The 110,593-nt window shown below is 63.9% G+C and carries 113 protein-coding genes (1 of these 113 cut by a window edge); 49 read left to right on the top strand and 64 right to left on the bottom strand.

Going from position 1 to position 110,593, the window contains the following annotated elements:
* From SJI03_RS22065 to SJI03_RS22025, 9 genes are all read right to left on the bottom strand, one after another.
* A protein-coding gene (locus SJI03_RS22065) for an alpha-amylase family glycosyl hydrolase (protein ID WP_322428594.1) crosses the window boundary here: on the bottom strand, positions 1-1,080 show its 5' portion. 600 nt of this gene lie to the left of the window's left edge; 1,080 of the gene's 1,680 nt are visible here — the first part of the coding sequence; its start codon is at positions 1,078-1,080; its stop codon lies beyond the left edge, outside the window.
* A complete protein-coding gene (malG, locus tag SJI03_RS22060; RefSeq protein ID WP_034783032.1) occupies positions 1,038-1,928 on the bottom strand; it encodes a maltose ABC transporter permease MalG in 891 nt (296 codons plus the stop codon). The genes SJI03_RS22065 and malG overlap by 43 nt, the downstream gene beginning before the upstream one ends.
* Positions 1,929-1,938: 10 nt before the next feature.
* Positions 1,939-3,450, bottom strand: a complete 1,512-nt coding sequence (gene malF, locus SJI03_RS22055) for a maltose ABC transporter permease MalF (protein ID WP_322428593.1) — start codon at positions 3,448-3,450, stop codon at positions 1,939-1,941.
* Between the two features lie 93 nt (positions 3,451-3,543).
* On the bottom strand, positions 3,544-4,764 hold the full coding sequence (gene malE, locus SJI03_RS22050; RefSeq protein WP_199534497.1) for a maltose/maltodextrin ABC transporter substrate-binding protein MalE: 1,221 nt from the start codon (positions 4,762-4,764) through the stop codon (positions 3,544-3,546).
* Positions 4,765-4,873: 109 nt separating this feature from the next.
* The gene (locus SJI03_RS22045) at positions 4,874-5,959 is read right to left on the bottom strand and encodes a sn-glycerol-3-phosphate ABC transporter ATP-binding protein UgpC (protein WP_322428592.1); all 1,086 of its coding nucleotides are present in this window, start codon (positions 5,957-5,959) and stop codon (positions 4,874-4,876) included.
* An 84-nt stretch (positions 5,960-6,043) separates the two neighbouring features.
* Positions 6,044-7,681, bottom strand: a complete 1,638-nt coding sequence (locus SJI03_RS22040) for an alpha-amylase family glycosyl hydrolase (protein ID WP_322428591.1) — start codon at positions 7,679-7,681, stop codon at positions 6,044-6,046.
* Between the two features lie 240 nt (positions 7,682-7,921).
* Positions 7,922-8,932, bottom strand: a complete 1,011-nt coding sequence (locus SJI03_RS22035) for a substrate-binding domain-containing protein (protein ID WP_322428590.1) — start codon at positions 8,930-8,932, stop codon at positions 7,922-7,924.
* A gap of 418 nt (positions 8,933-9,350) precedes the next feature.
* The gene (locus SJI03_RS22030) at positions 9,351-10,571 is read right to left on the bottom strand and encodes a maltoporin (RefSeq protein WP_099380242.1); all 1,221 of its coding nucleotides are present in this window, start codon (positions 10,569-10,571) and stop codon (positions 9,351-9,353) included.
* A gap of 221 nt (positions 10,572-10,792) precedes the next feature.
* Positions 10,793-12,334 (bottom strand): MFS transporter, encoded by a 1,542-nt coding sequence (locus tag SJI03_RS22025; RefSeq protein ID WP_322428589.1) that lies wholly within the window; start codon positions 12,332-12,334, stop codon positions 10,793-10,795.
* A gap of 133 nt (positions 12,335-12,467) precedes the next feature.
* Here SJI03_RS22025 and SJI03_RS22020 point away from each other — a divergent pair, with 133 nt between their 5' ends.
* From SJI03_RS22020 to SJI03_RS22010, 3 genes are all read left to right on the top strand, one after another.
* Positions 12,468-13,382 (top strand): LysR family transcriptional regulator, encoded by a 915-nt coding sequence (locus SJI03_RS22020; protein WP_322428588.1) that lies wholly within the window; start codon positions 12,468-12,470, stop codon positions 13,380-13,382.
* Between the two features lie 312 nt (positions 13,383-13,694).
* Positions 13,695-14,816 carry a patatin-like phospholipase family protein gene (locus tag SJI03_RS22015; RefSeq protein ID WP_322428587.1) on the top strand — a complete coding sequence of 374 codons (1,122 nt, stop codon included), beginning with the start codon at positions 13,695-13,697 and terminating at the stop codon, positions 14,814-14,816.
* Positions 14,817-14,904: 88 nt separating this feature from the next.
* Positions 14,905-16,551, top strand: coding sequence for a methyl-accepting chemotaxis protein (locus SJI03_RS22010; protein WP_099380238.1), 1,647 nt, complete (start codon positions 14,905-14,907; stop codon positions 16,549-16,551).
* A gap of 39 nt (positions 16,552-16,590) precedes the next feature.
* Here SJI03_RS22010 and SJI03_RS22005 read toward each other — a convergent pair whose 3' ends face one another.
* The 8 genes from SJI03_RS22005 to SJI03_RS21970 all read right to left on the bottom strand — a co-directional run bounded on the left by SJI03_RS22005 (position 16,591) and on the right by SJI03_RS21970 (position 24,745).
* A complete protein-coding gene (locus tag SJI03_RS22005; protein WP_322428586.1) occupies positions 16,591-17,559 on the bottom strand; it encodes an IS1595 family transposase in 969 nt (322 codons plus the stop codon).
* A gap of 321 nt (positions 17,560-17,880) precedes the next feature.
* Positions 17,881-18,408 (bottom strand): DUF2867 domain-containing protein, encoded by a 528-nt coding sequence (locus tag SJI03_RS22000; protein ID WP_322428585.1) that lies wholly within the window; start codon positions 18,406-18,408, stop codon positions 17,881-17,883.
* Between the two features lie 114 nt (positions 18,409-18,522).
* On the bottom strand, positions 18,523-19,173 hold the full coding sequence (locus SJI03_RS21995) for a DJ-1/PfpI family protein (RefSeq protein ID WP_322428584.1): 651 nt from the start codon (positions 19,171-19,173) through the stop codon (positions 18,523-18,525).
* 130 nt (positions 19,174-19,303) lie between these two features.
* Positions 19,304-19,693 (bottom strand): hypothetical protein, encoded by a 390-nt coding sequence (locus SJI03_RS21990; RefSeq protein ID WP_322428583.1) that lies wholly within the window; start codon positions 19,691-19,693, stop codon positions 19,304-19,306.
* Between the two features lie 164 nt (positions 19,694-19,857).
* A complete protein-coding gene (locus tag SJI03_RS21985; protein WP_322428582.1) occupies positions 19,858-21,201 on the bottom strand; it encodes an AarF/ABC1/UbiB kinase family protein in 1,344 nt (447 codons plus the stop codon).
* Complete coding sequence (locus tag SJI03_RS21980) at positions 21,198-21,932, bottom strand: TetR/AcrR family transcriptional regulator (RefSeq protein WP_322428581.1); 735 nt, start codon at positions 21,930-21,932, stop codon at positions 21,198-21,200. Before SJI03_RS21980 ends, SJI03_RS21985 begins: the two co-directional genes overlap by 4 nt.
* Positions 21,933-22,684: 752 nt before the next feature.
* On the bottom strand, positions 22,685-24,136 hold the full coding sequence (locus SJI03_RS21975; RefSeq protein WP_322428580.1) for a serine hydrolase: 1,452 nt from the start codon (positions 24,134-24,136) through the stop codon (positions 22,685-22,687).
* 192 nt (positions 24,137-24,328) lie between these two features.
* The gene (locus SJI03_RS21970) at positions 24,329-24,745 is read right to left on the bottom strand and encodes a hypothetical protein (RefSeq protein WP_322428579.1); all 417 of its coding nucleotides are present in this window, start codon (positions 24,743-24,745) and stop codon (positions 24,329-24,331) included.
* 74 nt (positions 24,746-24,819) lie between these two features.
* Here SJI03_RS21970 and SJI03_RS21965 point away from each other — a divergent pair, with 74 nt between their 5' ends.
* The 6 genes from SJI03_RS21965 to SJI03_RS21940 all read left to right on the top strand — a co-directional run bounded on the left by SJI03_RS21965 (position 24,820) and on the right by SJI03_RS21940 (position 29,420).
* The gene (locus SJI03_RS21965; RefSeq protein ID WP_099379675.1) at positions 24,820-25,284 is read left to right on the top strand and encodes an SRPBCC family protein; all 465 of its coding nucleotides are present in this window, start codon (positions 24,820-24,822) and stop codon (positions 25,282-25,284) included.
* Positions 25,285-25,556: 272 nt separating this feature from the next.
* Positions 25,557-26,327: a creatininase family protein gene (locus tag SJI03_RS21960; RefSeq protein ID WP_322428578.1), complete on the top strand. Its 771-nt coding sequence runs from the start codon at positions 25,557-25,559 to the stop codon at positions 26,325-26,327.
* A gap of 54 nt (positions 26,328-26,381) precedes the next feature.
* Positions 26,382-27,653 (top strand): YncE family protein, encoded by a 1,272-nt coding sequence (locus SJI03_RS21955; protein WP_322428577.1) that lies wholly within the window; start codon positions 26,382-26,384, stop codon positions 27,651-27,653.
* Positions 27,654-27,767: 114 nt separating this feature from the next.
* On the top strand, positions 27,768-28,139 hold the full coding sequence (locus SJI03_RS21950) for a VOC family protein (RefSeq protein WP_099379672.1): 372 nt from the start codon (positions 27,768-27,770) through the stop codon (positions 28,137-28,139).
* A 26-nt stretch (positions 28,140-28,165) separates the two neighbouring features.
* Complete coding sequence (locus SJI03_RS21945; RefSeq protein WP_099379671.1) at positions 28,166-28,501, top strand: hypothetical protein; 336 nt, start codon at positions 28,166-28,168, stop codon at positions 28,499-28,501.
* A gap of 280 nt (positions 28,502-28,781) precedes the next feature.
* Positions 28,782-29,420 (top strand): phasin family protein, encoded by a 639-nt coding sequence (locus SJI03_RS21940; RefSeq protein WP_099379670.1) that lies wholly within the window; start codon positions 28,782-28,784, stop codon positions 29,418-29,420.
* Between the two features lie 118 nt (positions 29,421-29,538).
* On the opposite strand, the gene SJI03_RS21935 is transcribed toward SJI03_RS21940, so the two are convergent.
* Positions 29,539-30,573 (bottom strand): alpha/beta hydrolase, encoded by a 1,035-nt coding sequence (locus SJI03_RS21935; protein ID WP_322428576.1) that lies wholly within the window; start codon positions 30,571-30,573, stop codon positions 29,539-29,541.
* Positions 30,574-30,678: 105 nt separating this feature from the next.
* A complete protein-coding gene (locus tag SJI03_RS21930; protein WP_322428575.1) occupies positions 30,679-31,569 on the bottom strand; it encodes a LysR family transcriptional regulator ArgP in 891 nt (296 codons plus the stop codon).
* 202 nt (positions 31,570-31,771) lie between these two features.
* On the opposite strand from SJI03_RS21930, the gene SJI03_RS21925 reads away from it, so the two are divergent.
* On the top strand, positions 31,772-32,377 hold the full coding sequence (locus tag SJI03_RS21925; RefSeq protein WP_322428574.1) for a LysE/ArgO family amino acid transporter: 606 nt from the start codon (positions 31,772-31,774) through the stop codon (positions 32,375-32,377).
* A 4-nt stretch (positions 32,378-32,381) separates the two neighbouring features.
* Here the strand turns inward: SJI03_RS21925 and SJI03_RS21920 are convergent, their stop codons facing one another.
* Positions 32,382-33,809, bottom strand: a complete 1,428-nt coding sequence (locus SJI03_RS21920) for a coniferyl aldehyde dehydrogenase (protein ID WP_322428573.1) — start codon at positions 33,807-33,809, stop codon at positions 32,382-32,384.
* Positions 33,810-33,956: 147 nt separating this feature from the next.
* Between SJI03_RS21920 and trxC the strand changes: the two genes are divergently transcribed.
* The 5 genes from trxC to SJI03_RS21895 all read left to right on the top strand — a co-directional run bounded on the left by trxC (position 33,957) and on the right by SJI03_RS21895 (position 36,739).
* On the top strand, positions 33,957-34,409 hold the full coding sequence (gene trxC / locus SJI03_RS21915; protein ID WP_322428572.1) for a thioredoxin TrxC: 453 nt from the start codon (positions 33,957-33,959) through the stop codon (positions 34,407-34,409).
* Positions 34,410-34,479: 70 nt separating this feature from the next.
* Positions 34,480-34,989, top strand: a complete 510-nt coding sequence (locus SJI03_RS21910) for a MarR family winged helix-turn-helix transcriptional regulator (RefSeq protein ID WP_416208780.1) — start codon at positions 34,480-34,482, stop codon at positions 34,987-34,989.
* Positions 34,986-35,732 carry a HEAT repeat domain-containing protein gene (locus tag SJI03_RS21905; RefSeq protein ID WP_322428570.1) on the top strand — a complete coding sequence of 249 codons (747 nt, stop codon included), beginning with the start codon at positions 34,986-34,988 and terminating at the stop codon, positions 35,730-35,732. Before SJI03_RS21910 ends, SJI03_RS21905 begins: the two co-directional genes overlap by 4 nt.
* An 18-nt stretch (positions 35,733-35,750) precedes the next feature.
* Complete coding sequence (locus tag SJI03_RS21900) at positions 35,751-36,086, top strand: DUF6616 family protein (protein ID WP_322428569.1); 336 nt, start codon at positions 35,751-35,753, stop codon at positions 36,084-36,086.
* Between the two features lie 62 nt (positions 36,087-36,148).
* Positions 36,149-36,739, top strand: coding sequence for a DUF1287 domain-containing protein (locus SJI03_RS21895; protein WP_322428568.1), 591 nt, complete (start codon positions 36,149-36,151; stop codon positions 36,737-36,739).
* On the opposite strand, the gene SJI03_RS21890 is transcribed toward SJI03_RS21895, so the two are convergent.
* On the bottom strand, positions 36,708-38,180 hold the full coding sequence (locus tag SJI03_RS21890; protein ID WP_322428567.1) for a PLP-dependent aminotransferase family protein: 1,473 nt from the start codon (positions 38,178-38,180) through the stop codon (positions 36,708-36,710). The genes SJI03_RS21895 and SJI03_RS21890 overlap by 32 nt on opposite strands.
* 104 nt (positions 38,181-38,284) lie before the next feature.
* Here SJI03_RS21890 and SJI03_RS21885 point away from each other — a divergent pair, with 104 nt between their 5' ends.
* Both SJI03_RS21885 and SJI03_RS21880 read left to right on the top strand, forming a co-directional pair.
* Positions 38,285-38,725, top strand: a complete 441-nt coding sequence (locus tag SJI03_RS21885) for a carboxymuconolactone decarboxylase family protein (protein ID WP_322428566.1) — start codon at positions 38,285-38,287, stop codon at positions 38,723-38,725.
* Positions 38,726-38,805: 80 nt separating this feature from the next.
* On the top strand, positions 38,806-39,102 hold the full coding sequence (locus SJI03_RS21880) for a hypothetical protein (RefSeq protein WP_322428565.1): 297 nt from the start codon (positions 38,806-38,808) through the stop codon (positions 39,100-39,102).
* Between the two features lie 6 nt (positions 39,103-39,108).
* Here SJI03_RS21880 and SJI03_RS21875 read toward each other — a convergent pair whose 3' ends face one another.
* Complete coding sequence (locus SJI03_RS21875; RefSeq protein ID WP_099379659.1) at positions 39,109-40,284, bottom strand: multidrug effflux MFS transporter; 1,176 nt, start codon at positions 40,282-40,284, stop codon at positions 39,109-39,111.
* Positions 40,285-40,473: 189 nt separating this feature from the next.
* On the opposite strand from SJI03_RS21875, the gene epsC reads away from it, so the two are divergent.
* Positions 40,474-41,427, top strand: coding sequence for a serine O-acetyltransferase EpsC (gene epsC / locus SJI03_RS21870; RefSeq protein WP_099379658.1), 954 nt, complete (start codon positions 40,474-40,476; stop codon positions 41,425-41,427).
* Positions 41,428-41,495: 68 nt separating this feature from the next.
* Here the strand turns inward: epsC and SJI03_RS21865 are convergent, their stop codons facing one another.
* The 8 genes from SJI03_RS21865 to SJI03_RS21830 form a co-directional block, all read right to left on the bottom strand.
* Complete coding sequence (locus SJI03_RS21865) at positions 41,496-41,975, bottom strand: META domain-containing protein (RefSeq protein ID WP_322428564.1); 480 nt, start codon at positions 41,973-41,975, stop codon at positions 41,496-41,498.
* Between the two features lie 72 nt (positions 41,976-42,047).
* Positions 42,048-42,947, bottom strand: a complete 900-nt coding sequence (gene bla / locus SJI03_RS21860) for a subclass B3 metallo-beta-lactamase (RefSeq protein WP_322428563.1) — start codon at positions 42,945-42,947, stop codon at positions 42,048-42,050.
* A 74-nt stretch (positions 42,948-43,021) separates the two neighbouring features.
* Complete coding sequence (locus tag SJI03_RS21855; RefSeq protein WP_322428562.1) at positions 43,022-43,756, bottom strand: ABC transporter ATP-binding protein; 735 nt, start codon at positions 43,754-43,756, stop codon at positions 43,022-43,024.
* Positions 43,757-43,771: 15 nt separating this feature from the next.
* Positions 43,772-44,602 (bottom strand): ABC transporter permease, encoded by an 831-nt coding sequence (locus SJI03_RS21850; protein WP_322428561.1) that lies wholly within the window; start codon positions 44,600-44,602, stop codon positions 43,772-43,774.
* A 6-nt stretch (positions 44,603-44,608) separates the two neighbouring features.
* Positions 44,609-45,598, bottom strand: a complete 990-nt coding sequence (locus tag SJI03_RS21845) for an aliphatic sulfonate ABC transporter substrate-binding protein (protein ID WP_322428560.1) — start codon at positions 45,596-45,598, stop codon at positions 44,609-44,611.
* Positions 45,599-45,626: 28 nt separating this feature from the next.
* Positions 45,627-47,018, bottom strand: coding sequence for an LLM class flavin-dependent oxidoreductase (locus SJI03_RS21840; RefSeq protein ID WP_322428559.1), 1,392 nt, complete (start codon positions 47,016-47,018; stop codon positions 45,627-45,629).
* A 3-nt stretch (positions 47,019-47,021) separates the two neighbouring features.
* Positions 47,022-47,849, bottom strand: a complete 828-nt coding sequence (locus tag SJI03_RS21835) for a MetQ/NlpA family ABC transporter substrate-binding protein (RefSeq protein ID WP_322428558.1) — start codon at positions 47,847-47,849, stop codon at positions 47,022-47,024.
* Between the two features lie 21 nt (positions 47,850-47,870).
* On the bottom strand, positions 47,871-49,085 hold the full coding sequence (locus SJI03_RS21830) for an acyl-CoA dehydrogenase family protein (protein WP_322428557.1): 1,215 nt from the start codon (positions 49,083-49,085) through the stop codon (positions 47,871-47,873).
* A gap of 254 nt (positions 49,086-49,339) precedes the next feature.
* On the opposite strand from SJI03_RS21830, the gene ssuE reads away from it, so the two are divergent.
* From ssuE to SJI03_RS21805, 5 genes are read left to right on the top strand one after another with little or no spacing between them, the layout of a single operon-like run.
* Positions 49,340-49,960 carry an NADPH-dependent FMN reductase gene (gene ssuE, locus SJI03_RS21825; RefSeq protein WP_322428556.1) on the top strand — a complete coding sequence of 207 codons (621 nt, stop codon included), beginning with the start codon at positions 49,340-49,342 and terminating at the stop codon, positions 49,958-49,960.
* Positions 49,961-49,984: 24 nt separating this feature from the next.
* A complete protein-coding gene (locus SJI03_RS21820; protein ID WP_322428555.1) occupies positions 49,985-50,992 on the top strand; it encodes a sulfonate ABC transporter substrate-binding protein in 1,008 nt (335 codons plus the stop codon).
* A gap of 22 nt (positions 50,993-51,014) precedes the next feature.
* Positions 51,015-52,175 carry an FMNH2-dependent alkanesulfonate monooxygenase gene (gene ssuD, locus SJI03_RS21815; RefSeq protein ID WP_099379649.1) on the top strand — a complete coding sequence of 387 codons (1,161 nt, stop codon included), beginning with the start codon at positions 51,015-51,017 and terminating at the stop codon, positions 52,173-52,175.
* A 1-nt stretch (position 52,176) separates the two neighbouring features.
* Entirely contained in the window at positions 52,177-52,968 is a 792-nt protein-coding gene (gene ssuC / locus SJI03_RS21810; protein WP_322428554.1) for an aliphatic sulfonate ABC transporter permease SsuC, read from the top strand.
* 25 nt (positions 52,969-52,993) lie between these two features.
* On the top strand, positions 52,994-53,821 hold the full coding sequence (locus tag SJI03_RS21805; protein WP_322428553.1) for an ATP-binding cassette domain-containing protein: 828 nt from the start codon (positions 52,994-52,996) through the stop codon (positions 53,819-53,821).
* Here the strand turns inward: SJI03_RS21805 and SJI03_RS21800 are convergent.
* Together SJI03_RS21800 and SJI03_RS21795 are read right to left on the bottom strand one after the other, a co-directional pair.
* A complete protein-coding gene (locus tag SJI03_RS21800) occupies positions 53,778-54,488 on the bottom strand; it encodes an HAD-IA family hydrolase (RefSeq protein WP_322428552.1) in 711 nt (236 codons plus the stop codon). The genes SJI03_RS21805 and SJI03_RS21800 overlap by 44 nt on opposite strands.
* Before the next feature lie 55 nt (positions 54,489-54,543).
* On the bottom strand, positions 54,544-54,999 hold the full coding sequence (locus SJI03_RS21795; RefSeq protein WP_322428551.1) for an META domain-containing protein: 456 nt from the start codon (positions 54,997-54,999) through the stop codon (positions 54,544-54,546).
* Positions 55,000-55,151: 152 nt separating this feature from the next.
* On the opposite strand from SJI03_RS21795, the gene SJI03_RS21790 reads away from it, so the two are divergent.
* The 5 genes from SJI03_RS21790 to SJI03_RS21770 all read left to right on the top strand — a co-directional run bounded on the left by SJI03_RS21790 (position 55,152) and on the right by SJI03_RS21770 (position 60,271).
* The gene (locus SJI03_RS21790; protein ID WP_322428550.1) at positions 55,152-56,096 is read left to right on the top strand and encodes a hypothetical protein; all 945 of its coding nucleotides are present in this window, start codon (positions 55,152-55,154) and stop codon (positions 56,094-56,096) included.
* A complete protein-coding gene (locus SJI03_RS21785; protein WP_322428549.1) occupies positions 56,093-57,568 on the top strand; it encodes a PLP-dependent aminotransferase family protein in 1,476 nt (491 codons plus the stop codon). Before SJI03_RS21790 ends, SJI03_RS21785 begins: the two co-directional genes overlap by 4 nt.
* 124 nt (positions 57,569-57,692) lie before the next feature.
* Positions 57,693-58,871: a benzoate/H(+) symporter BenE family transporter gene (locus SJI03_RS21780; RefSeq protein WP_416208779.1), complete on the top strand. Its 1,179-nt coding sequence runs from the start codon at positions 57,693-57,695 to the stop codon at positions 58,869-58,871.
* 85 nt (positions 58,872-58,956) lie between these two features.
* Positions 58,957-59,688: a CPBP family intramembrane glutamic endopeptidase gene (locus SJI03_RS21775; protein ID WP_322428547.1), complete on the top strand. Its 732-nt coding sequence runs from the start codon at positions 58,957-58,959 to the stop codon at positions 59,686-59,688.
* Between the two features lie 43 nt (positions 59,689-59,731).
* Positions 59,732-60,271 (top strand): gamma carbonic anhydrase family protein, encoded by a 540-nt coding sequence (locus SJI03_RS21770; protein WP_322428546.1) that lies wholly within the window; start codon positions 59,732-59,734, stop codon positions 60,269-60,271.
* A gap of 4 nt (positions 60,272-60,275) precedes the next feature.
* Here SJI03_RS21770 and SJI03_RS21765 read toward each other — a convergent pair whose 3' ends face one another.
* From SJI03_RS21765 to SJI03_RS21725, 9 genes are all read right to left on the bottom strand, one after another.
* Entirely contained in the window at positions 60,276-60,635 is a 360-nt protein-coding gene (locus SJI03_RS21765) for a hypothetical protein (protein WP_322428545.1), read from the bottom strand.
* A complete protein-coding gene (locus SJI03_RS21760; protein WP_099379638.1) occupies positions 60,617-61,012 on the bottom strand; it encodes a helix-turn-helix domain-containing protein in 396 nt (131 codons plus the stop codon). Before SJI03_RS21760 ends, SJI03_RS21765 begins: the two co-directional genes overlap by 19 nt.
* An 82-nt stretch (positions 61,013-61,094) precedes the next feature.
* Entirely contained in the window at positions 61,095-62,009 is a 915-nt protein-coding gene (locus tag SJI03_RS21755; RefSeq protein ID WP_322428544.1) for an acyl-CoA desaturase, read from the bottom strand.
* A complete protein-coding gene (locus tag SJI03_RS21750) occupies positions 62,009-62,326 on the bottom strand; it encodes a DUF3144 domain-containing protein (protein ID WP_034782889.1) in 318 nt (105 codons plus the stop codon). The genes SJI03_RS21755 and SJI03_RS21750 overlap by 1 nt, the downstream gene beginning before the upstream one ends.
* Before the next feature lie 70 nt (positions 62,327-62,396).
* On the bottom strand, positions 62,397-62,867 hold the full coding sequence (locus SJI03_RS21745; protein WP_322428660.1) for a gluconokinase: 471 nt from the start codon (positions 62,865-62,867) through the stop codon (positions 62,397-62,399).
* A gap of 32 nt (positions 62,868-62,899) precedes the next feature.
* On the bottom strand, positions 62,900-63,403 hold the full coding sequence (locus tag SJI03_RS21740; protein WP_099379637.1) for an OmpA family protein: 504 nt from the start codon (positions 63,401-63,403) through the stop codon (positions 62,900-62,902).
* A 16-nt stretch (positions 63,404-63,419) separates the two neighbouring features.
* Positions 63,420-64,691 (bottom strand): diguanylate cyclase domain-containing protein, encoded by a 1,272-nt coding sequence (locus SJI03_RS21735; protein ID WP_099379636.1) that lies wholly within the window; start codon positions 64,689-64,691, stop codon positions 63,420-63,422.
* Positions 64,688-65,269, bottom strand: a complete 582-nt coding sequence (locus tag SJI03_RS21730) for a YfiR family protein (RefSeq protein ID WP_233516276.1) — start codon at positions 65,267-65,269, stop codon at positions 64,688-64,690. The genes SJI03_RS21735 and SJI03_RS21730 overlap by 4 nt, the downstream gene beginning before the upstream one ends.
* Positions 65,270-65,464: 195 nt before the next feature.
* Complete coding sequence (locus SJI03_RS21725) at positions 65,465-67,117, bottom strand: Na+/H+ antiporter (protein WP_034782883.1); 1,653 nt, start codon at positions 67,115-67,117, stop codon at positions 65,465-65,467.
* 195 nt (positions 67,118-67,312) lie between these two features.
* On the opposite strand from SJI03_RS21725, the gene SJI03_RS21720 reads away from it, so the two are divergent.
* The 4 genes from SJI03_RS21720 (at position 67,313) to SJI03_RS21705 (ending at position 72,263) form a co-directional block, all read left to right on the top strand.
* On the top strand, positions 67,313-68,611 hold the full coding sequence (locus SJI03_RS21720; protein ID WP_322428543.1) for a c-type cytochrome: 1,299 nt from the start codon (positions 67,313-67,315) through the stop codon (positions 68,609-68,611).
* Positions 68,612-68,640: 29 nt separating this feature from the next.
* Positions 68,641-69,108: a (2Fe-2S)-binding protein gene (locus tag SJI03_RS21715; protein WP_099379633.1), complete on the top strand. Its 468-nt coding sequence runs from the start codon at positions 68,641-68,643 to the stop codon at positions 69,106-69,108.
* Positions 69,101-71,419, top strand: coding sequence for a xanthine dehydrogenase family protein molybdopterin-binding subunit (locus SJI03_RS21710; protein WP_322428542.1), 2,319 nt, complete (start codon positions 69,101-69,103; stop codon positions 71,417-71,419). The genes SJI03_RS21715 and SJI03_RS21710 overlap by 8 nt, the downstream gene beginning before the upstream one ends.
* A 178-nt stretch (positions 71,420-71,597) precedes the next feature.
* The gene (locus tag SJI03_RS21705) at positions 71,598-72,263 is read left to right on the top strand and encodes a dienelactone hydrolase family protein (protein WP_099379631.1); all 666 of its coding nucleotides are present in this window, start codon (positions 71,598-71,600) and stop codon (positions 72,261-72,263) included.
* 9 nt (positions 72,264-72,272) lie between these two features.
* Here SJI03_RS21705 and fghA read toward each other — a convergent pair whose 3' ends face one another.
* From fghA to SJI03_RS21675, 6 genes are all read right to left on the bottom strand, one after another.
* Positions 72,273-73,139, bottom strand: coding sequence for an S-formylglutathione hydrolase (gene fghA / locus SJI03_RS21700; protein WP_322428541.1), 867 nt, complete (start codon positions 73,137-73,139; stop codon positions 72,273-72,275).
* A gap of 56 nt (positions 73,140-73,195) precedes the next feature.
* On the bottom strand, positions 73,196-74,059 hold the full coding sequence (locus SJI03_RS21695) for an NAD-dependent protein deacetylase (RefSeq protein ID WP_322428540.1): 864 nt from the start codon (positions 74,057-74,059) through the stop codon (positions 73,196-73,198).
* Positions 74,060-74,107: 48 nt separating this feature from the next.
* Positions 74,108-74,779 (bottom strand): signal peptidase I, encoded by a 672-nt coding sequence (gene lepB, locus SJI03_RS21690; protein WP_322428538.1) that lies wholly within the window; start codon positions 74,777-74,779, stop codon positions 74,108-74,110.
* Between the two features lie 159 nt (positions 74,780-74,938).
* A complete protein-coding gene (locus SJI03_RS21685; protein WP_099379627.1) occupies positions 74,939-75,181 on the bottom strand; it encodes a hypothetical protein in 243 nt (80 codons plus the stop codon).
* Entirely contained in the window at positions 75,178-75,429 is a 252-nt protein-coding gene (locus SJI03_RS21680; RefSeq protein WP_322428537.1) for a hypothetical protein, read from the bottom strand. Before SJI03_RS21680 ends, SJI03_RS21685 begins: the two co-directional genes overlap by 4 nt.
* Positions 75,430-75,560: 131 nt before the next feature.
* Positions 75,561-76,100 (bottom strand): GNAT family protein, encoded by a 540-nt coding sequence (locus SJI03_RS21675; RefSeq protein WP_322428536.1) that lies wholly within the window; start codon positions 76,098-76,100, stop codon positions 75,561-75,563.
* An 83-nt stretch (positions 76,101-76,183) separates the two neighbouring features.
* On the opposite strand from SJI03_RS21675, the gene SJI03_RS21670 reads away from it, so the two are divergent.
* A complete protein-coding gene (locus SJI03_RS21670) occupies positions 76,184-76,576 on the top strand; it encodes a VOC family protein (protein ID WP_322428535.1) in 393 nt (130 codons plus the stop codon).
* A gap of 1 nt (position 76,577) precedes the next feature.
* Here SJI03_RS21670 and SJI03_RS21665 read toward each other — a convergent pair whose 3' ends face one another.
* A complete protein-coding gene (locus tag SJI03_RS21665; RefSeq protein ID WP_322428534.1) occupies positions 76,578-77,162 on the bottom strand; it encodes a DinB family protein in 585 nt (194 codons plus the stop codon).
* 241 nt (positions 77,163-77,403) lie between these two features.
* Between SJI03_RS21665 and SJI03_RS21660 the strand changes: the two genes are divergently transcribed.
* Both SJI03_RS21660 and SJI03_RS21655 read left to right on the top strand, forming a co-directional pair.
* Positions 77,404-78,327 carry an HDOD domain-containing protein gene (locus tag SJI03_RS21660; RefSeq protein WP_322428533.1) on the top strand — a complete coding sequence of 308 codons (924 nt, stop codon included), beginning with the start codon at positions 77,404-77,406 and terminating at the stop codon, positions 78,325-78,327.
* A gap of 142 nt (positions 78,328-78,469) precedes the next feature.
* Positions 78,470-79,885, top strand: coding sequence for an alpha/beta hydrolase (locus SJI03_RS21655; RefSeq protein WP_322428532.1), 1,416 nt, complete (start codon positions 78,470-78,472; stop codon positions 79,883-79,885).
* On the opposite strand, the gene SJI03_RS21650 is transcribed toward SJI03_RS21655, so the two are convergent.
* The 8 genes from SJI03_RS21650 to SJI03_RS21615 all read right to left on the bottom strand — a co-directional run bounded on the left by SJI03_RS21650 (position 79,882) and on the right by SJI03_RS21615 (position 88,027).
* On the bottom strand, positions 79,882-80,583 hold the full coding sequence (locus tag SJI03_RS21650; protein WP_099379620.1) for an ABC transporter ATP-binding protein: 702 nt from the start codon (positions 80,581-80,583) through the stop codon (positions 79,882-79,884). The two genes, SJI03_RS21655 and SJI03_RS21650, sit on opposite strands and share 4 nt — an antisense overlap.
* The gene (locus SJI03_RS21645) at positions 80,576-81,289 is read right to left on the bottom strand and encodes an ABC transporter ATP-binding protein (protein WP_322428531.1); all 714 of its coding nucleotides are present in this window, start codon (positions 81,287-81,289) and stop codon (positions 80,576-80,578) included. The genes SJI03_RS21650 and SJI03_RS21645 overlap by 8 nt, the downstream gene beginning before the upstream one ends.
* On the bottom strand, positions 81,282-82,244 hold the full coding sequence (locus SJI03_RS21640; RefSeq protein ID WP_322428530.1) for a branched-chain amino acid ABC transporter permease: 963 nt from the start codon (positions 82,242-82,244) through the stop codon (positions 81,282-81,284). Before SJI03_RS21640 ends, SJI03_RS21645 begins: the two co-directional genes overlap by 8 nt.
* Positions 82,241-83,113 (bottom strand): branched-chain amino acid ABC transporter permease, encoded by an 873-nt coding sequence (locus tag SJI03_RS21635; protein ID WP_099379617.1) that lies wholly within the window; start codon positions 83,111-83,113, stop codon positions 82,241-82,243. The genes SJI03_RS21640 and SJI03_RS21635 overlap by 4 nt, the downstream gene beginning before the upstream one ends.
* Positions 83,114-83,219: 106 nt before the next feature.
* On the bottom strand, positions 83,220-84,386 hold the full coding sequence (locus SJI03_RS21630; RefSeq protein WP_322428529.1) for an ABC transporter substrate-binding protein: 1,167 nt from the start codon (positions 84,384-84,386) through the stop codon (positions 83,220-83,222).
* 60 nt (positions 84,387-84,446) lie between these two features.
* Entirely contained in the window at positions 84,447-85,985 is a 1,539-nt protein-coding gene (locus tag SJI03_RS21625) for a class I adenylate-forming enzyme family protein (RefSeq protein WP_322428528.1), read from the bottom strand.
* Positions 85,986-85,996: 11 nt separating this feature from the next.
* Entirely contained in the window at positions 85,997-87,151 is a 1,155-nt protein-coding gene (locus SJI03_RS21620) for an acyl-CoA dehydrogenase family protein (protein ID WP_322428527.1), read from the bottom strand.
* Positions 87,152-87,202: 51 nt separating this feature from the next.
* Positions 87,203-88,027 carry an IclR family transcriptional regulator gene (locus SJI03_RS21615; RefSeq protein WP_099379613.1) on the bottom strand — a complete coding sequence of 275 codons (825 nt, stop codon included), beginning with the start codon at positions 88,025-88,027 and terminating at the stop codon, positions 87,203-87,205.
* A gap of 288 nt (positions 88,028-88,315) precedes the next feature.
* Between SJI03_RS21615 and SJI03_RS21610 the strand changes: the two genes are divergently transcribed.
* Positions 88,316-90,298 (top strand): TonB-dependent receptor, encoded by a 1,983-nt coding sequence (locus SJI03_RS21610; protein WP_322428526.1) that lies wholly within the window; start codon positions 88,316-88,318, stop codon positions 90,296-90,298.
* Between the two features lie 30 nt (positions 90,299-90,328).
* The gene (locus tag SJI03_RS21605; protein WP_322428525.1) at positions 90,329-90,865 is read left to right on the top strand and encodes a molybdopterin-dependent oxidoreductase; all 537 of its coding nucleotides are present in this window, start codon (positions 90,329-90,331) and stop codon (positions 90,863-90,865) included.
* Positions 90,866-90,920: 55 nt separating this feature from the next.
* On the opposite strand, the gene SJI03_RS21600 is transcribed toward SJI03_RS21605, so the two are convergent.
* The 3 genes from SJI03_RS21600 to SJI03_RS21590 are packed head-to-tail and all read right to left on the bottom strand — an operon-like array spanning position 90,921 to position 93,776.
* The gene (locus tag SJI03_RS21600; protein WP_322428524.1) at positions 90,921-91,850 is read right to left on the bottom strand and encodes an alpha/beta hydrolase; all 930 of its coding nucleotides are present in this window, start codon (positions 91,848-91,850) and stop codon (positions 90,921-90,923) included.
* Complete coding sequence (locus SJI03_RS21595) at positions 91,847-92,701, bottom strand: alpha/beta hydrolase (protein ID WP_322428523.1); 855 nt, start codon at positions 92,699-92,701, stop codon at positions 91,847-91,849. The genes SJI03_RS21600 and SJI03_RS21595 overlap by 4 nt, the downstream gene beginning before the upstream one ends.
* A gap of 13 nt (positions 92,702-92,714) precedes the next feature.
* Complete coding sequence (locus SJI03_RS21590; protein ID WP_322428522.1) at positions 92,715-93,776, bottom strand: sugar phosphate isomerase/epimerase; 1,062 nt, start codon at positions 93,774-93,776, stop codon at positions 92,715-92,717.
* Between the two features lie 140 nt (positions 93,777-93,916).
* Here SJI03_RS21590 and SJI03_RS21585 point away from each other — a divergent pair, with 140 nt between their 5' ends.
* Positions 93,917-94,516, top strand: a complete 600-nt coding sequence (locus tag SJI03_RS21585) for a TetR/AcrR family transcriptional regulator (RefSeq protein WP_099379607.1) — start codon at positions 93,917-93,919, stop codon at positions 94,514-94,516.
* Positions 94,517-94,541: 25 nt separating this feature from the next.
* Here the strand turns inward: SJI03_RS21585 and SJI03_RS21580 are convergent, their stop codons facing one another.
* A complete protein-coding gene (locus tag SJI03_RS21580) occupies positions 94,542-94,913 on the bottom strand; it encodes a flagellar basal body protein (RefSeq protein WP_128139728.1) in 372 nt (123 codons plus the stop codon).
* 255 nt (positions 94,914-95,168) lie between these two features.
* Between SJI03_RS21580 and SJI03_RS21575 the strand changes: the two genes are divergently transcribed.
* The 5 genes from SJI03_RS21575 (at position 95,169) to SJI03_RS21555 (ending at position 99,770) form a co-directional block, all read left to right on the top strand.
* Positions 95,169-96,263 carry a dienelactone hydrolase family protein gene (locus SJI03_RS21575; protein WP_322428521.1) on the top strand — a complete coding sequence of 365 codons (1,095 nt, stop codon included), beginning with the start codon at positions 95,169-95,171 and terminating at the stop codon, positions 96,261-96,263.
* 111 nt (positions 96,264-96,374) lie between these two features.
* The gene (locus tag SJI03_RS21570; protein WP_322428520.1) at positions 96,375-97,859 is read left to right on the top strand and encodes an NYN domain-containing protein; all 1,485 of its coding nucleotides are present in this window, start codon (positions 96,375-96,377) and stop codon (positions 97,857-97,859) included.
* A gap of 85 nt (positions 97,860-97,944) precedes the next feature.
* Positions 97,945-98,562, top strand: a complete 618-nt coding sequence (gene trhA, locus SJI03_RS21565) for a PAQR family membrane homeostasis protein TrhA (RefSeq protein ID WP_099379604.1) — start codon at positions 97,945-97,947, stop codon at positions 98,560-98,562.
* A gap of 69 nt (positions 98,563-98,631) precedes the next feature.
* Complete coding sequence (locus SJI03_RS21560; protein WP_035817724.1) at positions 98,632-99,513, top strand: LysR family transcriptional regulator; 882 nt, start codon at positions 98,632-98,634, stop codon at positions 99,511-99,513.
* Positions 99,514-99,536: 23 nt separating this feature from the next.
* Positions 99,537-99,770 carry a hypothetical protein gene (locus SJI03_RS21555; RefSeq protein WP_322428518.1) on the top strand — a complete coding sequence of 78 codons (234 nt, stop codon included), beginning with the start codon at positions 99,537-99,539 and terminating at the stop codon, positions 99,768-99,770.
* On the opposite strand, the gene SJI03_RS21550 is transcribed toward SJI03_RS21555, so the two are convergent.
* Together SJI03_RS21550 and SJI03_RS21545 are read right to left on the bottom strand one after the other, a co-directional pair.
* A complete protein-coding gene (locus tag SJI03_RS21550) occupies positions 99,760-102,639 on the bottom strand; it encodes an EAL domain-containing protein (RefSeq protein WP_322428517.1) in 2,880 nt (959 codons plus the stop codon). The genes SJI03_RS21555 and SJI03_RS21550 overlap by 11 nt on opposite strands.
* A gap of 154 nt (positions 102,640-102,793) precedes the next feature.
* The gene (locus SJI03_RS21545) at positions 102,794-103,564 is read right to left on the bottom strand and encodes a transferase spermidine synthase (protein ID WP_322428516.1); all 771 of its coding nucleotides are present in this window, start codon (positions 103,562-103,564) and stop codon (positions 102,794-102,796) included.
* Positions 103,565-103,729: 165 nt separating this feature from the next.
* On the opposite strand from SJI03_RS21545, the gene SJI03_RS21540 reads away from it, so the two are divergent.
* Together SJI03_RS21540 and SJI03_RS21535 are read left to right on the top strand one after the other, a co-directional pair.
* Positions 103,730-104,005, top strand: a complete 276-nt coding sequence (locus tag SJI03_RS21540) for a hypothetical protein (protein ID WP_099379688.1) — start codon at positions 103,730-103,732, stop codon at positions 104,003-104,005.
* A gap of 37 nt (positions 104,006-104,042) precedes the next feature.
* Complete coding sequence (locus SJI03_RS21535) at positions 104,043-105,194, top strand: GGDEF domain-containing protein (protein ID WP_322428515.1); 1,152 nt, start codon at positions 104,043-104,045, stop codon at positions 105,192-105,194.
* Between the two features lie 6 nt (positions 105,195-105,200).
* Here SJI03_RS21535 and SJI03_RS21530 read toward each other — a convergent pair whose 3' ends face one another.
* Positions 105,201-105,542: a hypothetical protein gene (locus tag SJI03_RS21530; RefSeq protein WP_322428514.1), complete on the bottom strand. Its 342-nt coding sequence runs from the start codon at positions 105,540-105,542 to the stop codon at positions 105,201-105,203.
* Positions 105,543-105,825: 283 nt separating this feature from the next.
* Here SJI03_RS21530 and SJI03_RS21525 point away from each other — a divergent pair, with 283 nt between their 5' ends.
* From SJI03_RS21525 to fdhD, 4 genes are all read left to right on the top strand, one after another.
* On the top strand, positions 105,826-106,908 hold the full coding sequence (locus tag SJI03_RS21525; protein WP_099379597.1) for a calcium:proton antiporter: 1,083 nt from the start codon (positions 105,826-105,828) through the stop codon (positions 106,906-106,908).
* A gap of 163 nt (positions 106,909-107,071) precedes the next feature.
* On the top strand, positions 107,072-108,529 hold the full coding sequence (locus tag SJI03_RS21520) for a Ppx/GppA phosphatase family protein (protein WP_322428659.1): 1,458 nt from the start codon (positions 107,072-107,074) through the stop codon (positions 108,527-108,529).
* A 101-nt stretch (positions 108,530-108,630) separates the two neighbouring features.
* Entirely contained in the window at positions 108,631-109,320 is a 690-nt protein-coding gene (locus tag SJI03_RS21515; RefSeq protein ID WP_099379595.1) for a hypothetical protein, read from the top strand.
* A 69-nt stretch (positions 109,321-109,389) separates the two neighbouring features.
* Entirely contained in the window at positions 109,390-110,217 is an 828-nt protein-coding gene (gene fdhD / locus SJI03_RS21510; protein ID WP_322428513.1) for a formate dehydrogenase accessory sulfurtransferase FdhD, read from the top strand.
* Here the strand turns inward: fdhD and SJI03_RS21505 are convergent.
* Positions 110,207-110,593: molybdopterin dinucleotide binding domain-containing protein (locus SJI03_RS21505; RefSeq protein WP_322428512.1), on the bottom strand; the 387-nt coding region annotated here is incomplete at its 5' end. The genes fdhD and SJI03_RS21505 overlap by 11 nt on opposite strands.

Raw genomic sequence — 110,593 nt, 5'->3', positions numbered from 1 at the left:
ATTGATCATCGAATCGAAACCGGCGTCATGCCAGCTGCTGCGCTCGGGGCCGTGGCCCCACGCTTCGCCCGTCATCCAGAACGGCGCGTCATCGATCTTTTGCTGCGGATGGCGGGTTTTCCAATCCTTGAGGGCATCGGTGGCTGCCGCGCGCAGGGCCAGCCAGCTGGCCGGCTCCACGTGCTTGACGGTGTCGGCCCTGAAGCCGTCGACGCCGAATTCGCGCACCCAGTCGGCCAGCCAGTTGACAAGGTAAGTGCGGACAGTCGCATCGGGCAGGGCCACGGCGCGCGTGTCGGCCTTGCGCTGCAAAATTGGCGGCAAGCCCACGGCCTTGCCGCTCTCCGTGCGGAAGTCGGGCAGGTAGGCCAGCTGCATGGTGAAATCATCCTTGCCGCCGTCGGCGTAGCCGGGCAAGCCGGCGCGCACCCAGTCCGGACCCCACCACTGCGCGAATGCGAAGTTGTTGTAGTCGATGAAGCTGTGATAGTCGCGCAGCACGGCCTGCTCATGGCCTGGCCACAGGACCGGCACCTTGTATTCGGACAGGGTGCGCAAGTCCGCGTAGCCGGGATGGTTCAGCACCACGTCGAACAGGACGCGGATGCCTTGCGCATGGGCCGTATCGATCATTTCGCGCAGTTCCTCGCGCGTGCCCATGTTGGCATCCATGGTCGTGAAGTCGAGCGCCCAGTAGCCGTGATAGGCGTAGTGCTGGAACTGCTGCTTGCCGCCCACCACCCAGCCGTGGATCTGCTCGTACGGCGCCGTGATCCACAGGGCGTTGACGCCCAGTTCGCGGAAATAGCCGGCCTTCAACTGCTGCGTGATGCCGGCGATGTCGCCGCCGTGAAAGCTGCCCACATCGCCGCCTTGCGGGTCGGCGGCGCGGCCATAACTGTGGTCGTTGCCGGGATTGCCGTTGGAAAAACGGTCCGTTACGGCGAAGTAGACGATGGGGTTATCTGCGAAGCTCCCTGCCTGCGCCGAAGCGCTGAGTAACAGGGCGGCCAGCGTAGTCAGGGCGCGGCGCATGGTCAGCCCTTCACGCCGCCAGCCGTCAGGCCGGAGATCATCCATTTCTGCGCCAGCAGGAATACGGCCGTGATGGGCAGGCCGGACAAAATGGCCGCCGCGGCGAAGTCGCCCCACAGGTATTTTTGCTCGTACAGGAACAGCTTGGAGCCGACCGCCAGCGTCAGGTTGTTCTGTTCATGCAGCAGCACGGAGGCGATCGGGTATTCGATGATGGCGCCGATGAACGACAGCAGGAACACCACCATCAGGATGGGCACCGTCATCGGCAGCAGCACGTAGATGAACGCCTGCCATTGCGTGGCGCCGTCGACCTTGGCCGCTTCCTCGATTTCGATGGGGATGGTTTGATAGTAGCCCTTGATGGTCCAGATGTGCAGGGCGATGCCGCCCGTGTAAGCCAGCACCAGGCTGCCGTGGTGGTCAATGCCCAGCCATGGCACGTAACTTCCCAGCACATCGAAGATGGCGTAGATGGCCACCAGGGCCAGCACGGCGGGGAACATCTGCAGCAGCATCAGCGCGGACAGGGTCTGCGACTTGAAGCGGAACTGCATGCGCGCGAACGCGTATGCGCAGGTGGTCGACAGCAGTACGGTGACGGTGGCGCTCATGCTGGCCACCTTGATGGAATTCCATAGCCACAGCAGCACGGGGAAGTCCGGTTCGACCAGGGCGCCGTTGGGCGCCTGGTAGGACATGCCCAGCGCCAATCGCCAGTGCTCGAAGCTGATCTCGGGCGGGATCAAACTGCCCGAGGCGAAGTTGCCGGGCCGCAGGGAGATCGACAAGATCATCAGGAAGGGGAACATCACCAGCGCGATCAGCGCGATCACGGCGACGTGGGCCGCCAGGATGCGCCAGCGGTTGGAACGGTCGACAACGATAGCCATATGCTGTCCTTTATGCTTTGTTCATGCGCGTCAGGCGCATGTTGACCAGCGAAATCGCGGCCACGAGGAAGAAGATCAGGGTCGAGATGGCGGCGGCCAGGCCAAAGTTCTGGCCGGAATCCTCGAACGCGATGCGGTAGGTGTAGGACACGAGCAAGTCCGTCGTACCTGCCGGTAATGTTGTGTCGAGAAAATCGGGACGCCCGCCCGTCAGCAAGCTGATTAGTACGAAATTGTTGAAGTTGAAACCCAGGCTGGCCACCATCAGCGGCGTCAGCGGCTTGATGATCAACGGCAGGGTGATCTTGAAGAAATTCGTCAGCGGTCCCGCACCGGCCAGGGCCGAGGCTTCGTACAGGTCCGACGGGATCGCCTTGATCAAGCCCATGCACACCACCATCATGTAGGGGTAGCCGAGCCAGGTATTCACGATCAGGATCATGGCCTTGGCCAGGGTGGTGTCCGAGAACCAGGCGGGCTTGATGCCGAACAAGGCGTCGAGCACGAGGTTGATTTCGCCAAAGTTGTTATTAAATAAACCCTTGAAGACCAGGATGGAAATGAAGCCCGGCACGGCGTATGGCAGGAACAGCAGGGTGCGGTACAGGCCGCGGAAGCGCAGCGCATCCCAGTTCAAGAGCACGGCCAGCACCATGCCCAGACCCGTCGTGGTGGCCACGCTGATCAGGGCGAAAACGATGGTCCAGACGAAAATGCGCAGGAAGGGGCCGCGGAACGCTTCGTCGGAGAAAATCTTGACGAAGTTGGCGAAGCCGACATTGACCTTGAAGCCCGGTTCCAGCTTGGTGCCGTCCGGCATTTCATAAAAGCCCGTCTTGAAGTTCGGTGTCACGAGTTCGCCCGTGGCGATTTTCTTCAGGGTCTTGTCGGGCAGTTGCTTGTAGACATGCGCGACGGGGCCGAATTCGCGCAAGCCCACCATGCGCAACTCGATCCTGTTCGGCAGGATCAGGGTGAGCAGTTTCAAATCCTTTTGCAGGGCGATGATGTCCTTGATGGGCAGCGGCGGGGCCAGCACGGGCGCTTGCACGGGATCGAGCGGCGCCACTTCCACGTTCAGGGGCACGGCGCGCTTGAGGGCCAGCGGCTGCGTCAAGAGCACTTCGCCCGTATCCGGGCTTTCCAGGCGCAAGCGGTATTCCTTGTTGTCGGCATGCACGGTCATGGCATAGCCGGCGCTTTCCACGCGCTGCGTCTCATCCAGCAGGTATTGCGTGGCCCGTTCATAGGTGAGCAGGTTGCGCGAACTGAAATTGGTAAAGCCGATCGACACCGTGTACACCATGGGCAGCAGCACGAAGACGATCACCGCTGTGATACCGGGAAACAGATAACGGTAGGCATAGGCGCGCGGCGACGTGAAGACAAACGTCGTCAGGGTCAGCAAGCCGAGGAAAACGGCGGCCAGCATGGTCTGGCCGGAAATGTACAACATGAAGAGCAGATACAGACCCAGCGCCATGCTGATGGTCAATACCGTAGGGCCGATAAACTTGCGCACGATGGGATACCTGTGAAGATGGTGAGAGACCTGGGGGGCATGCGTGCCAGTGGCGCGCATGCCGATCCCGCAGGGGCAAGCCCCTTGAGTGACTTAATTCGCCGTCGTGATCCGCTTCGCCGCCGCGTCCAGGCCATCCTTGGTCGTCTGGCGGCCTTGCGTGATGTTTTCCAGCGCCGATTGCATCGACGACCAGAAGCGGCCCATTTCCGGGTTGTTTGGCATTGGACGGCCCGCTTGCGCGCTTTCCATCGTTGCCTGGATGTTCGGATTGGCTTTCAATTCCGCGAACAGCACCTTGTTAGCTGGCGTGCCCAGCGGGACGTCGGCGTTGATGGTTTTCAAGCCATTGAGCTGCAGCATCTGGTTTTCCAGGAATTCCGTCGCCAGGTCCTTGTTCGGGCTGGCCTTGGAAATCATCGCGCCCAGCACGCCCACGAATGGCGTGGCCGTCTTGCCTGCCACGGTAGGGATCGTTGCCACGCCGAAGTTGATCTTCGACTTGCGCGCATTGTCCCACGACCATGGGCCGTTGATCATCATGGCGATCTTGCCCTGGTTGAAGCCGGCTTCCATCTCGGCATAGCCGGCACCCTTCGGCATGGCGCCGCTGTTGATCAGGGTCATCAGCGCATTCACGCCCGCTTGCGAACCGGCATTGTTCACGCCCGTCTTCGCTGCATCGTAGCGGCCGTCGGACTTGACTTCAAACGGGAAGCCGCCGCCCGCGCCCAGCAAAGGCCACGTGAAATAGGTATTCGTGTAATCCCACAGGATGGCTTTCTTGCCTTGCGCGGACAACTTTTTGTCCAGCGCGGCGATTTCCTCGAAGGTTTTTGGCGGGGTCGGCACCAGGTCCTTGTTGTAGACGAGGGCGACGGCTTCGATGGAGATCGGGTAGCCCCAGGTCTTGCCGCCAACAGTAAAGGCGTTCCAGGCCAGCGGCAGGATGGCGGCGCGCGCTTCCTTGCTAGGCGTCAATGGTTGCAGCAAGCCGGCGTCGATCCAGGTGCCGATGCGGTCATGCGGCCAGATCCAGATGTCCGGGCCCTTGCCGGCGGCCGCTGCTTGCTGGAATTTGTTTGGTGCATCTTCCGGATGCTCGACGACGACCTTGATGCCCGTCTTCTTGGTGAATTCTTCTCCGACCTTGGCCAGGCCCTTGTAGCCTTTGTCGCCATTGATCCAGATCAGCAGGGTGCCTGCTTCGGCCGCGTTCGCCATGCTGACGGCGGCCAGGTTGCCGATGCCGGCCAGGGCGGCGGCGATCAGGGTGGTTTTGATGAAGCTGCGTTTCGGGTGCGTGAAGGACATGTCAATCTCCAGTATCTTTTTTTATGCTAAGTTTATGTTGAGTATCAAGGCTGAAACGATGCAACCAGGCCAGGCGGCGCCTGTAGCGCCTGGCCCCTTAAATCTGGAATCAGGTACGGGTCTGGCCATGCTCGTCGAACACGTGGACGCGGGCCGGCGCCACCTGCAGCGCCACGGACTGGCCAATGGCCCAGTCCGTTTCCGCATCGGCGCGCACCACCAGCGGCTCGTCGCCGCCCGCTACCTGCACATACAGATAGCTGATGTCACCCAGTTTTTCCACCGCCTGCACGGTGGCCGTGATGGCGGCAGTGGCGCCGGGCGCGCACGCCTGCACGTGTTCGGGACGCGCGCCGACGGTGACGGGGGTGCCGCTGGCAAGCGGCTGTGTCAGGACGGCTTGCAGCATGCCGCCCGCATTGGTGGCGATGGTGGCCACGCCGTCCGCATAGCTGTGGATCTTGCCTTTGAGGAAGTTCATGCGGGGCGAGCCGAGGAAGCCTGCCACGAACAGGTTGGCCGGATGGTGGTACAGCTCCAGCGGTGCGCCCACTTGCTCGATGCGGCCCGCGTTGAGCACGACGATGCGGTCGGCCAGGGTCATCGCTTCGACCTGGTCATGCGTGACGTAAATCATGGTCGAGCGCAATTCGCGGTGCAAGTTCGCCAGTTCGATGCGCATCTGCACGCGCAGCGAGGCGTCGAGATTCGACAGCGGTTCGTCGAACAGGAAAACGTCGGGTTTGCGCACGATGGCGCGGCCGATGGCCACGCGCTGGCGCTGGCCGCCCGACAAGTCTTTTGGTTTGCGTTCCAGCAACGGTTCGATGCGCAGGATTTGCGCGGCGCGCTGCACGGCGTCGGCGATCTGCACCTTGTTCATGCCAGCCAGTTTCAGGCCAAACGCCATGTTTTGTGCCACGCTCATGTGCGGGTACAGGGCGTAGCTCTGGAATACCATGGCGATGCCCCGTTTGGCGGGCGGCACATCGTTCATGCGTGTTTTGCCGATATATAAGTCGCCGCCGCTGATTTCTTCCAGGCCGCAGATGCTGCGTAGCAAGGTGGATTTGCCGCAACCCGACGGGCCCACGAAGACCATGAATTCGCCGTCGGCGATCTCCAGGTCGATGCCGTGCAGGGTTTGCACGTCGCCATATGCCTTTTTCAGCCCTGCTAATTTCAGTCCAGCCATGTCGTCCTCATCATCTCAATTTGGCCCCGCTGATGCGCGGGGCTCGTTATTGTAATTGGCGGCATGGCCGCCAAAGCCTGCGATTTACGCCAGGGTACCGAACCAGCCGCCATGCGGGGGCAGGGTGATCTGCTGGCCATCTTTACTGCCTGGCAAGCCGTGACCGGCCAGGTCGGCCGCCGGCGCCGCGTCTGGCCAGGCGAAGGTGACGGCTTGCGTGCCCAGGTTGAAGGCCGCCAGGATGGACGGTTGGCCTGGCAAGTCGCGGCGCAGGGCCAGCACGGGTTCCGGCGCATCGAAGAAGACGATGTCGCCGCGCAGCAATTGCGGCAGGGTGCGGCGCCAGGCGAGGATGTTCTGCGCAAACTGCAATGGTGAAGCGGAATCGTTTTCTTCGACATCAACGGCGCGCGCCAGATGCTCGGGCGGCACGGGCAGCCAAGGTTTGGCATTGCTGAAACCGCCATGCGGCGCATCGGCCACCCACGGCATCGGCGTGCGGCAGCCGTCGCGGCCCTTGAACTGTGGCCAGAACGGGATGCCGTACGGGTCTTGCAGCGCCTCGAAAGGAATGTCCGCTTCCGTCAGGGCCAGCTCGTCGCCCTGGTACAGGCACGGCGTGCCTTTCAGCGCGGCCTGCACGGCCAGCACCACCTTGGCCAGCGAGGGCGATGGATTCTCGCCGCCCCAGCGCGTCATGACGCGCACGCTGTCGTGGTTGCCCACGGACCAGGAAGCCCAGCCGTCGGCCACTTGCGCCTCGAACTCTTCCACCTGGGTGCGGATGTGCGCGGCGGAAAACTCCGCCGTCAGCAAGTTGAAGCTGTAGGCCATGTGCAGTTTGTCGGCGCCCGTGTAGGCAGCCATGGTGGCCAGCGCATTGTCGTCGCCCACTTCGCCGATGGAAATGGCTTGATACTCGTCAAGTACGGCGCGCACGCGCTGCAGGTAGGCGATGTTTTCCGGCTGCGTCTTGTCGTACACGTGCGCCTGCATGCCATACGGGTTGATGGCCGACACACTGCTCGCATCGCGCTGCGCGGCTGGCGGATTGTCGCGCAGCAATTGGTCGTGATACGGGAAGTTGCAGGAATCGAAGCGGAAACCGTCGACGCCGCGTTCCAGCCAGAAGCGCAGGTTGTCCAGCTGCGCTTGCTGCACGGCAGGGTTGTGGAAATTCAGGTCAGGCTGGCTGGCGAGGAAATCGTGCAGGAAGTATTGGCCGCGGCGCGGTTCCCATTGCCAGGCGGAACCGCCAAACACGGACAGCCAGTTATTCGGCGCCGTGCCGTCCGGTTTCTGGTCGGCCCATACATACCAGTCGGCCTTGGCATTGTCGCGGCTGGAGCGGCTTTCCACGAACCACGGGTGGTTGTCGGACGAGTGCGACAGCACCTGGTCGATCATCACTTTCAAGCCCAGTTCATGGGCGCGCGCCACCAGACGGTCGAAATCGGCCAGGGTGCCAAACATGGGGTCGACGTCGCAGAAGTCAGCCACGTCGTAGCCGAAGTCTTTCATCGGCGACGTGAAGAAGGGCGAGATCCAGACGATGTCGGCGCCCAAGGCGGCGATGTAATCGAGCTTGGAGGTAATGCCGGGCAAGTCGCCGATGCCGTCGCCATTGCTGTCGAGGAAGCTGCGTGGATAAACCTGGTAGATGACGGCGCTGCGCCACCAGTCGGCGGGCAGGTGGGCGAGATTGTTCTGGATGGTCGGCATGAATGATTTCTTAAAAGTTGCCTGTAGCCTTGGCTATCAGGGCGGCGCTGCTGGTTGGTAGGCGAACGTCTTATTTTAAAATTCAAAGCGCTTTGGGTATGAAATGAGTATAGTTCAAAGCGCTTTGAAAAGTAAAGCGATACACGCGCCAGACATATGATTTTTTTATGAGGGTGATTCAGGACAACAATGCGGCCGCGCCGGCCAGGCGGCCGGCGGCGTAGGGACAGCGAAAAACGCCTAGTGCGGCACGGGGCCGGCCGACTCGCCCGGCAACAGTTCGCACGGCCACAGTTCCTGCAGGTCGGTGACGGGCGTGCCGTCCATCAGGGCCAGCAGCATATGGATCATCTTCGCGCCGGCACCGCGCGGGTCGGGCTGGACGACGGTGGTGACGTTGTGGCCGGCCAGGGAATCTTCCATCACGCCCCAGACGATCAGCGACATGTCGCGGCCGATGGCGATGCCCGCGTCGAGCAGGGCGCGTACGGCGCCCACGCCCGACATGTGATTGTCGACGATGACGGCCGTGGGGCGGGGCGAGCGGGCCAGCAGGCGCTGCATGGCCTGGTAGCCGGCGCGGCGGTCGTGCGCGTTGTCGACCAGGTTGTCCGGGTCGACGGCCAGGCCGCCCGCCTGCATGGCGTGCTGGAAACTTTCCACACGCTGGCGCACGAAGTTCAGGTCCGGCGTGGCGCTGATCAGGCCGATGCGCTGGTGGCCCAGCTGCGCCAGGCGCTCGACGGCCAGGCGCATGCCGGCCTCGTTGTCATAGTCGAACCACGCGTGCGGCTGGTTCAGCTGCGTGCGGCCATGCGCGACAAACGGCATGCCCTGCTGCGCCAGGTAGGCGATGCGCTCGTCGAACGGCTTTGTACGGCCGACGATCAGGCCATCGATGCGGCGGCCCTTGACCATGCGTTCATACGTATGGAATTCATTGGTGGCGGAGGCGGGCGCGATCATCATGTCCATCTGCTGCGCTTCCAGCGCTTCCGACATGCCGCCGACGATCTCGATGAACATGGGATCGGCCAGGTCGTTCGGCATCAGCGGGTAGATGATGCCGACGATATTCGTGCGCCCGACGGCCAGGCTGCGCGCCATGGGATTGGGGCGGTAGCCGGCCGCCTGCGCGGCGGCCAGTACCCGCTCGCGCGTGCGTTCGCTTACTTCAGGATAGCCATTCAAGGCGCGGCTGACGGTGGTTTCGGATATTCCTAGCGTTTTGGCGAGATTTTTGAGGTTCATGGATGCTGCAGTCGGGGTCTATCCAGGGTGGGTCGGGAGCGTTGCGGCGCGATAAAGGGTAGTTTATCTGATAAATGCCGGATTGATCAGGGGTATGGCAAGCGGCGGCGGCGCCCAAAAAAATACGCGGGCAAACCCAGGGGCGCCCGCGCTAAAAGAGGATACTGCTGAATCACTACATTGAAGCTGCCGGCCATCGCGTGCAGCGGCGAAATGGTGGGTCCGGGTACTACCTGCCCCTGGATGAGCGGGCGGTGCTGCTGCCAGTGGCTGGCGCCTTGCGGCGTCAGCCAGTGTTGGATGCCTCTGATCAATAAAGAACGTCTGATAAAACGTTCAGGGCAAGGCGCACGGTCGCAGGCAGTACGCTAGTACGGCAAGACCGTGCAACGCCGCCATGGACGTTTTTCAGATGCTCTTACCACCACGACTCGACCTGGAAACCAACCGAGCTGCCGTTGGTCTTGCCACCGAACACGCCCGTTGACGACAGCGCCGATTCCGCGGCGGCGGCCGACTGGGCTGCCTTGTTCCATTTGGCGTAGGTGTAGAAGGCACGCAGCACGGGGCGCGACCAGAAGCTGTTGCCGGCCGACAATTGCGGCGCGAAGGTCAGCTTGGTCAGGTTGCGGCTTTCGCCACCTTCCGGCTTGACGATATCGTGGCCCAGTTCCACGGCCAGGCTGTAGTTGTCCGTGAAGTGGTAGACGGGACGCGCGCCGATCGACGTCCACTTGCTGCTCACGCCTGCCGATTCCTTGTCTTCGTAGACGAAGGTGCCCATGCCCGACCAGGCGCCTTTGGGCTGGATCATGATCTGTTCCGTCAGGCGCACGACCTTGTCATCCTTGTCTGCGCCCAGGCTGAAGCCGCCCGTGTTGGCGGCGCTGCCTTTGCCGTACTGCAATGCCACCTTGTTGAAGCCGCCCAGCAAATTGCCTTGCGTATGCATGATGGTCAGCAAGTGGCCGCTGGCGATGGGGGCCGCGCCTTGCGCGTTGCGTTTCTGATTGAATTGCAAGCCCAGGGTCAGTTCGCCGTCCGGATTGACCTTGATGCCGGAGAAGCGCAAGTCGTGGGACAGGCCCATGCGCTTGCTGTCGCCGTCATCGGCCGTGCGCACGATGGCGTAGGCCAGTTTGGCGGCGCCCAGGTCGATGTTTTCCAGACCGGCGCCAGGGCCGCTGTTATTCCAGAAGTAGTAATCGGTGATGTGCACGTCCTGGCGGTCGTAGTAGCGCTTGCCTACCCAGGCGCGCGCTTCGGCGAAGGCGCCCGTGCCGATCTTGTCGGCAACGACGTTCATTTCGCGCCACGACGGGTCCGATTGTTCCCAGTCCTGGTTCTGGTTGACGGAGAACGCCACCAGGGTATTGATGCGGAAAGTGGTGCCGTTGGCTGCCTTGAAGGCTTCACCGCCGAATTTCAGCTCGCCGTAGGTCTCGCACTCATTGCCCAGACGATACTTGGACGAGGCGCCGGCCAGGCCGAAACACGCTTCCTTGCCGCCTTCGCTGCTGGTGCCGAAGCCCGAGCGGATATAGCCGCCGAAATCGATCGGCAGGGCGGCCTGGGCGGCCGAAGCGCTCAAGGCCAACGCCACGGCGGCAGGCAAAGTTTTCAAGAAATGTTTGTTCATTGCGTCTCCAGTGTTTTTATAGGTGTGGGATCGGTGCGCATAACTTCGCACAACCAAAGCGCTTTAGTTATGTTTCAAAGCGCTTTGAGTATAGTTCAAAGCGCTTTGATCAGTAAACTAGTTTTAATCCTTGAAACTTTTTAGGTGTTGCGGAGAAACATCAGGGAGGGCGGCGGCGCGTGGGCGCCGCCGTGTACGGCAGACGGAATGATGGTCGTGAATTATTGCTGTGCTTTGCAGGCGGGCAGGGCGGCCGTGTCCGTTGCGGCAGGGGCCGGATGACGCAGGAATGCCAGGATTAGCAGTGCCGAGGCCGTCGTAATGCTGGCCAGCACATACAGCAAGTGACGGAAGGCCGTGCCGTACGCTTGCGCCAGTTCGGCGGCGCCGGCCTGCGGCAACAGGGTAGCTGCATGGCGTAGCTCGCCGAGGGCCAGGAAGGGGCCCGCGTGCGCCGCCTGTTGTGCGCCGATGCCGGCCATGCCTGCGCCGCCCAGCGCCGCGACAGTAAGCGTGCCCAGCAGCGCGCTGACGATGGCCAGCGCCAGGCCTTCGCCCGCCACACGCGTCGTATTGAAGATACCGGCCGCCATGCCGGCCCGCTCGACGGGCACGACGCTGATGGCCAGGCCATCCATCAAACCCCAGGGCAGGCTGATGCCGCAGCCGATCAGCAGCAGCGGCCCCAGCAAAGTGTAGGGCGACTGGCCCGGCGCGCACGTCGACAGCCACAGCAAGCCGCCCGCCGCCAGCAGCAGGCCGCTGGCGCAAATGTGCGCGGGGGCAATGCGTTGCGCCGCCAGGCCGGCGAGAACCGGCAGCACCAGCATGGGCGCCGATAGGGCAATCATCATGCGTCCCGCCTCCAGCGCGCTGTAGCCTTCGATGCCGATGAAGCGGGCCGGCAGCAGCACCAGCAGCACGACGAAGGAAAACGCGGGCGCGGCCGCCAGCAGTTGCACGCCGGCAAAGGCGGGCAGGCGGAACAGCGACAAATCCAGCATGGGCCGCACCGCGCGCCGCTCCACGCGGACGAATGCAGCCAGCAGCAAGGCCGCGCCACCGAGCAGCCCCAGGCTGGCGGCACTGCCCCAGCCACTGTCGGGCGCCTGCAGCAAGCCATAGGTAAACAGGGACAGCGCACCGGTAAACGTCAGCGCGCCGGGCCAATCGACGCCTTGCGCTTGCGGGTCGCGCGATTCGCGCATGGCGCGCGCGGCGGCCAGCAGGGCGGCTAGGCCGGCCGCGGCCGCGGCGACAAAAATGGCGCGCCAGCCCGTGCGGGTGATCAAGGTGCCTGCCAGGAAGGGGCCGAAGGCCAGGCCCACGCCGAAGGCCGTGCCGATCAGGCTGAAGGCGCGCGCGCGGGCAGGGCCGTCGAATTCCTGTGCCAGGGCCGCCAGTCCGCTCGACAGGGCCATGGCGCAGCCCAGGCCCTGGACGGCGCGCAGCACGTCGAGCCACACAATGCCGGGCGCGGCCGACAGCGCCAGCGCGGCGGCGGAAAACACGCCCATGCCCAGCAAGAACACGCGCTTGCGGCCATAGCGGTCGGCCAGCGCGCCGGCCACCATCAGGCAACCGCCAAAGCTGAGCATGAAGGCATTCGTGATCCACGCCAGCGCCAGCGGCGTGCCGTGCAGGTCGGCGGCGATGGCGGGAATGGCGATGGCCGGCCCCGTAAAACTGAGCGGCATGCATAGCGCGGCCAGGCAGACGGCGGCCAGCACGAAGGCGCGCCTGGCCGGGGAGGCTGGCTTCATACGGTGATTCGTATCCATGGGAATGATTCCAGAAAGAGGGAATCTGATGATAATATGGACGTAATCTATGAAAAAGTGGTTGAAAATCCACTCATAACGGACAAATATTCTCTAATCAAGATAGCGAGATGGCATGGATAATCTGAACGGCATTGCCGCCTTCGTGCGCGCGGCGGAAACTTCCAGTTATGTGGCGGCCGGGCGGCTGCTTGGGGTGTCGGCCTCGGCCGTGGGCAAGAGCGTGGCGCGGCTGGAAGAAAAGCTGGGCGTGCGCCTGCTCAACCGCAGCACGCGGCGCATCAGCCTGAGCAACGAGGGCGCGCTGTTTTACGAGCGCTGTCAGCGCATCCTGGCCGACCTCGGTGATGCCGAGGCGGAACTGTCGCACCTGGCCGAGGCGCCGCGCGGCAAGCTCAAGGTCAGCCTGCCCGTGATCGGCTACCGCATCATCCTGCCCCTGCTGGCCGAGTTTACCCGGCTGTACCCGGAGATCGAGCTCGACCTCGATTTCAACGACCGCCTGGTCGATGTGGTGGCCGAAGGCGTCGACGTGGCCGTGCGCAGCGGCACCTTGACGGATTCGCGGCTGATGGCGCGCGAACTGGGACCGTTTGCCTTTGCCATCGTCGGTTCGCCCGCGTATTTCGCCCGCCATGGTGTGCCGGCCACGCCGCGCGCGCTGGAAGGGCACGCTTGCGTGCGCTATAAATTCCCCACCACTGGGAAACTGCAGGAATGGGCGTTGCAGCGCGCCGGGGGCGACAGCGGCGGCGAGTTGCGCTTGCCGACCGCCTTGACCTGCAACAATATCGAAGCCTTGATCGGCGCCGCCACGCAGGGCGTCGGCCTCGCTTACCTGCCTGACTTTATCGTGCGCGATGCCATCGCTCGGGGCGAATTGCAAGCCGTGCTGGCCGGCTATTTACTGCATTCGAGCAAGTTCTGGGTGCTGTGGCCGTCAAGCCGCCACCTGTCGCCCAAAATTCGCGTCTTTGTTGACCATTTGTGTACCCACCTGCATTTTTCCTCGCTCCCTTCCATCCCCTGAATGGCCTGACAGCCGCCATGGCGGCTGGTTGAGGAATATTCCTACCCTACAGAGATTTTTCCTAGCATCGCGGAACATTTATTTGCTGCAATGCACCACGCTACGCCGCGCGCCGTCACCTTATACCCTTTCTGAATACCCATCATGCGTTAACTAAATTGCCATAAGGAATTTATTTATGTTAATTTAATATCTGTTTCCACAACATTGCATCAACTTCATGGTTGTGGAAATAAGTGCATGATGAGGCGCCATACGCGTGTAGTAACCAACAATTAGGGGTAATCACCCCGTTCCGTTCAGGGAGTGTGCATGAAGACAGTCACGACGACACCGCTGGATCCGGCGCCAGCCGCGCCAGCGAAACCGGCCCGCAAAACGGGTCTGCTGCTGGGTGGTGGCGCACCAAATTCCACCTTGATCGCTGGTGCCCTGGCCGCTTTCCTCGACGAAGGCATCGAGTTCGACGTCATTTCCGCCTCGGGCGCCGGTGTGTTGATGGGTTTGCTTTACACGACGCCGCATGAAGCCGCGCCGCGCCAGGCCTTGCAAAGCTGGGCCGACACGGGCGTGGCTGACAGCATCTACAAGATGATTCCGATTAACTACAAGGTATTCCAGAAGCCGGGCATGCATGCGAGCACGTTCCGCGACGCCTTCCAGCCGCCAGCCAACAATCCTTTTTTTCAGGCGTTCCAGCAAACGTTTGCGGGCGTGCCCACGGCCTGGTCGGACTGGGGAAAATTGATGGTGTCGTCGCTGTCGCCATCGGACTTGTCGGCGAAAAGCCTGGGCCTCTGCGCGCACTTGCCGTTCCTGGAAAAAGCCGTGGATTTTTCGGGCGTGGCGCGCATGCGCCCCGATTTCTACATCAATGCCTACAACCTCAGCGAGCACCGCATGCAGATCTGGGGCAAGCATGAGATCGAGCCGATCCACGTGCGCGCTGCCCTGTCGTTTCCCTTCCTGTATGCGCCCACGACCATCGCCGGCGACGATTACATCGAAGGCGCGGCGCTCGACACGCTCAATTTCGACCCGTTTATCGAAGGCAAGGGCGAACACGCTGACGCCGACACTCTGGTCATCCTCGACATCCTCGGTGACGAGCGCTTGCTGCGCAAGCCGCGCAACCTGTACGACGCGTGGGTGCGCTCCATCATCACGCCGCTGGTGAAAATTTCCAAAAGCGAGCTGCGCCTGTTCGAACTCGAGCACAACACGGATGCGCGCACGGGCCAGCCCAAGCGGCGCTTGCTCAAGCTCGACCTGATGGGCGGCATCCCGGAGCAGCACTGGCCCGACACCCTGGACTGGTCCAGCTCGAACATGCAGCTGCTGTTCGACGTGGGCCACAAGGCGGGCCTGGCGTTTTGCCGCCAGCATGGCGACTTGCTGCGCCGCACGCCTGACGCCGCACCGCTGGCGGCCTAGTACCGCTGGCAAGCGATCCCGGCCACCTGATCGGCAGCTATTTATCCCGCCTGGCCTTGCCAGGCCACACTTTTTACTGTGAAACACCATGAATATCACCAAGCAATTAATTCTGACCCTCACCATCGCCTTGCTGGCCCTGCTATTGCTGGGCGCTGGCGGCGCCATCCAGCTGCAGCGCGCCCAGGAGCGTTTTGACACCGTGCAAAACCGCATCATTCCCAGCATCCAGGGCTTGAATGCGGCCAAGGGTTTCCTGGCCGACTCGCGCCTGGCCGGTTACCGCCTGTCCGTGTTCTCTAACCTGGCCGACAAGACGGCGCTGGACAAGGCCGTGGCCGACGCCAATACGAATTTCGACAAGGTCATTGCCACCTACCGCGCCGAGCGCCTGTACGACGCGACGGACAGCAAGATGCTCGACGCCGACCAGGCCGCCATGGAAGCCTACCGCCGTGCGCTGGCGCCATTCTTTGCTGCCGCCTACGCGGGCGACATGGACGGCGTGCGCGCCACCTTGTTGGCCGGCACGCCGCTGGCCATCACGGCCGCCGCCGCCAAGAAAAGCATGGATGACCATATCGCCTACAACAACAAGCTGGTCGATGACGTGAAGGCCGAAAGCCTGGCCGCCTACGACACGGCGTTCAACACCATGCTGGCCGTGCTGGGCGTGGCCGTGCTGCTGACGGGTGCGCTGGCCTGGCACATCTACCGCACCATCAGCGGCGGACTGGGCAATATCGAACACACGCTGGAAAGGGTCAGCGCCTCGCTGGACCTGTCCGCCGCCATGCCCGTCGAACGCATGGATGAAGTGGGCCGCACGGCCACGGCCTTCAACAAATTCCTTGAGCGTATCGTCGGCGTGATCGCCACCGTGCGCACCTCGGCCGATACGGTCAGCGTGGCGGCCGCGCAGATTTCCGCTGGCAATGCGGACTTGTCCGTGCGCACGGAGCAGCAGGCGTCTTCCCTGGAAGAAACGGCATCAAGCCTGGAGGAGCTGACCTCGGCCGTGCGCCAGAACACGGACAATGCGCGCCAGGCGAACGCGCTGGCCGTGTCGGCCTCGGACGTGGCTCGCAAAGGCGGCGCCGTGGTGGCGCAAGTGGTGGGCACGATGGGTTCGATCAACGAATCGGCGAAGAAGATCGCCGACATTATCGGTGTGATCGACGGCATTGCCTTCCAAACCAATATTTTGGCGCTGAACGCGGCCGTCGAAGCGGCCCGAGCGGGCGAGCAGGGCCGTGGTTTCGCCGTGGTGGCCACCGAGGTGCGCAACCTGGCGCAGCGCTCGGCGGCGGCCGCCAAGGAAATCAAGGGATTGATTGAGGATTCCGTCGATAAAGTCAACACGGGCAGCGTGCTGGTCGACCAGGCCGGCGCGACGATGGAAGAAATCGTCGCCAGCATTCGCCGCGTGACGGACATCATGGGCGACATCGCCAACGCCAGCCACGAGCAAAGCGCCGGCATCGAGCAAGTGAACCAGGCCATTTCGCAAATGGACCAGGTCACCCAGCAAAACGCAGCCCTGGTGGAAGAGGCGGCCGCCGCCGCATCCTCGCTGCAAGACCGAGCCGTCGAGCTTGTCGATGTGGTGGCCGTGTTCCGCCTGCGCGGCGATGCCCAAGGGAAAGCGTTGAAAGCGGCGGGCGGCTTGCCGGCCCCGGCAACGGCCGCCGCCAGCCGGCGCCTGGCGCTGCCTGGCCGCAGTGCCCGCGCTTAAACCTTGTGACTGCCCCGGTACGCCGGGGTTTTTTTTAGGCTATGTCACCGTCAAATGTGGGAATGCTCCCAGCGTTGCTTTCAATAACGTTTCTGGCGAACGGATGCGCCCGGCGTCGAGTATCCAGCGCCAGCCCAGGTAATTTGGCAGGTAGCGCGTCGCCACGCCGTGAAACGGACGCAGCCATTGCCGCAAGCGGCTGTGATACGCATTGACGTTCTGCACATGCGCGGCACCTTGCACACGGATGCCTGCGCGCAAGTTGACGGCCTCGTGGCTGATACCCGCTTCCCTGGCAAACGCCCGGTAGGCCGCATGACCATCCGTTACCAGCAGAACATCCTTGTCGATGACATGCAACAAACATCGGTGCAGCTGTGCCTTCGTCAACGCGCCTTTGCCCGTGACGAAATCGAGAGTCTGGCCCGTGCGGTCGCGCGCCACCAGGATGCAGACTTTCTCATTCGAGATACCGCGTTTAAAGGCATGGCCGCCCCGGCGGCGAGCCGGCCGCGTCATCTGCCTCGATCCCTTTTCCGATTCCAGCACGTAGAGTTCATCGGCCTCGGCGATGCCATGCAGGCCATGCGGCCGGTCCGTCTTCGCCACGCTGAGAAAGCGGTGGCGCCAGCGAAACGTGGTGTTGCGGTGTAATCCCAGCTGCTGAGCGGCCTGGCGCACCGAGGCGGAATCGAGCAGGCAATCGGCATACGCGATCCATAGCGCCTTGTGACGCAAGCGGGCCAGCGGCGTGCCCGTCAAGGCATTGAGAGTGCGCCCGCAAGGCACGCAGCGGTAGCGCTGCAAGCCGTGCGCATGGCCATGCCGGTGCAGGTGAGGCGAGCGGCAGGCGGGACAGGCCAATCGCGGCTGCGCCACGCTTTCCAGCAACGCGACGGTCGCGTCTTGCGGTGCGTTGCCACACAGCAGGGCGATGCCTGTTTGCCGCTGGCGTCGGTTCAGGTGAGCAAACTGGGCGATAAAACGGATCCATTCGGCTGGCTGCATGATCTGCTCCCTGTGTGGTAACTATGTAGAGTCAGACAGCGCTGCCAAAGGAAGATTCCGGCAGTTCCCCTATTTGTCGATGACAGAGCCTTTTTTATGCGGCGGAACCATCCAATGCGCCAGCGATGACGTGCTGCGCCTGTGGCCCACTTCGTAACGGCCGCCAGGATGCGCCGGATTTCGCGTGGTTCGAATTCTTCCAGTCGCTCACCGATGTGTGGGTTGGTCACCGGGCTTGCGGAGGCTGTCCCGCAAGCCGGGCGCTGGAAACTCCTACGCTGCCTTTAGATGGTCAATATTGGCTTAGCGGCAACAATGAGGTCACCTTTCTGGCATACGGTGCACCTTGTCGCGCCGCTTGACCGCGCGCTCCAACAGCGAGCGAGTCAGGAGCTTATGAAACGGCATGATGATAAACAAATAAACTCTTCCAAAGAGATTGTTTATTTTAACCAAGGTTGAAATCGTCACTTCCGATCCCTTCAGACTCGGTTGAATGCTTATCCAGATCCGAAAATCCAGATGCCTGTCGTCGCCACCGACGACGACTTCAGTGCCCGTACTGGAAATAATCGGAAACATGCCAATCTTTCCCAGCCCGCGATCGCTAAAGCTAATACTTTTCTTTAGTCCCAACGGTGCGACGATTGCGTTGCGCACAATAATGAGCCAGGTGAGCATGCGATGCGGTTCAGCGAACACGGCGCGCCCCGCTTGTTCGGCGTCAACGTAGGTTCGATCCGCCTGACCGGAATAGCCGTCGGAGAAATCAATGCGCGTCAATCCTGACGCCGACATGGCTGCTGCCGGTGCGGAAATGAAGAAGACTTTGTTTGCTTCGTTTGTCATGAATAAAACGCTCTCTGTAAAGTGAGTGAGTGACGGTTGGACTGCGGTTGTTTTGATTAGCGCGCATTCAAAGTCTGCAAACGTGCTCTGGCGAACGGAGTGCTTGCATCGTGGTCACATGGGCCGGCATGCTCCATCTAATATTGCGCCAACTCCTGCTTTCGGGGCAATGGCGTCGCGGATACTCGTATCAATTAGTCGCTCATAGATTGCGCTTTGGCCGGCCGGAATAAGTTCCCTGAGTGTTTCTTTACGTTTGTCCCGGCCGAACAAGGCCTCAACGGCCCAACCGATCAGATACACGGCAGACAAACAGCCACCTGCGGTCGCAACATTCCCCTGGCATACCAAGGGCAAATCGAGAACGTCAATTCCCAGGGCTTGCAGTTCCTCTTTGGCATCGGGATGAGTCGTGGCCGGCCCCGATGCCAGCAGACCCAACTTGGCAAGAATGAACGAGCCGGCACAGATCGATCCGATGAGCTGCGTATCTGGATTCAGGGAAAATGCACGCATGAAATCCTGGTTGGCGATAGCGCCTTTCACGCCAACTTTACCGCTGGAAAACAATACAAGGTCTGCGTCATTCGCTTCGCTGATGGACCCGTGGGTCTTGATAAGCAGACCGTTTGCGGATGGGTGCGCTTCCTTTGTTCCCAATATCTTCACTTGCCAGTCCGTCTTGTTCCTGCCGAGGATGTCCCACATCAAGAACAAATCCAAATCGGTGAAATGATCAAAAATCACGATGACTATTTTCTTCATGTTGCGCTCCGCCGTTTGCGTCGATTCAAAATTAGACCACGGACGAGCACCACATTTTTTGAGTCCGAAGTTGTGAATAAGTCCACCCAATATCTGTTCGTGAAGAATTTTTTTCCTGATTGGACGGGCCTCAGTGCTGGCCCGCCAGGACAGTTCTTGCCCACCGCGCGTCGGCTTTCAGCGCGAAGTAGGTCCACACTCCTCCAAGAAGATCTGCTACTCCGAAAAAAACGATCATTGGGCTGGCAAGGCCAATGGCGGCGAAGGTCGTGAAGGCCGCGAATACGAAGAGGCGCGTGTATACCGACGCTACCAGAAACGGCTTGTTTTCGTGCTTGGCTGCGACCCACGCATAGACGCCAATCATGGATACGATAACGCCAAGCAAATGAATCCAGACCTCGGAGGTTGGCGGAATTTGAAAGATCGACAGCAAGAAGTTCGGCGCGACGACCAACATGGGCCCAACGACGAACAAGTAGATGGCGAATACTTTGGCGCTATACGCAGACTGGGACATGTTTTTTCTTTTCGAGCGCGTTGTCGATAGGCTTGATGGTTTCAAGGATCAAGTGCAACGCTGGGTGATTGAGCTGTGGTGCTCAGATATTGCGCGAGCGCGGCATGGCTGCTGCCAGGCATGATGAAGACTGCGCATCCCGGAAGCAGAAACGTGGTATGCATTTAACGAATCCAGGGGTTGGTGGTGCGCACACGTGCACCGAGGGTTTTGAGAAGCTGGATCAGACCTAGATAGGCCCGGTCTACGTAGGGCAGTTCCTCCGGCAAGGACTGCAGGTGCCGAAGTGCCTGGCGCTGATGCTCGGCTGACGGACGTGGGTATGGCGGGTGTTGCGCAAAGTCATATACCGCCACGGTAAACGGCAACTTCTGCCAGGCATGCCGCTCGGCCATTGCCGGCAGCAGTTGCTGGCAAAAGTCCTGCTCATTCAGATTCGGCTCAATCAGGCCCAGGTCCCGATAGGCCTGCTGCATGGCCCTGTGGTCCGCCGGGTCACGCAACTGTGCCGACCAAAGCGCGCTGAGCGCTTTGCAAAAGTCAGCGTCCAGCGTGCGGGTGCAGCCAAAGTCCAGCAGGCCCAGTCGGCCATCCGGCATGAACAGATAGTTGCCCGGATGCGGGTCGGCTTGCAAGCGGCGCAGCACAAAGGTGCAATGAAAGAAGGCGTCAAACAGCAACTGACCAGCCTGATTACGTGCGGCTTGATCGGGTTCGGTCAGCAACCATTCGTTGAGATGCAGTCCCGGCAGGCGTTGCATGGTCAGCACGCGGCGTGTGGTGCGGCCCATGACCGGCTGGGGGATCACCAGGCCCGGCAGCGTGAGATGCTGTGCAAACCATTGCATGGTCTGTGCCTCGTGCAAATAGTCCAGCTCCTCGGCCAGTTTCTGTTCGATGTCATCCATCATGCGCGCGATGAGATCGGCTTTGGGCATCATATCCGAGCGTTCCGCAAAGGCTTGTAGCAGGCTGCGCAGCATATGCATGTCGCTGCCAATGGAGTCCGCCATGCCGGGGTATTGTAGCTTGACGGCCACTGCCAGGCCGTCGGTCATGATGGCGGCGTGGACCTGACCCAGACTGGCGGCAGCAAAGGCGATCGGATCGAATTGCGGGAACAGGGCTTGCGGATCCTGGCCAAACTCCTGGCGCATCACTTTGATCACCAACGCGCGGTTCAGCGGCGTGACCTGGTAGTGGGCGCGGGCTAATTCCTGGCGCATGCCCTCTGGTAGAAAGCCCAGTTCCATGCTGAGCAGCTGCGAGGCTTTGAGTGCCGTGCCCTTGAGCTGGTTCAACGCGGCAAACAGGATGCGCCCGAGTTCCGCCCCATGTGCCACGCGGGCCTGTTCCGTTTTCGCATCGTCGCGCGTCATCGACTTGGCCTTATGTCCCAGGTGGGTCAGCCCGGCCCGCGCCACTGCCATGCCGACAATCGCGCCACGCGAAAGACGCCCGGTACGCGGCAACTGCGAAACTTTGTTCGTCTTAGTCGTGGGCATCATGAGCGTACCCCGCCCAAGCCGCGGCGGGCCAATTGCAGCAGATCCAGCAAGCCATTGCCGTCTTGCAGCAGGCGCGCCAGCTGGCTGCGCACCATGAAGCCGCCCAGCTCGAGCAGCTTGTCCACCAGGCCGCTGCGCAAGGCTAACACCAGCACGCCCAAACTTAAATCGACCATTTGCGTGGTGTTGGAAAAATGCTCGGAGGTGTCGCGTAGCCAGTATGCAATGACGCCGTACACATAGTCGGCCAACAGTCCGGCCAGGCTGGGCTTGAAGCCGCAAGGCACGATTTCACCGGTCGTCTCGGCCTGCTCCAGCATCTGCAGGAAGGTTTGCCGGAGCAAAGGCTTGCCGGGTAGTTGCTCGCCCAACAGCAGCGTGGGAGCGCGCTCCACCATGCCGCGCGCCAGACCCACAAATTCGCGGTCGGCCAGCAAACCTTCCAGCAGACTCTCGATCACCAGTTGCAGACGCTCCTGCAACGAAAATTCGTTCTGTCCCTCCGTCTTCTCGGCCTGCGCCACTGCGTCTGCAATTGCTTGCTGAAAGTAGGCGGTTACCAGTTTCTCCTTGGTAGGGAAGTATTTGTAGATGGTGGCATCACCCACGTCGGCGGCACGCGCGATCTGCTTCATCGTGGTGCCTTCAAACCCATGCTGGGTCATCAGGTCCACTGCGGTCTGAATGATCAGCCGATGGTTTTTGGCTTGTTGGGCTTTGGAAGTACGCATGATTGAAATTTGAAGAAGAGTGGAATGTCTGGGTTCAAAATAACTAAGTCTGGCCCATCCATGTAAGAAGTGCGACTGCGGGCAGGCCGACCCACCCCCTGGGATTGCCTCATGCCCTACATTGCGATGTCACTATTTGATGTGTGCTATCTATTGACTCAATATAATTCACTTCTATTGCATAGTCAATTTCTTTTATTTGATAAAAAGATATATGAATTACAAGCAAGGATTCATGCCAAGTGGCGGTGCGAATCCGCCGAACTTAGCAGCGCCGCGCCTCAGCACGGCTTCTGATTCATTGATTTGTGCGATTTCGGACGTGGGATCCGAGGCTTCGATTTTGATGATGCCAGAGCGGTGCTGGCAGGGGGGGCGGCCGGCGATCAATCGTAGTGCGGCGAGCAGACGCGTGGCGATGCGGGCACCGGGCAGCGAGTAAATAACGGCGGCGCTGGCGAACAGGTGGTTGCGGCGGCTGGTAGTGCCGGCAACCTGCCACGCTCAAGCAGCTTTTGCTTGAGCGTGGCAGGAGTCTCTGCAGGGCAGGGGACAGGCAGGTCAAACCCGATCTCGTCGTTGCATCAGGCAGCTACGAGATCGCCCACCAGGTGCCTGGCAGGAAATCCAGGCCTCTGACACGAACCATCGGTTTTCATCGTTCAAGAACGATGGATCAGGAGAGCAAGCTACTGGCAGCGTCTCAGAGCGCTAATCGGCTCCGTCCGCTTGCGCTCCGGGGCGGCCATTGCTCAGGGATTTGTGTGCAGGAGCTTTTCCAGTTCTTCAGTCGCATGGCGATTGCCTGGATCTAAGGCCAATACCCTGGCATAGCCGGCGCGAGCGCCTTCGCGGTCTCCCGATGCAAGCAGGGCTTCAGCCAGACTATCGTGGACGTTATGGCTCAGGGGGTAGGCTTCTGCATTCCAGCGAAAGACCTGGATAGCCGCTTCCGGCTGGCCCTTGCGTAACAGGCTATAGCCAAAAGCGTTGAGCGCAGATTCGCTCACATCGTACATGGTGGACTCGCGTACACCTAGGCGGATGTAGGCGGCACGCATTGCGTCCAGGCCCTCACGAAACAGGATCGGTCCGAGGGCGGCCTGCAGGCTGCGTCGCGGCAAGGCCACCGCTTTGCCGTGCACAAGGTCGGCAATGTCTCTTGCCATCGCCACCACCGTCGCCCCTTGCCAGGCATTGTCAAGAATGACGATAGCCACATGATCGGATAAGGAGCGCACAAAGATACTCTGGTAGCCAGGGACGCTTCCGGTATGCAGAACAACGGGAAGTGGCGCATCTTTGCGTACGGCCCAGTCCTCGACCTCCCAGCCGTAGCCATAGCCCTTGCCTCGATTGGTAAACATGTCGCGCTGGGACGTCTGGTTGAGCAGGCGGCCACCGGCCAGCGCAGCGTCGAAGCGCACCAGGTCGAGTGCCGTCGAATATAGGCCAGCCGCAGAATAAGACACGGATGGATCGATATAGGGGGGCATTAGGCGCGTGCCATCGTCGGCCTGGACGGTTCCCTGTGCAAGTTTCGCGATAATTGTGCGGCCATCGAATACACCGCTGTCTTGCATGCCCGCCGGTGCAAAGATATATTGTTTCATATTCTCGGCATAGCTTTTTCCGGTGGCCACTTCAACTATCATTCCGAGCAAGTAATAGCCGTTGTTGTTGTAGCGCCAGATTCCGGGTTCGCTTGCCAGTGCACCAGGAATCCATTCGCTGGCGAATTCCTTGGGCGTGTAATGACGGCGTGCGTCTTTGCTCCAGAATGGATCGGTGTAGCGGGATGGCAGATCGGCCAAGCCGGACGTATGCGCCAGCAGTTGTCGCACCGTTATTTTCCCCGCGTCAGTACCTGCATATGCAGCTGGCAGGTAGGTGGCAACGGTTTCATCGAGGTTGAGACGGCCAATCTCCGCGAGTCGCATGACCAAAGTCGCAGTCAGGGGCTTGCTGAGTGAGCCGATACGAAATACGCTATCGTCGGTGACCGCTACCTTCCAGGCCGGCTGTGCCATGCCAAAAGCGGCCTGGTAGATGGGCTGGCCATCGCGCGCGACCAGCACTACGCCGCTAAAGTCGCGCTGTTCAGCATAAGCGCGAACGAGTTGCTCAAGCGTGCTTGCCTGGGCATTCACAGCGGCGCTCAAGGCGAGTACGACCGCACATATCAGACCTATCGGTTTCTGCATTGTTTCCCCTTATTTGGCAGCGTGGTACCCGCCGCGCATGGTAAAGGTTTAACAATACGCTGTGATTTTTCACCGCTTAACAGGCATGCGACGGGCCGCTTGAAAAGCGGTACAGAACGCAAACTCGCCAGATGGATGGAAAGTGGGTCTATTACGCCATTGCTTGGGGCAGTTTCTGTCCACGCGCTGCTTTTAATCAAAGACAATCCGCTGTCCCGCCTCGAATTGATTCTCGTGGCAATAAAATAGGATAAGCGGCGTGTCCTTCGAATACATCATCGCGTCGTCACGCGAAGGGATAAAGATATCCGACCAATTCTCGACCAGGAATACACTGCTGCAGACGAAGCATTCGTCTTCTCCAAACACCACGACGAGCTGCTGAGTTCCCGGCATACGGGCACGTAACCATTTGGTTGCGATGGCCGCATCATTGCCGAATGCGAGCCGCTCGACGGAGTCAACGGTGTTAATGTTCAAGCCGAGATGCGTCTTCGAGTCATGAAGGCCCACCAAATCATAGGCACGGCGAGCACCCTCGGCATCAAGCCAAACGATATCGGCTGAATAATGTTTTAGCTCCTCAACCCGCCAATGTGTTACGTTCATAGACTCTCAGATCCAAGGTAATCAAGTACAGCCAGCATGCAATTATATTGATATTCATACGGAGAACCCCACTGATGCAAATCGAAGAAAGCATTCACGTTGCAGTCCCGCCAGTTGTCATCGATCAAATTTGGAGCGAGGTCGACCGATGGCACTTGTGGGATCCGGATACAAAGCAAGCCCGGCTTAACGGACCATTCGCGGTGGGAACGCAGGGCAGGATCGTTCCCAGCAAGGGGATGGGTATTGCGATGCTGCTCACTGAGCGCACCGCAGGCCGCTCTTTCACCGTGGAAGGCTACATCCCTTGGTTCCGCATCCATTTCGAGCACACGGTTGTTGCCGCAGATGGCGGATCGCAAGTGGTTCACCGCGTGTGGTTCACGGGAGCGCTTGCCTTTCTGTTCGGGCCAGGCGTTGCCAAACAAGTCCGGCAGGGGCTACCCAAGACGATGCGCTCGCTCAAGGCTTATGCCGAGAAGCGCAAGGAAACGCTTCATGATGGCGAGGCGGGCAGGGCTAGCGCGACGACAGCCTGACAGATAGTTTCTCCTCGTCAATTCCTTGCAAACTGCCGCGTCAAATTAACGTGCCGTTCCCGTCATGATGGAATACAATTCTTGCGTGGCAGCCAGCTTGCCTGGCAAGGCCGGGCGCGGCGCCTTTGACCTTGGAAAGATGTTGGCTTATGACTCTGCAGTTCCCCCCGCGAACGGCGCCTTGCGCGCCATCCACGTTCCACCTTTCACGCACACCCCTCGTTTCCCTGTTCGTCCTGACGTTTTCGTGCCTGCTGCTTACGGCGCCCGTCATGGCGGCTGCGGCTGCCAGCAGCAGCGTCATGCTGGAAGAGTTGACCAGCACGGAGTTGCGCAGCCGTATCGATCATGGCGCCACCACCGTGCTGGTGCCGATTGGCGGCGTCGAGCAGAGCGGGCCGTATATCGCGCTGGGCAAGCACAATGTGCGTGCCGGGCTGCTGGCGCGGCAGATTGCGCAAAAACTGGGCAATACCATCGTCGCGCCCGTTGTTTCCTACGTGCCGGAAGGCGCGATTGCTCCGCCGGCCGGCCACATGCGCTTTGCCGGCACGATTTCAATTCCACCGGCCGCCTTCGAAGCCGTGCTGGAAGGGGCGGCCGCCAGCCTGCGCCAGCATGGTTTCCGCGACATCATTTTCCTCGGCGACCATGGCGGCTATCAGAAAAACGAGCAGAACGTGGCGAATAAACTGAACCGTGCCTGGGGCAAAGCTTCCGCAGGCAAGGATGCGCGCGCTTATGCCTTGCTCGACTACTATGACATCACGCAATCGGCCTATATTGCCGAACTGCAAAAGCGCGGCCACAGCAGCGCCGAGATCGGCTTGCATGCCGGCTTGGCGGACGCGGCGCTGATGCTGGCGACGGACCCGTCATTGGTGCGCAGCGAGGCCATGGCCCACGGGCCCAAGCCCGGTGTGGCGGATGGCGTGCGCGGCGACGCCACGCGTGCCACGGCTGAACTGGGCCAGATCGGTATCAAGTTGCAGGTGGACACCTCGGTGGCCGCCATCAGGCAGCTGCTGCAAGGTCATAAATAATTCCGCTGGAAGTGTTGAACTTCCGGCTTTTGCAACGAAACGACGCGAAATCACATGAAAAAATCTCAACGACGCACCATCGTCACCTTATCTGCCCTGGCTGCCGCACTGGCCGGCCTGGGCGTGGCCAGCCAGGTCATCGGCGCCAGCACAGCGGCTCCAGCCGTCGTCGCGCCAGCCGCCGCCTATTCGCCGCTGCCGGGCATGCCGCCGCTGGTGGACCCGAAAAACGTGTACGGCAGCATCGCCAGCAGCAATATGAGTCCTGTCGTCAAGGATCATTTGCGCCGGGTCTACGTGCCCAACCTGCGCTCGAACGATGTGTATGTGATCGATCCGGACAGCCTGAAAGTGGTCGACAAGTTCAAGGTCGGCAGCGGCCCGCAGCACGTGGTGCCGTCTTGGGATTTGCGCACCCTGTGGGTGGCGAACAATGCCGAGCGTACGGACAAGGGCAGTTTGACGCCGATTGATCCTTTGAGCGGCAAGCCGGGCAAGGAAGTGCCCGTGGACGATCCCTACAATATGTATTACACGCCGGACGGCAAGTCGGCCATCGTCGTGGCCGAAGCGCGCCACCGCCTCGATTTCCGCGATCCGAAGACCATGGCGGTGCAGTATTCGATCGACACGCCCCAGTGCGGCGGCATCAACCATGCGGATTTTTCGAATGACGGCCGCTACGCCATGTTCACCTGCGAGTTCGACGGCACCATCGCCAAGATCGACCTGGTGGGCCGCAAGGTCGATGGCTACCTGAAATTGCAGATGCCGGCCAAGCGTTTTGCCGAGTCAGGCCCTGTGGGCGGCCCGGCGAACGAAATCTGCAGCGTCAAGAAGGGCATGCCGCAAGACATACGCATTTCGCCTGACGGCAAGAAATTCTTTATCGCCGACATGGATGCCGACGGCGTGCACATCGTCGATGGCGCCACCTTGAAGGAAATCGGCTTCATCCAGACAGGCGTGGGCGCGCACGGCCTGTATCCTAGCCGTGACGGCAAGAAATTGTACGTGGCCAACCGCGGCACGCACCGTATCCACGGCAAGCCGAAGGGCAAGGGCAGCGTCAGCGTGATCGATTTCGCCACCGAAAAAGTCGTGGCGAACTGGCCGATTCCCGGCGGCGGCAGTCCCGACATGGGCAATGTGAGCGCCGATGGCAAGTACCTGTGGCTGTCCGGCCGTTTCGACGACGTGGTTTATCGCATCGATACGAACAGCGGCGACGTTGCCAAGGTCAAAGTAGGCCAGGAACCGCATGGCCTGACCGTATGGCCGCAGCCGGGCCGTTATTCGCTCGGTCATACGGGCAACCTGCGCTAGCAGGCGCATGGCGCTTCCTGGAGCAACGGAGCGGGATCTGCAGTTATGCTTGCCTAAAAGACAATATTGGAGCATACTGTATTTCCTATTTCACTACCGCCAGGGAGCGCTATCATGATTCTTGATCACATCGGTTTGAATGTCAGCGATGCACAGGCCAGCAAGGCCTTCTTTTCGGCCGCCCTGGCGCCCTTGGGCGTGTCGGTGGTGATGGAAGAGCAAGGCTGGGTCGGCCTGGGCAAGGATGGCAAGCCCGATTTCTGGTTCGGCGTGGGCGGCGCGCCGCATGCCGGCATGCACCTTGCCTTCGCGGCGGACAACCGTGCCCAGGTAGATGCCTTTTACCAGGCCGCGCTGGCAGCGGGCGGCAAGGATAACGGCGCCCCGGGCATCCGTGCCATCTATCACCCGAATTACTATGGCGCGTTCGTGCTGGGGCCCGATGGTCACAATGTCGAAGCCGTCTGCCACCATCCCGAATCCTGACACCGTTATTTCCTGAAGAGAGCAGCATGAAGCACAGCGCCACCCTGTTTGCCGACGATGCCGGCCGCTATGCCTACGTGAAAGCGGGTTTTTCCTGGCCGGCCCTGTTCCTGGGTTCGTTCTGGGCCGTCGCCAAGCGCCGCTGGTGGCTGTTGCTGCTCATGCTGGCGATGGATGCGTGCCTGTGGTTTGGCAGCCATCTGGCCACCGAACTGCGCATTGGCCCGATGATGCTGTTGATGGCCGCCGCGGAACTCAGTTACTTGCTGGCGCGTGGCTGGTATGGCAACCGCTGGCTGGAAGCTTCGCTGCGCAGCCATGGCTACAAGCCCGTCGCGCCGGGCGCGGGCGCCGCTTGTTGAGCCTGCCTGCCACAGATTTCCCATCCCGTCACTGACGTTTGCCAAGGGCAAGCCGTCCAGCCAAAACTTTCTGCGCAGCCTAGCGCACCTTTGATCCAGATCATCCCTCACCTGCGGTGCTCACGTAGCCTTGGGACTCGCGTTGCAAAGCATCTTCCCACCAATCGGATATGTTTTTTCGCGTTTCGTGGCGTAGCCCGGCCGTCTGCCTTACCGTTCGACAGCCGGTGGTGTCGCCATCTGTTTATGTCCACCCAACCGCTATTTAATGAGGAACTCCATGTATCCATATTCCCGTAGTGTTACCCCCGCCGCCAAAAACCACCTGGAAGCGCAACTGGCTTTTTTCAATGGATTGTCGAAGTCGCTGTTCCAGTCGGTGCAGCACTTCAGCGACTTGAACATGCAACTGGCGCAAGGCTTGCTGGAAGAAACCACCGTCACCAGCCAGAACCTGCTGACGGTCGAGCGCGCTGAAGATGTGTTCCAGGTGGCTGCTGCTTCCGGCCAGCCAGCCGCCGAGCAATTACGCAAGTACCAGCAACAGCTGTCGCGCCTGGCAGCCGATACGCAGGTCGAACTGGCCAACGTGGCAGAGCGTCATGTGAATGAAACGAGCCGTACCGCCAAGGCACTGGCCGAAGAAGTGGCCCGCACGGCGTCGGAAGAAACGGAGAAAAACGTGCGCAAGCAGCAGGAAGCCATGCAGCGCATCGCCGAACCGTTCCAGGCCTATCATCAGAACGGCGCCAACCGCGACCAGCAACGCGGCGCGCAAAGCCGTGACGGTCAAAGCCTGCAAAGCGCCAGCCACCAGGGCAGCCAGCAGTCGGCCGGCAGCGAAGGCTCGGCCAGCGGCAGCGTATCGCAAGCGGGTTCCGCACAAAGCAAGAGCAGCAGCGCCAGCCGTAAAGAGTAAGCACGAAGCTGCTTGCGGCTGAGCCGCATCGCGAGGGCCGAGCCTTGCGGTGCGGCTAGCTATGCGGCCAGCCGGCACGCAGCATCGTGCGTCTTGGCTTGGACAGAGCGCCCTCCCTTTAAGGGGTGGGCGTTTTGTCGTACGCGTGCAGTCCAGGGGCCGGCGTGGCCGCGCCAGCTGAGCGGGACGGCAAGGTTATGCTTGCTGGCAAGGCAGTATCTGGCAAGACTGCAGACAAGTTTGCGGACAAGAGCGCGGACGGGACCGCGTCACCGGTGCCGCTGTTGGCATCGATGAAGGCGCTGACGGCGTCCAGGGTGGGCGCCAGCCTGCGCAAGGGCGCGGCCAGCGTGGCGATCAGGGTGGCGTGGCCCACGTGGTCGAAATAGGTTTCCGTCACGGGCCTGGCAAGCGTCCGCAAGGCATTGGCCAGGCCGCCCGTGTTGCGTTGCGGATCGACCAGTTTATCCTGTCCGGGCAAGGGGGCGATCAGCAGGGCGGGCGGAGCCTCGGCCGTCACGTGATGGATGGGCTGCGAAGCGGCGGGCGTGTCAGGGTAAAAGAAAACGGGCCGGGTGGTGGTATTTTCGATCGGCAAAAAATCATAGGGGCCGGCCAGGCCTATCCAGCCCCGCAAGTCGTGCGGGCGCATGCCGTGGCGCGCCAGCAGGCTGGCGTCGAGCGCCACCATCGCCGCATTGTAGGCGCCGGCGCTATGGCCCATGACGAACAAGCGCGTCGGGTCGCCGCCATGGCGGCTGGACTCCATCGCGGCCCAGGCCACGGCGCGGGCCGCATCCTGCAAGATCTCGGGGTAGTGCACGTCCGGATACAGGCGGTAGTCGGCGATCACGGCCAGATAGCCGCGCGCCGCGAGCGCATGGCCAACGAAGGCATAGTCGGCGCGCTCGCCCGTCGTCCAGTTGCCGCCATAAAAGAACACCACCACGGGCACGGGCCCCGTGCGCACTTTTGGAGCGTAGACATCGAGCTTTTGCCGCGGCAAGGGGCCGTAGGCCAGGCCGCGCGTCACTTGCGAAGCGCTGCCGGACGACAAGGCATTGATGGCCATCAAGGGCGAGCAGGCGGCCAGGCCGGCAGCCAGCGGGATGGCCGCCAGCACGCCGAGCAGGGTGGTGCGCAGGATCGTCATGCTTGCTCCTGATGGTGATGGCTGATGCTTGCAGTGTAGGCCAGGCAGGGCAGGGCGCACACGGGTAAGTTGCTGTATAGCATAGATAAATGTTGCATGCGTCAATCAATCCTGTAACAGCCATTTACGCGCCGTGGCGATGACGGCGTCCGACAGGGTGCGCGTGAGCGGCGTCTGGATATCCCAGGCATGCCAGGTCAGGGGCACGTCGAGCGCCTGTCCGGCCGCCACGTCGACCAGTCTGCCGGTGGCCAGCGCCGTTTCCGCCTGCAGCAAGGGCACCATGCCATACGCATAGCCCGCTTCGATGAAGCGCACAAAGTCGCGCGCCGAACCGAGCACGTGGTGCGGATAGCGTCCCGTGTAACCGAGGCGGTGCTGCAGATAGCGCTCGTGCAGCGCATCCTTGCTGCCGAACGTGATGGCGGGCGCCTGGCTGACGGCTTCCACCGTAAAACCATAGGGAAACCATTGCTGCGCGAACGCGGGCGAGGCCACGCACAGATAACGCATGCCGCCCAGCGGCGTGGCCGTGGTGCCGGCCACCAGGTCGTTGGCGCTGGTGACGCAGGCAAACACGCGCCCTTCGCGCAACTGGCTCAGGGTATGGTCCTGGTCGTCGAGGCGGATATCGAGCAGGCACGACGGCGGCGACAGCAGCGGCCCCAGCGCTTCCGGGATCCAGGTGGCGGCGCTGTCGGCGTTGACGGCGATGGCCAGTTCCGGCAGTTGCGTGGTGGGGCCGGGCTGGGCGTCGAGCGCCGCTTCGAGCAGCTTGACTTGCCGGTAGTGGGCGATCAGCCGCTGGCCCGCTTCCGTCGGCAGGGGCGGGTGGCTGCGGATGATCAATAAGGTGCCCTCCAGGTTTTCCAGGGTGCGGATGCGCTGCGACACGGCCGGCTGGCTGATCGCCAGCGCCTGCGCGGCCTTTTCAAAGCTGCCCAGGCCGATCACGGCGTCGAGGGCGGCCAATCCACGGTAATCGACGACGCGCATAAGTTTCTCTTATATATGGTTAGAATCATTCATTATACTTATATTTACTTTTTCTTTACACTGTTGAAATAGGGTAACAACTCCACTCTCCCGCGCGGTCCTCCTGGTTCCGCACCACCCTCCACCTACCTCTGATGACTTTGCCGTTGCCGGCAGAGCGTGGGCGGCCGTGCGCGTGATGGAAAGCAATAAAGGAATCGATATGGACAGCGCAATCTTCTTGAAAGGCATGGGGCTCGGAGCGAGCCTGATCGTGGCCATCGGCACGCAAAACGCCTTCTTGCTCAAGCAGGGCTTGAAACGCCATTACGTGCTCACCTGCATCCTGGTCTGCCTCGTGTGCGATGCGATTTTGATCACGGCAGGCGTGGCCGGCATGGGCACCTTCATTGCCGACAACCCTAATTTCCTGCTGTGGGCCAAGGCCGGCGGCGCCACCTTCCTGATCGCGTATGGCTTGCGCGCGGCCAAATCCGCCTGGCGCCCAACGGCCTTGACGGTGTCGGCCGCCAAGTCGCCGGAAGGCTACTGGGCCGTGATCGGCGCGGCGCTGGCGTTCAGCCTGCTGAACCCGCACGCCTTCCTCGATACGGTCATCCTGCTCGGCTCGATCGGCGGCCAGCATGAAGGCGTGGGACGCTTCTACTTCGCCGGCGGTGCCATCATGGCTTCGGCCCTGTGGTTCTTCCTGCTGGGCTTTGGCGCCCGCTACCTGGCGCCCGTGTTTGCCAAGCCCATTGCCTGGCGCGTGCTCGACGGCATCATCGCCCTCGTCATGTGGGCCATCGCCGCCTCGTTGTTCCTGTAAAGCATCAGCGCGTCAGGAAGGCCAGCACGCGGCTGGCCAGCTTGCCATACGGCGGCCACAGCAGTTTCAAGGCGCTGTAGCGGGCCTGATAAAACACGGGCCGCAGCTTGCTGAAGGTGTGGAAACCTTCCACGCCATGGTAGTGGCCCATGCCGGACTCGCCCACGCCGCCGAATGGCAGGTCGTGCTGGCCCACGTGGTACAGGGCGTCGTTGACGGACACGCCGCCCGACATCACCCGGTCGATCAGCAGCTGCACCGTGCGGGCATCATTGCTGAATGGATAGATGGCCAGCGGGCGCGGCCCCGCGTTGATGCTGTCGATCACGCTTTCCAGGTCGGTATAGCCGCGCAGCGGCAGGATGGGGCCGAAGATTTCCCGCATCAGCAGCAGGCTGTCCTCGGGCGCGTCGAGCACGATGTGCGGCGCGATCTTGCGCGTTGCGCGGTCGTGGCTTGGGCCCGGTAGCAGTGAAATCACTTGTGCGCCCCGTGCGCGCGCCTCGTCGAGCGCCTGCAGCAGGCGCTCAAAGGCAGCCGCGTCGATGATGGAGGTGTAGTCGGGCGTGTCCAGCCCGGCATAGCGGGCCGGCATGATCTGGCGCGCATGGTCGACGAAGGCGGCGATGCTGGCTTCGGGCAGCCAGGCGTGGTCGACGCAGGTGCAGATTTGCCCCGCGTTGAGGTATTTGACGAACAGGATGCGCTCGGCTGCCGTGCGCACATCGAAGTCGGCGCAGACGATGGCCGGCGCCTTGCCGCCCAGCTCCAGGGTCACGGGGCACAGATTGCGCGCGGCGGCCGCCATGACGGCCCGGCCCGTCTGGCCGGAACCCGTAAACAGCAGGTGATCGAACGGCAATTGCGAAAACGCCATGCCCACGCCGCCCGTCTCGTCAAAGAATTGCAGTTTTTCAGGCGGAAAGTAGGCGGGCATCTTGTCGATCAGCAGCCGCGCCAGGTGGCGCGAGTTTTCGCTCATCTTGACCATGGCGCGGTTGCCGGCGGCAAAGATATAGGTCAAGGGCACCAGGCTCAGGTTCATGGGAAAATTCCACGGCACGATGACGCCCACCACGCCCAGCGGCTGCGGCAGCACGCGGTTGCGGGCGCCAGGGAAATTGCGCCAGTCGACGCCACGGCGCTGCGGCCGCATCCATTTCTTCAAGTGTTTTAATACATGGGCTATGCCGTCAATGGCGGGAAAGATCTCCGCCAGCAAGGTTTCGTGGCGTGAGCGGTTGCCATAATCGGCGCTGATCGCTTCGCAGAGCGCGTCTTTATGGTCGCGGATGAAGCGCTGCAAGGTTTGCAGGTCGCGTTTGCGCTCGGCCAGGGGCGGCACGGGGCGGGCCAGGCAGGCGGCACGCTGCACGGCCAGGACCGCGGCAAGTTCGGTGCTCAGTTCCCTATTTTCTGCGACATCAGGCATTGTTTTCCTTGGCTGGCTCGGCAATGTGCGCGCCGTTCCACCGCACTATAGTGGACTATCCGGATAAGTGCCGCCAGCGTGCCGACGGCCTTGCACGATACGCCGTAAAATGTCCGGCAACTGTACGCTACCCTTTCCAGGAATGCCATGACCTCGACCACGCCAGACTCCCTGCACATCGTGTGCCCCCATTGCGACGCCGTCAACCGCCTGCCGGCCGCCCGCCTGATTGAGCAGCCCACTTGCGGCAAATGCCAGAAGGATTTGTTTACGGGCCAGCCCGTGGACCTGGCCAGCGCCCGCTTCCTCAAGCATATCGAACGCAGCGACATTCCCGTGCTGGTCGATTTCTGGGCGCCGTGGTGCGGCCCCTGCCGCAGCATGGCGCCATTCTATGTGCAAGCCGCGAAGACCCTGGAGCCGGCGTTTCGCGTCGTCAAGGTGAATACGGAAGCGTCGCCGGACCTGGGCAGCCGTTTCAATATCCGCAGCATTCCCACCCTGGCGCTGTTCCGCAAAGGCATGGAAGTGGCGCGCCAGCCGGGCGCCATCGATGCGCAAGCCATCATCGCGTGGGCGCGGGACAAAGCCCGCTTTTGAGCCGACAGGAAAACCGTGACGGTTTTCCATTTGACATTTAGTATGGCGCCATATTATATTGCGCCATATGATAAAACTCGAACAGAAATATACGGCCCTGCTCGGCGACGTGCAGCGCCGTGCCAGCGGTCTCGACATGACGCGGTCCATCGGCCAGTTGCGGTTGTGCTTTGAAGTGCTGGGCCTGGCGTCCGCCATCGATGGCGATTGCGCCGCGCGCCTGGGCCGGCATGGTTTATCGGAAGGCAAATTTGTCTTGTTGTCCCTGCTGCGCGACGTGCCTGACGGACTCTCGCCGCACGAACTGGCCGAGCGGGCCGGCGTGACGCGCGGCACCATCACGGGCTTGCTCGACGGCCTGGAGCGCGACGGTTTCCTGGCGCGTCACCCAGACCAGGTCGACCGGCGCAAGCTGCTGGTGCGCCTGAGCGCCAAGGGAGCAGGCGCCGCTGCCACCCTGGTCGATGAGCATGCGCAATGGATCGCCAGCCTGTTTGCCGATTTCACGGCTGAGGAAATGCAGTTGTTGAGCGCGCTGCTGGAAAAAGCCTGGCGCAAGACGGATCGAGGTGCCGCATGAGCCGTGGCGTCGCCGACATCGCTCCCGCGCGCCTGGCCCTGCTGAACGGGGGCAGCGTGGCCAGCGCCACCCTGACGGAAGGGCTGGCCATCGATTTCGCCCAGTTGCTGGCCGCGGCCGTGCCCGCTATCGGCGCCGCGCGCCTGGAGCAGATGCGCGCGCAGGCCGCAGCCGGTATCACCAGACGCATGGCACTGGCGGCGCAATTGCTGCTCGAGGCCAACACCGACCTGGCGCTGCTGCAAGCACATGCCTCCGACACGGTACGCGGCTGGGCCTGCTTTGCCATCGCCAGCCAGGCGGGCTGGCCCTTGCCGCAGCGGCTGGCCGCCATGCGCCCGCTGGCCGATGATGGCCATTTCGGCGTGCGCGAATGGGCCTGGCTGGCGCTGCGGCCCCATCTGGCTGCGCATCTTGAGGAGGCGATTGCCTTGCTGGCGCCGTGGACGGCAGACCCGTCGGAAAGAGTGCGCCGTTTCGCCTGCGAAGCGCTGCGCTCGCGCGGCGTGTGGTGCGCGCATATTGCCCGGCTAAAAGAGCAGCCGCAGCTGGCCTTGCCCGTGCTGCAAGCCTTGCGTGCCGACCCGGCCGTCTATGTGCAGGATTCCGTGGCCAACTGGCTCAACGATGCGGCCAAGAGCCAGCCGGACTGGGTGCGCAGCCTGTGCGCGCAATGGCTGCTGGAAAGCCCCGTTGCCGCCACACAGCGCATCTGCAAGCGGGCACAGCGTTCGATTTCTTAATTTTTTTGGAGGAAAAACATGCATTACCTGTTAGAACTGTACAGCCCAAAACCCGCCTGGCTGGCCCTCGACGGCGCCGCGCGCCAGGCGTATTTCGCCACGGTGGGCGCCGGCATGGCGGCTTTGTCCGGCATGGGCGCCGAAGCGCTGGCCATGGGCGCCATCGATGGCGGCAAGCTGCATGCGGCTGCCCAGCAATTCTATGCCGTCTGGCGCTTCCCGGACGAGGCGGCGCTGGACGCCTTGTTGGACGGCATCGCCGCCACGGGCTGGCATGATTATTTCGACACCATCAATGCGGCTGGCCCGGCGGTGGATTTCCCTGCCCACCTGGCGCAGCTGGCGGCCGCCTAAGCGTACGGCGTTTTCCTTGCCACTGAGGTAAAGTTGGCATTTCCATCCGAACACTGACGTTGATGCCGACCAAACTGCTTTTCGCACTGATACTTGCCCTGGCGCCCATGCTGGCGTCGGCAATCCCTGCCACCCCGCAAGCCCTCGTCGCCGCTGCCCGCAAGCAGGTGGGCGTGACCGTGCAGTACGATCCGCGCTATGAACGACTCGCCTATCCGGGCGGCGACGTGCCGCTCGAGCGGGGCGTGTGCACGGATGTGGTCGTGCGCGCCTACCGCCAGCTGGGGCAGGATTTGCAGGTGCTGGTGCACGAAGACATGCGCAAGGCGTGGCAGGTGTACCAGCAGCAGGGACGCTGGCAAATGAAGGGGCCGGACCGCAATATCGACCACCGCCGCGTGCCGAACCTGGGCACCTACTTTGCCCGCCATGGCACCAGCCTGCCGCCAAGCAAGGAAGCGAACGCTTACCGCGCGGGCGACATCGTCACCTGGCGCCTGCCGCGCAACCTCACGCACATCGGCATCGTCAGCGACAAGCAATCGTGGAGCGGCGTGCCGTTGATCATCCACAACATCGGCGAGGGCGCGCGCGAGGAAAATATTCTGTTCAGCTATCCCATCACGGGACATTATCGCTGGCAACCCCGTTGATGGCCAGCGGTGCTATTTCCTGCAGGATCGCCAGCACGAGGGCCAGCGCCGTGTCGATATCGAGCTTGTCGATGGCGCCATAGCCGAGAAACAGTCCCGCATGGCGCGCCTCTCCGTGATAAAAACCCGATAGCGCATACAGGCTGACGTCGGCCAGGCGCGCGCGGCGCAGCAATTCGGCGATATCGAGCGGCGCCTGGGCCAGGGCCGCCACGTGGAAGCCGGCGCTGGCCGGCACCAGGCGGAACCACGGCGCCAACGGGCCGTTGAACCAGTGCTGCAGCCGCTCGCGCCGCCCCGCATAAATATCGTGGCAGCGGCGGATGTGGCGCAGCAAATGGCCATCGCCGATGAATTTGGCCAGCGCATGCTGGCCCAGGGTGGCCGTATGGCAATCGCTCAGGTATTTCACCGTTTCCACGGCAGCCACGATGGCTTGCGGCAGCACCGCATAGCCGAGCCGCAATTCCGGCAGCATGATCTTGGAAAAGCTGCCCACGTGGGCGACGACGCCGTAGCGGTCCATGCTTTGCAGGGAATCCTCGGGCCGGCCTTCGTAACGGAAGGCGCTGTCGTAATCGTCTTCAATGATGATGGCGCCCAGCTGATGCGCCCGCTCCAGCAAGGCATGGCGGCGCGCCATGCTCATCGGCATGCCGAGCGGAAATTGATGCGCGGGCGTGACATAGATCAAGCGTGTGCCGTCCGGGATTTGCCCGACGATGATGCCATCCTCGTCCACGTCGATGCCCACCACGCGGGCGCCCTGACTGGCGAACACGGCGCGTGCCACCGGGTAACCGGGTTCTTCCACGGCAACCGTGTCGCCCGCTTCCAGCAAGGTCAGCGCCAGCAGGTGCAAGGCTTGCTGTGCGCCGCTGGTGACGAGCACTTGTTCTTCGGTGCAATGGATGCCGCGGCTGAAGGCGGCATGGCCGGCAATCGCCGCGCGCAAGGACGGCAAGCCGGCGACAGGGCCATAGCGGCCGCGTGCCTGGCCACCCTGGCGCAGCGCGTGCAGCATGCAGGAGCGCCATTCATCCTGCGGGAAGTGCGCGGGCGTGGCGCGCCCGCCGATGAAGGCGTAGCGCGCTGGCGTTTCCTGGCTGGCGCGGCGCAGGGGCGTGGGCGTCGCTTCCCAGCGGGCGATGCGCTGCGCGCTGGCCAGCGGCGTGCTGGCGTGGCGGCGCTGCGGCGACGCGTGCGGCGTCTGCACGAAGCTGCCCACGCCTACTTTGCCGACCAGCAGCTTTTCATAGCCGAGCTTGTCATATACGTCGGATACCGTCTTGCGCGACAGGCCCAGCTGGCTGGCCAGCAGGCGCGAGGGCGGCAATTGCTGGCCGTCCGTCAGCCGGCCCGAGCGGATGGCCTCGCTGAGCTGGCGGTACAGCTGGCCGCCCAGGTCGCGCGTGCCGTCGATCAGGATATGTAATTCCATGGTGTGTCTGCTGGTGGTCTGCTGTTTTTCGGGAGGATTGGCCTGCCGCGCGTACTGCTTGCGCTTCTACAATGGTGCATCTTTACTCTCTCAAGGAATGCATCATGACACAGCAACGACTCGACTTCACACAAGCTTCGCCGGACGCCGTCAAGGCCATGTACGCGCTGGAAGCGGCGATCGCCAGGCTGGGCGTGGAACACTCGCTGCTCGAACTGATCCGCCTGCGCGCCTCGCAAATCAATGGCTGCGCCTTTTGCGTGGACATGCACACGAGCGACGCGCGCAAGGCGGGCGAAACGGAGCGCCGCCTGTATGCCGTGTCCGTCTGGCGCGAAACACCGTTCTTCACGCCGCGCGAGCGGGCCGTGCTGGCCTGGACGGAAGCGTTGACCCTGCTGCCGCAAAGCCAGGCACCGGATGACGTGTATGCGGCGCTGGCGGAACAATTGACACCGGCGGAAATGGTCAACATCACTCTGGCCATCGGCTCCATCAATACCTGGAACCGCCTGGCCGTGGGCTTCCGCAAGATGCCTGTATAAGTTCTGTGTTCGTTCGCGAACAGACGTATGGTTTGCTGCTGCGTAGGCTGGCAGGACGATTGATCAGCCAGGGAGCAGCCATGCAAGTACCTATCGGGGACGGCGCCGAAAAGACGGCGGCACAGCAGGAAGAAGCGCGCCGCGAATTCATCGCCGAACTGTGGCGGCGCTACGAAGCGTTGCAGGAATGGGCCGTCAGCCACTGGCCGGACCAGCAGCACCCCCTCAGTTCGGCCGACTTCGTCGAGGCGCGCAAGGAGATATTGAGCTTGCGTTCGCCGGCCGGTTCCTTGAACCAGCCGGCGCAAAATGATGAGGCCGAACCGGAGCAGGGCGGGGCGCAATACCAGGATGTGACGCCTGCGCCGTGGCCCTGATCCGACCTACTCGTTGGCCTTGCCCTGCGCAAACACCCAGCACAATAAACTTACCAGCAGTCCAGCCATCACGCCATACGCCAGATTCAAGGCGCTGTCGAACAGCAGCGGCGCCACCAGGCCCGAGACCAGCGCGAACAGCAGCATCTGGATGAACGATTGCATCGACGACGCCAGGCCGCTGTTGTTGGGGAAGTGGTTCAAGGCCATCAAAGTCATCGGCGGCATGGCGATCGACAGGGCGAACGAATAGAAGAACAGGGGCAGCACGGCCCACGGCACTTCGGCGGCAAAGACATAGTTGTAGCCGATGTTGGCTGCAGCCGCCACCAGCATCAGGATAAATCCGGCCCAGATCATCTGGCGCTGGCTGTAGCGGTGGGCGATTTTCGCCGACAGGGCCGAACCGAACACCATGCCGCTGATCAGGGGAATGAACAGCCAGGCAAATGCCGTTTCCGGCAGATGCAGGATGTTGATGATGAAGTAGGCAGCCGAACCGATGTACAGGGCGAAACCGCCAAAGGCGGCGCCGATGGCCGTCGACAGCAGCAGGAACTGGCGGTGGCACAGCACTTTCCAGTAATTGACGGCGATGTCGCCCAGGTGGAAGGCGTGGCGCTGCTCCTTCGGCAGGCTTTCCGGCAGCGCGCGCCAGACGACGACGAACATCAGCACGCCAAACGCCGTGAGGAACCAGAAGATCCAGCGCCAGCCCAGGCCCACCTGCAGCCAGCCGCCCAGCACGGGCGCGATGGCAGGCGCCAGCGCGAACACCATCATGATGTGGGAAAGAATTTTTTGCGCGGCGGCGCCCGAATAGCGGTCTTGCACGATGGCGCGGCCGATCACGGAGCCGGCGCCCGCCGACAGCCCCTGCAGCACGCGCCAGGCCAGCAGCCAGCCCAGCGACGGCGCCAGCGCGGCGCCCACGGAGGCGATCACATACAGCACTAGCGAGACGAGAATCACGGGACGGCGGCCGAACGAGTCGGACAGGGTGCCGTAAAACAGCATCATGAAGGCGAACGTGAACAGGAAAAAGCTCAGGGTCTGCTGCACCAGCAGGGGGCTGGCATTGAAATCGTGCACGATGGCGGGGAAAGACGGCAGATAGGTGTCAATTGCAAGCGGTCCGACCATCGCCAGGCCCGCCAAGATCCATGTTAATAATTTAGTCATGTTGAAGAGTGTTTTTGTTAGTCCGTCATTTTACGCTAGTGGCAACAATCGGGTTTGATCGCTGGCCGCCACGCGATCCATATGCGTTTTTCACATATGCAACCTTGAAATTCTTCGTTTGCATCGCTTGTCGCCACCGCTAAGCTGGGGCGACCCGGCCTGTTCGCCGTTTTCTGGAAGTGATACGCCATGCACAGCATTTATCCCGCGGCGCCCGCCGACGACACGGCCCAGTGGAACCTGGGACCCGTGATCCAGGCCTTGCGCAGCTCGCGCGAAGACAAGCACAAGATCCGCCATAACGGCAGGGTGCGTGAACTGCCGTCGCGCGAAGCCCTCACCACCATCGTCAACGGCTTGTCGGCGGCCCTGTTCCCCACGCATTACGGACGGCCCAACCTGACGGACGAAAGCATCGATTATTTTGTCGGCGACACCCTCAATACCACTTTGAACCGCCTCAGCGAACAGGTGCGGCGCGGCTTGCTGTTCTCGGCTCCGGCTCACGCCGTTCCGGCCGGCGATGAGGGCGATGGCGCCAGCGACGACGCGGCCCTGGCGCAGCAGGCGCGCGACATCACGCGCGCGTTCGCCGCCAGCCTGCCCGATATCCGCGCCCTGCTGGTGTCGGACGTGCAGGCCGCCTACGCAGGCGACCCGGCCGCCACCTCGGTGGCCGAGATCATGCTGTGCTACCCGGGCACCATCGCCATCCTGTACCACCGCCTGGCCCACCGCCTGCACGCGCTCGGCGCACCGTTCCTGGCGCGACTGATCGCCGACATCGCGCACACCCTGACGGGCATCGACATCCATCCGGGCGCGCACATCGGCGCCTCCTTTTTCATCGACCATGGCACGGGCGTGGTGATCGGCGAGACGGCCATCATCGGCCAGCGGGTGCGCCTGTACCAGGCCGTCACCCTGGGCGCCAAGCGCTTCCCGGCCGATGCTTCCGGCGCGCTGATCAAGGGCACGCCGCGCCACCCCATCGTCGAGGATGACGTGGTCATTTACGCGGGCGCAACCGTGCTGGGGCGCATCACCATCGGCGCGGGATCGACTATCGGGGGAAATGTGTGGCTGACGCAGAGCGTGCCGCCTGAGAGTAATGTATCCCAAGCGCAGATGCGTAACGATTAGGTGCGGCGGAAGGGGCGTAACCCCAGAGTTAGGGCTGGGGTCAGACCCAACGGGTCTGACCCACAGTCTTACTTCACCGTCAAGACTTCATACCGTGCCACGGGCACGCCATCCTTCAGCAGCAGCAATTCCTGGTCGGCGTAGCGGTAGCCATTGACTTCGCCCAGGGTGCTCAGGAGCAGGCGCTCGAGGTCCATGTCCTGCGGCTGGCACATCATCATGGTACCGGCCATCTGTCCAAAGTTCAGGGTGCTGACGCCATCGCTGGTGTAGCCGCCCATCATCTGGTTGCAGCCGCTGTTGCCGCTGGCGCGGCCTTCGGCCAGCTGCAGGGTCACTTCGCGCTGCTCGGGCGCCTTGCGCACCACTGGCTTGCCCTTCAATTCCTTCAGCTTCCACTGCGTGCCCGTCAGCTTCGGCGCCGGCTTGGCGGGCGAGGTGGCGCCTGGCGCGGCGGCGGCAGCGTCGCTGCGTACGGGCGTTTGCGCGCAGCCGGCCGTGATGGCGACGATGGCGGCGAGGGGAATCAGGCTGGCGAGTTTAAACATGGCAATCCTTCTTTAAATGAATGGCGCCAGCGTAGCAGATTGGCGCCGCGCCAGCGTGCACGGTTGACAAGCCTACCGTTCCTGCTCCAGGCGCGCCTCGAGCACGGTGCGCGCCGCCGCCACGTAGGCGCGGCAAGCCTGCGGGTCGATGAACGCTTCGCTGCCGGCCGAGGCGCTCGCCTCCAGCCGTTGCCACAATTGCGACGCTTCCGGGTGGGCGGAGATCAGCACGTCGCAAGGCAGTTTTTCCAGGGTCTCGAAGCTGTGGCGCAAGTCCGCCGCTGCGTTCGGATACTCGCTGCTGGCGCTGAATTTGAAGCCGGGACGCGAAACGGCGTTGACACTGTCCGCGTAGACCATGTGCAGGCAGCGGGGGCCGTCGCACGATTGCCACGTCCAGCTCAAGCCTCCGGGCGTGTGGCCCGGCGTGGCATGCGCCGTCAGGTTGACGGGGCCGACGTTGAACTGGCTGCCGTCGCGCGCCAGGCGCATGTCCTTGACGGGCGGGTACTTGGGCAGCGCGTGGTATTGCGGGTCGTCCGGGCCCACTTCGCCCGACGCCAGGTCCAGCGCGGCCGATGGGCTGGCGGCCACCAGCGCATTGCTGCGCCGCTGCAGTTCGGCCAGGCCGCCCGCATGGTCGATATGGCCATGCGAATTGAGGATCAGTTTTACATCCTCGATGCGAAAACCCAGGGCGGCGATATTGGCGATGATCTTGGGCGCCGATTCCGGCAAGCCGCCGTCGATCAGCACGTGGCCCTGCGGCGACGTCACCAGCACGGAACTGAGGCCTTTCACGCCCACATAATAGGTATTACCGAAGATGCGGAACGGCGCCTCGTCCGCGTTCCAGGTGGCGCAGACCTCGCAGCCAAGCGTCGGCGGCGTGACTGGCGCCTGCGCCAATGCCAGGGAGCCATGGCCTGCCAGCAGCGCCAGTGCCAGCGCGCGTATAAGAGTGGGGGGCATTGCGATCCTTATCCGTGGTGCCAGGGTGGCATATGCTGACACGGAACGGGGCTGGACGCAAATGGCGCCTGGTGTCAGATGGCGTGCGCGGCGTGCAGTTCGCCGAGGATGGCCTCCTTTAATTGGGCTTGCGCCGCCGGCGTGCGCAGGCGGGGCCGGGGTGCGCTTGCGTCGTACTGGGCGCGTGGCGGTCCGGCGCGCGTGTCGAGCATGACGATGCGATCACTCAGGTACAGCGCTTCATCGATATCGTGCGTCACCAGCAGCACGCTCAAGCCATGGCGCGCGGCGACGGCGGCCAGCAAGTCTTGCAGCTTCATGCGCGTAAAGGCATCGACGGCGGAAAACGGTTCGTCCAGCAGCAGGATGTGGGGCTGGCCAAACAGGCCGCGGGCAATCGCCGCGCGCTGCGCCTGGCCGCCCGACAGCTGCTTGGGCAGGCTGTGCGCGTGGCCTTGCAAGCCTACTTCCTCCAGCAATTGCGCGACCCTGGGATCGTCTTCGCCGCCAGCACCGAGGCCGAAGGCGATGTTTTGCGCCACCGTCAGCCAGGGAAACAAACGCGGTTCCTGGAAGATCAGGCCGATGTCGGCGTGCACGCCCGCCAGCAGCTTGCCGTCGAGGCGCAGGGTGCCGCGGAAGTCCGTATCGAGGCCTGCCACGATCGATAGCAGGCTGCTCTTGCCGCAGCCGCTGGCGCCGATCAGGCTGACGATCTCGCCCTGGCGCAGCTGCAACTGGAGGTTATGCAGCACGCGCCGCGCGCCATAGGATTTGTCATGGATGGCAATGTCAAGCAGGGCGGTCATGCGTGGAGGCTTTCGTCAGGTGGTGGCATAGCTGTCGCGCCAGGCGAGCAAGCGGGTTTCCACGCGCTGCATCAGGCTGTCGCTGGCCTTGCCCAGCACGGCCAGCAGCACGATGGCGGCCAGCACGATGTCGGCGCGGCTCGTTTCGCGCCCGTCGCTGAGCAGATAGCCGAGGCCCTGGCTGGCGGCGATCAATTCGGCTGCCACCATGAACATCCAGGCCAGGCTCAAACCATTGCGCAGACCCGTGAAGATGGCGGGCAGGGCGGCTGGCAGCAGCACGCGCCGCGCCAGCGCGGGGCGGCTCAAACGGTACATGCGGGCCGCGTCGATCAGCTTGCGGTCCACGTCGCGGATGCCCGATGCCACGCCCATGTAGACGGGGAAGAAGGCGCCGATGCCGATCAGGACCAGCTTGGGCGCTTCATCGATCCCTAGCCACAGCAGCAGCAAGGGCACCCAGGCCAGCGAGGGAATCGCGCGCAGGGCCTGGAAGGTGGGGTCGAGCAGCGCTTCCATCGTGCGGTTCAGGCCCACGGCCGCGCCGAGCGCGATGGCCAGCAGCGCGCCGCCCGCAAAGCCGATGGCCACGCGCACGGTGCTGGCCAGCACGTGGCTGGCCAGGCCCTGGCGCGCCAGCTCGGCGATGGTGGCGGCTATGTCGCTGGGCGCCGGCAGCAGGTTGGCGGGGATGGCGCCCATGCGCACGCCCAGTTCCGCCGCCAGCAGCGCCAGGGCGGGTAGCAGCAGGCCAAGCGCCGCGCGCGGCAAAGGCTGGCGCAAGAGCCGGTGCCGCACGCCCGTGTCGTGGACCGGCGCTGGCGCGGCGAGCGTGTCTCTGGTCATGACCGCTTACGCCTTGCTGATGAAGGGGGCGGCGAAGCGCGTGTCGACCAGGTCCGCGATGGCGCGGTTCAGGTCTGCACCGGGCTTGACCAGCGCTTCATCGACGAGGATGGGCGCGGCCACCAGCAGGGCCTTCACATGTTCGTTCGACGGCTGCGGATTGCTGAAGTCACTGCGCAGCTTTACCTGCAGCAGCGCCACCGGCAGGCTGACCTTGGCTTCTTCCGACAGGATCTTCGCCGCCTCGGCCGGATAGGCGCGTATCCAGGCGCGCGCCCGTTCGTAGGCCTGGATCACCTTGCCCACTTCGGCCGGCCGGCTGGCGAGGAATTCCTCGCGCACGTTCAGGAAGCCGTAGGTGTTGAAGGCCACGTTGCGGTAGATCAGGCGGGAACCCGCTTCGAGTTCGCTGGCGGCCATGTGCGGATCGAGTCCGGCCCAGGCATCGACCTTGCCCTGCTCCAGCGCCGCGCGGCCATCCGCATGCTGCAGGCTGACGTGTTCGATGTCGCCGCGTTTCAGGCCCGCCGTCTTCAATGCGCGCAGCAGGAACAGATACGGGTCGGTACCCTTGGTGGCGGCCACCTTCTTGCCCTTCAAGTCGGCGATGCTGCGGATGGGACTATCCTTGCGCACCACCAGCGCCGTCCACTCGGGGCGCGAAAAAATGTACGGCGCGCGGATAGGGTTGCCATTGGCGCGCGCCAGCAGGGCGGCCAGGCCGGCGCTTGAACCGATGTCGATGCTGTTGGCGTTCAGGTATTCGAGCGCGCGGTTGCTGCCTGCGCTGAGTACCCACTTGATGCTGGTGTCGTCCGGCTTGAACGCTTCTTCCAGCCAGCCGAAGCGGCGCAGCACCAGGCTGGCGGGCGAATAATAGGCGTAGTCGAGGCGCAGCTCCTTCAGCGGCGCTTGCGCGGCGGCGCGAGTGAGGCCGGGCAAGGCGGCGAGGGTGGCGCCGCTGGCGGCCAGTTGCAAGATGCTTCTGCGTTTCATGGTGTCCTTGAATGGGGAATTGGATGTGTCAAGCCGCTGCCAGGGTGGCGCTGCCCGGTGCGATGCTGACCTGGCGGCCTGCATGGTTGGCGGGCAGGCGCGGACCCTGGCCGAAGACCTTGTGGCGCAAGCTGCCTTCCTCGTAATGGGTGCGATAGCGGCCGCGCCGCTGCAGTTCCGGCACGATGTGTTCCACCACGTCGGCCATGCTGTCGTGTGCCACGGCGAAGGCGAGATTGAAGCCGTCGATGCCCGTTTCATCGAGCCAGCTTTCCAGCTGGTCGGCCACCTGGTGCGCATCGCCCACCAGTACCGGGCCGCGTCCGCCCAGGCCGATGTATTCGGCGGCTTCGCGCACCGTCCACGTGCGGTCCGGGTCGGCCTGGCTGAATGAGGCCAGCGCCGAGCGGCCGGCCGGGGAATCGATGTAGTCGATGGTGGCGTCGAGCGGATAGCGGCTGAAATCGACGCCCGTCCAGCCGGACAGCAGCACCAGGGCCGCCTCGATATTCACGTGGCGCAGGTAGTCGGCATGCTTGGCGCGCGCTTCTGCTTCCGTGGCGCCCGTGATGACCAGCGCCTGCGCGTAGATCAGCAGCGCGTCGCCATCGCGCCCGCTTTGCCGCACGGCGGCGCGCAGGTCGTCCGCATAGCGCTTCACCACCGTCTTGCTGGGGCCACTGACAAAGGTGGCTTCCGCATGGCGCGCCGCGAAGCGCGTGCCGCGCGGCGAGGTACCTGCCTGGTACAGCAGGGGCGTGCGCTGGGGAGACGGCTCGCACAAATGGATGCCGGGCACCTGGTAGTGACGCCCGGCATGGTTGATCGGATGGACTCTGGCCGGATCGGCGTAGATGCCGCGCGCCTTGTCGTTGACGACGGCGTCGTCATCCCAGCTTTTTTCCCACAGCTTGTAGACGACGTCCAGGTATTCGTCGGCCAGATCGTAGCGTTCGTCGTGGCCCAGTTGCTGGCTCAAGCCCAGGTTGCGCGCCGCGCTGTCTAAATAGCCGGTGACGATATTCCAGCCGATGCGCCCTTTCGACAGGTGGTCCAGCGTGGAAATGCGCCGCGCGAACGTGTACGGGTGTTCATAGGTGAGGGCGCAGGTGACGCCGAAACCCAGGTGCGTGGTCGCTTGCGCCATGATGGGCACGAGGGCCAGCGGGTCGTTCAGCGGCACCTGCACGCCGTGTTCCAGGGCCGCGTCGAGACTGTCCCTGTACACGTCATACACGCCCAGCACGTCGGCCAGGAACACCGCGTCGAACAGGCCCGCTTCCAGCAGCTGCGCCAGTTCCGTCCAGTGCGCGGGGTCCGTGTAGCGGTGGCTGCGGTCGCGCGCATGCGTCCACAGGCCTGGCGACTGGTGGCCGACGGTATTCATCTGGAAGGCGTTGAAGCGTATCGTCTTTGCCATGGCTTACTTGGCCGCCGTCTGCAACGCTTGCTGGTAGTCGGGTTTCGAATAGCCGGCAAAGTGCTTATTCGTGATGTCGAGGAATTCGCGCGAGCGGTAGGCGGCCGCCAGGTCCTTGGCGAACTGCTTGTCCTTGTCCGCCGTGCGGATGGCCACCAGGTTGATGTAGTTGGGCGAGATTTTCTCGGCTACCAGCGCCTCCGTCAGCTTCAATCCCGACGCCAGCGCGTAATTGCCATTGATGAAGGAGTAATCGGTGTCGCCCAGTGAACGTGGCAACTGCGCCGCTTCCAGCGGCAGCAGCTTGATTTTCTTCGTGTTGACGGCGATATCCTTTTCCGACGCGCGCACGGGGTCGAAGCTGGGGCGCAGCTTGATCCATCCCAATTGGTCGAGCAGCACCAGCGCGCGCGCCTGGTTGGTCGGATCGTTCGGCAAGCCCACCGTTGTGCCTTCCTTCACGTCGTCCAGGGTCTTGTGCTTCTTGCTGTAGATGGCAATCGGCGCCGTGGGTATCGTGATCAGGTCCGTCAGGGCCAGCTTGTGCTCCAGCGCGAATTTCTTCAGGTAGACGATGTGCTGGAAGACGTTGGCGTCCAGCGAACCCTCGGCCAGCGCGAAGTTCGGCTGGATGTAGTCATTGAATTCCACCAGCTTGACCTTGTAGCCCTGCTTTTCCAGGATAGGTTTGATGCCCAGCTTGATCTGGTCCGCGTACGGCCCGGCGCTGGTGCCGATGGTGATGTCTTTCGGGTCCTTGGCGTGGGCGAAGCTGCTCGCCAGGGCGAGTGACAGGGCGGTGAGGAGGATGCTGCGGCGGGCGATGGTCATGGTAGCTCCTTGGTGGGTGAATCAGGAATACGCCGTCGGCTCGGGCAGCGTGCCATTCAAGGCAAAGCGTCCCAGGTCGCGCAGCTTGTAGTCGATGGGGTCGTGCAGGGTATGCACGCGCACGTTGCGCCAGTAGCGGTCGAAGCCATACTGGGCCGAGGTGGAACGGGCGCCCGTCAGTTCGAACATCTGGCTGCTGATTTCCAGTCCCGCCTTGTGCGCCAGGCATTTGGCTTCGGCCACGGCCACTGCCAGCAAGCCACGTTCGCGCGCCGTCACCAGCGCGCTCTTGCGGAACACCTTTTCCAGTTCCTGCGCCGCCGCGTCGGCCAGCACCTGCGCGGGGCGCAGCAAGAGCCACAGCTGGCCATAGCGGTGCTGCACCAATGGGTCGTCCGTTGCCTTGGCCACGCCCGAGGCAAACCAGGCCTTTGCCTGCTCGTCCGTGTACAGGCGCGCCGCCTCGAACGCGCCTTCGGCGATGCCCAAATACAGATTGGCCATGATCAGCTGCGCGATCTGCGAGCGCACGGTCGCTTGCGGCGTGGCGGCTTGCGCGGGCGCCTGCAGCACCAGCTCCCGCGGCAAGGCGACCCCCTGGAAGTGCACATTGCCGCTGTCCGTCTGGCGCTGGCCGAAGGCGTCCCAGTCCGCCTGCACGGTGATGCCCTCCTGGTGCGTGGGCAGGGCGGCAATCAGCGCCGTCTGCGTGGGCGCATGCCAGGCGGAGACGGTCAGCCAGTCCGATCCCACGGAACCGGAAGAAAAGCTCTTGATGCCATCGAGGATATAGCCGTCGTCGCTGTCGGCCGCCGCGACCCGTTTGTCGAGCGGGTTCAAGGCATTGCCCCAGAACAGGCGCTCGTCAACGGTCAGGGTGAGCAGGCGGCGCTGCTGTTGGGCGCTGCCATACAGCTGCAGGCCGGCCAGCTGCAAATGGTGGAAGCCGAAGACATGCGCCAGCGCACTGTCGGCGCGCGCCAGGATGCGGATCACCTGGTACACGAGGGGCCACGACGCGCCTTGGCCGCCGAATTCCACGGGGATCGACAGGGTCAGCAAGCCCGATTCGCGCAGCCATTCGCGTTCCTGCGCCGCATGGCCGCCGGCCAGGTCGCGGGCATTGGCCGTTTCAGCCAGGCGCGCGGCCAGCGACGTGGCGATGCTGATCGCGTCCTGCAGGGGTTCCGGTACAGGCGGCTGGGGACGGGCGGCATGGAGAAAAACGCTAGACATGGGTGACATTCCAGAAAGACGATGACGCCGATATTGCACCGCCAGGCACGCGCCGTACACGAAGAAAACCGCGCATGGATATGCGAAAAAAGCCGTGCGGCTGAATGCACGATGGCGTGCGGGGCGTCAGGCCAGGATAGTCAAAAAACGCATATCGAAGCGCGAAAGCATTCGTTTTACCGGGCTGCTGATGGCGATAGGCTGCAAGCATCCGAGCAACGCCACTTTCAACAACCTACAGGGACGGGCATCACATGAGCATCTTGTTATTGGGCGGTAGCCCGCAACTCCCATCGAGTTCCAGCCGCCTGCTGCTGCATATCGGCGAACAACTGGCGCTGCAGGGCCATAGCTACGCCAAGCTGCATGTGCGCGACCTGCCGGCGCGCGCCTTGCTGCTGGCCGACTACGACGACGCGGCGATTGCCCGCGCCGTGCGCGCCGTGGCCGATGCCGACGCCATCGTGATCGCCACACCCATCTACAAGGCGTCGTATACAGGGCTGCTGAAAGCCTTCCTCGACTTGCTGCCGCAAGATGGCCTGGCCGGCAAGCTGGTGCTGCCGCTGGCCACGGGCGGCGGCCATGCCCACACCCTGGCGCTCGACTATGCGCTGCGTCCCGTGCTGCATGCGCTGGGCGCCAAGCAAGTCTTCACCAGCATCTATGCCAATGCGCAGCAACTGGCGTGGCACGAAGAAGGGGGCCTGAGCCTGGATGCGCCGATTGCCGACCGCGTGCAGGCCGGCATCGAGGAGCTCTCCACGGGCCTGTTCGTGCTGCACGGACAGCGCCCGCCCGCGCCGGCCGATATTTCGCTCCCCGTGCGTTCGCTGCAAGACCAGCCTTACGCGCCTCACTATCAAGCCGCCTGATTATTCACCGACCAAGGAACCGCCATGACACACCGCCACGCACAACGACTCTCGCGCCGTACCACCCTGGGCTTGCTGTTTGCCGCCGCCGGCGTGATGGCGGCCGGCATGCCGGTCACGGCGCAGGCGCAGGCGCAGGCCAAGGGTGAGGTCCAGGTGCAGATGCGTATTGGCTACCAGAAATACGGCACCCTGACCTTGCTGAAAGGGCGCGGCACCCTGGAAAAACGCCTGGCCGAGCAGGGCGTGGGCGTGAAATGGACGGAGTTCCCGGCCGGCCCCGTGCTGCTGGAGGGCTTGAACGTGGGCAGCATCGATTTCGGCACCGTGGGCGAGGCGCCGCCGATCTTCGCCCAGGCGGCCGGCGCCAACCTGGTGTATGTCGGCAATGAACCGGCGTCGCCGGCCAGCGAAGCCATCGTCGTGCCCAAGGGTTCCGGCCTGCGCACCCTGGCCGACTTGAAGGGCAAGAAAATTGCCCTGAACAAGGGCTCGAACGTGCATTACCTGTTATTGAAGGCGCTGGAAAAGGCCGGTGTCGCGTACGCCGACATCCAGCCCGTGTTCCTGCCGCCGGCCGATGCGCGCGCCGCCTTCGAGCGTGGCAGCGTGGACGCGTGGGCCATCTGGGATCCGTTCCTGGCGGCCGCCGAGAAGCAGCTGGGCGCCCGCGTGCTGGCCGATGGCAAGGGCCTGGTGGCCAACTACCAGTTTTACCTGGCCTCGCGCACGTATGCGGAAAAAAATCCCGAGATCCTGCGCATTGTGCTCGATGAAGTGGCCAAGGTCGACGACTGGGGCCGCAACAACCCGGAAGAAGTGGCGACGATCCTGTCGGCACAGACGGGGCTGGGCAAGGATGTGGTGGCGCTGGCCGCCTCGCGCTATGCGTATGGCGTCAAACCCGTGTCGGTCGACGTCATCGCGTCGCAGCAAAGGGTGGCCGATGCGTTTTCCAGCCTGAAGCTGATTCCGAAACCGATCGTCGTCAAGGATGCGCTGCTGCCCGTCAAGCAAGTCGCCACCAAATAAACAAAGAGAGATAGAGAACGCAATGTCATTGAATATATTCTGGTTCATTCCTACGCACGGCGACAGCCGCTATCTGGGCACGTCGCAGGGCGCGCGCCCCGTCGATGCCGATTATTTGCGCCAGGTGGCCGTTGCCGCCGACACGCTCGGCTACGACGGCGTGCTGTTGCCGACGGGCCGCTCCTGCGAAGATGCATGGGTGGTGGCCTCGTCGCTGATCAGCGTGACGCAAAAGCTCAAATTCCTCGTCGCCATCCGCCCCGGCCTGTCCACGCCCGGCCTGGCCGTGCGCATGGCGTCCACCTTTGACCGCCTGTCGAACGGGCGCCTGCTGATCAACGTCGTCACGGGCGGCGACCAGGGCGAGCTGGAAGCGGACGGCCTGTTTGCCGACCACGCCAAGCGCTACGAAATTTCCGATGAATTCATCAAGGTGTGGCGCGCCACCCTGGCGGGCGAGGGTGGCGCGGCCGGCTACGATTTCGAGGGCAAGCATATCCAGGTAAAGGGCGCGAAAACCCTGTATCCGCCCGTGCAGAAACCATATCCGCCCCTGTATTTCGGCGGCTCGTCGGAGCCCGCGCATGAACTGGCGGCCGAGCAGATGGACGTGTACCTGACGTGGGGCGAGCCACCTGCCGCAGTCGCCGAGAAAATCGCCGACATCCGAGCGCGCGCGGCAAAAAAAGGCCGCACGGTCCGGTTTGGCATCCGATTGCACGTGATCGTGCGCGAAACGAACGAGGCGGCCTGGCGCGCGGCCGATGAACTGATCAGCCACCTGGACGACGACATCATCGCCAAGGCACAGGCGGCCTTCGGCAAGATGGATTCCGTGGGGCAGCAGCGCATGGCGGCCCTGCATGGCGGACGGCGCGACAAGCTCGAAGTGTCGCCGAATCTGTGGGCCGGCGTGGGCCTGGTGCGCGGCGGCGCGGGCACGGCCCTCGTCGGCGACGGCCCGACCGTGGTGGCGCGCATGCAGGAGTATGCCGACCTGGGTATCGACACCTTCATTTTCTCGGGCTACCCGCACCTGGAAGAATCGTACCGCTTTGCAGAACTGGTATTCCCCTTGCTGGGCAAGGGCAAGGCCGTGGGTGAGCAGTCACTGACGGGGCCTTTCGGCGAAGTCATGGCCAGCAATATCGTGCCGGTCGCGCCACAGAAAAAGGCGGCCTGAGATGGCGACGGCCGCCGTCAAGCATCAGCCAGGAACGTCCTGGCGTAATGCGCTGGCGCCGTGGGCCTTGCCCGTGGCGCTGCTGCTGGCCTGGCAACTGGCGGCGCAGTGGGGCTGGCTGTCGAGCCGCATCCTGCCCGAGCCGTGGGCCGTGGCGAAAGCCTTCTGGCACCTGGCCGTGTCGGGCGAATTGTGGCTGCACCTGAAAACGAGCTTGTGGCGCGCGACGGTCGGTTTCGTTATCGGCGCGGGACTGGGCTTGCTGCTGGGCCTATTGACGGGCAGCTTCCGCCATGCGGAAACCCTGCTCGACACGACCCTGCAAATGGTGCGCAACATCCCGGCCCTGGCCCTGATCCCGCTGGTGATCCTGTGGTTCGGCATCGACGAGACGGCCAAGCTGTTTCTGCTGGCTGTCGGCGTGTTCTTTCCCGTCTACCTGAACACCTTTCACGGCATCCGCTCGGCCGACCAGGGGCTGATCGAAATGGCGAAAAGCTATGGTCTTTCGGGCTGGCCCTTGTACCGCGACGTGATCCTGCCGGCTGCCATGCCATCGATCCTCGTTGGCGTGCGCTTTTCGCTGGGCCTCGTGTGGGTGCTGCTGATCGTCGCCGAAACCATCTCGGCGCAGGCCGGCATCGGCTACATGACCATGAATGCGCGCGAATTCCTGCAAACGGACGTAGTGCTGGTGGGGATTTTGCTGTACGCCTTGCTGGGCAAGCTGGCCGATTTGTTCTCGCGCCGGCTGGAACGCCATTGCCTGCGCTGGAATCCCGCTTACCGATAGTGACGAAATGACGAAGGAAGACATCATGCTGCTCGCCCCCATCCAGATCGAAACGGATTTTTTGTCGCACTTCGTCCAGTACGACCCGGCCAGCGCGCCGCAGGCCAGGGCCGCGCCGCAGGCTCCCTCGGCGCGCCGAGGCGTGCCTTTGGAACTGACGCAATTGAGCAAGGCCTATGGCGAACGTCCCGTGCTGAAGAACGTCGACCTGCAGCTGGAAGCGGGAGAGTTCGTTGCCATCGTGGGACGCAGCGGCTGCGGCAAGAGCACCTTGCTGCGTTCGATCGCGGGGCTGGAAAGCGTCGATGACGGCAGCATCGCCATCGGCAGCGGCGTGGGCGCGCCCGACATCCGCATCATGTTTCAAGAGTCACGTTTGCTGCCGTGGAAAACGGTGCTCGACAACGTGGCCTTGGGCCTGCCCCGTTCCGTCGGTGCGGCCGCCGCTTCGCTGTGGACGGTGGGACTGGCCGAACGGGCGGACGACTGGCCGTCAGCCCTGTCGGGCGGGCAGAAGCAACGGGTGGCGCTGGCGCGCGCCCTCGTGCACGAGCCGCAACTGCTGCTGCTCGACGAGCCCCTGGGCGCGCTGGACGCCCTGACGCGCATCGAGATGCAGCAGCTGATCGAGTCGCTATGGCTGGCGCGCGGTTTCACGGCCGTGCTGGTGACGCACGACGTGGCCGAAGCCGTGGCCCTGGCCGACCGGGTACTGCTGATCGAGGATGGGCAGATCACGCTGGACGTGCAGGTGGACTTGCCGCGACCGCGCCAGCGCGGCCATGCGGCCTTCGCCGCGCTGGAGCAGGCTATCTTGTCGCGGGTGCTGCAGCCATCTCGGCCAGGACAATAAAGCCGTCGCCATCGACGCTTGCCACGATGTTCTCGTAGCTGTCGATGGCAGGGTGGCGCGTGGCCAGCGGGTGCGCGTGCGTGGCGGTGACCACGATGACTTTCGCGCCAGCCGCTTCGCCCGCCTCGATGCCGACGGACGCATCTTCGAACACCAGGCAGTCAGCGGGCGCCACGCCCAGTTTTTCCGCCGCCAGCAGGTAGCAATCGGGTTTCGGCTTGCCGGCCTTGACGTCTTCCGCCGTCACCATGATGGCGGGTATCGGCATGCCGGCCGCCTTCAGGCGCGCCGTGGCCAGTGCCCTCGGCGCCGAGGTGACGATGGCCCATTGCGCGGGCGGCAGCGATTCTAAAAAGCGCAGCGCGCCCGCGATTTCAATAATCCCTTCCACATCGATGATTTCCGCATCCGTGATGCCCTGCGACTCGCGCTGCGCGTCGACGCCGGGCAAGCGCAGTTTGGCGATGGTATCGACCGAGCGCGCACCGTGGATGGTGGGCAAAAAGGCCGCCACATCGAGGCCCCGGCGCTGCGCCCAGGTGCCCCAGATGCGTTCGGCGGCGGCGATGGAATTGATGACGGTGCCGTCCATGTCAAACAAAAAAGCCCGATAGCGGCCGGCGGCCGATGGTGTCGGGGATGAAGACGGCGAGGGCAGTGCGGACATGGCTTCCTTCCAGATGATGGGCTGGAAGCCATTGTAACGGCAGCCGGTTTTTATTTCACAGGTAGACCGATTCAAAGCGGGCCACGGGCGCGCCATCCTTGAGCAGGATCAGGTACTCGCCTTCGAAACGGTAGCCCGTCACGCTGTTCAAGTTGGCCAATACCGCGCTTTCCAGCTGCATCAGGGGCGGCGGGCAGGCCATGCGCGTGCCGGCAAGTTGCGTGAAGCGCAGGGCCTGCCCGGCCAGCGTATAGCCGCCCATCACGCGGTTGCAGCCCGTGAAACCATGGACCTTGCCATCGTCGGTGAGGGTGATGCGCACTTCGCGCTCCTGCTCCGGCGCCATCGTCACGGCGGCGCCATCGAGTTCCGTCAGCTTCCAGTAGGTATTCGTCAGGCTGTAGCTGGGCGTCAGGCCGGTGTCCGGCTTGGCGCTGTCGGACGTGGCGGCGCAGCCGCCGGCCATGGCGATGGCGGCGGCGAGGGACAGGTATTTCAGGCGATGCAGCATGGGAGGTTCCTGTTCATGGGGGGAATAGCCGCCAGACTAGCAGTTTTCCCGTGCCTGCCCGCGTACCGTAGCGGCGATTGTTTCCATTTTGCCAGTCCTGGCATTAAACTCATGCTTTCTATTGTTTTAACGTTGATCGGGGAGCCGGGCCGATGCTGCAAGCGCAAGCGCTGGATAATCGACTGGTCGCCACCAGTGCCGACGACGTGCTGGTCGACCGTATCGTGCCCGGCGCGCCGCTGGTCATCGCCTTCGGCTTCGTCTCGTGGACCACGCGTCCCGCCTTTGATTTTTACGGCCGGCTGAGAAAGCTGGAGCAGGCCAGCGGCCAGCCGCTGAACAAGATCCTCGTGCGCGATTCGGGCAATGCCTGGTACCACCGCCGCATCGCGGGCCTGGGCAACCACGTCGACGAGACGGCGCAGGCCTTGCGCGAGCTCGTGCGCCGCATCGCACCGAGCCAGGTCACGACCCTCGGCCAGTCCATGGGCGCGTACGCGGCCGTCATGTATGGCTTGCTGCTCGATGTGCAGCAGATCGTCGCCTTCGGGCCATTGTCCTTCCTCGACGTGCGGCAGGCCCGCTTGTACCATGAGCTGCGCTGGCTGCCCGTGATGGAGTCGCTGGCGCAAGACCCGCCAGCGTCCGGCTACTACGACCTGGCGGCCCTGTGCCGCGCCAGGGCGACGGACGCCACGCAGCTGCACCTGGTGTTCGGCACGCGGCCCGATGTGGCCAATCCGGGGGCCAGTGCCAGCGAATCGGTCAACCTCGACGCCATGCACGCGCAGCGCCTGGCCGCGTTCGGCCGCTGCACCTTGCACCCGTATCCGCAGTCGGGCCATGCGGTGGTGCAGCACCTGATCGACACGAAGCGCATCAACGGCTTGCTGGCCACATGCATACTCGGTCTCACGCTGGAAGATGAACCGATGCCGGAGATAGGCGCGGCATGGCAGGACTGGGTGGCGGAAAACCTGCGTTTGGGCTGCGCCGGTGAGCAGCTGGTGGCGGTGCTGCAGCAGCACGGTTTTTCGCTGGCCAGCAGCATGGCTGCCGTGGCTGCCGTTGCTGCCGCCCGCGCCAAGGCCCTATGACGCCGCAGTTCGAACTCGATACCCTGAAAATGCGCATCGCCGCGCCCGAACTGGCGGCGCTCGACTTGCGCGTGCGGGTGCAGCGCGCACTGCGCCAGCTGATACTCGACGGCGTGCTGGCGCCGGGCCTGCGCTTGCCGGCCACGCGGGCGCTGGCGCAGTCGCTGGGCGTGTCGCGCGATACGGTGGAAATGGCGTATGCGCAGCTGCGCCTCGATGGCTATCTGCGGCGACAAGCGGGATCGGGCAGTTTTGTGTCGCCGACCATAGGCGCGAGCTTGCTGGGCAAGCCTGCGACGGCGCTGCCGCCCTTGTCCGTGCAGCCAGTGGCCCTCAGCGTGCGCGGCGCGCAGATTCTCGCCAGCGGCGGCGTGCTTGATCAGCAAAGCGTCAAGGCCTTCGCCACGGGCTTGCCGGAAACGCGGGCCTTTCCACTCGACGTGTGGGAGCGCTTGCGGCGCCAGGCGGCCGGCGAACACCAGGCCGGCGTACTGCTGCACGGCGACCCGCAAGGCGCAGAGCCTTTGCGGCAGGCCATCGCCGACTATGTGAACCTGGAGCGGGGCGCGCGTGCCACGGCCAGCCAGGTGCTGGTGCTGAGCAGCACGCGCCAGGCCCTGTACCTGTGTGCGCAGGTGCTGGCCGACGCGCATGGCCCCATCCTGATGGAAGACCCCGGCTATTTCGGCGCGCGCAAGGCGTTCGAGATGGCGCAATTACGAATCGTGCCCGTGCCCGTCGATGCGGATGGCTTGTCCATCGAGCACCTGCGGGCGGATCGCAGCGGCGCGAACACGGTGTATGTCACGCCGTCGCATCAATACCCGACGGGCGCCACCCTGGCGCTCGAACGCCGCCTGGCCCTGACCGCCTGGGCGGCCGAACGCCAGGGCTGGATCATCGAGGACGATTACGACAGCCAGTTCCACTATGCGGGTTTGCCGACGGCGTGCGTGCAGGGGCTCGACACGCGGCAGCGCACGATTTACCTGGGCACCTTCGCCAAATCGCTGTATCCGGGGCTGCGCATCGGCTACATGGTGCTGCCGCCCGCGCTGGTGCAACCGATGACCCATGCACGCAGCATTGTCGATGGCCACACGCCGCAACTCGATCAATTGACACTGGCCCGTTTCATCGCCGATGGCCATTTCGCGGCCCATGTGCGCGCCATGCGCAAGGTCTATGCCGTGCGCCGCGATGCGATGGCGCAGGCCGTGCAGCGGCACTTGCCGCACGTGGTCACGGCGCAGCTGCCGCCGGGCGGCTTGCAGATGCCCTGTCTGCTGCACGAGGGCAGGGACGAGCTGGACACGATACGCCTGGCGGCCCAGGCGGGCATCGTGCTGCCGGGCCTGAGCCGGCTGTATGCGACGCCGCCCGCCCGTGGCGGCTGGCTGCTGGGCTTTGCGGCGCTCACGCCGCACGAGATCGACAGCGGCATCGTCCGTCTGGCGCGCGCCCTCGGTTAATGCTGTCAAAGTGGTCTGTTGTATGCGCTTGAATTGGCCTGCTTGAGCAGTCCATGTGGCCATTAATATGCTCGCTTTCAATGGCAGAGGCATATACATGACAACAACCACAACAACCGCCGCCATGGCCGACCGGGCGCGCTGGCGCGACCTGGCGTCCCCCGCCATGGCCGCCTTCATTTCCGTCCTCGTCAACTATGGCGGCACCTTCGTGCTGGTATTCCAGGCGGCCCAGCTGGCCCAGCTGAGCGCCGCGCAGACGGCGTCCTGGGTCTGGTCGCTGAGCATCGGCGTGGGCGTGACGGGCATCTGGCTCAGCTACCGCTACCGCGCGCCCATCATCACTGCCTGGTCCACGCCCGGCGTGGCCTTCCTGGCCACCGTCATGCCGCATACGCCGTATGCCGAGGTGATCGGCGCCTACATGGTGTCCGCCATCGCCTTCATTCTGCTGGGCATGTCCGGCGCCTTCGAGCGCCTGGTGCGCCTGATTCCTGGTGGCATCGCCGCCGGTTTGCTGGCCGGCATCCTGCTGCAGTTTGGTGTGAATGCATTCGGCGGCGCCAGCGCCGATCCCGTGCTGGTCGTGGTATTGCTGCTGTCGTACGCCGTGCTGCGCCGTTTCACGGCACGCTTTGCCGTGGTGGGCATCATGCTGATCGGCCTGGCCCTGCTGCTGGCGCAGGGGCGCATCGATGCGCAAGGTATCGAGCTGGCCCTGGCCGCGCCCGTGTTCGAGATGCCGCGCTTTTCCGTGGCGTCCCTGCTGGGCGTGGCGTTGCCCCTGTTCCTGATCACCCTGACGGGGCAATACATGCCCGGCATGCTGGTGCTGCGCAATGACGGTTACCAGGTCAGCGCCAATCCGATTTTGACGGTGACGGGACTCGGTTCGTTGCTCATGGCGCCGTTCGGCGCGCATGCGTTCAACGTGGCTGCCATCACGGCCGCCATCTGCACGGGCAAGGATGCGCATGCGGACCCGTCGAAGCGCTATGTCGCGGGGCTGGCGTGCGGCGTGCTGTACATCCTGGTGGGCATCTTCGGCGTCACCCTGGCCAGCCTGTTCATGGTCTTGCCGAGCCCCTTCATCACGGCGCTGGCGGGCCTGGCCCTGCTGGGCGCCATCGGCAACAGCCTGGCGCAGGCCATGGCGGACGTGCGCATGCGCGAAACGGCGCTGATCACCTTCCTGGCGACGGCCGCGAACGTGACCCTGCTGGGCGTGGGCGGCGCCTTGTGGGGGCTGGCGGCCGGGTTGGCGGCGCATGGGCTGATGCATGGCTGGCGCAAGGCGGCATAGCAAGATATGTTGCCCGTTGTGCCAGTCGCCGCATACAATTGCTGCGCCCGTGCCCGTTGGCACCGTACTTTCCCCGATGTGAGCGATGGTCGACCTGACTTCCCTGGCGCAGTATCTGCTGGCGATCACGCCCGCCTTCCTCGTCTGCGCCGCCTTGCTGCTGGCCACTCCACGGACGGTCCCGCTGCTGCGCGTGCTCGTGCACATGCTGTTTTTCGTGCTGGCGCGCGACGCGATGACGGCGCACGGCTACTGGCAAGTGGCGGCGGGCGGCTTGCGCTTCACGGCGCCGCCGCTGGTCTTGCTGGCGCTGGGCGCCATGTCGCTGGGGCTGGTGGCAAGTACTTGCTGGCTGGAAAGCGAGGCGCGCCGCCAGATCCGCTGGCTGGGCATGCGCCCGGCCCTGTCCGTGCTGCTGGGCGTGGCGGGCGCTTGCCTGATCGTCGCGCTGGCGACGGGCTTGAAAGTCCTGTTTGATTTGCCCTCGCTGGCGCCCGTCGCGCCATCCGCGCTGCCCTTGCTGCTGGGCTTTGCGCTGGCGGCCAACTGTTATGAGGAATTGCTGTTTCGCGGCTTGCTGCAGCAGCAATTGCGCGCCTGGCTGCCGGCCTGGCGCGCGGCGCTGGTGTCGGGCCTGCTGTTTGGCCTGTGCCACGCGTTTCTTGCCACCACCGTCACGCAGGTGGGCGCGCCCATCCTCGTGTTCACCGTGATCGAAGGCGTGGTGGGGGGGCTGGTATATTGCCGTGCCGGCTTGCTGGGCGCGTCCCTGGCCCATGGCCTGGCGATTTTTGCGCTGGCCGCCGGCTGGGTGTGAATCTTGTTGTTTACTTTCACTATTAATGAAAAGCGAGAAAGCGATGCCAGTCAGTTCCTACCTGAATACCCGTCCCGTCCTGGGCGAGCGCGTCTACCTGCATGACACGGCGCAAGTGATTGGCGATGTGCAGATCGGCGACGACTGCTCCATCTGGTGCAACAGCGTGCTGCGCGGCGACGTCAACCGCATCGTCATCGGCGAAGGCAGCAACATCCAGGACTTTTCCATGGGCCATGTGTCGCACAAGAACGCGGCCAAGCCCGACGGTTCACCCTTGACCATCGGCAAGTACGTGACCATCGGCCACTCCGTGATCTTGCATGGCTGCACGATTGGCGACGAGTGCCTGATCGGCATGGGCAGCATCGTCATGGATGACGTGGTGGTGGAAAAACACGTGATGCTGGGCGCGGGCAGCCTGGTGTCGCCGGGCAAGGTGCTGGAAAGCGGCCACCTGTACGTGGGCCGCCCCGCCGCCAAGGTGCGCGCACTGACGGACGCCGAGATCGCCTACCTGCGCTATTCAGCCGAGCATTATGTGCGCGTGAAGAACAACTACCTGGCAGGCGAACCGGGCTGATGCGTCAAGCTGGTGCCGTGGCCAGCGCATTGATGCGCGCCGCCATGGCGCGCGCATCAGGCACGCCCAGTACCAGGCGCGCCCATTTTTCGCCTTGCAATTCGATGACCAGTGGCTGCATGCCGCGCGTCATGAAGACGAACTGGCGATCGCCTCCCTTGTGGTAAGTACCCGCCGAAATGACTCCCGGCAAGTTGGTGCCCGGTGCGCGCAAGCCCAGGGCCGCGCCGCGGAAACCGTCATCGTCGGTGGCGCCACGCACATGCAGCAGGGGAATGCACAGGTTGCCGTGGAAGGATGCCAGCTTTTCCCACAGGGCCAGGCGGATCGTCAGTGCATCGTCGTTCAATTCGAGGCTGGGCATGGTGTCTCCTTCGGTGGTTGATCCAGATGGCTTAACAGGCGTTCGCCCAGCAGGCGGGATGTATCGGCGCCCGTGTCCAGCACGGCGGCACGGCACAGCGCCGTGATGGCGGCGTCAGAGGGCGCCAGTTCCTTCAGGGCGATGATCAGCAAATCGACCGCTTCTTCCCGCGCCGGCCAGCCAGGCTGCAGTGCCTGTGTCAGCACGCGCTCAAACAGATGGCGCTTGGAGCCGAAAGCCTTGTACAGGCTGCCGCGCAGCAAACCCGTAGCCTTGACCAGGTCATCGATCGACGCGGCGTTGTAGCCCAGGCTGCCAAAGACGGCGGCAGCCTGGCTGGTGACGGTCGCTTCGTCAAAGTTGCGTGGTCTGGCCATGGGGCAGGAGGTAAGGTGTCTGGCGGGGCGGGATGCCCGTTTCTGTTACCACTATATGCATTGGTGAACGATTGGTCAATAACTATCTGCGGTCTGCCGTTTCGCGCAGTTCCGGCCGCGGCGCCAAGTCTTGCGGCAGGCGCAGGCCGGAGACGAGGCCCAGGCGCCGCAACAGCAGCAGCATCCACCAGCCCGGGTCCCATTCGCCCGGCAGCAGGCCCAGCCTGGCTGAACCCGGATACGCGTGATGGTTGTTGTGCCAGCATTCGCCCATGGTCAGCAGTGAGGTCAGGCGGATATTCCTGCCTTGCACGGCGGCGCCGTCGACATGAAAGTGCATTTGCCCATGGTTGTGGGCGAAGTAGCCGATCAGCCAGTGACCGAGCACGCCGGCGCTGACCCGCGCGCAGACGCCCCAGCAAACCAGGCCCCAGCCGCCCCAGACGTAGAACAGCACGGCCCACGGCAGTTGCTGCAGCATCCAGGTTTTTTCCAGAAAAAGGTAAAAGCGATCGTGCGCGATGCGCGGCTCGATGGCGATGTGCGGCGGGTGGTCGAGGTCCAGACGGCAATGCAGTTGCCACCACGCATCGCGCCAGAAGCCGGCGCCATGGCGCAAATAGGGGTGGCAAGCGGGCAGGCGCTGCGCATAGTCGCGCAGTTCGTGCTGGCGCAGCAAGGCCAGCGGGCCGCTCAGGCCCACCAGCACGCCCAGGTACACGAGCAGGTATTCCAGCCATTTTGGGCATGCAAAGCTGTCGTGGATCAGCTTGCGGTGGCTGCCCAGCGAATGGCCGAACAGCAGGACGATGGCCGTGCTGACGATAAACAGCGCCACGCCCGTCCAGCTGAAGAAGCACAGGGCGCCAGTCGCGGCCCCGGCCAGCATGGCCGTCAGCCACAGCGATGGCCAAGGCGCGTAGCGCACTGTGCCGTCCAGCACGCTGTGCGCATGTGTGGCGCGGGCGCGGTGGCTGTCCAGGCTGGCTGCGATCATCAACCCTTGGGGGCCGACGACGGTTGCGTGTACTTGTCGAAGTTGGTGATGTAGTCGTTGAAGTTGTCGGTCAGCATGCGCTTGTACTGTTCCGTGAAGAAGGCCACGGCGCCTTCCTTCTCTTCCTGCATCTTGGCCACGTCGTTGCTCTTGCTGGCGACGAGGAAGGCGTTGAAGCGGGCCGCCGCGTACAGCAGCGAGGTGGCCACTTCATTGCCGCCGCTGTGCATGCATTGTTCATTGGCCAGGGCGATGACCTGGTCGGCGCGTTCCCAGAATTCCGGACCCGGTGCTGGTTTTGTCGTTGGTGTGCTCATAAAATCCCTCATGAAAGTGCGCGCCAGTCTACACAGGGGCGCGCGGGCTGTCCAGCCGCGCGGCTGCCAGTCAGGGCGCTTGCAGGATCTGTTCCACCAGCACGGCCAGCGGCTGGCGGATGTCGAGCACGATGCCGGTTTCGTCGGCCTGCAGGGGCTGCAGGGTGGCCAGCTGGCTGTCGAGCAGGCTGGGCGGCATGAAGTGACCAGGGCGCTGCAAACGGTTTTCCAGCACGGCGCGCGGGCCGTCCAGGTGGGCAAAGCGCAGGGCCGGGTCGCCTGCGCGCAGCACGTCGCGGTAGGCGCGTTTCAGGGCCGAGCAGGAGACGACGAGGCCGCTGCCTTGCGCGCGGGCCGTGGCGATGCGCTCGCGCAGGGCGGCCAGCCAGCCGGCCCGGTCGGCATCGTCGAGCGGGATGCCGGCCGCCATCTTGGCCACGTTTTCCGGGGGATGTACGTCGTCGCCTTCCACGTAGGGCACGCGCAAGGCTTCCGCCAGCCGGCTGCCGACGGCGCTCTTGCCGCAGCCGGACACGCCCATCACGACCCAGCGCACGGCGGGCACGCCCAGGCTCAAGGCGCCGAAACGATGACGGTGACGCGGCGGTTTTCTGCCTTGCCCGTTTTGCTGGCGTTCGAGGCCACGGGCTTGCTCATGCCCAGGCCCTTGACGGTGATGTTGTCGCGCGGAATGCCCGATGCGCTCATGGCGTCGGCCACCACGTTGGCGCGCGCCAGCGACAGCTTGTTGTTGTACGCTTCCGTGCCTTCGTTATCCGTATGGCCTTCCACGCGCATGTGGGTGATGCCCACTTTCAGCAGGGCGGCGCTGATCTTCTGGATGGCGACGCGGCTGGGCGGGATCAGCTTGGCGGCGTCGAATTCGAACAGCAGCTTGTCGGTAAAGCTCAGTTCCCAGCCTTCATCGGTCTGGTTGAAGCCTTGTTCCTTCAGGGTGGCGACTTGCTCGGCGTTGAACAGCGGTTTGGTCTCTGGCGTGCTCTGGCAGGCGGCCAGCAGGCCCAGCATGAATAGACCGAGGAAGCCGCGGCGTAATTGCGTGTAGATGAATTGCATGGTGTTGCTCCTTGGTTCAGGGGTGAATATGGGGTTGCGGCAGGCGCGCCACCTGGCGCGTGCCGCGTTGCGCCTGCTTGGCGCGGTACATGGCTTCATCCGCCGCGCCCACCAGCGAGACGGCGTCGATGGCGTGATCGGGGAAGACGGCCACGCCGATGGTCAGCGAGCTGACGATACTGTTGCCCGTGGGCAGTTCAATGGCTTGCGCCATGGCGGCGATGATGTTGTCGGCGATGTGCATGGCATCGCTGCTGTTGCGCAGCGGCTTGAGCAGGATGGCGAATTCGTCGCCGCCCAGGCGCGCCACCAGGTCGCCCTCGCGCAATTGCTGCTTGATGCGCGCGGCGATCGTCACCAGCACCCGGTCGCCCGAGGCATGGCCGAAGGTGTCGTTGATGTATTTGAAACGGTCGCTGTCGAGGAACAACACGGCCACCTTGCCATTGCCGACCCGCGCTTCGAGGATGGCGCGTTCCAGCTCCGCTTCCATGAAGGCGCGGTTCGACAGGCCCGTCAGGCTGTCGTGGTTGGCGCGGTGCGACAGCGAGGCGTTTTCCTTTTGCAGATGGCTTTGCCATGCTTCCAGTTCGTCGAGCAGGGCGTTGAAGTCGTCATTGATCTGGTTCAACTCAGCAATATTGGCCGGCGGCACGCGCAGTTCGAACGAGCGGTCGCGCCGCACGCGGTGGGCCGTTTCCGCCAGGTGGCGCAGCGGGGACGTGATTTCCGTTTCCATGCGGCGCGACAGGCGCACGGCGACGGCCAGGCTGAGCACCAGGCAAGCGAGCAGGCAGGACAGGCCGCTGAGCAGGAAAGGCAGCAGGCTGCGGCTGTGCGGCACCAGGGTGATGCTGCCGATGGCCTGTTCATCGTGCGTGATGGGGAAAACCAGCGAATCGGGCAGCATCCAGCCCGTCAGCGCGCGTTCGATGTAGTAGCGCGTGCCATGTTCGCCCCGCTCCCAGCGGGCCAGCACCTTGCCTGCCTTGTCGTTCACCTGCGCCCGGTCGATATCTTCATTGACGCCGATCAGGGCCAGCGCTTCCCTGGCGGCCATGGGGTCGCCAAAGACGACGGCCGCCTCCACCGTATAGCTCATCGAGCGGGCCACCAGGCGCAGGTTCTGGTCCGAATACACGCGCAGGGCCAGCAGCGCCACGGCCGTCAGGGTCAGGCCGGCCGCCAGCACGGCGATCAGCGACACGCTCAGGTGGGCGCGCCGCAGCACGCTGTCGAGCGTGGGACGGGGCTTGCGCACCAGTTTTTTTGGGATGCTGGCGCTCATGGCGGCGGTCCCTTGCGACGTGCAATTTGCAAGGCGTTCGGATGCACGCGCAGGCCGCTGCGGGCGATGGCGTCGAGGTTGACGTCAAAACCGATCTGCGCCTCGTTCAGGCGCAGGCAGAACATGGTGCCCACGGTGCAGGACGTGCCCGGTTCGGCGACCGATAAAATCGGCTTGCCGATGATCTGCGCCAGCAGGTGCTCGCGCTCGCCCTCGGGCAGGCTGCCCAGGTAGATGACGTCGCATTCGCTGGCCGCGCTGGCCACTGCCGGGATTTTCACGCGGATGCGCTGGCCCAGGCTGGAGGCGGGCGTGTCGACGATGGCCGCGCCGTAGCGGGGCGCACCGACCATGCAGACGCGCACTTCCTGGCGCGCCACGGGCCAGCGCACATAACTGATGATGCCAAACAGGACCTGGGCCACCTCGGCCGGACGCCTGGCGTCGGCCGCCGCGCCCGTTTGCGCCCACGCCGCGCACGGCGCCAGCGCGCTGCAGGCAAGCAACGAGGCCAGCAGCGCGACAGCGAACAGGGCAGGCAGCGCATGGCGCTGCCGGTGGCGAGGGAAGGAGGGCACGGCGTCGGTGTCTTTATTCAGGTCGGGTGGCTACTTAAAATGTTACTCAGCAACACAGACTCTACGGAAGTCCCGGTTGAAAGTAAATCACGGCGCTACGCCATACAACCTTGCATTATAAACACGAATGTTAAAACTTGCATTCTTTGCCATGAGAATTACTTATCAACACTGCCGTGGCGCGCCAGAGTGTTGCTATTCTTCCAGTGTTGCTTCCAGCAAGTCGATTTCGCGCAGCAGGCGCAAATGGATGGTGTCGTCCAGTTCACCCGAAATGCGGCGGCGGAACAGTTCGTCCCGCTCCGCATTCAGCGCTTCCAGGCGCAGCGCGCGCTCGGCCTTGGCCAGTTCCTGCAGCCGCATCGCCTCGTCGTTGCTGCTTTCGCCGTACGCGAGGCGGCGCCGGTAGGCTTCGATCAGGCGGTTGGCCGCTTCCGTGACGACTTGCTGCTTGTCATTCTTGTCGATGCCCTCGCACACTTTTTCCAGCCGCGCGATGGCCGCTTCGGCCGCGGCGGCGCGGGCATTGCGTTCTTCCGTCGAGCGGCGCGCGGGCGGCGCGAACACCAGGCCCTTGGTCAGCAGGGGCAGGGTGACGCTGGCCAGCAGCAGCGACAATAAAATCACGCCCATGGCCAGGAAGATGACGAGGTCGCGCGCGGGAAAGCGCGTGCCGTCTGGCAAGAACAAGGGCAGGGTCAGGATGCCGGCCAGGGTCAGCGCGCCGCGCACGCCCGCGAACGACGCCACCAGCAGCAAGCGCAGGCTGGGACGGGCCAGCAGCGCCGCGTCCTTCGGTTCGCCCGCCATTTTCTTGTGGTGCTTGAACAGGGTCAGTTTCATGGAAATGAAGACCCACAGGAAGCGCATGAAGGTCAGCCCCACGGTGATGGCGATGACGAACAGGGGCAGTTTCCAGGCGCTGCCGGCGCCGATTTCGGCGGAGGCGGCCGGCAAGCCGGCAACGGTGGTGGGCAGCTGCGCGCCCAGCATGACGAAGATCACGCCATTCAAGACCAGTTGCACGGTATCCCACACGGCTTTGCGCTGGGTGCGCGTGGCGGCCAGCGGGCGCCCGATCAGGTCGGCGTAATGCATGGACACGCCCGCCGTGGCGGCGGCCAGGATGCCGGAACCGTGGATTTGCTCGGCGCCCAGGTAGGCGGCGAACGGGATCAGGATGCTGATGAGGATTTGCAGGCCAGGCTCTTCGCCGACCTTGCTCACCAGCCATTTATTTGCCAGACCCACGCCCCACGAGATGGCCAGGCCGATGATGATGCCGCCGCCCGCTTCCTGCAGGAAACTCAGCGAGGCGGCGCCGATGGAAAAGCCGCCCGTCATCATGGCGCCTACGGCAAACGTGAAGCATACCAGGCCCGACGCGTCGTTCAGCAGGGATTCGCCTTCGAGGATGTGCATCAGGCGCGGCGGGATCGGGTTGCCGGCGGCGATCGCCGAGACGGCCACGGGGTCCGTCGGCGACAGGATGGCGCCCAGCGCGAAGGCGACGGCCAGCGGCACGCTGGGAATCAGCCAGTCGATGAAAAAGCCCATGCCCAGCACGGTAAACAGCACCAGGCCGATGGCCAGCATCAGGATCGAGCGCGCGTCGGAAAAGAAGGCGCCCTTGGGAATGCGCCAGCCATCGAGAAACAGCAGCGGCGGAATGAAGAGCAGGAAGAAAATGTCGGGATCGAGCGGCACTTGCACGCCAAACACGGCCAATCCCGTGCCGCCGGCAATCTGGATCAGCGGCAGCGGCAGCTTGACCCAGCGCGAGCGGGCGAGAAAGCCGCACAGGACGACGGTCAACACGAGGATGAGGATGATGGTAACGGTATGCATGAAGGAGCGGCGGCGTGCTGAAACGCTGATTATAAGGCGCAGCCCGCCTGCAGGCATCGCCTGCGTGTCATTGCGTACATACAACAAGTCACAATCGCGGTAAGATTGTCACTGTGGCCCTGTTGCCGCCGCCATTGGCCGGCGGCCCATGCGCCTTGCTTTTACCCTGGCCTTTACTTTTCACTGGTTCCTGTTTTGCTCAAGAAAATCTTCACCGGCCTCGTGCTGTCGCTGGCATTGCTCATCGTGGCGGCCCTGTCCGCGTATCTGTATTACTGGCGCCCCGCGCTGGCGCCCATCGATCCGCCTGCCGCCACGGCCTTTTCCCCGCAAGTGGTGGAGCGGGGCCGCATCCTGGCGGGCATGGGCAATTGCGCCGCCTGCCATACGGCCAAGGGCGGCGCCGAGTACGCGGGCGGCCACGGCCTGGCCACGCCGTTCGGCACGATTTATGCGACGAATATCACGCCCGACAGGCAAACGGGCATCGGCCGCTGGTCGCTGGCCGCCTTCCAGCGGGCCATGCGCGAAGGCGTGGGCCGCGATGGCGCCCATTTGTATCCCGTCTTTCCGTACACCCATTTCAACCTCGTCTCGGACACGGACTTGACGGCCTTGTACGCGTATTTCATGACGCGCCCGCCCGTGTACGCGGCCGCGCCCGCCAACAGCGTGCCGTTCCCCCTGAACTTGCGGCCGCTACAGGCGGGCTGGAAGCTGCTGTTTTTTAAGCCAGCGACGTTCCAGCTTGATCCTGCGCAAGGACTGGACTGGAACAGGGGCCGCTATCTGGCCGAAGGCCTGGCCCATTGCGCCGCCTGCCACACGCCGCGCAATGCGCTGGGCGCCGAGCTTGCCGGTTCGTCGTATCTGGGCGCGCCCATCAACCACTGGTATGCGCCAGCCTTGACCAGCGCCAACACGGCGCCCTTGCCTTGGACGCAGGACGAACTGTATGCCTTCCTGCGGACGGGCGCGACGGCCTTGCACGGCGTGGCGGCCGGACCCATGTCGGCCGTTGTGCACGAAGGCATGGGCGCTTCGCCCGATAGCGATATCCGCGCGCTGTCCGTGTATTTTGCCGGCCTGGCCGGGGCGGAACAACGCCAGGTCGATACTGATACCGTGGTGAAAGCTGGCATCGAGCGCTCGCAGCGCGTCAGCCTGGTCGACAACGACCGCGGCGCCAGCCTGTACGTGGCCGCCTGCGCGTCGTGCCATTCGAACAGCGACGGCCGGCCCGTGGCCCTGCGCCCGGAACTGAGCCTGAACAGCGCCGTCAGCGCGCCCGATCCTGCCAACCTGATCCAGGTGATATTGCACGGCATCAGCAAGGATGACGCCATGCCCGGCGTGCTGATGCCCGGCTTTGCCGCCTCGCTGACAGACAATGACGTGGCCCAGCTGGCCGCCTATCTGCGCCGCAGCCGCAGCCACCAGCCGGCCTGGACGAATCTGGAAGCGGCCGTGACGCGCGCGCGTGCCGGCAAGTAATCTCTGAAAATTTCTTATGTATAACACTCATGTATAACCTTATTGTCAATGGACAGCCCTTCGGCACCGAGGCCGACGCCGAGACGCCCCTGCTGTGGGTGCTGCGCGATGAAGTCCATTTAAAGGGCACGAAGTTTGGCTGCGGCATCGGCATGTGCGGCGCCTGCACCGTGCACGTGGATGGCCGCGCCATGCGCTCGTGCATCACGCCGATTGCCGCCGTGGCCGGCTGCGCCGTCACCACCATCGAAGGCCTCTCGCCCGATGGCACGCACCCTTTGCTGCGGGCGTGGCTGGCCACGCAGGCGCCCCAGTGCGGCTATTGCCAGTCGGGCCAGATCATGCAGGCGGCCACCTTGTTGCAAGACTATCCGCAGCCGACGGATGCGAATATCGATGCCGTCATGAGCGGCAACCTGTGCCGCTGCATGGCGTATGTGCGCATCCGCAAGGCGATCAAGCTGGCGGCCGGCATGCAGGAGGCGCCCGGTGCTTAAGTTGCCGAAAGAAAATTCTGCTGCCCGTCCCAGCTCGCTGGGGCGGCGCGGTTTCCTGATCGCCGCTGCAGGCACCGGTTTTACTCTGGCCTTCTTGCGCGCTGACAGCTCCCTGGCCGCCGGCAAGGCGGCATCCGTGCCGCCCGCGAAGCCCTCAGCACCCGTGTTCGACCCCAGCATCTGGTTCCATATCGGCGTCGATGGCATGATCACCGTCAATATCGCCAAGGCGGAAATGGGCCAGCATATCGGCACGGCCCTGGCGCGTATCGTTGCCGAGGAGCTGGAGGCGGACTGGAGCAAGGTGCGCCTGCATTACGTGGATACGGACCCGAAATGGGGACTGATGGTGACGGGCGGCAGCTGGTCCGTGTGGCAGAATTTCGATCCGCTCAGCCGTGCCGGTGCGGCCGGCCGCCTCGCGCTGGTCGAGGAGGGCGCGCGCCTGTTGCGCGTGCCTGTGTCCGCCTGCCACGCCAGACTGGGCGTCGTGCATGGCCGGGGGCGGTCGATCAGCTATGGCGACATCGTGCGCCGTGGCAAGCTGGCGCGCCAGTACACGTCCGAGCAACTGAAAGCCATCGTGCTCAAGACGCCGCCGCAGCGCAGCCTGATCGGCCAGCAGGTGCAGGCGCTCGACATCCCCGCGAAAATCAATGGCACGGCCGTGTATGGAATCGATGCGGAAATCGAGGGCATGCTGTTTGCGCGTCCGAAGATCCCGCCCACGCGCTACGGCTCGAAAGTGGTGTCCATCGATGATACGGCCGCGAAAAAGGTCAAGGGCTACCTGCGCTCGTTCGCCTTGCAAGACCCCAGCGGCACAGTGCCCGGCTGGGTCATGGTGGTGGCCGAAACGTATGCGGCCGCCATGCGCGCGGCCGACCTGGTGCAAGTGAAATGGCGGGCCGGCCCGGCGGCCCACGTGGCGGAGCAGGATATTCTCAACTATGCCACCAAGCAGCTGGCCGATGCCAGCCTGGGCGCCCGCGTGGTCGATGATGATGGCGTGGAGCAAGCGTTCAAGGATGCCAGCCTGCAACTGGAACGCCACTATACGACCAGCACCGTGTTGCATTTCCAGCTGGAACCGGTGAATGCCCTGGCGCAGGAAATCGACGGCGTCTGGCACATTCATGCGGGCAATCAGTGGCAATCGCTGATCCTGCCCGTGCTGGCGCAAGCGTTGAACGTGCCGGAAAGCAAGGTGATGCTGCACACCTATCTGCTCGGCGGCGGTTTCGGGCGGCGCCTGAATGGCGATTATTGCGTGCCGGCCGCGCTGGCGGCGCAAGCCGTGGGGCGCCCCGTCAAGATGATTTGCACGCGGGCCGACGACGCCCGTTTCGATTCGCCCCGTTCGCCGTCCGTGCAGCATGTGCGCATGGCGTTCGACGCCGCCGGCAAGGTGTCGGCCATGGTGCACGAGGCCAGCGCGGGCTGGCCCACGCAAGCGATGATTCCCGCTTTCCTGGCCAAGGATAAGCAGGGTCATCCGTACGACCCGTTCGCCATCGCCGGCGCCGACCACTGGTACACGGTGGGCGCGCAGCGCGTGCGGGCCGTGTCGAACGACCTGGCCAACAGCAGTTTCCGCCCCGGCTGGCTGCGCTCCGTGGGGCCGGGCTGGACGAATTGGGCTGTGGAAAGTTTCATGGACGAGGCGGCGCAGGCGGCCAAGGTCGATCCGCTGGCGTTCCGGCTGTCCTTGCTGCAGGCCACGGGGAGAAATGCGGGCAGCGCGCCGAACGCCGTCGGCGGCGCCGCGCGCCTGGCCCACGTGCTGCAGCGGGTGGCGGACAAGGCCGGCTGGGGTACGGCCATGCCGCCCGACACGGGCCTGGGCATCGCCGCCACCTTCGGCCAGGAACGCGACATGCCCACCTGGACGGCGTGCGTGGCGCGAGTCAAGGTCGATCGCAGCACTTGCATGGTGAAAGTCGAAAAGCTGTTCATGGTGATCGACGCGGGCAGCATCGTCGATCCCGATGGCGCGCTGGCGCAGGCGGAAGGGGGCGCCCTGTGGGGCGTGAGCATGGCCTTGCATGAGGGAACGGCTTTCCTGAACGGCGAAGTGAAGGATACCAATCTGAATACCTACACGCCCTTGCGCATGGCCGACGTGCCCGAGCTCGATATCGAATTTGTGGTCAGCACGGCAACGGCGACGGGCATGGGCGAACCGCCCACGACAGCCGTGGCGCCGGCGATCGGCAACGCCATCTTCGCCGCCGTGGCTTCGCGCGTGCGGCATTTGCCGATCCGCCCGGAAGCCGTGCTGAAGGGGCTGGACCGGCACGGCGCCGTATAGTCTTGCCTTCCTGGCGGCGAGGCGTGAACGGCCGCGCAGGAATGGCCGTGGGCTGCTACACTGAGCTTAGTCGCCCGGGGCATGCAGGCTGTCCCCCGGCCCGGCAAGATCAGCGTAAAATCAGCGCACAGCTTGACTTCAGCTTTAGCTTGATCCCAGCTCGATTGCGGAGGCAACCATGCAAGAACAATTTGTCAGCATTACGGCCGATGAACTTCAAATGGATGGCGTGCTTGACATGCCCGAGCGGCCGGTGGGCATCGTCCTGTTTGCCCACGGCGCAGGCGCCGACAGCGACTACCTGGGCGCCTCCAGCCATGCCACTTCCCAGGATTTTTTGCGAGCGGGCATCGCCACCCTGCGTTTCGACCAGGGCGGTGTCGGGCCTGGCGGCGGCAGCAATGGCCACGCGTATTTCGTGCGCAGCGATATCGTGCTGCTGGCGCGCCAACTGGAAAAAGCCCTGGGCTGGCTGCAGCTCGACGCATCCACGCGGCGCTTGCCCTGCGGCCTGTACGGCTATGGCACCAGCGCTGCCGTCGTGATGCAGCTGGCGGCCTGGCGCAGCGCGGAAATCGCCGCGCTGGCCGTCTGCGATGGCCAGGTGGAAATGGCCGGCAAGGCGGCGCTGGAAAACGTGCGCGTGCCATCGTTGCTGATCGTGGGCGGGCGCGACCCCGACGTGGCCGGCCTGAACCGCATGGCGTTCGCCACCTTGCGCTGCGACAAACAACTGGAACAGATCGCCGCGCCTGGCGGCCCCGACACGCGTCACCAGGCGGCCCTGCTGGCCACGGACTGGTACACGCGCCATTTCAACGGGCATACCAGCACGGCGCAGTAGCGCAGCAGATCAGGCGGCGCGCAAGTTCTTCGCATGGAAGCGCACATGCTCTTCCATGAAGCTGGCGATGAAGTAATAGCCGTGGTCGTAGCCGGCATGGCGGCGCAGCCGTAATGGCTGGCCGGCGTCGCGGCACGCCGCTTCGAATACTTCGGGGTACAGTTGCTCCGGTAAAAACTTGTCGGCCAGGCCCTGGTCGATCAAAATGCCGTTAGGAAACAGTGCCGGTTTGCCTTGCAGGCCGCGCATCAGCGCGCTGGCGTCGTACTGTTGCCAGCTGGACTCATCGCTGCCCAGGTAGCCCGTGAAAGCCTTTTTCCCCCACGGACACTCGCTCGGTGCGGCGATGGGGGCGAAGGCGGATACGGAGCGGAACAGTTCCGGGTTGCGCAAGGCCAGCACCAGCGCGCCATGGCCGCCCATCGAGTGGCCGAAAATACCTGTGCGTTGCGCATCGATCGCCAGTTCCTGTTCCAGCAGGGCGCGCAGTTCCAGCAGGTAGCTATACATCCGATAATGGCTGCTCCACGGCGTCTCGGTGGCGTCCACGTAAAAGCCGGCGCCCACGCCGAAATCCCAGGAGTCGCTTTCGCCCGCAATGTTCGCGCCACGGGGGCTGGTGTCGGGGGCGATCAGGATCACGCCTTCCTCGGCCGCCACGCGCTGCGCGCCGCCCTTGATCATGAATGTTTCTTCCGTGCAGGTCAGGCCCGCCAGGTAAAACAGGGCAGGGCGCTTGGTGCTGACTGTGGCGCCTGGCGCCGTGTCGGGAATGAAGGCCGAGAAACGCATGGGCAAGCCGATGGCTTGCGCGTCGTGGCGATAAAAGCGTTGTACGCCGCCAAAACAGGCGTGTTCACTCAACAGTTCCAGCATGAATTCTCCTCGTTAATCGCACAGTATAGCGAGAGCGGCGCAGCGCCGGCACGGGATCAGCCCAGCATGGCCGCTAATGCAGGCAAGATGTCTTGTGCCGGGGCTTCGGTCTTGAAGGTCAGTAAATGGTCGGCGCGCGTCTTGCCCAGGTTGATGGCGGCCACAGGCTTGCCCGTTTCGGCCGCCATGCGGCACAGGCGAAAGCTCGAATACACCATGACCGATGAACCCACTACCAGCAGGGCGCTGGCCGTGCGCATCTTGCTTTCGGCTTCGGCCGCGCAGGCGGCGGGCACGCCATCGCCGAAAAACACCACGTCGGGCTGCAAGGTGCCGCCGCAGCGGGGACAGACGGGCAGGTGGAAGGTGGCCAGCTGCGATGGTTCCAGCAAGGCGTCGCCATCGGGCGCCGGCGTGGCCGTGGCGCCCAGCAGTTGCGGATTGTCATGTTCGAGCTGATCCTGGATCAGGCGGCGCGTGTGGCGGGTCCGGCAATCGAGGCACACCACGCCATGTATGCTGCCGTGCAACTCCGTGACGGCTGGGCTGCCAGCCTGCTGATGCAGGCCATCCACGTTCTGCGTGACCAGGCCGCCTATTCTCCGGCGCTGGGCCAGTTGCGCGATGGCCAGGTGACCGGGATTCGGCGTGGCGCGCGCCAGGGTTGGCCAGCCGACCATGCTGCGCGCCCAGTAGCGGCGGCGCACGGCTTCCAGGCGGCGAAAATCGGGGCCTTGCACGGGTGCGTTGCCGCGCCGCACGCCTTGCGTGTCGCGGTAGTCCGGTATGCCGGACGCCGTGCTGATGCCGGCGCCCGTCAGCAGCAGCACGTCGGGATGGCGCTGCAGGAACTGCGCCAGCTGCTCAAGGGCAAGAGCGTCGCTGGCGGGCTGCTGGCTGGCGAAGGAAAAATTTTGCATGATGCGCCATGCTAACCGAAAAGCACGACGCCGTTGCAAGGGTGATGTTTATTCCAGCTTCATGCCGAAACGCTGCAGCCGCGGCTGCCAATGGTCCTGGATATTGGCCGAGACGAGGATGCGCTCGGCCTTGCCGATCAGTAATTCACGTGGCACGAAGCCGAAATAGCGCGAGTCGGCGCTGTTGTCGCGGTTGTCTCCCAGCATGAGGAAATGGTCGGCCGGCACCGTCACGGGGGCGAAGCTGCGCGCCGCGCCCGTCATTTGCGGCAAGACCTGGATGCGGTGCTGTTCGGTCTGGTTGCGTTCGCTGATGCGCTGGGCCGTCAGCTGGCCCACGTGGGCGATGGTTTCCGGCGCCGTGTCGAGCGCAGTGTACTGGGCGGGCTGGCCATTGATGACCAGCTGCTCGTTGCGCATTTCCACCGTGTCGCCGGGCAGGGCGATGATGCGCTTGATCAATCGCGTGCCGTCTTTCGGCGAAGAAAAGGTGACGATGTCGCCCTGCTGCGGTTCGCCCAGGCGCTGCAGCACGATATCGGTGAGCGGCACTTTCAGGTTGAAGGCCAGGCGGTTGACGAAGACCACGTCGCCTTCGAGCAGGTTGGGGCGCATCGACGCCGACGGTATGGGATTCCAGTCCGCCACGGCCGTGCGGAACACGCCGAACAGCAGGAGGAACATCAAAAAACCTTTGTTGGCGCGCATCCATGTGCTCATGTCGGCTCTTTCGCTGGGCTGTGCCCGTGATGGTGAAGGGGGCGCCATTGCTGCTGGCGCCATATCACGATGCACGGCGAGGCTGAAGCCAGTCTTAAATCACGCCAATGCGCGCGCCATGGCGTACCGCTGTTGCGTGCATGCATCACTACGCCGGTATCAAGGGTGCTGGCACGGTGTCTGCGTGTCGTCGCCGTTCCGCAGGCGCTTGCCGTGCAGGTCATCCCACAGTTCGCCGAGCGCCACCAGCAAGCCGCCGCCCACGAAGGGGATCGCCACCAGCCATGGCATGCTGTCGAGCCATGGCCCCAACACGATGGCCGAGACCACGGCGATGACGATGGCACTGCACCAGAAGCGGCGCGGATGCCGCAGGATCAGCAGGTAGTGAAAGTCGTTCATACATCCTCCTTGGTGAGCATGCGGAACAGCCGGGCGGCCAGGATACTGCTGACGGCAATGACGATGCAGCCGTCCAGGAAAAACAGCACCTTGCCAACCAGGTGCATGCCTTGCACGAGATAGGCGGGCAGTTCCCGCGCTTCCGCCCACTGCGTCATGCGTGCCAGCACGATGGCGGCGGCAAAGATGACGACGGCCAATGCCAGCACCACCAGCACGTGTTCGAACAGGCGTAGCCGCAATTTCATGTTGGACTTGGCAAGGTAGGGAAGATTCCCGAACCTTGAAGTTATCAGTCCAATATCGCACTGCTTTGCGTTTGCACAAAGTCGCCGGTGATAGGATAAAAGTCGTGTTGCTGGCAGAAAAATGCGCCGTCTCAGGCCATGGTTTGCGTGTCGCGCCGTTCAAAATACAGCAAGTCCGACCAGGTATCCTGGAAGCGCATGGCCTTTTCCGAGCGGCCATACTGGTGAAAGCCGTTGCGCTGCATGACGGCGACCGAGCCCAGGTTTTGCGGCCGCGCCGTCGCTTCCAGGCGCCACAGTTCCAGTGGGCCGAAAGCCTCTTCCAGCAACAGGGCGACCACGCGGGTGGCGTAGCCGCGTCCGCCGAACTGTTCGCCTATGCGGTAACCGAGCGTTGCTTTATTGAAATAGGGGCGGGTAACGGCCGTCAGGTTGACCCGGCCGATGATTTGCCCGTCCAGTTTTGCCAGGTACTGGTAGACGAGGTCTTGCTGGCGCTCGCGCTGCGCCTGCTCGATGGCGGCGGCGATGGCTTCCCGGTGATAGTAGGATGACGCGCGCGCCGTGACCCAGTTTTCAAAATACGCGCGATTTTCGAGTTCAAAGGCCAGCAAGGCGGGAAGGTCGCTGCTGGCCGGCGGGTGTAGCTGAAGGCGGTCGAGGTCTGGCATGGGAGCGTGTCAAAAAGCGATGCGCCATTATAATCAGCTGGCGCATTTCGCCGCACACCCGCCTGAATTCATCAAGGAGCAGCATGCTGTCCCATATTTGCCTCGGCACCAATGACTTTCCCCGCGCCTACGCCTTCTACACGGTCTTGCTGGGTGAACTCGATCTGATCGAGAAATTTCATGATCCCGCCCAACCCTGGGCCGGCTGGATGGCGCAGCAGGCGCCGCGCCCCCTGTTCGTGCTGACGGCGCCGCATGACGGCTTGCCGGCCGCGCCCGGCAATGGGCAGATGACGGCCCTCCTGGCGGCCAGCCGCGCCCAGGTGGACCGCAGCTACCAGGCTGCGCTGGCGCTGGGCGCCACGTGCGAAGGGGCACCCGGCTTGCGCCTCCATTACCACGCGAATTACTATGGCGCCTACTTCCGCGACCTCGACGGCAACAAGCTGTGCGTCTGCTGCCACGCCGGGGAGTGATTCAGCGGGGAGCCCAGACGGCGTCTTCCGTCCAGCCCAACTCCGCAAAGTCCTGCGCCCGCTCGTCCGCTTCGCCGGCGCAATAGAATTCGTCGAGCTGGGGCGGTGCGATGCGCGTGCCGGCCAGCATGGCGTGCACTTGCCCCCGGTGGTGGATCTGGTGCTGGAACAGATGCGCCAGCATGCGCAGTCGCGTGTCGACTTGCGGCGTGTCGCGCAGGATCGTCACGGGCCGCGCCAGGTCAAGGTCGCACAGGCTGCGGCAATGGGCGATCAGGCGCGCGTCGGATGCCTGCTGTGCCGCCTGCAGCGTGGCGCAGTCGGTAAATGGCTCGTCCTTTTCAAAGAAGACATAGCAGTCGGCATGCGGCGCTTCGCCGCGCAGCTCGCGCTCGAGCGCATCGAGGTAAAACCAGTCGCATGTGAGGATGTGGTTCAGGGTGGACTGGATGGTGGGAAAAAAGCTGATGCGCGCGGCCTGGAACTCGGCCTCGGTCAGTTCGCCGCAAGCCTTCAGCAGGCGGTGGTTGGCCCAGGCGTTGTTGCAGGCCTGGGTGGTGACGTACTGGGCCAGCATATTGCTCATGATTTACCTTGCAAAGAAGGGTAGCTGCGAGGGCGCCACTGTAGCACTTTGCGGCAGATGGGCAACGCTGGTCACGCCCGCCGTACCGGCACGGCTGTCATCAAGTAAAATCGCGGGGCGGATGTCGCGATAGTGATGCAGATAGGGCTAGAAGAATAAAATGGGTTGGATAGGAAAATTACTGAACGGCGGCGACCAAAAAAACAAGCTTGCGCCCCTCACGGCAGCGGCGGCGCCCGAGATGGCACGGCAGCCAGCCAGCATCACCGAGATCGATGCCATCTACTACCGCTGGCTGGCGGCCGCCGGTTCGGCGCAGGCGACAAAGCAGGCGGAACAGCAGATTCTGGACGAATTGACGCGCCTGGCCCGTGAGCCGATCGCCGGTGCCGCGCTGGTGCCGCGCATTCCGGCCATCATTCCGCAGTTGATGCGGACCTTGCAAAATGAAAACATGAGCGCGGCCGAGCTGTCGCGCCAGCTGGCCCAGGACGTGCTGCTGGTGGCCGAGGTCTACCGCGAAGCGAACCGGCCCCGCTACCATTCGCGCTACAACGCCAGCCCGTCGATCAACAACATGGAAGGCGCCATCATGCTGCTTGGGCAAAACGGCATGCGCATGCTGCTGGCCCGCGTCGCCTTCCGTCCCATCGTCAGCATGCAAAGCGGCGGCTTGACCATACGTACGGCGCCGCTGATCTGGCGCCAGTCCGAGAAATGCGCGCTGGCGGCCAACCTGGTCGCGCCCGCCATGCAGGCCAACGCCTTCGACGCCTATCTGGCTGGATTGCTGGCCAATGTCGGCCTGGTGGTGGCGTTCCGCCTGATCGACCAGATGCATGCGCCCGATGCCTTCCCGCAATCGGACGCCTTCATTGCCCAGGTGTTTGCGCAAGCGCGCATCCTGTCGGTACGGATCGCCGAATTATGGGAGTTTCCCGAGTCCGTGACCCGCGCGATCGGGCAGGCCGGGCAAGCAGATTCCGATGCCGATCCGCAGGCGCAAGCGCTGGCGCTGGGCGACCGCTTGAGCAAGCTGCGCATGCTGGTCGATACGGGCCGCTTTCCTGCCGACGATCCCTTCGTGATGACCGGACTGGGCAAGAGTGAGCTGCTGGTGTTCGACAAGCTGGCCGACGAGGATGACGAGGATGACGAGGAGTGATGGCCGCAGGCCGGTCAACGCCGCGCCACCCCGGTAGCAGGCTCTTGCGGTCAGGGCCGCGATTGTGTAGCAATCTGGCAAGCAATTGAGTGGCCAGCCTGCCACTCGATCCTGTCGTCTGCCCATGCTCCCAGGAGGTTCCTTGCTCCCATTTCGCCAAGCCATCCTTGCCGCCGCGTGTTTTTCAAGCGCGGCCGCTGCCGCGCCCGATACGCTGCCGGTCAAACCGGCCTTTACGCCTTCCGCCTGTGCGGTGCCGGTGCTGCCGGGCGAAAAGATAGAGTGCGGCATGCTGACGGTACCCGAACATCGGGGCAAGGCCGATAGCCGCGCCATCGCCTTGCCGGTCATGATTTTCCGCAGCAGTGCAGCAGCTCCCGCAGCCGATCCCGTCGTGTATCTTCCCGGCGGTCCGGGCCTGAGCAGCATCGACGGGCGCACGAGCGCCAAAGGCAATCCGTTTTTGCTGGAACGCGACCAGATATTGCTGGAAGGACGCGGCAACAAGTTTGCGCAGCCTTCGCTGGCCTGTCCTGAACTGAACGCGCTACGTGCGGCGGATGCCACGCCGGCGGTGCAGACCGAGGCCGTTGCGCGTTGCCGCGCCGCCCTGGTGGCCTCCGGCATCGATCGGGATGGCTACACGTCGGCGGAATCGGCGGACGACCTCGACGACCTGCGCCGCCTGCTCGGCATCGCGCAGTGGAACCTGATCGGCTACTCGTACGGCACGCGCCTGGCCCAGACGGTGCTGGCGCGCCATCCCGAGGGCGTGCGCAGCGTGGTGCTCGACTCCGTGCTGCCGGTCGATATCAACTATGACGAAATGGCCGCCGCGCCGCTGCGGCGCGCCATCGACCTGGTGCTCGACGGCTGCGCGACGGAACCGGCGTGCGACTTGCGCTACCCGGACCTGCGCGGACGTTTCAGCGCCTTGCTTGCGCGCGCCGACCGCGACGGCATTGCGGCGCCAGGACGCGTGCTGCGCCGGCGCGACATCGTCAACGCCCTGGCCGAGGGCTTGCAGCAGCCGGCGCTGATTCCCGCCTTGCCCCGCCTGATCAGCGAAGCGGCGCAGGGCCGCCCGCAAGGCTTGCTGCCATTGCTGCGCAGCGTACCTTCCAGCTTCAACTGGGGGCTGCGCCTGTCGGTCTGGTGCGGCGAGGAAATGCCGTTCGAGCAGCCCGGGCGCATGGCTGCGCAAGTGTCGCCGGCCCTGGGGCTGGGCGGTGTGGATAACCGCACGGCGACACCTGGGATGTGCGGCGCGTGGCGCGTGGCCGCAGCCGCGGCGCAGGCAAACGATGCCGTGAAAAGCGACGTGCCGGTGCTGATACTGGCCGGCGAATTCGATCCCGTGACGCCGCCAGCCTGGGGCCGGCGCCTGCTGCGCAGCATGCCCAATGCGCGTTTCGTGCAGATACCGGGCCAGGCGCATGGCGCCATGTTCAACCGCTGCGGCGGGCAGCTGACGCTGGCCTTCCTGCGCGACCCGCGTGCACCCTTGAATTTCGATTGCGTGGCCAGGATGCCGGGACTGGTGTTTGCTGCCGATTAGCGCGCAAAATACAGTTCGTGCAGGTGCTCGAGGTCGACCTCATCGGCTTTTTGCGACAGCGCCACCTTGCCGCTTTGCATCAGGTAGACGTGGTCGGCCACGCCCACGGCCCGCGCCGTATTCTGCTCGACGAGGATGATGGTGCGCTTGCCGTCGTTCAGGCGCGCGAGGATCTCGAACAGCTCGTTGACCACCAGCGGGGCCAGGCCCAGCGAAGGTTCGTCGATGATGAGCAGCGACGGATCCGACATCAATCCCCGCGCCATGGCCAGCATCTGCGCCTCGCCGCCGGACAGTGATCCGGCCAGCTGCTTGCGCCGTTCGTGCAGGCGCGGGAACATGGCGTAGGCTTCGGCCAGGCGCGCCGGCATGTGGCTGCGGTGCTCCTTCGGAAACGCGCCCATGATCAGGTTTTCTTCCACGCTCATGTCGCGAAACGTCATGCGTCCTTCCGGGATCATCGTCACCCTCGCGTCGCTCATCTTCCACGTCGGCGTGCCGTTGATGGACTGGCCATCGAGCGCGATGCTGCCCGCGCCCACGGGCAGCAGGCCCATGATGGCGCGCAGCAGGGTGGTCTTGCCGGCCCCGTTCGGGCCGATGATGGTGGTCAGCTTGCCCTTCTGGATCGACAGCGAGACATCCCACAGCACATTGATGGCGCCATAGCCGGCGCGCAGGTTTTCTATCTCAAGCATGGGCTGCCCCTGTATAACTTTCGATCACGGCCGGATCGCGGAAGACGGCGTCCGGCGTGCCGTCGGCGATCAGCTGGCCAAAATTGAGCACGGCCACGCGCTGGCACAGATTGCTGATGGTCTCGATATCGTGCTCGATCATGACGATGCCCACGCCAAAGGCGGCATGCAAGTCCTTCAGCATGCCCATGAAGCGGCGCTTGCCGTTCGTTTCCAGACCGGCCAGCACTTCGTCCAGCAGCAGCAGCTTCGGGTTCGTCGCCAGCGCCTTGGCCACTTCCAGCGCTTTCAACTCCGTCAGCGCCAGTTCGCTGGCCGCGTCGCGCTGCGCCTTGTCCGCCAAGCTCGTGAAATCGAGGATTTCATCGATCTTGCGCTGGTCTACCTTGCCGGTGCCGAAGCGCTGCGCCACGACGAGGTTTTCGCGCACCGTCAGTTCATGCATCGGTTGCGGAATCTGGAAGGTGCGGCCCAGCCCCAGGCGCGCGCGCTGGTACATGGGCGTGGCCATGATGTCGCGTCCCTCGAAGCGGATGCCGCCGCTGGTGGGGCGCACCAGGCCGGAAATCGCATTGAACAGGGTGGTCTTGCCGGCGCCATTCGCACCCACGAGGCCGATCACGTCGTGGCTGCCCACCTTTAACGTGACGCTGTCGACGGCCGTCAGGCCGCCGAAGCGCACGGACACATTATCGAGTTCAAGCATGTGCTTTCTCCTTCGCGTTGAACAGTTTGCGGAGCAGCGGCAGCAAGCCGTTCGGACTGAAGACGATCATCGCCACCAGCAGCACGCCCAGCACCAGCTGGTGGCCCGTGGGGATCAGCGACTTGAAGATCAGCTGGTCGACCAGGTAGACCACCACGGCGCCCAGCACGGGGCCGAGTATCGTGCGGTAGCCGCCGAAGATGGCCGCCACGATCGGTAGTGTCACCCACAGGCTGTTGAAGGCGTAGTCCGGCTCCAGGAAGTTGATGTAATGGGCGTTGAAGGCACCGAACAGGCCCGCCATGAAGGCCGATACGAGCAGCATCGCGCCTTTCAGCAAGGTGCTGTTGACGCCGACGACGCGCGTGGCGTCTTCGCTGTCGTGCATGGCGCGCAGGGCGATGCCGTAGTGGCTGGCGCGGATGCGGCTGTAGGCGAACGCGCATGCCACCACCAGCGTCAGCACCACCAGGTAGGCACCCGTCTTGCTGGCCAGATCGAAGCCGAAGACGGTGGGCAAGGCCGGGATATTGTTGATGCCGCCGGCGCCGCCCGTCACCGAGCTCCATTCCGTGGCCAGGATGCGGAAGATGTGCGCGTAGGCGAGGATGGCCAGCGCAAAATACGGCCCGCGCAGGCGCAGCACGGGCAGCATGATGATGGCGGCGATGGCCGCGCCCGCACCGCCCAGCAGCATGGCGGCAAACACGGGCAAGCCCAGTTTCACGGTGGCCAGCGCGGAGACATACGCGCCCACGCCGAAGAAGGCGGCATGGCCGAAGCTGACCATGCCGCCCAGGTTGCCCAGCAGGGCCCAGGACATGGCCACGCCGCCGATGATCAGGGCGGCAACCACCATGCTCATCACATACTGGTTGCCGCCCAAGGCCAGCGGCACGGCGATATAGGCGGCCAGCAGCAGGCCCGCCGTGGAGATCAGTGTCGAGCGCTTCATCCGCGCCTCCGTTGTGCGCCGAACAAGCCGTTCGGCATGATGAACAGCACCAGCAGGAACAGCACCATGCCGGACAATTCCTGCAGCGCGGAGCTGGCTAGGGTGACGGTCAGGGCTTCGGCCACGCCCAGCAGCACGGCGGCCAGCAGCACGCCGGGAATCGAACCGATGCCGGCCAATACCGTGATGATGAAGGCTTTCACCGTCAGCGCGCCGCCGTAGGCGGGCTGGATCACGCCATAGCTGAACAGGGCGACGCCGGCGAAGGCGGCCAGGATGCCGGCGACCAGAAACGACACCAGTTCCGTGCGGCCCGGATCGATGCCCATCAGCTTGGCCGCGTCGCGGTTGCTGGACACGGCGCGCACGGCGCGGCCATACCAGCTGGTGGCCAGCCAGCGCCACAGGGCCGCCATCAGCACCAGGCTGACGCCAAAGAAAATCACTTCGCTGCGCATGCTGAAGAACGGACCGATCTCGATGCCTTCCTGCAGCCAGCTCGACGACGTCGAACGGATGTCGGCCTTCCAGACCAGCAGGATGAAATTGGTGAGGATGACGCCGATGCCGTAGGTGAGGATCAGCGAATTGATTTCGCGGTCTTTCTTGATGCGGCTGACGATCAGGTAGACGCCCACGGACGTGAGGCTGACGATCACCAGTGCGATGGGAATGGCGAACATGGGGCCCAGGCCCAGTCCCGATTCCACGCTGTAGGCGATGTAGGCGGCCAGCAGCACCAGTTCGCCGTGCGCCAGGTTGATCACTTTCATGGTGCCGAAGACCAGCGCCAGTCCCAGTGCGATCAGGGCGTAGGAGCCGCCCTGCAGCAAGCCCGAATACAGGGCTTGCAAGATTAATTCTGTCATGTCGTCATCCCGTCAGGCAGCCCAAGGACATCGCGAAGATGCGCCAGGGCTGCCGTTCATCGGTGCACGCCCGGCAGGCGTGCGCGTGTGCAGCGGGAGGCTGCTGTTACCAGGGCAGGGCGGGATAGGCCAGCTTGCCCGTCGCGTGTTCCTTCGGCCAGACGATCACCACTTTCTTGTCCTGGTGCTGGGCCATGCGGTGCACGAAATTCTGGTTGTCGCCATTGGCGGCAAACTGCACCCGGCCGATCAGGGTTTCGCGGTCCGTCTTGCGCATTTCCTCGGCCACGCCGCCTTTCTTGAGCGTGCCCTTGTCGGCCGCGCGCGCGATGGCTTCGAACAGCAGCATCGACTGCACATAGCCGAACTGGCCCAGGTAGTCCGGCTCCTTCTTGTACAGCTGCTTGTAGGCGTCGCTGAAGGCCTTGCCGTCGGCTGTCTTGAATTCGGTGGGGAAGGGCAGCAGGGCCGTGCCGAATACATTCGGCATCAGGTCGGGGAAGTCGGCCGCCATTTTCGGCGTTGCCAGCGACCACACGCCCACCATGGCCTTGATCTTCGGCTTCAGGACGCGGGCGGCGCGGATGATGCCCACGTAGTCGTTTTCGTAGCCGACCATGGCCACGACTTCCGATTTATCCTGCAGCTTGATCTTGTTGATGATGGGCTTGAAGTCGGTAATGGCCGGGTCGAACGAGTGCGTCGTCACTTTCACGCCCTTGGCCGCCAGGGCCTTTTCCACATCCTTGGCCAGGCCCGTGGTGGCGTCCTTGGTCGAATACACGATGGAGACGGATTTCGCGCCCACGTCGTGCAGCAATCCCAGCATGGCTTTTTCGTAGCCGGCCGTGTTATTGATGCGGAAAAAATTCTTGCGCCCGCTGGCCACCAGGCTGTCGTCCACGCCGCCCGAAGTGATATAGACGAGGCCCAGTTTATTCGCCGTGTCCGAGGCGGGCGAGATATTGTTCGAGCCATAGCCGCCCGTGATGGCCACCACGCCCTGGCTGGCCAGCTTTTCCACGGCGGCGATGGCTTTGGCGGGCGCCGATTCGTCGTCGACGGTGATGATCTTGATGGTGTGCTTGCCGTTGGTCTTGTTGAAGACTTCGGCCGCGACCATGATCCCCTCCTGCATGCCGGCGCCGACCCGCGCCAGGTTGCCCGTCAGCGGGATTTCTGCGCCGACCAGGAATTCGTCGGCGCTGGCCTGCGTCATCCAGGCGCTGGCAACCAGCGCTGCCATGGCGATGCGTGTGTAGGTGCGTTTCATCGTGTCTCCTCCGGTGATGTGGCTTGGTTTTATTGTCGGTTCTGGTACTGCATGGTCAACTCATCGTGCATTCTGCGCCATTTGCCGCAGCTGCCCCTTTAAAATCTTGCCCGTGGCGGCGGCCGGCAGCGCTTCCATGACGATGATGGCGGACGGGCATTTGTATGGCGACAGGGTCTGCGCCAGCCAGGCCTGCAATTGTGCCACGCTGGCGGGCTGGCGCGGGTCCAGTTCCACATAGGCGATGACGTCCTCGTTGCCATCGGCCGTGGTGCGTCCCACCACGGCCGACTGCACCACGGACGGGTGGGCGTTCAGGGCCGTTTCCACTTCCAGCGGATACACATTGAAGCCGGAGCGGATGATCAATTCCTTGGTGCGGCCGACGATGAAGAGGGCGCCGTCCGGGTCCTGGCGCGCCATGTCGCCCGTATTGAGCCAGCCGCCGTCGCGCATGGTGGCCGCCGTCATGGCCGGTTCGCGGTAATAGCCAGCCATGATGTTTGGCCCGCGTATCCACAATTCGCCCGGCTCGCCCGGCGCCACGTCTAGGCCGTCGACGCTCACCACGCGCACTTCCACGCCCGGTATCGGCATGCCGACGGAATCGTCGCGGCGCGGCGTTTCCAGGCGCGTCTGGCTGATGGTGGGCGCGCTTTCCGTCATGCCATAGCCATTGTGCAGCGCGGTGCCCAGCAGCTTTTCCACCTCGTGCTTGAGCGACGGCGCCAGCGGCGAGCCGCCCGCATACGCAAAGCGCAGCCGCGTCGGCAGCGGGGTATCGGCGCCGCCCAGGGTTTGCAGCAGCTTGGCGTACATGGCCGGCACCCCCTGCACGATGGTCAGGCCGTCATCCGTCAAGGCCGAGAGCAGGCCATCGACGGAAAAGCGCGGCACCAGGTACAGGGCGGCGCCCGCATACAGGGTGCCCAGGGCCACCGAGGCCAGGCCGTACACGTGCGAAATCGGCAGCACGCCATAGGCGCGGTCGGTGCGCGTCAGGCCGCGCAAGGTGCTGGAGACAGCGGCGATGAACAGCAGGTTGCGGTGCGTGAGCATCACGCCTTTGGACTGCCCCGTGGTGCCCGTCGTGTAGATCAGCGCGGCCACCTGTTCGTTGCCGGGCACGCAGGCTTCCGGAATGGACGCTTCGTTCAACTCTCCCGCCAGCAGCTCGCCCATGCCATCGACGGTGACGGGGCTGGCGCCGCGCCGCGCCGCGTGCGCGGCCGCTTCCGGCGAGGCGCCGGCCAGGAACAGCACGCGCCGCGCGGAACTGTGCGTGGCGATGGTGTCGATCTCGCGCGCCGACAGCCGGGCATTGACGTTGACGATCCACGCGTCGATGCTCGCGGCAGCAAAAATCAGCGCCACCTGCAGCGCGCCGTTTTCGCCCACCACCATCAGGCGGTCGCCTGCGCGCACGTCCAGCTGGCGCAGCAGCTGCGCTGCACTTTCCACGCCATGCTGCAGCTGCGCGTAGGTCCAGCTGCAGCCACCTTCATGCAGCGCCGGCGCGTCCGGCGCACGCGCGGCCCAGTAGGCGGGAATGGCCGACAGGCGCGCCGGCAAGCCGGCCAGCAGGGAAGGGATGTCCATCGCGGCCTCCTTCACTTTTGCGCTGCTTTGATCATGTTGCGGGCGATGACGATCTGCTGGATCTGCGTCGTGCCTTCGTAGATGCGGAACAGGCGCACGTCGCGGTAGAAGCGTTCGGCCGCGTATTCGCTGATGTAGCCGGCGCCGCCGTGGATCTGCACGGAGCGGTCAGCGACCCTGCCGCACATTTCGGAGGCGAACAGCTTGCAGCACGACGCTTCCGTCGAAATGTCTTCCTTGTTGTCGCGCCGGCGCGCCGCGTCGAGCACCATGCTGCGCGCCGCGTAGATTTCCGCCTTGCTGTCGGCCAGCATGGCCTGGATCAGCTGGAATTCCGCGATGGGCTGGCCGAACTGCTGGCGCTCCATGGCGTAGGCCAGCGCGTCGGCCAGCATGCGTTCGGCCGCGCCCACGCAGACGGCGGCGATGTGCAGCCGGCCCTTGTCGAGCACCTTCATGGCCGTCTTGAAACCCACGCCTTCCTTGCCGCCGATGATGTTCGCTGCCGGCACGCGGCAATTTTCAAAGATGACGTCGCAGGTATGCGCGCCTTGCTGCCCCATCTTCTTGTCGATTTTTCCCAGCGAGAGGCCCGGCGTGTCCTTTTCCACGATGAAGGCGGAAATGGCCGAGGCGCCCCGCTTGACGGGGTCCGTGCGCGCCATGACGGTAAAAATGCTGGCCTCGGGCGCGTTGGTGATATAGCGCTTGCTGCCGTTGAGGATATAGAAGTCGCCGTCGCGCACGGCCGTCGTGCGCAGCGAGGCCGCATCGGAACCTGACCCCGCTTCCGTCAGCGCGAACGAGCCGATGATCTCGCCGGCCGCCAGTTTTGGCAAATAATGCAGCTTCTGCGCTTCCGTGCCATCGATCACGATGCCTTGCGAGCCGATGCCGTTGTTGGTGCCGATCAGCGAGCGGAAGGCGGGCGAGGTGCGGGCGATCTCGAACGCGACCCGCACTTCCTCTTCCATGCTCAGTTCCAGGCCGCCGTAGGCTTCCGGAATCGACAGGCCGAACAGGCCCAGTTCGCGCATCTGCGCCACGATGGCGGGCGGGATCGTGTCCGTTTCCGCCACCAGCGCCTCGTTCGGCACCAGCACTTCGCGCACGAAACGGGCGATGCTGTCGAGCAGGATGTTCAAGGTTTCTTCGTCGCGTATCATCGGTTTCCTCGGCGCTTTGATTTGAGCTATCGTTGAGAAAGGGCGCGCAGTCTAACCGCGGCCCAGGTTTTTTTCCACTGTCTTGACGAGGGTGACCAGGCGCGGTCCCAGGTCGGACTCGAGTTTTTCGCGCGACAGCAAAAAGGCGGGGCCGCCGCAATTGAAGGCCATCACCTGTTCGCCATCCGCGCCCAGCATGGGTACGCCCACGGCATGCACGTCGTTCTGCCACTCGCCGGCCGAGATGCAAAAGCCCCGGTCCTGGTAATCCTTGAAGCCTTGTTCGATGCCGGCCTTGATGCGCGGCCAGCGCTCGGTCTCGTGGACGCGCGCATGGTCCATCAGGTAGTCGCGTTCGGCCTGCGGCAGGATGCACAGCAGGGCCTTGCCCATGGCCGTCGTCATCAGGGGAATGCGCGAGCCGACGTCAAGGCGCAGGGTGACGTTGGCGCTGCTGCGGCACGTCTCCACGTACACCATGCTGAGGCGGTCGCGCGTGCCCAGCGAGACGGAGGCTTGCGCATGTTCGGCCAGTTCTTCCATCAGGGGGCGCGCCATCTTGCGCACATCGAGGTTCGACAGCATGCGGTAACCGAGCGCCAGCACGCCGGCGCCCAGCTGGTACTTGCCCAGACTGTCCGAGTAATTCAGGTAGCCGAGTTTGGTGAGGGTGTAGGTGAGGCGTGAAATCGTCGGTTTCGGGATGCCCGTGCGCTTGGCCATGTCCGCGTTCGACAGATAGACTTCGCCGGGACGGAAGCAACGCAGCACTTCCAGCCCGCGCGCCAGCGCGTTGACGAACTGGCGGTCCTTGCCCTCCTCGTCATCGCTGAAGACGATGAGTTCCGGATCTGCTGCGGCTTGAATATTTGTCATATTGGCATTCATTTTCAGGCTCCCTGGAAATCAGTTTGCCTAGCCAAATGGGACGTGTCAATCGTTTTGTGAAACATTCGTTCGCACAGCGAAATGGTGCGGTGCAGGAGAAATGTTGGGAAAATTGACCTGCGCAAGCGTTTCGGCGCTTGTCGCTTGAGCATCGCTATATACGTCTGTATATTGCGCTGTTGGATGAAGGCCGCCGCATGCATGGCTGCTTTTTTTGTACTTTTTTGTATATCGCTATATAAGAAGATATACAACGATAATGGAAAGATATAGACGATGTTGAAACAGGTAATGGCAGGCGCCGTGATGCTGGCGCTGGTCCAGCAGGCCGCTGGCAAGGAAGACGCGGATGCGGCGGCGCCGTTCGTGCTGGGCACGGTGACGGTGGTCGGCCAGCGCGAGCAGGCAGGACAGATGGAACAGCAGGTGGGCGCGCAAGTGAGCCGCGCCGAGATGCGCCGCTTTAACCGCGACAATGTGGGCGATGCCTTGAATCTGCTGTCGGGCGTGTCGCTGTCGACCAATTCGCGCAACGAAAAAACCGTCGCCGTCCGCGGCTTCGATGCGCGCCAGGTGCCCCTGTACATCGACGGCATTCCCGTCTACGTGCCGTATGACGGCTATGTCGATTTCAACCGCTTCACGACTGGCGACCTGGCCGCCATCCAGGTAGCGAAAGGCTACAGTTCCGTGGCCTACGGCGCCAATACCCTGGGCGGCGCCATCAACCTGGTGTCGCGCAAACCGACAGCGTTGATGGAAGGTGATGCGTCAGTGGGATTCGGTTCGGGCAGCGAGCGCCAGGTGTCGGCCAACGCGGGCACGAACCAGGGCTTGTGGTATCTGCAGGCGGGCGTGTCGTACATCGACAGCGACGGTTTTCCCCTGTCGTCCGATTTCCGCCCGACGGCCACGGAAGATGGCGGCACGCGCAACAACGCGTATCGCAAGGACCATAAACTGTCGTTCAAGGTCGGCTACACGCCCGATGGCGCGCATGCGGGCGACGAATACGCGCTCAGCTACTACAAGCAGCATGGCGAAAAAGGCCAGCCGCCATCGACGAATCCCGTCGGCGCGCGCTACTGGCAATGGCCGTACTGGAACAAGGAAAGCGTGTATTTCGTCTCGCAGACGCGCCTGGGCGACGCCGAGCGCCTGAAACTGCGCCTGTACCACGACAGCTACGACAATGAAATCACGTCCTATACGAACGGCAGCTACACCACCCTGAAAACCAGCGGTCAGGGCAGCGTCAACGGCGGGCGCAGCATCTATAACGACCGCACGAATGGCGGCGCGGTGGAACTCGAATCGTTCCGCCTGGCCGCGCACAGCCTGCGTTTTGTGGCCAGCTACAAGGCCGATGAACACCAGGAGCTCGACGCCAAGGGCGTGCGCACCACCTGGTACAAGGATGCCCTGTGGACCCTGGGCGCGGAAGACGGCATTGCCCTCAATGCGGCGACGGAACTGTCGCTGGGCGTGTCGCGCAATGCACTGCGCCCGGACACCGTCTACAGCGCCGGCAATGCGTATACCTTGCCGGAGAATCAAACTGCCACTGACCTGCAGGCGGGCGTGTTCCACAAGACCGGTCTTGATTCGCGCGTGTACGCCACGGTGGCGCGCAAGTCGCGCCTGCCGACCCTGAAGGACCGTTATTCGCAGCGCCTGGGCACGTACATCGAAAATCCGGCCCTGCGCGCGGAACAGGCGATGAATTATGAGCTGGGGTATCAAGGAAACGTGCAGGGCGCCAATCTGGAGGCGGCGCTGTTCTACAGCGACGTGAAGGACAAGATCCAGAGCGTGGCGAATGTCGTGGGCGTGCGCGCGCAGATGCGCAACGCGGGCAGGGCGCATATCAGCGGCGTGGAACTGGGCTTGCGCGGGCGCGCCGGCGCCTGGCTGGACTGGGGTGGCAACTACACCTACACGGACATGAAGAACGTCAGCGACCGCGCCATGCGCCTGACGGATGTGCCGCGCCACAAGCTGACGGCGCATGCCGTGCTGCACGCGGCGCGCCAGGTCGACGTGGTGGCCATTGCGGAATCGAATAGCGGGCGCTGGGTGTCGAACACCCTGGAACTCGGTGGTTTTGCGACGCTGAACCTGAAGGCCGTGTACCGTCCCTTGCCAGCCTTGACCCTGGAAGCGGGTGTGGCAAATATGGGCGACCGCAATTACGCGCTGGCTGACGGTTTCCCCAGCGCGGGCCGTACCTGGCTGGCTAATGCACAGTATCAGTTCTGATTTTTTGATTGTTCCATGAAAGGACACAGCATGTTGAAGACAATACTGACAGGCCTCGTTTTGGCCTCACTGCTGGCAATGGCGCCCGCGAGGGCCGACCCGGCGCCGGCGCGCGACAACATGAGCCACGCGCTGACTGTCACGGGCATGGTGGAAACGCCCTTGACCCTGAAGGTGGCCGACCTGCGCCAGCTGCCGCCGGCCAACGGCGGGGAAATCGCCGTCACGCGCCATAACGGCGACAAGGCCGAGACCATGACCAGTTACAAGGGCGTGCGCCTGCGTGACATCCTCGACAAGGCGGTGCTCGACGCGCCCGGCCACAACGACGTCAAGAAGCTTGCCATCATCGCCACCGCCACCGATGGCTACGCGGTGGTGTTTTCCTGGGGCGAGCTGTATAACGCGCCAGCCGGCGAGGGCGTGGTCGTCTACTACGAAAAAAATGGCAAGGCGCTCGACGACAACGATGGCGAAATCGCGCTGATCTCGGCCAAGGATATTCGCACGGGGCCGCGCCACGTGAAGTGGCTCAATGCCATCGAGGTGCGCAAACTGGTGGAGTAACGTACCGAAGTGACAAAGTCGGCCGCCGTGGAGCCATCCCCGGCGGCCGATTTTCTTACATTGCCAGTGCTTTTTTCATCGCCTGGCCCGCCACGTCGAACAATCCCCGCGCCGCTGGCGCCAGGCCCAGCATGTGCATAGCCGCGTGGATCATGCCTTCAAGCTGCACGCACTCGGCCGCCACGCCATCGTCGCGCAGCCGCTGTGCATACGTAATCCCCTCGTCATGCAGCGGGTCGTACTCGCATACCAGCACGGTCGCCGGCGGCAAGTCCTTCAGCGTACTTGCCCGCAATGGCGCCGCATAGGGCTGCGTGCCGTCAGCCGGTTCGTTCAGGTAGGCCGACCAGCAAAAACGCATGGCTTCACGGGTCAATGAAAAGCCTTCCGCATGGCGCTGGTAGGACGGCGTATCGAAGGCAAAATCAAGCGCCGGGTACAGCAGCAACTGGTGCGCCAGCGCGGGACCGGCCTGGTCGCGTGCCATCAGGGCCGCTGCCGCCGCCAGGTTGCCGCCCGCGCTGTCGCCGCCCACCGCCAGCCGTTTTACGTCGATGCCCAGCGCCGCCGCATGCTCGGCGACCCAGCACAACGCCCTGTAAAAGTCGTCCAGCGGCACGGGGAACTTGTGCTCGGGCGCCAGCCGGTAGTCGACGGAAAAGATCACGCAGCCGGTGGCGTTGGCCAGTGCGCGGCACGGGTTGTCGTACAGGTCCAGCGAGCACAGACACCATCCGCCGCCATGCGCAAAGACGATGGCGGGCAAGGGCTGGCCCGTCTCCGCGCCGGCCGGCACATAGGCGCGCACGGCCAGTGCATGCTCGCCGGGCAGCACGTAATCCTTGACCGACGCGACGTCTTCCAATGGCCCGTGCAACTGGCGCAAGCCCGTTTCCGTGGCTGCGCGCAAGTCTGCCAGCGAGGCGGGCGGCGGTGCATCTTTTGTCTGCTCCAGCCAGGCGGCGATCAGCGGATCGAGACTCACGCTGGCTCTCCCGCCAGGAAGGGCAGCAGGTGGGCGATGAATGCTTCCGGCTGTTCTTCCATGATGAAGTGGCCGCATTCGGCGACGATGGCGCCTTTCAAATTGTCCGCCTTGCCCTGCATGGTCAGCAGGGGCGCGTCATTCGTCGCGTGGTCGGCACCGATGGCCAGCACGGGCATGGCCAGGCTCCTGTTCGCCCGCTCAAGGTTTTGCTTGATTGTCTCGGGTATGGCACGGTAGTAGGCGAAACCCGCGCGCAAGGCGCCCGGCGTGGCGTAGGCGTCCGCATACACGTCGACGGCCACTTTGTCGCGGCGGTACGACCAGCGATCGAAGATGAAGCGGATGTACTCGCGCTCCTTGCCCGCCGTGAGCATTTCCGGCAAGTCCAGCACCTGGTTGAACATGAAGTGCCACAGGAAGATATTGTCGGACGGCGCGACAAAAATCGGCGGCGCGGGCGCCAGGCCTGGAATCACGGCTTCCGTCAGCGCCAGTTTCGTCACGGCCTGCGGGAAATCGCTGGCCAGCGCATAGCCGACCCACATGCCGATGTCGTGGCCGACCACGTCGTACTGCGCGTGCCCCAGTGCCAGCATGGCACGGTGCAGGGTAGTCGCCACGGCGCCCGTGTCGTAGCCGCCGGCCGGGCGGTCCGAGTGACCGCTGCCGGGCGGGTCGATGGCGATGGCCTGATAGCCGTTGGCGGCCAGCGCTGCCATCACGTGGCGCCACGCATACCAGGTTTGCGGCCAGCCGGGGATCAGCAGCACGGGTTTGCCTTCGCCGGCGATGACGCAATGCAGGCGCTGGCCGTCGATGCGGACGTAGTCGTGAATGAAGTCGTTCATATGGTTTCCTTGATTAGTTGTGCTGGATGCCCAGCAATTGTTGGATCTGTTGCGCGCTGACGGGGGCGCCGGCGAAGTCGTCGAAGATCTTGTCCGTGACGGGAATGATGTGGGCGTTGATGAAGGCCACGCCTTCGCGCGCACCCACTTCCTGGTCCTTCAGGCAGCACTCCCACTCCAGCGTCGCCCAGCCCGCGTAATCGTTCTGCGCCATCTTGGAAAAAATCGCCTTGAAGTCGACCTGGCCATCGCCGAGCGAGCGGAAACGCCCGGCGCGGTTTTCCCACGACTGGTAACCGCCGTAGATGCCTTGCCGCCCCGTCGGATTGAATTCCGCATCCTTCACATGGAACATGCGGATATGGTCCTTGTAGATGTCGATGAATTCCAGGTAGTTCAGCTGCTGCAGCACGAAGTGGCTGGGGTCGAACAGCATCTTGCAGCGCGGGTGGCGTCCCACGCGCTCGTAAAACATTTCGAAGCTGATGCCGTCATGCAGGTCTTCGCTCGGGTGGATTTCGTAGCACAGGTTGATGCCCTGTTCCTCGCACACGTCGAGAATGGGCAGCCAGCGGCGCGCCAGTTCGTCAAAGGCCGTCTCGATCAGGCCGGGCGGGCGCTGCGGGAACGGGAACAGGTAGGGCCAGGCGAACGAGCCGGAAAACGTGCCCATGTCGGTCAGGCCCAGGCGCTTCGAGGCCATGGCCGCCAGTTTTACCTGCTCGATGGCCCACGCCGTGCGGGCTTCGGGCTGGCCGTGCAGGTGTTCGGGCGCGAAGCTGTCGCACAGCGCGTCGTAGGCAGGGTGCACGGCGACCAGCTGGCCGAGGATGTGCGTCGTCAGTTCGCTGATGACGAGACCATGGCCGGCCAGCATGGCGACCAGTTCGTCGCAATATGCCTGGCTGTGCGCGGCCTGCGCCACGTCGAACAGGCGTGCATCCCAGGCGGGAATCTGCAGGGCCTTGAACCCCTTGCCGGCCGCCCACTCGGCGATGGCAGGCAGGGTGTTGAAGGGCGCCGTGTCGGCGGCGAATTGTGCCAGGTGCAGGCTCGGTCCTTGGATGGTTTTCATATCGGCTCCTATTGTTTGTCGATCGACAAAGAATAGGCGAAATTGTTGGCGCGGTCAAGACACCGATGCAAAATAAAGTGCGAACGTGCCGTGGGCGCCAGGCGTTATACTGGCCGCCAGTTCGCAAGCAGAGGATCAAAATGGCAGGAAGACCGAGGGAATTTGACCGCGCGCTGGCGCTGGCAAAGGCGCGCGACGCATTCTGGACGCGCGGCTACGAGGGTGTATCGATGGCCGACCTGGTGGCGGCGCTGGGCATCGCCTCGGCGCGCATCTATGCGGCGTTCGGCTCGAAGGAGCAGTTGTTCCGCGAAGCCGTGGAGCTGTATGAAACGGGCGAGGGGGCGTTTGCCGTGCACGCGCTGGCGGCCAGCCTGAATGTGCGCGACGCGGTGGCGCGTATGCTGGAAGAGGCCGTGCTGCTGTATACGCGCAGCGGCCAGCCGCAAGGCTGCATGGTGGTTACTGCCGCCACGAACACGAGCGCTGAAAACGCGGGCATCGCCGACTGGCTGGCGCAGCACCGCCGCGCACGCACGCAAGCCGTCATCGAGCGCCTGCGCGCGGCGCAGCTGGCAGGGGAATTGAAAGAGGAGGCGGACGTGCAGGCGTTGGGCGACTATTATGCGGCCTTGCTGCACGGTCTGTCGGTGCAGGCGCGCGACGGCATTCCGGCCGAACGGCTGCTGGCGCTGATTCAACCGGCGCTGGCGCCGTTGGCGCTGGAAATGAAAAATTAAACTATCTTGTCGATAGTCGCTGTGCTTAAGTCTTGACGTCGATCAGGCTGCCCAGGGCCTGGTCGGCCGCCTTGACAACATTCGCCGACAGGTTGAAACCGGCCTTGTAGACGAGATTATCCGTCAGCTCGGACGCGAGGCCCACGCCGTTCGGCCGGCTTTCGGCCGCCTTGGCTGCATTCGCATTGGCGCCGCTGACGCTTTCGCTGGCGGCCAGCTTGCGCCCTTCGACGGAGAGGGTCACGCCCGTGCCGGCCGGGCTGGTTTCCTGGAACTGGGCTTGCTGCGGCTGGAAGCCCGGTGTATTCGCATTGGCGATATTGTTGGCGGCCACATCCAGCGCGCGCTGGTTGGCGGTCAGCCCCGAGGTGCCGGTGGTAAGGGCGGATATGGACATGGCAACTCCTTCAGTAGGCTTCCAGTTTACTCCCGCCATTGGAAAAAGTGGTTGGTGCAAGGCAACAATTTTTCCCACAGGTGGTTGCCGCAAAAAATATATACATCACGTAATTTTTTTATATTGTTCTGTGGTATTTCACTGTCTAGACTGGCAGGGAAGTCATCCACGGAGTCTGCCATTTCCCGCATTGCCCGCCTCTTTTTGCCGAGTTTGCTGCTGGGCTCGCTCTGCCTTTCTTCGCAAGCCCAGCGTGTGCCATTGCCGCTCGATGCGCGCCTGAACGAGCAGGTCATCATGGTGCCGGCAGGCGACGGCTTGCGCGAGGTGCTGGAAACGACGGTATTCCGTCCCGCCGGCCCCGGTCCGTTTCCCCTGCTGTTGATGAATCACGGCAAGCAAGCCGGCCCTGCGCGGCTGCAGCAGCGCGAGCGTTTTATCTACATGGCCACGGAATTCGTGCGCCGCGGCTATGCCGTGATGCTGCCCATGCGCGCCGGCTTTGCGCGCTCCACGGGCGCCTACCGCGATTTCGGCTGCGACATGCTGGGCAACGCCCAGGGCCAGGCGCGTGACCTGCTGGCCGCGCTGGCGTATGCGCGCCGCCAGAGCTGGGTCGACCCGCAGCGCATGGTCGTCGCGGGGCAGTCGTACGGCGGCATGGCGGCGCTGGCGCTCGCCACCCGGATGGTGCCCGGCGTACGGGGCGTGCTCAATTTTTCCGGCGGCTTGCGCGTCGACATGCCCGGCTGTGACTGGCAAGGGGCGCTGACCAAGTCCTTCGCCACCCTGGGCGCCTACAACCACATCCCCAGCCTGTGGCTGTATGGCGCCAACGACTCGTATTTCGGGCCGGCCCTGGCGCAGCGCCTGTTCCGCTCGTTCACGGGTTCCGGCGGGCAGGCGCAACTGCTCGCCTATGGCCCGTTCAAGCGCGACGCGCACCTGACCCTGGGCAGCCGCGATGGGGTGGCCGTGTGGCTGCCTGCCACCGAGCGCTTCCTGCGACAGATCGGCATGCCGGTGCGCCAGGTCTACCGCGTGGCCGATGCGCCGTCGCCGCCCGCCACGCATTTCGCGCCGCAGGACGACATCGCCGCCGTGCCCTACCTGGAAGAGCAGGGGCGCGCCGCCTACCGGGACTTCCTGGAGAAAACCGCGCCGCGCGCCTTTGCCCTGTCGGCCAGCGGCGCCTGGGGCTGGGCCGAGGAGGGTGAAAGTCCCGATGTCCGCGCACTGGCCTCGTGCCAGCGGCGCAGCAGCCTGCCGTGCCAGCTGTATTCGGTCGATGAAAGCGTCGTTTGGCCCGTTGCCGGCGCCAGCGCGAGCGCCGCCGGCGGTGCGCAATAGGCTGCCGCGCACGATAGTTGTCGCCGAAACGGGGGATGGGCGAATATACTAGGCGAAAAGGGAGGCGTTGCGCTTCCCGTCCGCCCTTATCATCAGCGAGAATTCACCCTTATGGCGTCATCCCCAGAAAACCTCAGCATGGCCGTGTTTTGCGACTTCGAGAACGTCGCGCTCGGCGTGCGAGATGCAAATTACGAAAAATTCGATATCAAGCCCATCCTCGAACGCTTGCTGCTCAAGGGCAGCATCGTTGTCAAGAAGGCATATTGCGACTGGGACCGTTATAAAAGTTTCAAGGGCACCATGCATGAGGCGAACTTCGAACTGATCGAAATTCCCCACGTGCGCCAGTCCGGCAAGAATTCGGCCGACATCCGCCTGGTGGTCGATGCGCTGGACCTGTGCTACACCAAGGCCCACGTCAACACCTTCGTCATCATCAGCGGCGATTCCGATTTTTCGCCGCTCGTGTCGAAACTGCGTGAAAACGCCAAGCAGGTGATCGGCGTGGGCGTCAAGCAGTCGACTTCCGACCTGCTGGTGGCGAACTGCGACGAATTCATTTTCTACGATGACCTGGTGCGCGAAAGCCGCCGTACGGCCGCCAAGCGCGATGCGCGCGAAACCCCGGCCGCCAAGCGTTCGCCGGACGAAGAAGTACGCCGCAAGGAAAAATACGAGTCGCGCAAGACGGAAGCGATTGAGATGGCCGTCGAAACGTTCGACGCGCTGGTCTCGGAGCGCGGCGACAGCGGCAAGATCTGGGCTTCGATGCTGAAGGAAGCGATCAAGCGCCGCAAGCCCGACTTCAGCGAGTCCTATTACGGTTTCCGCACCTTCGGCAACTTGCTGGAAGAAGCGCAGACGCGCGGCTTGCTGGAATTTGGCCGCGATGAAAAATCGGGCGCCTATGTCTACCGCAGCAGCGGCCTGGTGGCCGTGCCGGCCGCCGTGAACGGCGAAGTGGCCAGCGAGGCAAGCGCCCGCGGCGAGACCGGCGTGACGGTGGAAGAGGGCAATCATCGCGAAGGCGGCAGCCGCCGCGATTCACGCCGCAATGGCCGTGGCGGCCGCAAGCAGAATGAGCCACGCCGCGGTGAGTCCGCGCCACAGGCCTTCGTGCCGGTGGCCGACGTGGAAACAGTCGTCGTCGAACAGTATGCCCCGGCGCCGCAGCCGGAAGCGCAGCACGAGGTAGCCGAAGCCGTCGCCGAGGTGGTGGCAGAAGAGGGCAACGCCAAGCGCGGTTCGCGCCGCAATGGCCGCGGTGGCCGCAAGAATGGCGATGGCGCCCGTGAAGCGCGCGCCGAAGTTGTCGACGTCGAGGTGGTGCCGGTGGTGGAAGCCATGCCTGAGCCGGTAGCCGAAGCGATCGTGGAAGCCGTCGCCGAAGCGAAGCCGAAGGCCAAGCCACGTACGCCGGCCCGCAAGGCGGCAGTGGCGAAGAAGCCTGCAAAGAAGGCGGCTGAAGCCGTGGTCGAAACCATGGAGCCTGCTCCGGTCGAAGTGGCTGTCGTGGCGGAAGACAAGCCGGCCAAGGCGCCACGCAAGACGCCGGCGCGCCGTCCCGCGCGCAAGAAGGCGGAAGCCGCTTGATTGAAGCCCCACAGCAAGGACCGGGGTCAGGCCTTGAAGGTCTGACTTCGGGTGTTTGCTGCGTCTCCGTGCGTCGGGCTTAAGCATGTACCACGGTGAACGCTTCAACAGCATTTCCCATACGGTGGGCGCCGCGCTGGCGGCCATCGGCGGCGTCATCCTGATCGTCGTGGCGGCCCGCACGGGCGATGCCTGGAAAATCGTCAGCTGCAGCGTGTATGCGGCCATGCTGCTGACCCTGTACCTGACGTCCACCCTGTACCACAGCGTGCGCGGCAAGGCCAAGGCCGTGCTGCAGCGGCTCGACCACTGCGCCATCTACCTGCTCATCGCGGGGACCTACACGCCCTTCATGCTGGTGACGCTGCGCGGGCCGTGGGGCTGGTCGCTGTTCGGCGTTGTCTGGGGCCTGGCGCTGCTTGGCATCGTGCAGGAATATGTGTACGCGAAAGGCGCGCGCATCCTGTCGCTGGTAATTTACGTGGCCATGGGCTGGCTGATCGTCATCGGCATCAAGCCGCTGCTGGCGGCGCTCGAGTGGAACGGCTTCCTGTGGCTGGTGGCAGGCGGCCTGTGCTACACGGGCGGCATCGCTTTCTATGCCACCGACCACAAGCTGCGCCATGGCCACGGCATCTGGCACCTGTTCGTGCTGGCCGGCAGTAGCTGCCATTTTATCGCCATTTTGTTCTACGTTGCCTGACGTTGCCTGCTGCCTTCACTGTTGCCATGATTCCATTATAATGGCGCGATATGTGAAAATTGGGCAACAATGGATATCAACTCGGACGACCTGAAAATCTTCGTCACCGTCATCGACAGCGGCACCCTGAGCGCGGCCGCCGTGCACCTGGGACAAACCACCTCGGGCGTCAGCCGCGCCCTGTCGCGCCTGGAAGACAAGCTGGCCACCTCGCTCTTGACGCGCACCACGCGTCGCATGGAGCTGACGGAAGAAGGGCAGCTATTTTTGGACAAGGCGCGCGCCATCCTCGCCTCGATGGAAGACGTGGAAGAGTCGATCCGCATCCGCCGCCAGAAGCCGGCCGGGCGCCTGTCCGTCGATGCCGCCTCGCCCTTCATGCTGCATTGCGTGGTGCCCCACGTGGCGGAATTTCGCGCCATGTACCCGGACATCCGCCTGGAGTTGACCAGCAACGACCAGATCGCCGACCTGCTCGAGCACCGCACCGATATCGCCATCCGCATCGGTGCCCTGGTCGACTCGACCCTGCATGCGCGCCCCCTCAGTGCCAGTCCGCTGCACGTGCTGGCCACGCCCGCCTACCTGGCGCGCCACGGCGAACCCGCCACGCCGGAAGCGCTGTCCGGCCATGCGCTGCTGGGCTTTGCGCAATATGAACTGGGGAATAACTGGCCGCTGCGCCACGAAGCGGGCAACAGCCTGCAGATCGTGCCCGCGCTGGCCGCGTCCAGCGGCGAAACCCTGCGCCAGCTGGCCCTGCACGACCAGGGCATCGTCTGCCTGTCCGACTTCATGACGAAGGACGACATCGCGGCCGGCCGGCTGGTGCAGGTGCTGCAGCCGTTCTATACGGGCTACCGGCAGCAGATCCACGCCGTGTATTACCGCAACACGCAGCTGGCGCAGCGCATCAGCTGCTTCCTCGAATTCCTGCAACAGAAGCTGTAAGGCCGGGTATGACGGAGAAGAGCATGGAGTGCCCCACCTGCGGCGAATATGGCGACCTGCTGCATGCGACCATCCGCAAAACGGGGCAACAGGTGATCGTTTGCTCGGAGTGCGATCTGTTGTGGGCGCATCCGCAACAGGATATCGATCCGGCCCGCGCATCAGATGTGGCGTCGTTTTTGGCGCAGGCGGGCATCGAGCCCGATTGGCAGGAGCTGCAATTGGGCGCCAGGGTGCCGCCGCCGGCTACAGCATGACGGGTGTTTCTTCCGCCCGCAGCAGGGCTTCCACCTCTTGCGCGGGCAGCGGCCGGCTGAAGTAATAGCCTTGCGCTTCGTCGCAGCCATGGCGGCGCAGGTAATCGAGCTGCTCCGCCGTTTCGACGCCTTCGGCCACCACGCGCAGCTTCAGATTGTGCGCCAGGGCGATGATGGAGACGACGATGGCCGCGTCGTCCGCGTCGCGCGCCACGTCGCCGACGAAGCTGCGGTCGATCTTCAGCACGTCGATGGGAAAGGTGCGCAGGTAGGCAAAGCTGGAATAGCCGGTGCCGAAGTCGTCGATCGACAGCTGCACCCCCAGCGCCTTCATGTCGTGCAGCTGGCTGACGGCCAGCGCCACGTCGTGCATGAACAGGCTTTCCGTCAGTTCCAGTTCCAGGCAGGCGGGCGGCAGGCCCGTTTCCAGCAGCACGTCGGCAATCGACGCGACAAGGTTCGGCTCGTTGAACTGGCGCGCCGACAGGTTCACGGCAAGGCGCAAGGTGTCGAGTCCCGCCGCATGCCAGCGCTTCACCTGCGCGCACGCTTCGCGCATGACCCAGGCGCCGATCGGCACGATCAGCCCCGTATCTTCGGCCAGCGCGATGAAGCGCTGCGGCGCCACCATGCCCAGATCCGGATGCTGCCAGCGCAGCAGCGCTTCCACGCCGACGATGCGTCCGCTGGCCAGGTCCACCTGCGGCTGGTAATGCAGCACGAACTGCTCGCGTTCCAGCGCGTTGCGCAGCGCCGTCTCGATGCGCAGGCGCTCCAGGGTGGCCTGGTTCATGGCCGTCGTGTAGAACTTGATGTTGTTGCGGCCCTGTTTCTTGGCGCAGTACATGGCGATGTCGGCCTGTTCGATCAGGTTCTGCGTCTCGCCATTCAGGGTCACGTCGCCAGGGGCGTCGTAGCGCGACATGTCATACACGGCCACGCCGATGCTGCAGGTGACGAAAAATTCCTTGCCGTCCAATAGCACGGGCTGCGCCACGGCATCCATCACGCGCTGCACGATGGCGCCGCTGAGCACTTCGTCCGCCTGCTCGCACAGGATGGCGACGAATTCATCGCCGGACAGGCGCGCCACCGTGTCGCTTTCGCGCAGGCTGGCCTGCAGGCGCGTGGCGATGGTTTTCAGCAGCAGGTCGCCGGCCTTGTGTCCGAGGCTGTCGTTGACGAACTTGAAACGGTCGAGGTCGATCAACAGCACCCACAATGCGCGGTTCTTGCGGCGCGACAGGGCCATCGCCTGCGCCAGGCGGTCGCGCAGCAGCGCGCGGTTGGGCAAGCCCGTCAGCACGTCGTGGTGGGCGATGTGCTGGATTTGCTGCTCGGCCAGCTTGCGCTCCGTGATTTCGGATCCCGTGCCCCGGTAGCCGCGAAATTCACCGAGCTCGTTGAACAGCGGTTCGCCATTGATGCTGAACCAGCGCAGCTGGCCATCGCGGTCCTGCATCGCATATTCGAGGTTGGAAAAGGGCAGGTGCGCTTCCAGGTTGGCGATATGCTGCTTGCCCCAGCGCGAATTGCGCATCTCCGGGTTGTTGTCCCAGCGCGTCATGCCGATGAAGCGTTCCAGCGGCATGTTCGACTTGTCCGTGAAACCGCTGGTGATGTGCGTGAAGCAGAAGTGGGCGTCCTGTTCCCAGTACCAGTCCGAGGACAGGGCCAGCAGGCGGCGGAAGCGCTTTTCGCTTTCCTGCAAGGCGCGCTCCGTGCGCTGGCGCGCCCGCACGTCGGCGCTGAGCAGCTCATTGCTGCGCTTGAGGTCGGCCGTGCGCTGCTCCACGAGCAGCTGCACGCGGCGCGAGCGCTGCGTCAGCGACTGCACGAAGGCGGCCGTCAGTGCGCTGAACAGCAAGCCCGTGATCAGTGTAAACAATGAGCCCAGGTGGTCGGCCAGGAAGGGACGCGGATGGGCCACCACGCGCACGTGCCAGGGCCGGCCGGCGGAAGTGAAGGCCCGGTCATAATGGTTATGGTAGGCAAAGTGCAGCCAGCGGGGCAGCGACTCCCAGGCGCCGCCCGGTTCGTCGGCAGGCGCCTGGCCATGGCGGAAGATCAATTGGCGCGGATCGGCGCCGGCGTCGGCGTAGACACTGAGTTCAAGCTGCGAGTCGCCCAGCAGGTCGGCGCCGGCGAGGATTTTCTGCACCAGTTCCCCCGCGCGCACGATGACGGCCGTATCGCCAATCAGCGCCGCGCGCCGCTGCGGTATCGTTTGCAGGGGCACGCCGTGGCGGTAGACGGGACGCACGATGACGAAGCCCCGTTGCGGCCCTTGCGCCAGGGCCAGCAGGCCGGTGGCGGTGGTCTGGCCGCTGATGATCGCCTGTTCCAGCGCGCGCGCCAGCACGCCGCTCGGGCTGACGTTCAGGCCAAAGGCGGGGCGGTTGCCCTGCAGGGGTTCGAGGTAATCGACCACCAGGTAGCTGGTGCGCGTCGTGGCGGGCACGACGACGCCATCGCGCATTTCCGTCATGGTGTAGCCGGGCACGATGCGCCGCAGTTCGGTCTCGAAGGCGGCGCGCTGCGCATGCGGCACGATGCGGTGGAAATTGAAGGCCTGGATGAACGGGTGGCGCTGCAGCAGCGGCGTGGTGAAATCGTGGAATTGTTCGCGCGTGACGGGCACGACGGCGGCAAACAGCTGGTTGGTTGTCGTCAGCACCTCGACCGCATCGTCGAGCCCCTGCTCGATGGCGGCCACCCTGGCGCCGGCGCGTTGCTGCAGGCTCAGGCTCATCTTGTCGTATTCGAGCTGGCTGATGGCGGCAAACAGCACGGCCGTCACGCTGACGCCGCAGGCAAAGGTCAGCGCGGCCGCGGCGGAAATCGACAATGGCAGGCGGCCACGCAGCATGGTTTTTCCTATCTCACTTCATGGACACATGGGTTCGGCGGCGCCTGCCGGCCCCACGCAGGCCGTAGTTTGTCATAAACCACATCCATCATGCTGATTTTGCACCAAAACACTGCTAATAAGCAACAATATCTATGACCGGGGAAGACGACTTTCAGTCGTTGTCGCTGCCTGACCGGCGGCGCACACGCCACAACTGCCATGCCGGCAGCCAGCGGTTCAGGAACGCCAGGCCGCATATCCGGCGCCAGCGCACCAGGCGCACCACGCGCACGGCGCGGCCATCGGCGTCTTGTTCGGGCTTGGCGGCGAAGACGATGCGGTTATTGCCGGCGATGCCGTCGAAGTGGCAGACGGCGCCACGAAAGGTCAGCATCAGGCGCGCCAGCATGGCGGGATAGTGCTCGTCATAACTGAACAGGTTGGCCACCAGCACGCCGCCGGGCAGCAGGGCGCGCAGGCAGTCTGCATAGAAGCGCGCGCTGCCCAGTGCCGGCGGCAAGCCCGTTTCGTCGTAGCCGTCGAGCAGCAGCACGTCGGCGCAGCCCGGATGCTGGCGGATATAGCTGACGGCGTCCGTCTCGATGATGCGCAGGCGCGCATCGTCGGGGGGCAGCATGAATTGCCCGCGCAGGGCGATCACGTCGGCGCGCAGTTCCAGCACCGTGATGCGCGTCCCGGGCAGGTGGCGGTAGCAGAATTTCAGCAGCGAACCGCCGCCCAGGCCGACCATCAGGATGTGCCGCGGGCGCGGCACGAACAGGGTAAAGCACATCATGGCGCGCGCATAGCGCAGCAGCAGATGGTCGGGGCGCGACAGCAGCATTTCGCTCTGGATCATGCCGGGTTGGAATTCCAGGCGGCGCCGGTCGCCACAGGTATGCACCTGCGGGGCAAGTGGGGTGGTGCTTCTGTTTTCCGGCATGGGACGACTTCGCTGAGTGGGCTGGGGGAGATGCTTTGTTGCATTCAGAGAAATCTGATAAGCTCCCGTGAGCATACCCGATTAATCCGCGCCGAGCATGCGTATATGTATATGCATACGGCGCGTGGCGGCACGGCTGCGCAGTCGGGCACCATGGAGACAAGCATGTTTTTGGATCACCCCATCATTACGGCGACGAACAGTTTTACGGAGCCCGACCGCATCGAGCGGTTGACGCGCGTGTACGGTTACGCGGCGGCACTGGCCGACGTAGCCGCTAACTTCGGCTTCATTGAAAAAGTGGCGCAAATCCACGACCACAAGGGCACCCTCATCGTGTTCTGGCACGAGGCGCCCAACGAGGTGGAAAAGCAGTATTTCGTGCAGGCCTGGGCCAGCAAGATCGGCGACGGCAGCACCAATGTCGAACACGAAATCTGACCTGGCCTGCCGCGCTTGCGCGGCGATGGCGTAGCCCATGGATATCAAGACCCTGGTACTGGCCCTGGCACTCGGCAACCTGAGCCTGTGCGCGGCCCTGTTCTTCTTCGAGTACGAGCGCAAGAAGTCGCTCAGCATGTCCACCTGGGCGGTGGCCAAGCAATGCCAGGCCGTGGCCTGGTGCCTGCTGTATTTCCGCGGCGTGCTGCCAGATTCCCTCTCCATCTTGCTGGGCAACAGCCTGCTGTTTGCCGGCATGGCGCTCGATGCGGGCGCGCTGTGGCAGGCGGCCGGGCGCAGCGGCTGGCGCCGCTATGTCTTGCCGGCGCTGGGTGTGTCGGTGGGGCTGTTTGCCGCCTGTTATCTGTTCGACGTGGCGCCGCTGCTGCGCAGCGCCGGCGGTTCGCTGATCGTGGCCGGCTTCTTCCTCGCCGGTGTGGCCGCGCTGTGCCTGAAATGGCGCGAGGCGAGCATGCTGCGCCGTTTCCTCGTCGTCAGCATGGGCCTGCTGTCCTTGCTGATCGCCGCGCGCGGCGTGCTGGCCGCCACGATCCCCGATTTTGACGCGGAACTGCTGCAGCTGGCCGGCTTTGGCGCCCTGTACCTGATGATGCTGACGAACGCCTTCGGCTATTTGCTGCTGTCGCGCGAAAAGCTGGGCGGCGAGCTGGCGCGCCTGGAAGTGCTCGACGCGGCCACGGGCGTGCCGAACCGGCGCGGATTTTATCAGGCGCTGGCGCCGTGGATGGCGTTGGCGCGCCGGCCCGGCTTGCCGACGGCGCTGGTGGTGCTCAATATCGACCACTTCAAAAGAGTCAACGACAGCTATGGCCATCCGGTGGGTGATGCGGTGCTGAAAACCATCGTCGACACGTGCCGCCAGCAACTGCGCGACAGCGATCTGATGGGTCGCCTCGGTGGCGCCGAATTCGCCATTCAACTGCCGCGCACGACCCTGGACGATGCGCTGATGGTGGCCGAGCGCATCCGCGCCGCCGTGGAGGTGCTGCCAGTCAAGACGGAGCGCGCCGTGTTGCAACTGACGGCCAGCTTGGGCGTGACCACCATCCGAGCCGAAGACAGCACCGTCAGCCTGTTCAAGCGGGCCGACGAGGCGCTGCAGGCGGCCAAGCAGGCTGGCCGCAACAGGGTCGTGGAAGCGCAGGGTGTCAGCACCCTCGATATTTAAATCGGCTTATTTCTTGCGCGAGCCCAACCAGCTGGGCTCCTTGCCGCACTCCTTGGGCAGGAACAAGGCATCGAGGCCGGGATCGCAGCGCCGGTCAGGCGCCTTCATCGGTTCGACAGTGAGCCATTCGCTTTTGGGCAGGATCTTTTCTTCGCGTGCTTCCACGGGTGGCGCGGGCGGCAGGCTGTCTTGCCAGCGCGCCTCCGCGGCAGGCGCGGGCGCGGTGGCCCAGTTCGCGTCCACCTGCGCTGCGCGCACCGGCGGTGCGTCCGCGTGTGCGACGGCGCAAAATACGCTGCCCGCGAAGAAGAAGAACGTGCGCATGGCGGCGCTGTTTTTGGAAATCATGGTCTGTCCTTGGTCGGTGCCGCGAGGGCTGGCTCTGCATTATGACGCCAGCCGGAAGCAAAAACACAAGAAAATTGCAACGGTATGTTACCAAAGGGACTATAGTTACTGGTAGCAAGCAGGTGCACTGCAGCAAGGCGCTGGAACGCGGGGCACCAGTTCCCGAACGTGTGCATACCCTAACTTTCATTTAAGCTAAGCAAGTTATGCTATCGAGCGCACGCCAGGCTGCCCTGAGCCGTCCGCACCGCAGTTCCCCTTTTTTACTCTTGCCAGGCCCATAATGAAAATGCTCAAATCCCTGCCTGTATGGCCGCTTGCCGCGCCGATTGCCGGCTGGCTGTTCCTGTTCGGTTCCACCTTCAATCTCGGCGGTGCCTACCAGATCCTGCTGGTGGTGGGCCTGATCGGCAGCGTGCTGGCCGCCGTGTACCACGCGGAAGTGGTGGCGCACCGCATCGGTGAACCGTATGGCACGCTGGTGCTGGCGCTGGCCGTGACCCTGATCGAGGTGGCGCTCATCGTCTCGCTGATGCTGGCCGGCGGGCCGGAAACGACGGGCCTGGCGCGCGACACCGTGTTTGCCGCCATCATGATCATCCTGAACGGCATCGTCGGCATCTGCCTGCTGCTGGGCGCCGGGCGCCACAAGGAGCAGACCTTCGGCCTGCTGGGCGTGAGCGCGTCGCTGGCCACCCTGGCGGCCATCGCCGTTCTGACCCTGGTGCTGCCGAACTACACCTCGAGCGCAGCCGGTCCCTTCTACAATTCCAGCCAGCTGATCTTCATCGCCGTCATTTCCCTCGTCCTGTACGGCACCTTCGTGCTGGTGCAGACGGTGCGCCACCGCGATTACTTCCTGCCCAAGGAAGCCGTCGGTGATGAAGAGGTACATGCGGCGCCGCCCACGCCCACCGTCGCCTGGGTCAGCGCCGGCGCGCTGCTGGTGTGTCTGGGCGCCGTGGTGCTGCTGGCCAAGTCGCTGGCGCCCGCGCTGGAGACGGCGATTGCCGCCATGGGTGCGCCGAAAACCCTGGTCGGCATCGTCATCGCCGCCATCGTGCTGCTGCCCGAGGGCCTGGCCGCCGTGCGCGCCGCGCGCGCAAACCGTTTGCAAACGAGCCTGAACCTGGCGCTCGGCTCCGCGCTGGCCAGCATCGGGCTGACGATACCCGCCGTGGTGGTTGTGTCGCTGGCCACGGGCCTGACGATCACGCTGGGTCTCGATATCAAGTCGACGGTGCTGTTGCTGCTGTCGCTGATGGTGGCCACCCTGTCGCTGGGCACGGGCCGCACCACGGTCATGCAGGGCACGGTGCATCTGGTGATTTTCGCCGTGTACCTGTTCACCACCATCGTCCCATAAGCCGTCGCACGGCTGCTGTTTTGTCACAATCCTGTCACGCCGCTGTCATACGATGGGGGTAGTGTGGTAGGATTTTTAAATCGTTTAAATGATTTATATAGTTTAGCAACTGAGTTTGCCAACTTTTTCAGTTGGCACAGTAATGACAAGACAAGAGGCCAGTATGTATGCAGCGGTGGACCTGGGGTCCAACAGTTTTCGTTTACACGTCGGCAAGCATGATGGCGACACGATCCGCGTGGTCAAGAGCGTGCGCGACCCGATACGCCTGGCCGCAGGCCTGGACGCCAATGGCGACCTGACCGAAGCGGCCATGCAGGGCGCGCTGGCCTGCCTGCAGCGCTTTCGCGCCATCCTCGCCGGCTTTGAACTCGATGCCGTGCGCGTGGTGGCCACGTCGGCCATGCGCGTGGCGCGCAACGGCGCCGTCTTCCTGCCGCTGGCCGAGCAAGCCATCGGCCATCCGATCGAGATCATCTCGGGCGAGGAAGAGGGACGCTTGATCTACATGGGCGTGGCCAATGCGCTGGCCATTCCCGGCGAACGCCGGCTGGTGATGGATATCGGCGGCGGCTCGACCGAACTGATACTGGGGCGCGGCAACGATATCGAGCGCGTCGAGTCGTTCAGCCTGGGCACGGTCAAGCAAAGCCTGTCGTTCTTCATCGGCGGGCGCATCGATGCGCCGTCGTTCGAGGCGGCCATCCTGTCGGCGCGCAGCCATTTCGAGGATGCCGCGCCGCCGTACCGTCCGCAGCACTGGAAGACGGCATACGGTTCTTCCGGCACCATCCGCACCATCGCCGACATCATCGCCCGCAACAAGCTCGGTGACGGCTTGCTCACGAGCGTCAGCCTCGAGGCGCTGGCGCGCCGCTTCATTGAACTCGGTCACACCAGCCGCATCGACATGCCCGGCTTGCGCCCCGACCGCGCCAGCACCATCGTTGGCGGCCTGGCCATTTTGATCGGCCTGTTCCGCGAACTGGCCATTCCCGCCATGACGCCGATCGAGGCGGGCTTGCGCATGGGCGTGATGTGGGATTTGTACCTGCGTTCGACCAAGCGTGACCGCCGCGAACAATCGGTGCAGGGCTGCATGGAGAAATTCCATATCGACCAGCAGCGCGCCGGCCGGGTGGCCGAGCAGGCGCTGGCCATGTACGCGCAGCTCAAGCCCACCTCCGACGCCCTGGTGAAATCCCTGCGCTGGAGCAGCCTGCTGCACGAAGTGGGCTTGGCCGTGTCGCAGACGGGCTATCACAAGCATGCCTCCTACATCGTGGAAAACGCGGACTTGCCCGGTTTTACCACGCGCGAACAGAAGACCATGAGCCGGCTGATCCTGGCGCAGAAGGGCAACTTGCGCAAGATCGGCGAAGTGCTGTCCGATCCCGATTTTGCCAAGGCCGTGCTGGCCTTGCGCCTGTCGATCCTGCTCATGCATGCGCGCATCGAAGCCGATTTCAGCGAACTGCGCCTGCGCATGAAGAACCGCATTGAACTCGACATCAAGCGCGGCTGGGTGGCGCACCATCCCACCGTGTCGTTCTGGATCGAGAAGGAGCAGGAATTCTGGGATGAGGTCGGGGTCGATTTCACCATCCGCGCCAGCGCATAGTGGGTCATTGCGCCATGCCGTGCGCATGGCTTGATGTGCAACAAGCAATATTTTTAAAAACAGTATATATTGTTTATATTATTTACTAGATTGGAAAATCCATGACCAAAACCGTCCCAGCGAAAAAAGCCGACAGCGCACCCGTATCGATGTTTCCCACCAGCGCTTCGATCAATGCGGCAGCGGCCAAGGCCGCGCCAGCCGCCAAGCCTGCAGCCAAGCCAGCCGTGAAGCCTGCGGCCAAGCCGGTGGCCGCCAAACCGGCCGCAGTCAAGCCTGTCGCCGCCAAGCCTGTGGCGGCGAAACCAGTAGCAGCGAAACCAATAGCAGCGAAAGCTGCCGCAGCCAAGGCGCCCGCCGCCAAGCCGGCGGCCAAGGCCGTCGTCGCCAAAGCCGTTGCCAAGCCAGCGGCTAAGGTTGCCGCGAAGCCCGCCGCCAAGCCTGCAGCGAAAGCCGCCGTCAAACCGGTAGCGAAACCGCCAGCGAAACCGGTGGCCAAAGCGGCTGCCAAGCCTGTGCCGGCGAAAAAAGCGCCGGTCGCCAAGGTCGCCGCCGTCAAGGAAAAAGCCCGCAAGCCGAAACTCGTGCGCGACAGCTTCACCATGCCGGAAGCGGAATACGAAGTCCTGGGCCAGGTGAAAAAAGCCTGCCTGAAGGCCGGTTTCGAAATCAAGAAAAGCGAATTGCTGCGCATCGGCGTGGCGCTGATCAGCCAGATCGACCTGGCCACCCTGCAAAACGTGCTGGCCGGCTTGCCGCAGCTGAAAACGGGCCGTCCGAAGAAGGATTGATGGCGCGGGCAGGGGCCGCACCCCTGCCTGGCCGTTCTGGTTTACCATGGGGCCTGTGATAGTTCCCCCATGGTTGCCATGTCAGAAGATACAGATATCGAACGCGCCGGCTTCGTCGAGCGCGCCATCGTCCGCCACCAGGCGGGCGTCTCTACCCCAGCCATCGACCACGTCGCCGAGGAAATCCCCGTCGCGCTGGTTTTCAATGGCATTTCCCACGTCGTCATGATGGCCACACCGCGCAACCTGGAGGCATTTGCCTATGGCTTCGCGCTGACGGAAGGCGTGGTCGCTTCCGCAGATGCCATCTTTGACTGCGAAGTGTTCCTGCGTGCTGATTCCGCCGAAGTGGCGTTGAGCATCGCCCAGGAAGACTTCGTGCGCCTGAAGGACCGGCGCCGCCAGTTGACGGGCCGCACGGGCTGCGGCGTGTGCGGCATCGACAGCATCGACATGCTCGACTTGCAGCCGCAAGCGCTGCCGCCGTCCCTGATCCACGTCGACCTGCCGGCCGCATTGGCGCGCGCCTCCGCAGGCCTGCGCGAACACCAGGCGCTGATGCGGGAAACGGGCGGCGTGCATGCCGCCGCGTGGTGCACGCCCGATGGCGATATCGTGCACGTGTTCGAGGATGTCGGCCGCCATAACGGTCTCGATAAACTGATTGGCCACCTTGCGCTGCACGACATCGACATGCGGCGCGGCTTCGTTTTCTTGTCCAGCCGCGGCAGCTACGAGCTGGCGCGCAAGGCGGCGCGCATGCAGATTCCGTTGTTGGCGACGATTTCCGCCCCCAGTTCGCTGGCCATTTCCATCGCCACGCAGGCGGGCATGAAGCTGGTGGGCTTTTGCCGCCAGGATGCCTACGTCGATTACACGCCAGGCATCACGCTTTAACTTCACTGCGTTGCAGCAGCACGGGCACGGATTTCGACGTCGGCGTGCCGGCGCCGTCGGCCGTGCTGGCCAGCGGCACCAGCGCGTTCGTCTCGGGGTAGTACGCGCCCAGGCAGCCGCGCGGGATATCGTATGCCACCAGCCGGAAGCCATCGGCGCGGCGCGTCACGCCATCGTCCCAGGCGCCGATCAGGTCCACCAGCTCGCCATCGGCAAAGCCCAGCATGGCGATATCTTCCGCGTTGGCGAAGACCACCTTGCGCGTGCCGTACACGCCGCGGTAGCGGTCATCCATGCCGTAGATGGTGGTGTTGTACTGGTCGTGCGAGCGCGTGCTCATTAACACCATCAGGCGTTCGCCGTGGCGCGCTCTAGC

Origin of the sequence: Janthinobacterium sp. GMG1 (assembly GCF_034427795.1) — a bacterium.
Taxonomy (GTDB): domain Bacteria; phylum Pseudomonadota; class Gammaproteobacteria; order Burkholderiales; family Burkholderiaceae_D; genus Janthinobacterium.
Note: the sequence above shows the minus strand (reverse complement) of the source record. Positions and strands in the feature narration are given on the sequence as shown.

Coding starts and splice junctions, on each gene's coding strand:
- malG (WP_034783032.1), bottom strand. CDS start 1,928: ATGGCTATCGTTGTCGACCGTTCCAACCGCTGGCGCATCCTGGCGGCC.
- malE (WP_199534497.1), bottom strand. CDS start 4,764: ATGTCCTTCACGCACCCGAAACGCAGCTTCATCAAAACCACCCTGATC.
- SJI03_RS22045 (WP_322428592.1), bottom strand. CDS start 5,959: ATGGCTGGACTGAAATTAGCAGGGCTGAAAAAGGCATATGGCGACGTG.
- SJI03_RS22040 (WP_322428591.1), bottom strand. CDS start 7,681: ATGCCGACCATCCAGAACAATCTCGCCCACCTGCCCGCCGACTGGTGG.
- SJI03_RS22035 (WP_322428590.1), bottom strand. CDS start 8,932: ATGAACCTCAAAAATCTCGCCAAAACGCTAGGAATATCCGAAACCACC.
- SJI03_RS22030 (WP_099380242.1), bottom strand. CDS start 10,571: ATGAACAAACATTTCTTGAAAACTTTGCCTGCCGCCGTGGCGTTGGCC.
- SJI03_RS22025 (WP_322428589.1), bottom strand. CDS start 12,334: ATGAAGCCAGCCTCCCCGGCCAGGCGCGCCTTCGTGCTGGCCGCCGTC.
- SJI03_RS22020 (WP_322428588.1), top strand. CDS start 12,468: ATGGATAATCTGAACGGCATTGCCGCCTTCGTGCGCGCGGCGGAAACT.
- SJI03_RS22015 (WP_322428587.1), top strand. CDS start 13,695: ATGAAGACAGTCACGACGACACCGCTGGATCCGGCGCCAGCCGCGCCA.
- SJI03_RS22010 (WP_099380238.1), top strand. CDS start 14,905: ATGAATATCACCAAGCAATTAATTCTGACCCTCACCATCGCCTTGCTG.
- SJI03_RS22005 (WP_322428586.1), bottom strand. CDS start 17,559: ATGCAGCCAGCCGAATGGATCCGTTTTATCGCCCAGTTTGCTCACCTG.
- SJI03_RS22000 (WP_322428585.1), bottom strand. CDS start 18,408: ATGACAAACGAAGCAAACAAAGTCTTCTTCATTTCCGCACCGGCAGCA.
- SJI03_RS21995 (WP_322428584.1), bottom strand. CDS start 19,173: ATGAAGAAAATAGTCATCGTGATTTTTGATCATTTCACCGATTTGGAT.
- SJI03_RS21990 (WP_322428583.1), bottom strand. CDS start 19,693: ATGTCCCAGTCTGCGTATAGCGCCAAAGTATTCGCCATCTACTTGTTC.
- SJI03_RS21985 (WP_322428582.1), bottom strand. CDS start 21,201: ATGATGCCCACGACTAAGACGAACAAAGTTTCGCAGTTGCCGCGTACC.
- SJI03_RS21980 (WP_322428581.1), bottom strand. CDS start 21,932: ATGCGTACTTCCAAAGCCCAACAAGCCAAAAACCATCGGCTGATCATT.
- SJI03_RS21975 (WP_322428580.1), bottom strand. CDS start 24,136: ATGCAGAAACCGATAGGTCTGATATGTGCGGTCGTACTCGCCTTGAGC.
- SJI03_RS21970 (WP_322428579.1), bottom strand. CDS start 24,745: ATGAACGTAACACATTGGCGGGTTGAGGAGCTAAAACATTATTCAGCC.
- SJI03_RS21965 (WP_099379675.1), top strand. CDS start 24,820: ATGCAAATCGAAGAAAGCATTCACGTTGCAGTCCCGCCAGTTGTCATC.
- SJI03_RS21960 (WP_322428578.1), top strand. CDS start 25,557: ATGGCGGCTGCGGCTGCCAGCAGCAGCGTCATGCTGGAAGAGTTGACC.
- SJI03_RS21955 (WP_322428577.1), top strand. CDS start 26,382: ATGAAAAAATCTCAACGACGCACCATCGTCACCTTATCTGCCCTGGCT.
- SJI03_RS21950 (WP_099379672.1), top strand. CDS start 27,768: ATGATTCTTGATCACATCGGTTTGAATGTCAGCGATGCACAGGCCAGC.
- SJI03_RS21945 (WP_099379671.1), top strand. CDS start 28,166: ATGAAGCACAGCGCCACCCTGTTTGCCGACGATGCCGGCCGCTATGCC.
- SJI03_RS21940 (WP_099379670.1), top strand. CDS start 28,782: ATGTATCCATATTCCCGTAGTGTTACCCCCGCCGCCAAAAACCACCTG.
- SJI03_RS21935 (WP_322428576.1), bottom strand. CDS start 30,573: ATGACGATCCTGCGCACCACCCTGCTCGGCGTGCTGGCGGCCATCCCG.
- SJI03_RS21930 (WP_322428575.1), bottom strand. CDS start 31,569: ATGCGCGTCGTCGATTACCGTGGATTGGCCGCCCTCGACGCCGTGATC.
- SJI03_RS21925 (WP_322428574.1), top strand. CDS start 31,772: ATGGACAGCGCAATCTTCTTGAAAGGCATGGGGCTCGGAGCGAGCCTG.
- SJI03_RS21920 (WP_322428573.1), bottom strand. CDS start 33,809: ATGCCTGATGTCGCAGAAAATAGGGAACTGAGCACCGAACTTGCCGCG.
- trxC (WP_322428572.1), top strand. CDS start 33,957: ATGACCTCGACCACGCCAGACTCCCTGCACATCGTGTGCCCCCATTGC.
- SJI03_RS21905 (WP_322428570.1), top strand. CDS start 34,986: ATGAGCCGTGGCGTCGCCGACATCGCTCCCGCGCGCCTGGCCCTGCTG.
- SJI03_RS21900 (WP_322428569.1), top strand. CDS start 35,751: ATGCATTACCTGTTAGAACTGTACAGCCCAAAACCCGCCTGGCTGGCC.
- SJI03_RS21895 (WP_322428568.1), top strand. CDS start 36,149: ATGCCGACCAAACTGCTTTTCGCACTGATACTTGCCCTGGCGCCCATG.
- SJI03_RS21890 (WP_322428567.1), bottom strand. CDS start 38,180: ATGGAATTACATATCCTGATCGACGGCACGCGCGACCTGGGCGGCCAG.
- SJI03_RS21885 (WP_322428566.1), top strand. CDS start 38,285: ATGACACAGCAACGACTCGACTTCACACAAGCTTCGCCGGACGCCGTC.
- SJI03_RS21880 (WP_322428565.1), top strand. CDS start 38,806: ATGCAAGTACCTATCGGGGACGGCGCCGAAAAGACGGCGGCACAGCAG.
- SJI03_RS21875 (WP_099379659.1), bottom strand. CDS start 40,284: ATGACTAAATTATTAACATGGATCTTGGCGGGCCTGGCGATGGTCGGA.
- epsC (WP_099379658.1), top strand. CDS start 40,474: ATGCACAGCATTTATCCCGCGGCGCCCGCCGACGACACGGCCCAGTGG.
- SJI03_RS21865 (WP_322428564.1), bottom strand. CDS start 41,975: ATGTTTAAACTCGCCAGCCTGATTCCCCTCGCCGCCATCGTCGCCATC.
- bla (WP_322428563.1), bottom strand. CDS start 42,947: ATGCCCCCCACTCTTATACGCGCGCTGGCACTGGCGCTGCTGGCAGGC.
- SJI03_RS21855 (WP_322428562.1), bottom strand. CDS start 43,756: ATGACCGCCCTGCTTGACATTGCCATCCATGACAAATCCTATGGCGCG.
- SJI03_RS21850 (WP_322428561.1), bottom strand. CDS start 44,602: ATGACCAGAGACACGCTCGCCGCGCCAGCGCCGGTCCACGACACGGGC.
- SJI03_RS21845 (WP_322428560.1), bottom strand. CDS start 45,598: ATGAAACGCAGAAGCATCTTGCAACTGGCCGCCAGCGGCGCCACCCTC.
- SJI03_RS21840 (WP_322428559.1), bottom strand. CDS start 47,018: ATGGCAAAGACGATACGCTTCAACGCCTTCCAGATGAATACCGTCGGC.
- SJI03_RS21835 (WP_322428558.1), bottom strand. CDS start 47,849: ATGACCATCGCCCGCCGCAGCATCCTCCTCACCGCCCTGTCACTCGCC.
- SJI03_RS21830 (WP_322428557.1), bottom strand. CDS start 49,085: ATGTCTAGCGTTTTTCTCCATGCCGCCCGTCCCCAGCCGCCTGTACCG.
- ssuE (WP_322428556.1), top strand. CDS start 49,340: ATGAGCATCTTGTTATTGGGCGGTAGCCCGCAACTCCCATCGAGTTCC.
- SJI03_RS21820 (WP_322428555.1), top strand. CDS start 49,985: ATGACACACCGCCACGCACAACGACTCTCGCGCCGTACCACCCTGGGC.
- ssuD (WP_099379649.1), top strand. CDS start 51,015: ATGTCATTGAATATATTCTGGTTCATTCCTACGCACGGCGACAGCCGC.
- ssuC (WP_322428554.1), top strand. CDS start 52,177: ATGGCGACGGCCGCCGTCAAGCATCAGCCAGGAACGTCCTGGCGTAAT.
- SJI03_RS21805 (WP_322428553.1), top strand. CDS start 52,994: ATGCTGCTCGCCCCCATCCAGATCGAAACGGATTTTTTGTCGCACTTC.
- SJI03_RS21800 (WP_322428552.1), bottom strand. CDS start 54,488: ATGTCCGCACTGCCCTCGCCGTCTTCATCCCCGACACCATCGGCCGCC.
- SJI03_RS21795 (WP_322428551.1), bottom strand. CDS start 54,999: ATGCTGCATCGCCTGAAATACCTGTCCCTCGCCGCCGCCATCGCCATG.
- SJI03_RS21790 (WP_322428550.1), top strand. CDS start 55,152: ATGCTGCAAGCGCAAGCGCTGGATAATCGACTGGTCGCCACCAGTGCC.
- SJI03_RS21785 (WP_322428549.1), top strand. CDS start 56,093: ATGACGCCGCAGTTCGAACTCGATACCCTGAAAATGCGCATCGCCGCG.
- SJI03_RS21780 (WP_416208779.1), top strand. CDS start 57,693: ATGGCCGACCGGGCGCGCTGGCGCGACCTGGCGTCCCCCGCCATGGCC.
- SJI03_RS21775 (WP_322428547.1), top strand. CDS start 58,957: ATGGTCGACCTGACTTCCCTGGCGCAGTATCTGCTGGCGATCACGCCC.
- SJI03_RS21770 (WP_322428546.1), top strand. CDS start 59,732: ATGCCAGTCAGTTCCTACCTGAATACCCGTCCCGTCCTGGGCGAGCGC.
- SJI03_RS21765 (WP_322428545.1), bottom strand. CDS start 60,635: ATGCCCAGCCTCGAATTGAACGACGATGCACTGACGATCCGCCTGGCC.
- SJI03_RS21760 (WP_099379638.1), bottom strand. CDS start 61,012: ATGGCCAGACCACGCAACTTTGACGAAGCGACCGTCACCAGCCAGGCT.
- SJI03_RS21755 (WP_322428544.1), bottom strand. CDS start 62,009: ATGATCGCAGCCAGCCTGGACAGCCACCGCGCCCGCGCCACACATGCG.
- SJI03_RS21750 (WP_034782889.1), bottom strand. CDS start 62,326: ATGAGCACACCAACGACAAAACCAGCACCGGGTCCGGAATTCTGGGAA.
- SJI03_RS21745 (WP_322428660.1), bottom strand. CDS start 62,867: ATGGGCGTGTCCGGCTGCGGCAAGAGCGCCGTCGGCAGCCGGCTGGCG.
- SJI03_RS21740 (WP_099379637.1), bottom strand. CDS start 63,403: ATGCAATTCATCTACACGCAATTACGCCGCGGCTTCCTCGGTCTATTC.
- SJI03_RS21735 (WP_099379636.1), bottom strand. CDS start 64,691: ATGAGCGCCAGCATCCCAAAAAAACTGGTGCGCAAGCCCCGTCCCACG.
- SJI03_RS21725 (WP_034782883.1), bottom strand. CDS start 67,117: ATGCATACCGTTACCATCATCCTCATCCTCGTGTTGACCGTCGTCCTG.
- SJI03_RS21715 (WP_099379633.1), top strand. CDS start 68,641: ATGTATAACCTTATTGTCAATGGACAGCCCTTCGGCACCGAGGCCGAC.
- SJI03_RS21705 (WP_099379631.1), top strand. CDS start 71,598: ATGCAAGAACAATTTGTCAGCATTACGGCCGATGAACTTCAAATGGAT.
- fghA (WP_322428541.1), bottom strand. CDS start 73,139: ATGCTGGAACTGTTGAGTGAACACGCCTGTTTTGGCGGCGTACAACGC.
- SJI03_RS21695 (WP_322428540.1), bottom strand. CDS start 74,059: ATGCAAAATTTTTCCTTCGCCAGCCAGCAGCCCGCCAGCGACGCTCTT.
- lepB (WP_322428538.1), bottom strand. CDS start 74,779: ATGAGCACATGGATGCGCGCCAACAAAGGTTTTTTGATGTTCCTCCTG.
- SJI03_RS21685 (WP_099379627.1), bottom strand. CDS start 75,181: ATGAACGACTTTCACTACCTGCTGATCCTGCGGCATCCGCGCCGCTTC.
- SJI03_RS21680 (WP_322428537.1), bottom strand. CDS start 75,429: ATGAAATTGCGGCTACGCCTGTTCGAACACGTGCTGGTGGTGCTGGCA.
- SJI03_RS21675 (WP_322428536.1), bottom strand. CDS start 76,100: ATGCCAGACCTCGACCGCCTTCAGCTACACCCGCCGGCCAGCAGCGAC.
- SJI03_RS21670 (WP_322428535.1), top strand. CDS start 76,184: ATGCTGTCCCATATTTGCCTCGGCACCAATGACTTTCCCCGCGCCTAC.
- SJI03_RS21665 (WP_322428534.1), bottom strand. CDS start 77,162: ATGAGCAATATGCTGGCCCAGTACGTCACCACCCAGGCCTGCAACAAC.
- SJI03_RS21660 (WP_322428533.1), top strand. CDS start 77,404: ATGGCACGGCAGCCAGCCAGCATCACCGAGATCGATGCCATCTACTAC.
- SJI03_RS21650 (WP_099379620.1), bottom strand. CDS start 80,583: ATGCTTGAGATAGAAAACCTGCGCGCCGGCTATGGCGCCATCAATGTG.
- SJI03_RS21645 (WP_322428531.1), bottom strand. CDS start 81,289: ATGCTTGAACTCGATAATGTGTCCGTGCGCTTCGGCGGCCTGACGGCC.
- SJI03_RS21640 (WP_322428530.1), bottom strand. CDS start 82,244: ATGAAGCGCTCGACACTGATCTCCACGGCGGGCCTGCTGCTGGCCGCC.
- SJI03_RS21635 (WP_099379617.1), bottom strand. CDS start 83,113: ATGACAGAATTAATCTTGCAAGCCCTGTATTCGGGCTTGCTGCAGGGC.
- SJI03_RS21630 (WP_322428529.1), bottom strand. CDS start 84,386: ATGAAACGCACCTACACACGCATCGCCATGGCAGCGCTGGTTGCCAGC.
- SJI03_RS21625 (WP_322428528.1), bottom strand. CDS start 85,985: ATGGACATCCCTTCCCTGCTGGCCGGCTTGCCGGCGCGCCTGTCGGCC.
- SJI03_RS21620 (WP_322428527.1), bottom strand. CDS start 87,151: ATGATACGCGACGAAGAAACCTTGAACATCCTGCTCGACAGCATCGCC.
- SJI03_RS21615 (WP_099379613.1), bottom strand. CDS start 88,027: ATGACAAATATTCAAGCCGCAGCAGATCCGGAACTCATCGTCTTCAGC.
- SJI03_RS21610 (WP_322428526.1), top strand. CDS start 88,316: ATGTTGAAACAGGTAATGGCAGGCGCCGTGATGCTGGCGCTGGTCCAG.
- SJI03_RS21605 (WP_322428525.1), top strand. CDS start 90,329: ATGTTGAAGACAATACTGACAGGCCTCGTTTTGGCCTCACTGCTGGCA.
- SJI03_RS21595 (WP_322428523.1), bottom strand. CDS start 92,701: ATGAACGACTTCATTCACGACTACGTCCGCATCGACGGCCAGCGCCTG.
- SJI03_RS21590 (WP_322428522.1), bottom strand. CDS start 93,776: ATGAAAACCATCCAAGGACCGAGCCTGCACCTGGCACAATTCGCCGCC.
- SJI03_RS21585 (WP_099379607.1), top strand. CDS start 93,917: ATGGCAGGAAGACCGAGGGAATTTGACCGCGCGCTGGCGCTGGCAAAG.
- SJI03_RS21580 (WP_128139728.1), bottom strand. CDS start 94,913: ATGTCCATATCCGCCCTTACCACCGGCACCTCGGGGCTGACCGCCAAC.
- SJI03_RS21570 (WP_322428520.1), top strand. CDS start 96,375: ATGGCGTCATCCCCAGAAAACCTCAGCATGGCCGTGTTTTGCGACTTC.
- trhA (WP_099379604.1), top strand. CDS start 97,945: ATGTACCACGGTGAACGCTTCAACAGCATTTCCCATACGGTGGGCGCC.
- SJI03_RS21560 (WP_035817724.1), top strand. CDS start 98,632: ATGGATATCAACTCGGACGACCTGAAAATCTTCGTCACCGTCATCGAC.
- SJI03_RS21555 (WP_322428518.1), top strand. CDS start 99,537: ATGGAGTGCCCCACCTGCGGCGAATATGGCGACCTGCTGCATGCGACC.
- SJI03_RS21550 (WP_322428517.1), bottom strand. CDS start 102,639: ATGCTGCGTGGCCGCCTGCCATTGTCGATTTCCGCCGCGGCCGCGCTG.
- SJI03_RS21545 (WP_322428516.1), bottom strand. CDS start 103,564: ATGCCGGAAAACAGAAGCACCACCCCACTTGCCCCGCAGGTGCATACC.
- SJI03_RS21540 (WP_099379688.1), top strand. CDS start 103,730: ATGTTTTTGGATCACCCCATCATTACGGCGACGAACAGTTTTACGGAG.
- SJI03_RS21535 (WP_322428515.1), top strand. CDS start 104,043: ATGGATATCAAGACCCTGGTACTGGCCCTGGCACTCGGCAACCTGAGC.
- SJI03_RS21530 (WP_322428514.1), bottom strand. CDS start 105,542: ATGATTTCCAAAAACAGCGCCGCCATGCGCACGTTCTTCTTCTTCGCG.
- SJI03_RS21525 (WP_099379597.1), top strand. CDS start 105,826: ATGAAAATGCTCAAATCCCTGCCTGTATGGCCGCTTGCCGCGCCGATT.
- SJI03_RS21520 (WP_322428659.1), top strand. CDS start 107,072: ATGTATGCAGCGGTGGACCTGGGGTCCAACAGTTTTCGTTTACACGTC.
- SJI03_RS21515 (WP_099379595.1), top strand. CDS start 108,631: ATGACCAAAACCGTCCCAGCGAAAAAAGCCGACAGCGCACCCGTATCG.
- fdhD (WP_322428513.1), top strand. CDS start 109,390: ATGGTTGCCATGTCAGAAGATACAGATATCGAACGCGCCGGCTTCGTC.